This is a genomic window from Mesorhizobium sophorae (assembly GCF_002270415.1).
Taxonomy (GTDB): Bacteria; Pseudomonadota; Alphaproteobacteria; order Rhizobiales; family Rhizobiaceae; genus Mesorhizobium; species Mesorhizobium sophorae.
In genome coordinates, this window is record NZ_NNRI01000001.1 from 57,672 (window position 1) to 173,014 (window position 115,343).

The 115,343-nt window shown below is 61.7% G+C and carries 96 protein-coding genes (1 of these 96 only partly in view); 28 read left to right on the top strand and 68 right to left on the bottom strand.

The features are described 5' to 3' along the window. Positions 1–717, bottom strand: partial view of a hypothetical protein gene (locus CGZ66_RS00260; protein WP_143748628.1) — the 5' portion only. The gene continues 336 nt to the left of window position 1, outside the view; 717 of the gene's 1,053 nt are visible here — the first part of the coding sequence; the start codon lies at positions 715–717; its stop codon lies off the left edge, out of view. Positions 718–904: 187 nt separating this feature from the next. Here CGZ66_RS00260 and CGZ66_RS00265 point away from each other — a divergent pair, with 187 nt between their 5' ends. Next, positions 905–1,696 (top strand): class I SAM-dependent methyltransferase, encoded by a 792-nt coding sequence (locus CGZ66_RS00265; RefSeq protein WP_095080360.1) that lies wholly within the window; start codon positions 905–907, stop codon positions 1,694–1,696. A gap of 60 nt (positions 1,697–1,756) precedes the next feature. Here CGZ66_RS00265 and CGZ66_RS00270 read toward each other — a convergent pair whose 3' ends face one another. Further along, positions 1,757–2,449 (bottom strand): class I SAM-dependent methyltransferase, encoded by a 693-nt coding sequence (locus CGZ66_RS00270; protein ID WP_245330945.1) that lies wholly within the window; start codon positions 2,447–2,449, stop codon positions 1,757–1,759. A gap of 450 nt (positions 2,450–2,899) precedes the next feature. Here CGZ66_RS00270 and CGZ66_RS00275 point away from each other — a divergent pair, with 450 nt between their 5' ends. Together CGZ66_RS00275 and CGZ66_RS00280 are read left to right on the top strand one after the other, a co-directional pair. Then, entirely contained in the window at positions 2,900–4,336 is a 1,437-nt protein-coding gene (locus CGZ66_RS00275; RefSeq protein ID WP_095080365.1) for an MBOAT family O-acyltransferase, read from the top strand. Positions 4,337–4,344: 8 nt separating this feature from the next. After that, the gene (locus CGZ66_RS00280) at positions 4,345–5,829 is read left to right on the top strand and encodes an alginate O-acetyltransferase AlgX-related protein (protein WP_167391929.1); all 1,485 of its coding nucleotides are present in this window, start codon (positions 4,345–4,347) and stop codon (positions 5,827–5,829) included. Between the two features lie 14 nt (positions 5,830–5,843). On the opposite strand, the gene CGZ66_RS00285 is transcribed toward CGZ66_RS00280, so the two are convergent. The 3 genes from CGZ66_RS00285 to CGZ66_RS00295 are packed head-to-tail and all read right to left on the bottom strand — an operon-like array spanning position 5,844 to position 11,150. Continuing rightward, positions 5,844–8,630, bottom strand: coding sequence for a rhamnan synthesis F family protein (locus CGZ66_RS00285; protein WP_167391930.1), 2,787 nt, complete (start codon positions 8,628–8,630; stop codon positions 5,844–5,846). A gap of 17 nt (positions 8,631–8,647) precedes the next feature. After that, entirely contained in the window at positions 8,648–10,114 is a 1,467-nt protein-coding gene (locus CGZ66_RS00290; protein WP_095080371.1) for a class I SAM-dependent methyltransferase, read from the bottom strand. Positions 10,115–10,142: 28 nt separating this feature from the next. Further along, positions 10,143–11,150, bottom strand: a complete 1,008-nt coding sequence (locus tag CGZ66_RS00295) for an NAD-dependent epimerase/dehydratase family protein (RefSeq protein WP_095080373.1) — start codon at positions 11,148–11,150, stop codon at positions 10,143–10,145. A 363-nt stretch (positions 11,151–11,513) separates the two neighbouring features. Here CGZ66_RS00295 and CGZ66_RS00300 point away from each other — a divergent pair, with 363 nt between their 5' ends. The 3 genes from CGZ66_RS00300 (at position 11,514) to CGZ66_RS00310 (ending at position 14,273) form a co-directional block, all read left to right on the top strand. Further along, positions 11,514–12,308 (top strand): class I SAM-dependent methyltransferase, encoded by a 795-nt coding sequence (locus tag CGZ66_RS00300; RefSeq protein WP_095080375.1) that lies wholly within the window; start codon positions 11,514–11,516, stop codon positions 12,306–12,308. 11 nt (positions 12,309–12,319) lie between these two features. Then, a complete protein-coding gene (locus CGZ66_RS00305) occupies positions 12,320–13,480 on the top strand; it encodes an acyltransferase family protein (RefSeq protein WP_167391931.1) in 1,161 nt (386 codons plus the stop codon). A 238-nt stretch (positions 13,481–13,718) separates the two neighbouring features. Then, positions 13,719–14,273: an Lcl domain-containing protein gene (locus tag CGZ66_RS00310; protein WP_095080379.1), complete on the top strand. Its 555-nt coding sequence runs from the start codon at positions 13,719–13,721 to the stop codon at positions 14,271–14,273. Between the two features lie 227 nt (positions 14,274–14,500). Here CGZ66_RS00310 and CGZ66_RS00315 read toward each other — a convergent pair whose 3' ends face one another. The 11 genes from CGZ66_RS00315 to rocF all read right to left on the bottom strand — a co-directional run bounded on the left by CGZ66_RS00315 (position 14,501) and on the right by rocF (position 38,752). Next, entirely contained in the window at positions 14,501–15,151 is a 651-nt protein-coding gene (locus CGZ66_RS00315) for a hypothetical protein (RefSeq protein ID WP_095080381.1), read from the bottom strand. A gap of 32 nt (positions 15,152–15,183) precedes the next feature. Further along, positions 15,184–21,642 carry an RHS repeat-associated core domain-containing protein gene (locus CGZ66_RS00320; protein ID WP_095080383.1) on the bottom strand — a complete coding sequence of 2,153 codons (6,459 nt, stop codon included), beginning with the start codon at positions 21,640–21,642 and terminating at the stop codon, positions 15,184–15,186. 23 nt (positions 21,643–21,665) lie between these two features. Next, positions 21,666–24,506, bottom strand: coding sequence for a leucine-rich repeat domain-containing protein (locus tag CGZ66_RS00325; RefSeq protein ID WP_095080385.1), 2,841 nt, complete (start codon positions 24,504–24,506; stop codon positions 21,666–21,668). A gap of 65 nt (positions 24,507–24,571) precedes the next feature. Next, entirely contained in the window at positions 24,572–26,692 is a 2,121-nt protein-coding gene (locus tag CGZ66_RS00330; RefSeq protein ID WP_095080388.1) for an RICIN domain-containing protein, read from the bottom strand. 20 nt (positions 26,693–26,712) lie between these two features. Continuing rightward, a complete protein-coding gene (locus CGZ66_RS00335) occupies positions 26,713–28,758 on the bottom strand; it encodes a hypothetical protein (protein WP_095080390.1) in 2,046 nt (681 codons plus the stop codon). After that, the gene (locus tag CGZ66_RS00340) at positions 28,755–30,095 is read right to left on the bottom strand and encodes a hypothetical protein (RefSeq protein WP_095080392.1); all 1,341 of its coding nucleotides are present in this window, start codon (positions 30,093–30,095) and stop codon (positions 28,755–28,757) included. The genes CGZ66_RS00335 and CGZ66_RS00340 overlap by 4 nt, the downstream gene beginning before the upstream one ends. Then, on the bottom strand, positions 30,092–33,940 hold the full coding sequence (locus tag CGZ66_RS00345; protein WP_095080397.1) for a coiled-coil domain-containing protein: 3,849 nt from the start codon (positions 33,938–33,940) through the stop codon (positions 30,092–30,094). Before CGZ66_RS00345 ends, CGZ66_RS00340 begins: the two co-directional genes overlap by 4 nt. Further along, positions 33,937–35,265 carry a hypothetical protein gene (locus tag CGZ66_RS00350; RefSeq protein WP_143748629.1) on the bottom strand — a complete coding sequence of 443 codons (1,329 nt, stop codon included), beginning with the start codon at positions 35,263–35,265 and terminating at the stop codon, positions 33,937–33,939. Before CGZ66_RS00350 ends, CGZ66_RS00345 begins: the two co-directional genes overlap by 4 nt. Beyond that, positions 35,262–36,335, bottom strand: a complete 1,074-nt coding sequence (locus CGZ66_RS00355; protein ID WP_245330946.1) for a hypothetical protein — start codon at positions 36,333–36,335, stop codon at positions 35,262–35,264. The genes CGZ66_RS00350 and CGZ66_RS00355 overlap by 4 nt, the downstream gene beginning before the upstream one ends. A gap of 426 nt (positions 36,336–36,761) precedes the next feature. Beyond that, positions 36,762–37,817 carry an ornithine cyclodeaminase gene (locus CGZ66_RS00360; protein WP_095080401.1) on the bottom strand — a complete coding sequence of 352 codons (1,056 nt, stop codon included), beginning with the start codon at positions 37,815–37,817 and terminating at the stop codon, positions 36,762–36,764. A 2-nt stretch (positions 37,818–37,819) separates the two neighbouring features. Further along, positions 37,820–38,752, bottom strand: coding sequence for an arginase (gene rocF / locus CGZ66_RS00365; RefSeq protein WP_095080402.1), 933 nt, complete (start codon positions 38,750–38,752; stop codon positions 37,820–37,822). A 132-nt stretch (positions 38,753–38,884) separates the two neighbouring features. On the opposite strand from rocF, the gene CGZ66_RS00370 reads away from it, so the two are divergent. The 3 genes from CGZ66_RS00370 (at position 38,885) to CGZ66_RS00380 (ending at position 41,047) form a co-directional block, all read left to right on the top strand. Beyond that, complete coding sequence (locus CGZ66_RS00370; RefSeq protein WP_095080404.1) at positions 38,885–39,325, top strand: Lrp/AsnC family transcriptional regulator; 441 nt, start codon at positions 38,885–38,887, stop codon at positions 39,323–39,325. A 262-nt stretch (positions 39,326–39,587) separates the two neighbouring features. Continuing rightward, positions 39,588–40,310 carry a glutathione binding-like protein gene (locus CGZ66_RS00375; protein ID WP_095081027.1) on the top strand — a complete coding sequence of 241 codons (723 nt, stop codon included), beginning with the start codon at positions 39,588–39,590 and terminating at the stop codon, positions 40,308–40,310. 41 nt (positions 40,311–40,351) lie between these two features. Next, entirely contained in the window at positions 40,352–41,047 is a 696-nt protein-coding gene (locus tag CGZ66_RS00380) for an SDR family NAD(P)-dependent oxidoreductase (protein ID WP_095080405.1), read from the top strand. 41 nt (positions 41,048–41,088) lie between these two features. Here CGZ66_RS00380 and CGZ66_RS00385 read toward each other — a convergent pair whose 3' ends face one another. The 20 genes from CGZ66_RS00385 to CGZ66_RS00480 all read right to left on the bottom strand — a co-directional run bounded on the left by CGZ66_RS00385 (position 41,089) and on the right by CGZ66_RS00480 (position 67,745). Beyond that, complete coding sequence (locus CGZ66_RS00385; protein WP_095080406.1) at positions 41,089–41,889, bottom strand: SDR family oxidoreductase; 801 nt, start codon at positions 41,887–41,889, stop codon at positions 41,089–41,091. Between the two features lie 117 nt (positions 41,890–42,006). After that, positions 42,007–42,555: a glutathione peroxidase gene (locus CGZ66_RS00390; protein ID WP_095080408.1), complete on the bottom strand. Its 549-nt coding sequence runs from the start codon at positions 42,553–42,555 to the stop codon at positions 42,007–42,009. 124 nt (positions 42,556–42,679) lie between these two features. Beyond that, on the bottom strand, positions 42,680–43,375 hold the full coding sequence (locus CGZ66_RS00395) for a 4'-phosphopantetheinyl transferase family protein (RefSeq protein ID WP_167391932.1): 696 nt from the start codon (positions 43,373–43,375) through the stop codon (positions 42,680–42,682). After that, positions 43,368–43,790, bottom strand: a complete 423-nt coding sequence (locus CGZ66_RS00400; RefSeq protein WP_095080410.1) for a hypothetical protein — start codon at positions 43,788–43,790, stop codon at positions 43,368–43,370. The genes CGZ66_RS00395 and CGZ66_RS00400 overlap by 8 nt, the downstream gene beginning before the upstream one ends. Continuing rightward, on the bottom strand, positions 43,787–44,134 hold the full coding sequence (locus tag CGZ66_RS00405) for a hypothetical protein (RefSeq protein WP_095080411.1): 348 nt from the start codon (positions 44,132–44,134) through the stop codon (positions 43,787–43,789). The genes CGZ66_RS00400 and CGZ66_RS00405 overlap by 4 nt, the downstream gene beginning before the upstream one ends. After that, positions 44,134–45,036 carry a hypothetical protein gene (locus tag CGZ66_RS00410; protein ID WP_095080418.1) on the bottom strand — a complete coding sequence of 301 codons (903 nt, stop codon included), beginning with the start codon at positions 45,034–45,036 and terminating at the stop codon, positions 44,134–44,136. The genes CGZ66_RS00405 and CGZ66_RS00410 overlap by 1 nt, the downstream gene beginning before the upstream one ends. Next, positions 45,027–48,377, bottom strand: coding sequence for a non-ribosomal peptide synthetase (locus tag CGZ66_RS00415; protein WP_095080421.1), 3,351 nt, complete (start codon positions 48,375–48,377; stop codon positions 45,027–45,029). Before CGZ66_RS00415 ends, CGZ66_RS00410 begins: the two co-directional genes overlap by 10 nt. Then, a complete protein-coding gene (locus CGZ66_RS00420; RefSeq protein WP_095080425.1) occupies positions 48,374–51,610 on the bottom strand; it encodes a non-ribosomal peptide synthetase in 3,237 nt (1,078 codons plus the stop codon). The genes CGZ66_RS00415 and CGZ66_RS00420 overlap by 4 nt, the downstream gene beginning before the upstream one ends. After that, positions 51,607–56,214, bottom strand: a complete 4,608-nt coding sequence (locus CGZ66_RS00425; protein ID WP_095080429.1) for a non-ribosomal peptide synthetase — start codon at positions 56,212–56,214, stop codon at positions 51,607–51,609. Before CGZ66_RS00425 ends, CGZ66_RS00420 begins: the two co-directional genes overlap by 4 nt. Positions 56,215–56,238: 24 nt before the next feature. Continuing rightward, positions 56,239–56,649, bottom strand: a complete 411-nt coding sequence (locus CGZ66_RS00430; RefSeq protein ID WP_095080432.1) for a hypothetical protein — start codon at positions 56,647–56,649, stop codon at positions 56,239–56,241. A 427-nt stretch (positions 56,650–57,076) separates the two neighbouring features. Next, the gene (locus tag CGZ66_RS00435; protein ID WP_167391933.1) at positions 57,077–58,612 is read right to left on the bottom strand and encodes an alpha/beta hydrolase family protein; all 1,536 of its coding nucleotides are present in this window, start codon (positions 58,610–58,612) and stop codon (positions 57,077–57,079) included. A 51-nt stretch (positions 58,613–58,663) separates the two neighbouring features. Continuing rightward, on the bottom strand, positions 58,664–60,601 hold the full coding sequence (locus CGZ66_RS00440) for a RiPP maturation radical SAM C-methyltransferase (RefSeq protein WP_095080438.1): 1,938 nt from the start codon (positions 60,599–60,601) through the stop codon (positions 58,664–58,666). After that, the gene (locus tag CGZ66_RS00445) at positions 60,585–61,157 is read right to left on the bottom strand and encodes a hypothetical protein (protein WP_095080440.1); all 573 of its coding nucleotides are present in this window, start codon (positions 61,155–61,157) and stop codon (positions 60,585–60,587) included. The genes CGZ66_RS00440 and CGZ66_RS00445 overlap by 17 nt, the downstream gene beginning before the upstream one ends. 73 nt (positions 61,158–61,230) lie before the next feature. Beyond that, positions 61,231–61,776, bottom strand: a complete 546-nt coding sequence (locus tag CGZ66_RS00450; RefSeq protein ID WP_095080443.1) for a hypothetical protein — start codon at positions 61,774–61,776, stop codon at positions 61,231–61,233. After that, the gene (locus tag CGZ66_RS00455) at positions 61,769–62,854 is read right to left on the bottom strand and encodes a radical SAM protein (RefSeq protein WP_095080445.1); all 1,086 of its coding nucleotides are present in this window, start codon (positions 62,852–62,854) and stop codon (positions 61,769–61,771) included. Before CGZ66_RS00455 ends, CGZ66_RS00450 begins: the two co-directional genes overlap by 8 nt. Next, a complete protein-coding gene (locus CGZ66_RS00460) occupies positions 62,851–63,771 on the bottom strand; it encodes a carboxypeptidase-like regulatory domain-containing protein (RefSeq protein ID WP_095080447.1) in 921 nt (306 codons plus the stop codon). The genes CGZ66_RS00455 and CGZ66_RS00460 overlap by 4 nt, the downstream gene beginning before the upstream one ends. 299 nt (positions 63,772–64,070) lie before the next feature. After that, positions 64,071–65,282 carry a radical SAM/SPASM domain-containing protein gene (locus CGZ66_RS00465; protein ID WP_095080449.1) on the bottom strand — a complete coding sequence of 404 codons (1,212 nt, stop codon included), beginning with the start codon at positions 65,280–65,282 and terminating at the stop codon, positions 64,071–64,073. Continuing rightward, entirely contained in the window at positions 65,279–66,625 is a 1,347-nt protein-coding gene (locus tag CGZ66_RS00470) for a radical SAM/SPASM domain-containing protein (protein WP_095080450.1), read from the bottom strand. The genes CGZ66_RS00465 and CGZ66_RS00470 overlap by 4 nt, the downstream gene beginning before the upstream one ends. Positions 66,626–66,637: 12 nt before the next feature. Further along, positions 66,638–67,183 carry a hypothetical protein gene (locus tag CGZ66_RS00475; protein ID WP_143748630.1) on the bottom strand — a complete coding sequence of 182 codons (546 nt, stop codon included), beginning with the start codon at positions 67,181–67,183 and terminating at the stop codon, positions 66,638–66,640. 43 nt (positions 67,184–67,226) lie between these two features. After that, positions 67,227–67,745 carry a hypothetical protein gene (locus tag CGZ66_RS00480; RefSeq protein WP_095080452.1) on the bottom strand — a complete coding sequence of 173 codons (519 nt, stop codon included), beginning with the start codon at positions 67,743–67,745 and terminating at the stop codon, positions 67,227–67,229. Positions 67,746–68,108: 363 nt separating this feature from the next. On the opposite strand from CGZ66_RS00480, the gene CGZ66_RS00485 reads away from it, so the two are divergent. From CGZ66_RS00485 to CGZ66_RS00495, 3 genes are all read left to right on the top strand, one after another. Further along, positions 68,109–68,732, top strand: a complete 624-nt coding sequence (locus tag CGZ66_RS00485) for an SdpI family protein (protein ID WP_095080453.1) — start codon at positions 68,109–68,111, stop codon at positions 68,730–68,732. 310 nt (positions 68,733–69,042) lie between these two features. Then, positions 69,043–69,630 (top strand): TetR/AcrR family transcriptional regulator, encoded by a 588-nt coding sequence (locus CGZ66_RS00490; protein WP_095080455.1) that lies wholly within the window; start codon positions 69,043–69,045, stop codon positions 69,628–69,630. A gap of 293 nt (positions 69,631–69,923) precedes the next feature. Beyond that, on the top strand, positions 69,924–70,511 hold the full coding sequence (locus CGZ66_RS00495; protein ID WP_095080456.1) for a DUF308 domain-containing protein: 588 nt from the start codon (positions 69,924–69,926) through the stop codon (positions 70,509–70,511). A 119-nt stretch (positions 70,512–70,630) separates the two neighbouring features. Here CGZ66_RS00495 and CGZ66_RS00500 read toward each other — a convergent pair whose 3' ends face one another. After that, positions 70,631–71,278 (bottom strand): helix-turn-helix domain-containing protein, encoded by a 648-nt coding sequence (locus CGZ66_RS00500; RefSeq protein ID WP_095080457.1) that lies wholly within the window; start codon positions 71,276–71,278, stop codon positions 70,631–70,633. Positions 71,279–71,457: 179 nt separating this feature from the next. On the opposite strand from CGZ66_RS00500, the gene CGZ66_RS00505 reads away from it, so the two are divergent. The 3 genes from CGZ66_RS00505 (at position 71,458) to CGZ66_RS00515 (ending at position 76,401) form a co-directional block, all read left to right on the top strand. Beyond that, positions 71,458–72,404, top strand: a protein-coding gene (locus tag CGZ66_RS00505; protein ID WP_417568608.1) for an IS630 family transposase whose coding sequence is annotated in 2 segments (ribosomal slippage) — positions 71,458–71,799 and positions 71,802–72,404 — 945 coding nt in all. Because the reading frame shifts where the segments join, the coding sequence is not laid out codon by codon here. Between the two features lie 370 nt (positions 72,405–72,774). Next, positions 72,775–75,198: a phosphoketolase family protein gene (locus tag CGZ66_RS00510; protein ID WP_095081028.1), complete on the top strand. Its 2,424-nt coding sequence runs from the start codon at positions 72,775–72,777 to the stop codon at positions 75,196–75,198. A 216-nt stretch (positions 75,199–75,414) separates the two neighbouring features. Further along, positions 75,415–76,401, top strand: a complete 987-nt coding sequence (locus tag CGZ66_RS00515; protein ID WP_245330947.1) for an acetate/propionate family kinase — start codon at positions 75,415–75,417, stop codon at positions 76,399–76,401. A gap of 98 nt (positions 76,402–76,499) precedes the next feature. Here CGZ66_RS00515 and CGZ66_RS00520 read toward each other — a convergent pair whose 3' ends face one another. The 6 genes from CGZ66_RS00520 to CGZ66_RS00545 all read right to left on the bottom strand — a co-directional run bounded on the left by CGZ66_RS00520 (position 76,500) and on the right by CGZ66_RS00545 (position 80,240). Further along, complete coding sequence (locus CGZ66_RS00520) at positions 76,500–76,886, bottom strand: hypothetical protein (protein ID WP_095080458.1); 387 nt, start codon at positions 76,884–76,886, stop codon at positions 76,500–76,502. Positions 76,887–76,969: 83 nt separating this feature from the next. Next, positions 76,970–78,223 carry an MgtC/SapB family protein gene (locus CGZ66_RS00525; RefSeq protein ID WP_095080460.1) on the bottom strand — a complete coding sequence of 418 codons (1,254 nt, stop codon included), beginning with the start codon at positions 78,221–78,223 and terminating at the stop codon, positions 76,970–76,972. A gap of 10 nt (positions 78,224–78,233) precedes the next feature. Beyond that, on the bottom strand, positions 78,234–78,680 hold the full coding sequence (locus CGZ66_RS00530) for a pyridoxamine 5'-phosphate oxidase family protein (RefSeq protein WP_095080461.1): 447 nt from the start codon (positions 78,678–78,680) through the stop codon (positions 78,234–78,236). 12 nt (positions 78,681–78,692) lie between these two features. Continuing rightward, positions 78,693–79,427 carry a phosphoribosyltransferase gene (locus CGZ66_RS00535; RefSeq protein ID WP_095081029.1) on the bottom strand — a complete coding sequence of 245 codons (735 nt, stop codon included), beginning with the start codon at positions 79,425–79,427 and terminating at the stop codon, positions 78,693–78,695. Between the two features lie 2 nt (positions 79,428–79,429). Next, entirely contained in the window at positions 79,430–79,936 is a 507-nt protein-coding gene (locus tag CGZ66_RS00540) for a DUF2267 domain-containing protein (RefSeq protein WP_245330948.1), read from the bottom strand. Between the two features lie 49 nt (positions 79,937–79,985). Beyond that, the gene (locus CGZ66_RS00545; RefSeq protein WP_095080463.1) at positions 79,986–80,240 is read right to left on the bottom strand and encodes a lipoyl domain-containing protein; all 255 of its coding nucleotides are present in this window, start codon (positions 80,238–80,240) and stop codon (positions 79,986–79,988) included. A 170-nt stretch (positions 80,241–80,410) separates the two neighbouring features. On the opposite strand from CGZ66_RS00545, the gene CGZ66_RS00550 reads away from it, so the two are divergent. Continuing rightward, positions 80,411–80,635, top strand: a complete 225-nt coding sequence (locus CGZ66_RS00550; protein WP_095080464.1) for a hypothetical protein — start codon at positions 80,411–80,413, stop codon at positions 80,633–80,635. Here the strand turns inward: CGZ66_RS00550 and fixJ are convergent. Further along, entirely contained in the window at positions 80,632–81,246 is a 615-nt protein-coding gene (fixJ, locus tag CGZ66_RS00555; RefSeq protein WP_095080466.1) for a response regulator FixJ, read from the bottom strand. The two genes, CGZ66_RS00550 and fixJ, sit on opposite strands and share 4 nt — an antisense overlap. Continuing rightward, entirely contained in the window at positions 81,233–82,747 is a 1,515-nt protein-coding gene (locus tag CGZ66_RS00560) for a PAS domain S-box protein (protein WP_095081031.1), read from the bottom strand. The genes fixJ and CGZ66_RS00560 overlap by 14 nt, the downstream gene beginning before the upstream one ends. 235 nt (positions 82,748–82,982) lie before the next feature. Between CGZ66_RS00560 and CGZ66_RS00565 the strand changes: the two genes are divergently transcribed. The 3 genes from CGZ66_RS00565 to CGZ66_RS00575 all read left to right on the top strand — a co-directional run bounded on the left by CGZ66_RS00565 (position 82,983) and on the right by CGZ66_RS00575 (position 84,930). After that, positions 82,983–83,795: a universal stress protein gene (locus tag CGZ66_RS00565; protein WP_167391934.1), complete on the top strand. Its 813-nt coding sequence runs from the start codon at positions 82,983–82,985 to the stop codon at positions 83,793–83,795. A 146-nt stretch (positions 83,796–83,941) separates the two neighbouring features. After that, positions 83,942–84,220, top strand: a complete 279-nt coding sequence (locus tag CGZ66_RS00570; protein WP_245330949.1) for a DUF6455 family protein — start codon at positions 83,942–83,944, stop codon at positions 84,218–84,220. A 161-nt stretch (positions 84,221–84,381) separates the two neighbouring features. Further along, positions 84,382–84,930, top strand: coding sequence for a hypothetical protein (locus CGZ66_RS00575; RefSeq protein WP_095080468.1), 549 nt, complete (start codon positions 84,382–84,384; stop codon positions 84,928–84,930). A gap of 175 nt (positions 84,931–85,105) precedes the next feature. Here the strand turns inward: CGZ66_RS00575 and CGZ66_RS00580 are convergent, their stop codons facing one another. From CGZ66_RS00580 to ccoN, 9 genes are all read right to left on the bottom strand, one after another. Next, a complete protein-coding gene (locus CGZ66_RS00580; RefSeq protein WP_095081033.1) occupies positions 85,106–85,801 on the bottom strand; it encodes a CBS domain-containing protein in 696 nt (231 codons plus the stop codon). Between the two features lie 87 nt (positions 85,802–85,888). Beyond that, the gene (ccoS, locus tag CGZ66_RS00585) at positions 85,889–86,041 is read right to left on the bottom strand and encodes a cbb3-type cytochrome oxidase assembly protein CcoS (protein ID WP_095080469.1); all 153 of its coding nucleotides are present in this window, start codon (positions 86,039–86,041) and stop codon (positions 85,889–85,891) included. Continuing rightward, positions 86,038–88,326, bottom strand: a complete 2,289-nt coding sequence (locus CGZ66_RS00590) for a heavy metal translocating P-type ATPase (protein WP_095080470.1) — start codon at positions 88,324–88,326, stop codon at positions 86,038–86,040. The genes ccoS and CGZ66_RS00590 overlap by 4 nt, the downstream gene beginning before the upstream one ends. Continuing rightward, the gene (locus CGZ66_RS00595) at positions 88,323–88,820 is read right to left on the bottom strand and encodes a FixH family protein (protein WP_095080471.1); all 498 of its coding nucleotides are present in this window, start codon (positions 88,818–88,820) and stop codon (positions 88,323–88,325) included. The genes CGZ66_RS00590 and CGZ66_RS00595 overlap by 4 nt, the downstream gene beginning before the upstream one ends. Beyond that, on the bottom strand, positions 88,817–90,376 hold the full coding sequence (gene ccoG / locus CGZ66_RS00600) for a cytochrome c oxidase accessory protein CcoG (protein ID WP_095081034.1): 1,560 nt from the start codon (positions 90,374–90,376) through the stop codon (positions 88,817–88,819). The genes CGZ66_RS00595 and ccoG overlap by 4 nt, the downstream gene beginning before the upstream one ends. Before the next feature lie 186 nt (positions 90,377–90,562). Beyond that, positions 90,563–91,426 carry a cytochrome-c oxidase, cbb3-type subunit III gene (gene ccoP, locus CGZ66_RS00605; protein WP_095080472.1) on the bottom strand — a complete coding sequence of 288 codons (864 nt, stop codon included), beginning with the start codon at positions 91,424–91,426 and terminating at the stop codon, positions 90,563–90,565. A 2-nt stretch (positions 91,427–91,428) separates the two neighbouring features. After that, positions 91,429–91,578 (bottom strand): CcoQ/FixQ family Cbb3-type cytochrome c oxidase assembly chaperone, encoded by a 150-nt coding sequence (locus tag CGZ66_RS00610; RefSeq protein ID WP_023759205.1) that lies wholly within the window; start codon positions 91,576–91,578, stop codon positions 91,429–91,431. 12 nt (positions 91,579–91,590) lie between these two features. Continuing rightward, a complete protein-coding gene (gene ccoO / locus CGZ66_RS00615; RefSeq protein ID WP_095080473.1) occupies positions 91,591–92,322 on the bottom strand; it encodes a cytochrome-c oxidase, cbb3-type subunit II in 732 nt (243 codons plus the stop codon). A 12-nt stretch (positions 92,323–92,334) separates the two neighbouring features. Then, on the bottom strand, positions 92,335–93,945 hold the full coding sequence (ccoN, locus tag CGZ66_RS00620; RefSeq protein WP_095080475.1) for a cytochrome-c oxidase, cbb3-type subunit I: 1,611 nt from the start codon (positions 93,943–93,945) through the stop codon (positions 92,335–92,337). Between the two features lie 87 nt (positions 93,946–94,032). Here ccoN and CGZ66_RS00625 point away from each other — a divergent pair, with 87 nt between their 5' ends. After that, entirely contained in the window at positions 94,033–94,569 is a 537-nt protein-coding gene (locus CGZ66_RS00625; RefSeq protein WP_425352248.1) for a hemerythrin domain-containing protein, read from the top strand. 157 nt (positions 94,570–94,726) lie between these two features. On the opposite strand, the gene CGZ66_RS00630 is transcribed toward CGZ66_RS00625, so the two are convergent. After that, on the bottom strand, positions 94,727–95,455 hold the full coding sequence (locus CGZ66_RS00630) for a Crp/Fnr family transcriptional regulator (RefSeq protein WP_095081035.1): 729 nt from the start codon (positions 95,453–95,455) through the stop codon (positions 94,727–94,729). Between the two features lie 158 nt (positions 95,456–95,613). Here CGZ66_RS00630 and hemN point away from each other — a divergent pair, with 158 nt between their 5' ends. After that, complete coding sequence (gene hemN / locus CGZ66_RS00635) at positions 95,614–96,963, top strand: oxygen-independent coproporphyrinogen III oxidase (RefSeq protein ID WP_095081037.1); 1,350 nt, start codon at positions 95,614–95,616, stop codon at positions 96,961–96,963. A 12-nt stretch (positions 96,964–96,975) separates the two neighbouring features. Here the strand turns inward: hemN and CGZ66_RS00640 are convergent, their stop codons facing one another. The 5 genes from CGZ66_RS00640 to CGZ66_RS00660 form a co-directional block, all read right to left on the bottom strand. Further along, the gene (locus tag CGZ66_RS00640; protein WP_095080477.1) at positions 96,976–97,407 is read right to left on the bottom strand and encodes a potassium channel family protein; all 432 of its coding nucleotides are present in this window, start codon (positions 97,405–97,407) and stop codon (positions 96,976–96,978) included. 104 nt (positions 97,408–97,511) lie between these two features. Next, a complete protein-coding gene (locus CGZ66_RS41480; protein ID WP_342586828.1) occupies positions 97,512–97,769 on the bottom strand; it encodes a group III truncated hemoglobin in 258 nt (85 codons plus the stop codon). A gap of 188 nt (positions 97,770–97,957) precedes the next feature. Further along, positions 97,958–98,860, bottom strand: coding sequence for an SUMF1/EgtB/PvdO family nonheme iron enzyme (locus CGZ66_RS00650; protein WP_095080480.1), 903 nt, complete (start codon positions 98,858–98,860; stop codon positions 97,958–97,960). A 72-nt stretch (positions 98,861–98,932) separates the two neighbouring features. Continuing rightward, on the bottom strand, positions 98,933–100,036 hold the full coding sequence (nirK, locus tag CGZ66_RS00655) for a copper-containing nitrite reductase (RefSeq protein ID WP_095081044.1): 1,104 nt from the start codon (positions 100,034–100,036) through the stop codon (positions 98,933–98,935). A 320-nt stretch (positions 100,037–100,356) separates the two neighbouring features. After that, positions 100,357–100,803, bottom strand: a complete 447-nt coding sequence (locus CGZ66_RS00660) for a pseudoazurin (protein ID WP_095080482.1) — start codon at positions 100,801–100,803, stop codon at positions 100,357–100,359. 247 nt (positions 100,804–101,050) lie between these two features. On the opposite strand from CGZ66_RS00660, the gene CGZ66_RS00665 reads away from it, so the two are divergent. Then, positions 101,051–101,755 carry a Crp/Fnr family transcriptional regulator gene (locus CGZ66_RS00665; protein ID WP_095080484.1) on the top strand — a complete coding sequence of 235 codons (705 nt, stop codon included), beginning with the start codon at positions 101,051–101,053 and terminating at the stop codon, positions 101,753–101,755. Here the strand turns inward: CGZ66_RS00665 and CGZ66_RS00670 are convergent. The 5 genes from CGZ66_RS00670 to CGZ66_RS00690 form a co-directional block, all read right to left on the bottom strand. Beyond that, positions 101,752–101,967, bottom strand: coding sequence for a DUF1858 domain-containing protein (locus CGZ66_RS00670; RefSeq protein ID WP_095081046.1), 216 nt, complete (start codon positions 101,965–101,967; stop codon positions 101,752–101,754). The genes CGZ66_RS00665 and CGZ66_RS00670 overlap by 4 nt on opposite strands. Before the next feature lie 95 nt (positions 101,968–102,062). Next, positions 102,063–102,401 carry a DUF779 domain-containing protein gene (locus CGZ66_RS00675; RefSeq protein WP_095080486.1) on the bottom strand — a complete coding sequence of 113 codons (339 nt, stop codon included), beginning with the start codon at positions 102,399–102,401 and terminating at the stop codon, positions 102,063–102,065. Positions 102,402–102,467: 66 nt separating this feature from the next. Further along, positions 102,468–103,985, bottom strand: coding sequence for an aldehyde dehydrogenase (gene adh / locus CGZ66_RS00680; protein ID WP_095080488.1), 1,518 nt, complete (start codon positions 103,983–103,985; stop codon positions 102,468–102,470). A gap of 147 nt (positions 103,986–104,132) precedes the next feature. Beyond that, positions 104,133–105,101, bottom strand: coding sequence for a helix-turn-helix domain-containing protein (locus CGZ66_RS00685; RefSeq protein WP_095080491.1), 969 nt, complete (start codon positions 105,099–105,101; stop codon positions 104,133–104,135). Positions 105,102–105,543: 442 nt separating this feature from the next. Continuing rightward, on the bottom strand, positions 105,544–106,512 hold the full coding sequence (locus CGZ66_RS00690) for an alpha/beta fold hydrolase (protein WP_245330950.1): 969 nt from the start codon (positions 106,510–106,512) through the stop codon (positions 105,544–105,546). A gap of 175 nt (positions 106,513–106,687) precedes the next feature. Between CGZ66_RS00690 and CGZ66_RS00695 the strand changes: the two genes are divergently transcribed. Beyond that, on the top strand, positions 106,688–107,746 hold the full coding sequence (locus CGZ66_RS00695; RefSeq protein WP_095081050.1) for a PdxA family dehydrogenase: 1,059 nt from the start codon (positions 106,688–106,690) through the stop codon (positions 107,744–107,746). Positions 107,747–107,777: 31 nt separating this feature from the next. Then, on the top strand, positions 107,778–108,851 hold the full coding sequence (locus tag CGZ66_RS00700; RefSeq protein WP_095080493.1) for a tartrate dehydrogenase: 1,074 nt from the start codon (positions 107,778–107,780) through the stop codon (positions 108,849–108,851). 85 nt (positions 108,852–108,936) lie between these two features. Here the strand turns inward: CGZ66_RS00700 and CGZ66_RS00705 are convergent, their stop codons facing one another. The 3 genes from CGZ66_RS00705 to CGZ66_RS00715 form a co-directional block, all read right to left on the bottom strand. Further along, entirely contained in the window at positions 108,937–110,280 is a 1,344-nt protein-coding gene (locus CGZ66_RS00705; protein ID WP_245330951.1) for an MmgE/PrpD family protein, read from the bottom strand. A gap of 65 nt (positions 110,281–110,345) precedes the next feature. Next, positions 110,346–111,095 carry an SDR family oxidoreductase gene (locus CGZ66_RS00710; RefSeq protein ID WP_095080497.1) on the bottom strand — a complete coding sequence of 250 codons (750 nt, stop codon included), beginning with the start codon at positions 111,093–111,095 and terminating at the stop codon, positions 110,346–110,348. Then, positions 111,092–111,802 carry an FCD domain-containing protein gene (locus tag CGZ66_RS00715; RefSeq protein ID WP_095080499.1) on the bottom strand — a complete coding sequence of 237 codons (711 nt, stop codon included), beginning with the start codon at positions 111,800–111,802 and terminating at the stop codon, positions 111,092–111,094. The genes CGZ66_RS00710 and CGZ66_RS00715 overlap by 4 nt, the downstream gene beginning before the upstream one ends. Positions 111,803–111,908: 106 nt before the next feature. Here CGZ66_RS00715 and CGZ66_RS00720 point away from each other — a divergent pair, with 106 nt between their 5' ends. From CGZ66_RS00720 to CGZ66_RS00735, 4 genes are all read left to right on the top strand, one after another. Continuing rightward, positions 111,909–112,493 (top strand): chromate transporter, encoded by a 585-nt coding sequence (locus CGZ66_RS00720; protein WP_095080501.1) that lies wholly within the window; start codon positions 111,909–111,911, stop codon positions 112,491–112,493. Then, positions 112,480–113,019: a chromate transporter gene (locus tag CGZ66_RS00725; protein ID WP_095080502.1), complete on the top strand. Its 540-nt coding sequence runs from the start codon at positions 112,480–112,482 to the stop codon at positions 113,017–113,019. Before CGZ66_RS00720 ends, CGZ66_RS00725 begins: the two co-directional genes overlap by 14 nt. A gap of 157 nt (positions 113,020–113,176) precedes the next feature. Further along, entirely contained in the window at positions 113,177–114,244 is a 1,068-nt protein-coding gene (locus tag CGZ66_RS00730; protein WP_095080504.1) for an ABC transporter ATP-binding protein, read from the top strand. Positions 114,245–114,255: 11 nt separating this feature from the next. Beyond that, positions 114,256–115,302: an ABC transporter substrate-binding protein gene (locus CGZ66_RS00735; RefSeq protein WP_095080506.1), complete on the top strand. Its 1,047-nt coding sequence runs from the start codon at positions 114,256–114,258 to the stop codon at positions 115,300–115,302. Positions 115,303–115,343: the final 41 nt, after the last annotated feature.

The following is a 115,343-nucleotide window of genomic DNA, read 5'->3' on the forward strand; positions in this document are numbered from 1 at the left end:
GCTCCGGTTCGCATGAATTTCCTGCACCTGATCGGTCGTTTCGATGCAAATACCCAGCCGCACCTTGAACGCGCTCAGCAGCGAACGCGGGCTATAGTTGATCATCCGCATGGCGGCATCGGGAAATGCGCCGGTCCAGCTCTCATAGAGGCAATTCCAGTCAAGATGGGGATGATATTCGGCGCCGTCTACAATATCGCTGCGCCCGAGCGACTTGATGTCCTGCGCGTAGCCGCTAGCCGACAGGATGTCCTGCCGCCTCAGGACACAGACGATCATGACGATGTCCACATTCTCCTGCCTGAAATATTCCGCCACATGCAGCGGCTCGCAGATATGAAAGTATTCTGACGATATGATCGACACCAGATCGGGGTCGGACGCGAACAGCGTCTCCTTCTCGTCAGGAAGGTTGGCGAGACCCCTGATATCGTCCAGGGCGCGCCGCGATACGTTCTGGACCAGGCTTGCGGCGACTTGATGGGAGGCCATGTCAGGAGCGACGTAGAAGCCGGCCGGTCGCAGGACAACACTGTTGTATCGGAGCCAGTTCTGCAGGAACGTGGTTCCAGTCTTGGCGAGGCCGATATGAAGGATTGCCCTGGGCATGAGTGCCAGCTCTATGGAGGACTTGTTCACTCTTCCTACGCCTAGTCGGCCCGGTTGAGCAACGGTCGATGCTGCCTGTCCGTTCTCGCGCTCCGCTTTGACCGACAAGCGATTTCCGCAGGGCTGGGATGACCCGAACTCGCCGCGACGCAAATTCGTGTCGGAGCTCCTCCACGTCAGGCATGCGGCACAAACGCGACCTAAAAGGCAGGCTGCAGATTGTTTAATTGTCTCCAGATTGTAAGTTGGTGGCAGGCGGCTTGTGGGTTGGCGGCGGACGGCTCAGAGAGAATCGATGTCAGATATCGATATTGCCGGCATACTGGCAGAGCATGAACCACTCGCCGGGTCGATCGCCGAAGCGAAAAAGGTCGCCTATGAGATCAGCAAGGATGACATGCTGCTCGATTTCTTCGTCCGGGCCGTGTTTCCGACAGATCACCGAAAAGCGATCGAAGCCTATTTCACAGGGGGAGAAGATTGCGCCAAACGCTTCGCCAACCTTTGCCGCGAGCACCTTTCATCTGGTCCAGCCAGCGTCCTTGAGTTCGCGTCGGGTTATGGCCGCGTCGCGCGTTATGCGATGCACGTTCTGCCGGACGCAGCATGGGTTTCCAGCGACGTTCACCCAAATGCCGTCGAATTTCTATCAAACAAGATCGGCGTCAGGGCACACCTCTCGTCGACAAAACCGGAGGACTGGAGCATCGACGACGAGTTTGATGTTGTCTTCGCCCTATCGTTTTTTTCGCACATGCCAGACGCCACCTTCGCGCCGTGGCTTTCTCGCGTTCTCACGGCGGTGAAGCCAGGGGGTATCTTGATTTTCACAACGCACGGAGCCGTCACTCTCCGAAACATGAGAGCCGGGGGTTTGCCTGCGCAATTTGATGGCACCGGATTCTATTGGAACTCGAAAAGCGATCAGCGCGATCTGGACGCTCGCGACTATGGAACAAGCGCCGTTTCCCTTGGTTATGTTCAAAAAGCAGTGTCCGACGTCGAAGGGGTCGAGTTGATCCGCTTCCAGCAGGCGTTTTGGTGGGGGCACCAAGACCTTTATGTCGTCCGCAAGCTCGATCAATAAACTTGCTGTACGAACGATATGTCGCATGAGGAAAGCGACAATACGAACTTTGAAGTAATACTACGCAGTAAATAGTTTTTTGCGAGCAGTTATTGCTGTGGCGTCTGGATATGAAACCGTATTTATGTTGACCGACGCGAACCCGGCTCGAATTGGAAATGTCCAAGCGTCGGCCCCAAACTCGGTGTGCACCATGAAGTCATACCCCCCTTGGTTCGAATCCCCATGGTAACTTGGCGGAAGCCCTTCTCTGTCGCGCGTCAAACGACCGACAATCGTTGGGACAGTATAACACAAGCATCCATCATCTGAGAGAACGCGCCCGCATTCCCTGAGAGCTTCAATCGGAAATGGCACGTGTTCCAGCGTATCGGAATGAACGACGAGATCAAACTGGTCGTCCTCATAGGGCATGGACTGCATATCGACCGAGGGGTAGTCGGCACGGATATACAGTGGGAGAACCGAAAGTGTCTCAGACAATGACGAGCCGTTGATATCGAGAATGCGGAGACGGCGCGCTTCACTTGTATTGACAAACTCGACCAAAGTGTTGGGGGTGGAGACGGCTTCGCGAATTGCATTGGCTAAAGCAATCCCCCTTAGATTTGAGCCGCAATGCGTGCATTGCGTGCCTTGCTGCCGGTCGATATAGGCAACCTCGGCGGACGATAAATTCCACTCAGCGATCAGCCGAGGCCAAAGAACTTTGCTGTCCCGAAACTCATCATTCCCGCAAACTGTGCACGCCAACAAAGGAATCCTCCATAAGGCACATACTCAGGGCATTCGCGCAGAGGGCCAGACGCATAATAGTAGCAGTTTGCCGCTGGACCAGGCTATCGCCATCATGCACAGCGTGGTTTCGAAACTCTCCAATTGTCTGAGGTGTGGTTCATGCCGCGGGATAGGTGTAGGTGGTGACCGTGCCCGCGGCATCCGTGCTGTCGAATCCAATGGTGGTTCGGCACGAAATCGCCATGCACTGCGCCAGCAAATCAATTATTTTCTTGCTGCGGTGGACCTGATTCCGCTCAGCCTGGGTTATCGCGAGGCAACTCTCAAGCGGCGCCGGCCAACTTGCCGAACTCAATTCACAGATAGCCCGTCGTCACAGGGGAGCGCGGCGCTGGTTCGAGAAGGAATTCAGGCCAAGTCCTGCGTATTGACTTCAATCCATCCATTTGCGATCCGGAAGGACAAATGGGCGAAACCGATCGGCGCGCAATGGTATTTTCCGACCAAGCATTTCTCTTCCTTTACCTGCCGATCACGCTCTTGCTAGGTTCGATCCTTAATCGAACGAGATTATTCTCGCCATTTATCTTTCTATCAAGCCTGATATTCTTCTACTGGTCTTCTGGCCTTTACGTTATGCTGCTGCTCTTCAGCATTGTGCTGAATTTCGCGGGCGCGATCGCGGTGGAGCGCTACCATCACAAACTAGTGGTCACCGCCGTCGTCACACTGAACGTGTTGGTCCTCTGTTATTACAAGTATACGGCCTTCCTTCTTGGCTCTGTCGGATTTTTCGGGTCCGAGAGTCTGCAACACTTCGCGCAAACCATCATTCTCCCGATAGGGATCTCGTTTTTCACGTTCCAGGGCATCTCCTATGTGATCGACGTGTGGCGTGGCGAGGTAAAGGCTGAGCGCAACTTGGTGTTGTTTGGCGCCTACAAGACCTTCTTCCCGCAGCTGATTGCCGGCCCGATCGTACGCTATCGGGACGTCGAGAAGGACTTCCACCATCCTGATCTCAATGCGGATATCTTTGCGGCAGGGGCCGGTCGGTTCATGGTCGGCCTTTGCAAAAAGGTCCTTATCGCGGACAGCGTCGCGGGCGTCGCGGACGCGTCCTTTGCCCTTGCCGGCGGGGAGCAAACCTTTGCCTCCTCCTGGCTCGGGGCAATCGCCTATTCGATCCAGATCTATTTCGACTTTTCGGGCTATTCGGACATGGCGATCGGCCTCGCCATGATGTTCGGAATCCGGTTCAAGGAGAACTTCAACCACCCCTACGCCGCGTCTACGATCACCGAGTTTTGGCGTCGCTGGCACATCTCGCTGTCGAGCTGGTTCCGCGACTACCTCTATATCCCTCTGGGCGGAAACAGGGCGGGCCTAGTGCGAACTTACGCAAACCTGATGATCGTGTTCCTTGCGACCGGGATATGGCATGGGGCGGCATGGACGTTCGTCCTGTGGGGCGCATACCATGGAATTTTTCTTATTGCGGAACGCCTGATCCTTGGAGGAAGGGCGTTTTCATCACAGGTCGTTCGGATGATCTACTTCTTTCCCGTCGTGATTTTCGGATGGGTCCTGTTCCGCGCAAACGACCTGTCGGTCTTCGCCAGCCATGCACGCGCCATGCTGTTGCCGCTGGCAGACGGGGCGTTCGGGCTGCCCGGATCGATGGACCTCGCGCTTTCGCCCCAGGGCAAAGTCGCTATGCTGTTGGCCTGCCTCCTCATAGTCATCCAGGGGCAGGTAAGGCCCTTGGGTGTGGTCGTAGCCGGGGCAGCGGGCAGTGCCGCGTGCTTCGCCCGGCTTGTCTTCGTCAGCGTCGCAGCAGTCATCTGCGCGATATACATCGTACCTCAGGCCTTCTCACCGTTCCTCTATTTCAGGTTCTGAGTATGAAATTGGCGAATCTCGCAACCATCGGAGCCTTCGCAGTCTTTCTCGCTGCGCCCGTCGGCAGCCTCGTAACGATGGGACTCGACCCGGCCGCCGAAAGAGCGATCACCTTGACCGAACTCACGTCGGCAAAACTGCTGACGCCAAATGACGAGAAGTACCGGAACGACGTAGCCAGAAGGCTTGTCAGCAATTCTCCAGTCGGAATGGACGCCATCCGCGCGAAGAATGCCCTGGATGTCAAAGTGTTCGGCTTCGTCAATACATCCCAAGTCATCTCCGGCGCAGATGGATGGCTGTTTTACAAGCCTGGGTTCCAGAACGGCGCATGTATGTCAGAGCACGATATTGGCGTCATGCTGGGGCATGTTGAAGCGCTGCGAATGATTGCGAAGGGGATCGGCATAGACTTTCGTATGTCGGTCTCACCAGACAAGGAGGTTGTGTATCCCGAGAAACTTGGGCCTGCCGCGGCGGCCGCTGCCGGCTGCAAGATCCTTTCATCGCGTTTGTGGCGCCGCATCGCAAAGACCAGCAAATCTAGCATAATAGACCATTTCGATGTGATGGGTCACGACGTAACCGATGACCTGCTCTACTTCAGAACGGATACCCACTGGAACGAGCTTGGGAAACTCAAAGCCGTCAGGCAACTCGTCTTCGAGTTGACCGGCAGAAAAGTGGACGGCCCGATCCTCGCAAGCGGGCAAGTCATGCACGCCACCGACATGCCAAACAGGCTGCTGAGAATCGACCACGAGGAAGCCGAAAAAACTTATGACGACTACGTATCTCGAACATTTCCTGATGATAGCAATCAAAGGATCGCAGATACGTTTATACTTCACGACTCATTTTATGGCGTAAGCTATGATTTGTTAAAGCATGTCTTCCTGAATCCCCTTTTTTTATCCTACGGGAACGAGAATATCGAACTGGAAGTTCGCAATGCATTGGCGAAATCCCCCAAGCATGTCCTGGTGAACACCGTCGAGCGGAACATGCTGTCCAAAATTCTCCACGGCGAGGTGTCCTGGACAGGGGTGCTCGGCAAGGCGTTCCTGGACGCCAACGCAAAGGCCGCCGGCGGGTGCAAAATGGCGGACGCTGCGAAAGATGGGCTGAAATTCGAGAACCTGAGCAAACAGCCGTCGGGCGATTTCACTGCGGTAGTCGATCCCCAGATCCTCGTGCGATTGGCAGAGCATGGCAGGCCTTGCGTGCGGATCTCGTTCGAAACTGCTGTAAGACAGAACACCTATGTCTATTTACCGATCAAAGACCAGGTCAATCAGAACGGGCCATACTTCGAAGGGTTCTCGTTGATGCTCACTGACGCGCCGGGAGCGCGCGACTTCTGGCTTGTACTGCCGGAGGATTTTGCCGGCATGACGCTGAGGGTTGATCCGATCTACTCCACCGGAACGCTATCCCACCTCAGAATACAAACCGGGGCACTCCCCTCATTCTCGCCTGCATCGAACATATGAGCACGCCTCGCCTGTTACCAACTCGTGCCGGGCGCGCGCAAACCAGCGGTTTCGAATCCGGCCTTGCGCGCAACAAACGGCATCAAGCGCTCGATCGCGTGGAGGACGGTGCCGTCATAAGGAACGGGCTCCGATGGGTAATCGTTCCAATCGAGACCCAGTTCGCGTAGCGGAAGCAACACGCTTGGACGGCACCAGAACATGGTTCCCAGCGGAAAATCGAAAAAGTCCGCCAGCGGCATGGCGATGCCCATCCGTCTCGCCAAATCTTCAGCGATCTCCCTGTTGTCGTTCCAGCCGACGAGGTGTGGATCCTCCGCCATCAAAAGACCTATCGCCGGTTTCGATGCGAAGACCTCTGCAGCGAGATCGAGCATCGCGTGTTCGCCACCAACCAGGTTCTCCCAAAGGAAGTGGCGCCATGCCTCACCCATAGCCGCGTCCGTGCCCACGCTCCTCTTGGCGTGCACATGGCCGATCAGGTCGTAGCGGCCATCAAGCAGCCGTGGCAGGAATTCAGTAAGAAGCGGTCCGACATCGCGCCCCCTGTTGGGAACGATTGCCATTTCAACGGACCCGTGGTGGTCGTCAAACACGGCTCGAAGATGTCTGGCTTTGGCGTCGGTGTCCGTGGACAGGAACAGATCGCAGCGCGTGCGGTTACGCTTGAGCCGGAAGGCCAGATCATCAGCCAGATCTTCATAGTAAAAATGGGCATGAAGGGCCACACGCTGCTCCGACGGTCGGTAAGTGCTGTTGACGGGATTGAAAACGTCCCGCGACCAGGGGCCGGGGGCGCGCCCGGCGCGGAGCCAGTGGGCTAGGGGATGGGCTTTTCCCGGTCCGCACTCGTCTGGATTGGCTTGTGCATAGCTTTGCGGATTGAAGCCTGCACAAGGACGGCGGAACTGTGGGTTGGCTGTCGAATCGGCCGAAAGGCCCATGATGCTCCATTGCTGGAGCGTGCGCCGCCCAGCTTCCAACTCGGCAATTGGCGCGGTACCTGGAGGAAGAACCATTTCGAGATCGACAGCAGCGGCCGCCATCAGGGTGGCAAGGTCCTCGTCATGAAGTGCTGCCGCAGATGTTTTGCCCCACTCATCGATTTGTTGAACATAGGCACCCATGTTGTAGGCCGCACATCCTACTCGCGCCACTTCCGCTCCCAAGGCCTTTGCCTTGTCGCGGTCGTCTGCCAGCCCGCACAAGATGGCGGCTGCGGCATGGGTATCGAGGTGAGGTGCAATGAGAGGACGTGTTGCAGCGTCGGCCCCTAAGATTTCCGCCGTTCCACAGGCTCCCTGGAAGCACACGGTCGGTATCCCACGGACAACCGTATCGATGGCCACGTTTGGCTGCGGATCAAGGCGGGAACTGAGAAAGAAGGCGTCTGCAACGGCATATGCGGGCTCCAAATCCGATACCGGATCAAGCATCACCAGGCTATCTGCCAGATCCGACTGGGCTATCTGGTAGGCGAGATACGCGGAGTAGCCACTGTCATTTTCCGGATCGTACCCATCACCGATCCAGACAAATCGAAAGCGAACATCCGGTCGCAGTCGTTTCGCCGTGGCGGCAGCGCTTATGAAAAGATCAACGCCTTTACGAATGTGCACCATGCCGGCGCCAAGCACGAGAAAGGAAGCTTCCTCACCTTCGGGCCGCAAACGAAGCAGGAACTCGTCGCGTTTTTTGTCAGCCGGCTCATCGGCTGAGGACGCTGGCGGCGGATCGCTGCGCCCCTGAGCCATGATATGAATTCCGGGGCGCCTTTCGAGGCCAGGAAAGGCATCGTACGAAGACTGCGCGACGATCTCGGCTGGAAATACGACATGCTGCGCCCAGTCATAAACATTACGCATCTTGGCTACGGGGCGCGTATAGGCGGCAAACTCATGCACTAAAGCGACGCTCGGCACTCCACAAGACGCCAAGGCAGGCACCATGATCTGCGTTTCTATGCTGTTGGCGATGGCATAAAGTGGCCTGAATTCCTCTGTGATCCGCTTGGCCAGCCGGGCCGCGTCCACAGGGTTCCAGTCCTCCCATGTCAACGGACCGACGGACGAGGCGGCAATGGCGATGAAGTCGCTTTCCAGTTCTCCACCGCGCATCATCAGGGAAACCAGCGTTGCCCCTTTCGCGAGTTCCCGGGCAAGGTTCCAGCCCAGCATCGGCGCGCCGGTCCTCGAAACCTCATGCGAAATCAGAAGCACAACCGGCTTTTCGGACTGCGGCAAGGGCGAAAACTCTAGCCTGTCGACGACGGAAACTCCTCGCCGACCTTCGCGCCTGCCATCGTGCTGGTAATGCAGTAAAGGCGAAACCCCGACGCTCGTGACGTCTGGATAACGCTCCCGATAATAAGCCGAATCAAAAAGAGGCGATGCGCGCCAGCCCATCGGCTCGCCGACCACTGCATAGTGTAATGCTGGGTCCATACCGGCGGGCAAACGGTCGGCGTAAAATTCAGCATCGAAACACGGCGACCGTCGGAAGGCTGCGGCAAGTTCTTCGGCTTCATATTTGTTCGCGGGCAGCGGTTCTCCCAGAGCCGAAAGTTCCAGCCAGACATAAGCAGGCGGCTTGAACATCCCTGCCGTCTCGTAGAAGGGACGCAAGAAATCGCCGTTGAATCGCGCATTTGGCTCCAATCCAATCCGCCAGCCGATTTCGGCATAGTGCCCCAGTGGATCCCGCAGTTCCGGCCGGCCAAGGGAGGAGCGATAATAGTCGGCATCTACGAACCCCGTCATTTCCAGCAAAGCGACGAATTCACGGCGAATTTCATCAGCCATTACGCTCTCGCGACTATTCATGGTGTGCGTCCCGGTCCAAGGACACGATTACGGACAAAGGTGCGGAGGGGGCGAGGAAAGAGCCGCGACGCGCCAAGGATCCCAAAGCGTCTTAGAATGGCCTCGAGGCGGTGGCGCAGGCCCAAGTAGCGTTGCTCCCATTCGGCAGCCTTGCGCTCCAACTCCGCAATCCGGCCTTCGCATTCAGCATTTCGCTGTCGCAGTTCCTTGGCCTCGAAATCTTGTCTGAGACGCGATTCAGTGAGGAGGTTTGCGTGGCCCCGGAACGACGTTCTCAACATGTCCCGCTGCACGCCTGCAACGGCAAGTTCGGAGCTTACTTGCGTCAACTCGGATCGCAGTTCGTCAATGACACTACGGTTTCCCGACTGAACCAAAGCCAAAGCGGCTTCCGCATTCTGGGCCCGTTCGACTTGAGCTTTGATGGTTTCACTAGCCGTTTCTATTTCGCGGCGGAAACCGGAAGCCAGTAACTCCGTCTGCTCCATGTGACTGCGAAGCTCAGCCTGAGCGGCATGGCTTCCAGACTGGGCCAATGCCAAAGCGGCTTCCGCTTTTTCGGCCCGTTCGACTTGAGCTTTGATGGTTTCACCAGCGGTTTCAATTTCGCGGCGGAGACCAGAAGCCAGCAATTCCGTCTGCTCCACGTGATTGCGAAGCTCCCCGTGAGCGGCAGCGGCACTCGCTGCTCGCGCCAGGATTTCACCGATCTCGCTTGTTTCGATGAACAACGAATTGGGAATAGTTGGAAGTCCTGATTGGGACGCAATCGCAATATTGTAAGGCGGTCGAGGCAAGCCATGACTGACCTCGTAATGCGTCTCTCCTCGTCGCTCGAACGTTAGCGTTCTCGATATTCCAGCCTCGTCGTCTGCGATAAGCGTTGATCCGAGCAGCGGTCTTTGAAGGAGTATCAAGACATTGCGGAATGCCCCCTTCAGAAGGGCCTCGAACTCCACACGCGAGAGCTCGTGCACATGATAGGGATTGGCAGGGCTTCCGAGTGGGGAATAGACGTCTCGTTCAGGAGACGAAAGGACGAGAAAACCGGTTGGCCGCAAAACGCGCTGAACCTCTGCGACAAACAGATCATGTTCAAAAAAATGTTCAAGCGTTTCGAACGATACGACCACGTCGACACTCGCATCTCCCAAAGGCAACTTGCGAGCGTCTCCTTGCTGATAGCGAAGGTTGGGAGCGACATAGCTCCCCTGGGCGTGCGCTACCGCCTCCTCGGACAACTCGATGCCAACAACCGATCGCGCGACCTGGGCCAGGAGAGCGGAGCCGTAGCCCTCGCCTGAGGCGACATCGACAACATCAAGGTCGCGGCAAAGAGCCCGGGCGAGAAAATAGCGATGAAGGTGCTCGATCTCCACCTGACCCGCCGTAGCGGTTGTCAACTGTTCGCCGGTCCACTCTAATGCTTGCCGCGGCAGGACCCGTTCGAATATCTCTCCCATTTGATTGTCGCCAATTCCTCTCACTGGTCTAATGTGCGGCGCCACTTACCGCTGACCTGTCACGATGCGCTACGCTACCACCAAGATCCGCGAGTGTTTGGCTCAAGCCTTCAGAAAATGAGAGAGTAGGTCGCCACCCCAGTGCCTCCCGAATGAGCGAAATATCGAGCACGCTCACAGGAACATCGAATTTCCGACCGCGCTCATAGCGAACGTCCAGTCTTTGGGAGAGTTTTGACTCAAGTTCGGCAATGACACCGTTAAGGCTGACGCCCTCACCACTACCGATGTTGAAAACCTGATGGCCGTCGAGCGGTGCTGCGCGTGCCAGTGCGACCAAGCCTGCTGCGGCATCGGAAATATGGATGAAATCACGTACGACTTCGCCATTTCCCCAGACGATTATCGGCCGTTGCGACAATGCGTGGTGCAGGAACGTCGTTACCACACCCTGGCCTCTTGCCAAATTCTGCCCTGCTCCAAAAGGATTGGCCAGACGCGCCACACGACAATCGAGCCCGTAAAGAGCTCGATAGGTTCCCAGATACAGTTCAACAGCGGCTTTACCAGCACCGTAGGCAGTGATCGGGTTTAAACGGTGATCTTCATGCACCGGAACGCGCAGCAGTTTGCCATAAACCGTACCGCCGGACGAAGCGAAGATCAGCCTTGGCGCCTGCGCCCCTTTTTTGCGAAGCGCATCCAGCAAACCCAGCGTCGGCGCGACATTGGTCGACAGATCAAGGGTGGGATCGTTGTTGGCGCTGGCGGGGACGGATGACCATGCATAATGGTGAATGACGGTGACCCCGTCGATCAAGCTATCCCATTGCGCATTGGCAAGATCGAAACTGCGCCATGCGACTCGCTCGTCAAGTGCAGGAGTAAATGTCGGCTTCGAAAGTGAGCGCCCGGCTAAAACGACCTCACACCCGCTTTGCACCAGGATTGCAGCAACATGTCGGCCAATGAAGCCGCTTCCACCGAGAATCAGATGTCGTTCGACGATGTCCGATTTTTCTGTTTTTGATGACATCCGGATATGCTCGGCCGCTCCCGAATATGGTTAACTGCGGTTGTGGGAATCAGAATGGCGAACCGCAATTCCCAAGTAGGTCCGTACTCTGACTTCGCGAGTGCGTCAAAGCTTATCGGGTCGACGGAAGGATGTGTTGCTATTGCGCTCAGCATTTGTTCGGCTGGGTCGTAGATGACAAATTTTGCCGCCTACACGCAGAGCGTGCGCCGGGGCGGAAGCACCGGATTAAGTGCATCGCCTGTACCGCCCTCGCGGGAAGGTTGTTCATGGTTTACTTGTTCATAATTTACTAACGTAGATGCTGGGTGTTTCGCGTGCTATGCCATCAGCGGATATGGAGAGCGGCGATTTCGCGCCAAGATGAAAAACCTCGACCGACAGGACCGTGCTGCTTTCAGCGGCTTCGCTGCGACACTGCATGAAATGGTGTCGCTGAACCTCCATGAGAGCGACGGGATGTTTCAAGGGAACGGCCGGCACTACCTAACCTGCGGGGGATCAGCGCTGAACGTTATCGCGGCGGCGGTCGGCCTGGCTGGAATAGAGCCAAAAAAAATCCTCGATTTCGGGGCTGGTGCCGGACGCGTCACCCGTTGGCTGCGGGCTGCGTACGGCAGCGCCGAGATTTCGGCGACAGACACGCGCGCTGAGGATCTCGAATTCTGTGCCCGCGAGTTTGGTGCGCGGACGTGGCTGTCTGGCACCGATGTGGACGGCCTCGACGCTCCCTCGCGGTACGACCTGATCTGGGTCGGTTCGGTTTTGACGCACCTGCCCGCGAACATATCCGAGCGTCTGGTCAGGAAGCTGCTTTCATGGCTGCGATCAGACGGCGTCCTTATCGTCAGCCTGCATGGGCGTTTTGTCCATTTCCGAGGCCCCCAGTTCAACTACTATGGCGTCGCCTCTGGGTGGGAGGAAATCGAGAGGCAGTATCTTACGGAAGGCTATGGCTACGCCGACTATCCTGGTCAGGACGCATATGGGATCTCGCTCTCGAAGCCAAGTTGGGCCACTTCGCTGGCGGAACGGCTGGAGGGCACTCGCCTGGTCCTGATGAGTGAACGAGCGTGGGATAACCATCATGATATTCTCGCACTGCAAAATCGACCGGTGACCGCGCCGCTGTCCGTTCGAACCAGCCAGGCAATTTGATGCGAGCGAGTATGGGCGGACAAACACATCCGAAGGCGTTGATTTTTCCGCTCACTGGACTGCGGTTCTTCGCCGCTTTTGCCATTGTACTCCATCACATCCAGGGGAGTTTCGGTGTATCGCCGACTGCGTTTCAAGGCTGGAACCTCGCCAATGGCGTCACCGTTTTCTTTGTTTTGTCAGGGTTCGTACTGACCTATTCCTATCCTGCTCTCAATGAACCGGGCGAAACACGTCAGTTCTATATCGGCAGAATTGCCAGGATTTTTCCGGCTCATCTGGTGACGTTGCTGGCGGCAGTCGCGTTGGGCGTGCCATTTGCGGCTCCGTATTTCCTCGCAAATGCCTTGTTGCTGCAAAGCTGGTTTCCAACCGGCGAGTATTTTTTCAGCTATAATGCGGTCAGCTGGAGCATCTCCACCGAGATGAGTTTTTATCTCGTTTTCCCGTTTCTGATCCGCAATTTCGAATCGACATGGCCTTGGAAACTCGCCGCATGCTTTGTCGCATCTTCCGCGATGGGTCTCCTTGCCTGGCAACTCGGACTGCCTTTTTACAGTGGCGGAAAAGATGCCGTCATCCAGGGCATCGTGATGGTCAACCCGGTCGCAAGGGTCTTCGAATTCTGCCTCGGCATGACGGCGGCGTTGCTGTGGACGCGCTTCCGCGACCGTCTTGCCCATCTTCGCTTTGGCACATGGGCGGCGGTCGAGTTGATCGGCGTCCTGCTGCTAATTTGGGGATCCGGCTGGATCAACGCGATCCTGCAGCCCTTCATGCGCTCTGGTGCTATGCAGTATTGGACGGCCCAGACACTTTCCCCTGTCGTTCCGGCGGCCTTGCTGCTCATTATTCTCGCATCGAGCACCGGGCCGTTGGCGAAGGTGCTCGCCTGCCGCCCGGTGAGGTTCCTTGGCGAGATTTCGTTCGCCATTTACCTGACGCACCAACTCGTCATCAGGTTTTTTGTCATGCACCCACAGATCTTGGAAGGGGTGTCGCAGCGGACGGCGATTGGGGTCTTTCTGATTACGGTTCTCGCCGCATCAACCGCACTGCATCTGGCCGAGGTTCCAGCCAGAAGGATGATTGTGGGATTGTTCGGTCGCACCCTAAGGACGAACGCCGTGACCGTCGACGACCATTCTTTGATCAACCAGAGCCAAACTTAGAGTAGGCAGAGAAGTCGAGCCGATCAGATTCTTGATTTTTCGTAATTGGGTTGGGGTAGTGGCTGCGCCGTTGTTCGTTGTGATTTAATTTAAATTAGTAGCCAGCGGGCTGGCATCTGCCTGGAAAGTTGACGCATCGGGAAGTGATAGGACTTTCCATTGTTCGTCGCTTCAAGTATACTTATCCGGTTGCCATATCGAACGCCCGTCATGATGCCAAACCAGCGAGGAGGAAGGCATGTTTCGGATCGCGTCTCTTGCGACTTTCAACGCTGCGCTTGCCCTTTTCGCCATGGTGTCAGTGCCGCCATCCCAGGCCGAACCATGTGGCACCGTCCACAAACTGACCCGCCAGCCGCTGAATGACCAGACTTTCTGGCTGCTCGCTGAACATGAGGGCAAGGCCTTCGTCGACCAGCGCACATGCCTTGTCGCCAGGCTGGACAGGGTTGATCAGCCGCTCACGCTGAGCGATGCGATGGGGCACTGTGCTACCCTCGGACAAGGCGGTCCGAACGGTGACATGGGCTGGCAGCTTCCGACGATGGCGGAACTGACGAGCCTCGATTCGGCGGACTGGCCTAGGCAGCACGACGCGTTCGCGGAATACAAGCTGCCGCCGCTCGCGCGCAGCGAAACCGATTATTGGACCCGCACTGAATGGCCGGGGGCGGCAGGCTCCTTCGCAGTCGTCACGTTCAGCGCGCGCACGACTGTGGTGCATCCGCTTGAAGCGACCAAGAAGGCCGGGGTATGGTGCGTCTTCGGGGTGCCGGCCACAGGCGTGGAGTAGACACTCTTACGCCAAGTCTCCCTCGGGCAACCAAGTCTCCTTCAGGCATCAGACAATCGTCGCTGCGGCGCACGCAACGGGCGCCTGGCGCTCGACACCCAAATCATGACGGGGCCCCAGCTTTCGCGATGCGATGCCTGGCTGCTCAGCAGCCAGGCCGTGGGACAGAGCGACCGTCCGGCTTGCGTTCACCGGCGCGGCCATTGTGCCTGCTACGTCCTAGCCGCCTACCGCAGATCCAGCTGCAGCAGGCCGCTATAGTCCTCCGTCGTCAGGAAGAAGCCCTCGTCGATCGCCTTGGCCTTGAAAGCAGAATCGTCGCCCAGGTCCCGGAATTCCGGCTTCAATGTGCCTGACGCGTTGAAGTAGCGATCGCGAAAGGCCGCCCGGTCAAGCTCGGCATAGTCTCCGATCTTGCCTGAGACGGTGCAGGATTTCAATTCGCTTTGGTCGGCCGCCTCCGCAGGAAACGACGTCCTCGCGAAGTCCATCGGCCCGATGTCGGGCGCGATGCCCCTGGGATTTGAGGTGACGCATCGGACGGTCGTATCCCCGCTTGCGACAGACAGGTCGAAATAGGGCGGATTCAATCCCTTCGCCGCGAGGTAGGCGAAGCTGCGGATGCGGTTGACCGCCTTCAACGCTCCCACGTCTGTAGTTTCGAGCATGTCATTGCCGATTTTCACCCCGCCGGCGGCGCCGAGCGCAGCCATCTGTTGCTGCAGCCAAGCCGGATCGCGGTGGATCCATGCCAGGAAATCGAGCGGCACGGCCTGTGGTTCCTTGAGCTGCTTGCTCATGGATTGCGCCGTCGCCGCTGCCGCAAACATGAGCACGGAACCGGCAAGGATCGCCGTAAGCTTCGGGAGTCGTCGCATGTCAAAGTCTCCATACTTGGTCGCGGTCTCGGTTACCAATGGACGCGCGGCTTGATGCCGAGCATGTCGCGCAACTGGTTCTCCGTTATGTCGTCGGGTCGACGTGTGCCGCCGACACCGATGGTACGTGCTTCCTCGTTGCGGAAAGCATATGACTTGCCATCGAGGCCGACGTAGGGCGCATCCTTGAACCCCGAATGCTGGCCGGCCATGCGGTGCGTGGCGTGGATTTGCTCATGACCCAGCACGATGCCAGGATCCGCCGGATTGGAGGCAGTCGTGCCCGAGGACTTGTCGAACTCGACAGACGTGCGCGTGCGCGACGCTGCCGGGTCATAGCCGATGATCACGTCGCCCTTCGTCGTTTCCGGGTTCACCAACGGATCCTTGTTGCGGGCCGCGGTGACGCCCGGCTCGTTCTGGATCGTCGTGGTTTGTGGGTCGGCAATGACCCGGCGCATCAGCTCACGGCCGTTGTCGAAGGAGTTGGATCCGACAAAGAAGTTTTTCACGTCCAGCCAGGCCCCATGCAGCCAGCTTTGCGATACTTCGCCAGTCTTGCTGTCGACCCGTGCGGTCGGATCGATTCGCTGGATGTCCTCTTCGACCTGCCGCCGATAGGCCGCGTCGCCGGCGACGATCTCCTTCAGGCCGGTCGGGTCGACGAAGGCCATCGGATTGTTGTTGGCGTAGGCGAAGAGATTGCAGGAGGTCGAATTGCCGGTGCACTTCTCCGGATCGCCGACGTAAAGCGGATCGGGCGAGATGAACCGCCCCAGCGCCGGATCGTAGTAGCGGGCGCCGTAGTAGTAGAGCCCGGTATCGTCATCGAGATATTTGCCGGTGAAACGATGGTGCGTCTTCTCGCGCGGCAGCTCCGCGGCGACATCCGTCAGGTGTTGGGCCCAGGCAGGGGCCAGCGTCTCCGGCCCATGTTCGGTGCCGTACGCCCTGTAGAGCATCTGCTCGACGGGAACGCCGTCGGAGGCGATGACATAGTCGCTGCTCTCAAGATGATCCTTCAAATAGTAGAACCATTTGCCGGTGCCGTGTTCCAGACGAACGAGCTTGTTGGAGGCGATGTTGACATAGCTCTCCTCGCCTTTCGGACCGATCTCGAACGTGTCGACCGGGTAGAGGTAAAGCTGCTCCGGACCTGATCCGCCGGTCGGGATGACCTTCTTATAGAGGCGGCGACCCGTCTGATCGTAGCCGTAGAGCACTTCATTCGTCGCCGTCTGGGCTCGGATCAACCGTCCGTTGATGTCGAACACCGTTCCGGTCAAGGTCGGCGATTTCGCAAGTTGGGCGAATCCGTCGAAGGAGTAGGGCTTCGATGCGCTGCCGGCCGGGATGAGGCCGGTCACGGCGCCGGCGGACGGCGCTATCGGCGCGCCGGGCTCGAGCTCGTCGTTGCGGGCAAAGGTTCCCGCCGCCGAATAGGCGAATTCTGCCTGCTGGCCATAACGGTCGATCCGCACGAGTTCGTTCTTGAAATTGTAGTGGAACGTTCCCGACCGGTCGACATGTCCATCGGTGCCCGCGCCTTGCGCCAACGCGTCGACGATCTGGGTGATCGAGCCGTTGGCGTTGAAGGTCATGCTCAAATCCTGCAGCGGTTTGCCGCCGGCCTGCGTAACGATGTGGGTGAGGAACAGGGTGGCTGGGTCGTAGGTCATCCGGGTGAATGCGCCGAGACGATAATCGACCCGCTCGATCCGCGATTCGGGATTGTAGGTGATATTCTCGATGATCTTCTGGGGTCCCGAAAAATCGGGATGCGTGACCGTCACCGACCGCAGGTTCTTGTCGGGCCCCAGCGCGAATTTTGACGCCAGGCCGCGCGGACCTTCGGACGAATCGATGCGGCCATCCAGCGTGTGATGGAAATGATCGGCGTATTTCGCGCCGCCGATCTCCACCTCATGGGTGACCATCCGGCCGTTCGCATTGTAGGCGTAGCGCTGGATGGCGTCGAACGCCCCGTTGGGATCGTGAATGATCACCTCGGTCGTCTTGTCGAGGGGCAGCGCTATCGGCGCTTCGAACCCGGCCGCGGAGGCGACCTGAACGGCGCGGTCATAGTGGTATTCGAGGTGAACCACGCCATCGTTCACCTCGGTCAGCTTGCGGTTGAGGAAGTCGTAGGTGAATGTCTGGACCGACGTTTCGCCATTGCTGCCGACCCGCCCGATCACCGATTGGCGACCGCGCGCATCGTAGAAGGCGTAGCGGTCGCCCATTCCCGGGATCGACTGGAATTCGATGTCGCCGACGGAGTTGTAGATCAGCCGCCGCGGTGTCGTCTCGCCCGGCAGCCAGATTTCGCTCAGGTAGCCGAAGGAATCGCGCACGAAGCGGGAAATATGGTTCGTGCCGCTGCCATTGCTGGCAATGGACGCGGTCACGCCGTTCTCGTTTCTCAGCGAATACTCGCTGCTCTTAACGGTGCCGTCGAACTGGTCGTTGTAGGTCGTGACCGTGAGCGTGCCCCAGGGTTGGAAGGTCAAGTCGGACACCTTGCCCGACGGATGGGTTTCGCGGACCATCCGGCCGGCTGGGTCATAGGTGTAGGCATTGCCGATTTCGTGATCGGGGCGCGGAACGTCGCCAAGATCGAACACCTTCTGCAGGTTCAGGTCGTCGACGCCGCCAAAGCTCTTCACCACAAAGGGCGTCCAGCGGAAGATCTGCTTTGCGTTGCGGTTGTAGAGTGAGAAGTCACTGACCCGCACTCCGCCCTCGGCGACGTTCTCCAGGTCGGCGACCTTTTCGCTGCGCGCGTCATAGGCGGCGAGGTCCGCGATGAACTCGCTCTCGCCTTCCGGCGTCTCGGCAGCGCTCGCATAGCGGCGGCGCGCCGTCAGGATGAGCGACGGCAGCCCATGCTCGCCGATCTTGTAAGTGTAGAAGCGTTCGGCGCCGTCCGCGGCGGTTTCCCGGGTTTTGCGGCCCAGCGCGTCGTAACTGTTCGTCACGACCATTCCGAGCGGCGTCGTTGTCGTCGCCACGGCGCCCTGGCGCGGCCCGTCATAGGTCATTTTCGTCGTCTGATCGAGCTCGGCCGCACCGCCCGACGGCTTGGTGTAGCTGAGCGTCACGGTGCCGGTTGGGTCGTAGATCGCCGACTCGGTGATGCCGAGTTCGTCGGCGATCGAAATACTGTTGCCGAAGACATCGTAACCCATAGTCTTCGCGAGCTTGCGGCTGGCGTTGCGGAACTGTTCGAGCGCGGGCGGCAGCGCGCCAAGCCCCGACAGGACTTCCAGCGTTCGCGAGCCCATCCGACCGCCGGAATTTGGCAGGTAGGTGAAACTCTCGCGGCTGAGCAGCCGGGTCCCGGCCAGGATACGCTGCTCGGACGCCGCGTTGACGATGCCGAGCGCGGCCAGATCGGCGCGCGACTGGGTGTAGTCGGTCTGGGTCGTACGGCTGAAGCCAGGAACCGTCAGGTTCTCCGGGCCCGGAATGTCGCGCACCCTGACCGTCTCGGACGCAGGCATGTTGAATTCGTCAAAACCGGCATAGGTCTGGGTCTTGACCGGATCCTTACATTCGGGATCGGCCACGTCCTGCTGTTCGGCCTCGCCGGCGGAGTCGGTCAGCGTCTCCTTGACCTTCCTGAGATAGGACGAGCCGTCGCCACGCGAAAACGCCTCCCACACCGACGATTCGCATTTCAGCATCATGCCGGTCGTCGGCAGCTTCTGGCTGCGCGTAGCGGTCGACAGCGAGTGCAGCGCCGCCGCCGACGGATCGAGCGTCTCGGTTGTCTCCGCGCTCGCGACGAGCGTCGCCTCCGACTTCACTTCATAGGTCTTGCGGATCTTCAGCTTGCCGGCGAGGTTCAGGTCGGCCGCCCTCTCCGCGAAGGTGTAATATTGTTCGCGATCGAGGCTGGAACGCTGCGTGACGCGCTGGCCGGCCGCGTTCTCGTCGCCGTAAGCGACCTTCTCGACCTCCGAGAAGCCGATGAAGCGGCGATTGATCACGTCATAGAAGGGATTGTGGTAGAAATATTCGTCCGTCTGCACCTGGGCGCGAACCTGGCCGGGTATCCCCTGCGACGTGACGAGCTGCTTGGCGACGACAACGGGGAAATGCAGGTTGCGTGTCGGCTGGCCGTTGGCGCGGTCGCGCAACATCTCGTCGATCGAGGTCGCATAGCGAATGTCGTGCCGACGGCCGGAAGCGAAGTCGACGACGGTCAACAGGTTCGCCTTGACGAGTTGCATGGTCGCGGTTCGGTTGAAGTCGATGATGACGACGGGCTTCACCTCGTCGCCGGACGGTTTCTGGAACACGATGATTTCGGTCTGGCCGTCGCCGTCGATGTCGGCGACGCGCGAGGCGAAGGTCTGTGTCGACGTGCCGAGTTGAACCCGCAGATTGAGCGCGATGTTGAGCGGATCCTTCAGGTAGGTCCCGTCGCCGAAGCCGAGCCAGATGCGCATCTGGTCGGTGCGCTCGCCCATCGACGCGAAATCGATGATGCCGTCGCCATTGGCGTCGATGTACCACATCGTGGCGAGGTTCTCGCCGGGCTGCATGCCGCCAATCTTCGAGAAGGTGCCGTGACCGCAGACCGGATCGTTGATCGCGGCGTCGCCAAACAGCAGGGCATTCGGGTCCGTCGAGAAGATGTTGCCCTGGTTTTCGTAGAGGCAGAAGCCCTGGTCGGCTGGACGGATGACGACGAGATCGGGCAGCCGGTCGCCATTGATGTCGACCATCCGCACGTTGTTGCGGCCGAGTATCTGGCCGTCCTGGCTGTTGAATGGGAACGCCTTGGTCAGCGCGCCGAAATTGACGCTGTAACCGCCATCGGGCTGGCGCCGGGTGAGATTGAGAAATATCCGCCATTCGGTGCGGCCATCAGCGTTGAGGCGCGTCGTGACGATGTCGGACAGGCTGTCCATATTGACGTCGGCGAAGCGGCCGTTGCCGCCCGCGAATGTCGTCGGCGAGATGCCGGGCAGCGGGATCGAGCGGCCGAGATAAGGGAAGGTCCCATCGGCCTTGCCGTCATAGACGTGCATCAGCCCGTCTTCGATTTCGACGATATCGACGAAGCTGTCGCCAAGGATGTCGGCAAAAGCGAAGCGATTGTCGGTGAGCCGGGGCGCGATCTGGCGCATCAGTCCGGCCTCCGTCGGACGCGACAGCACGAGTTGGGTGGTGTCGCCGAAGGCGCTGTTCAGGTCGCCGCTGCCGAGATGCACGGTCGCGCCGTCATCCTTGGTCTGCACGATGTCAACCAGTGCATCCATGTTGAGGTCGGCCAATTCGAAATTCTGAGGGGGGATGTCGCCGGCGAACGCCATCTTCGGCGCTTCGAACACGACGGGGCGCGACGCCAGTTCGGCGCTTGTCCACGACGAATAGCCGAAATTGATGTCCGGGAACTTCAGCGTCGATTGCGCCAGCGCCCCGCCGCCGGTGTCGCCAAACCGGTAGAGCACGCGCAGTTGGTCGAGCACATTGACTGACTGCGTGTCGATGAGCGGCGTCAGGTCAGCCTGCGCCTTCGCCAGGCAGTCCGGATGCGCCCTGACGACGAACTTCGAGGTGTCATTGGTGTCCCGGCCGACATATCCCATGCACCATTGGGCGTAGACGGTGTCCTTGAATTTCGCCGTCACCTTGCCGTAAAGCCGGGCGTTCTCCTGTTTGCTGCCATTGGTGTGGCTGACGAGGGTCGATTGCGTCTCGATCAAGTCGAACTGATAGCTGCTCTGACCGCCGGCGAAGCTGGCCTTTGTCAGGTAGCTGCGTCCACCGAAACGCTGGTAGTCGTAGCGGACGGCTTCGCGGTTGGCGTTGAGCTGCAGGACCAGCGGCCATTTCGTCACGTAGGGCTTGGCTATGTCGAAATTGCCCTCCGCCACGGAGGGATCGCCGCTGAAGATCAGCCGCGTTCCGTCGGCGTTGGTCACCTCGAAGCCGGAGGGGATGGTGTTTGTGTGAAGGCCGCCGGACAGGTCGAGCGAAACGACGTCGAACGCGCCGGTGTGATAGAGAATCTTGACGAAATCCTCGGCGTATTCGGGCTTGTATTCCCAGACGCCGTTCTGGTTTCCGAGAAACACGAGCCGCGTGCCCATGTAGGACAGGCGGGAGAAGAAATCGCCGCCCGGCTTGGTGCCGGGCACGGCGGTGCCGAGATCGTCGTTGACGGCGATCTCCTGGGTGTTGAACCGCCAGCCGATGCCGAGCCCGTTGCCGGTATCGCCCGCGAACTGGCTGTAGGTGAGGCTCATCTGCGGCCCGAACTGGCCACGCGTCGGCAGGGTTGGTAGTGGCAGGCTGAAGTTCGCCGATCCCGTATTGTTGTTCAGCGAGAAGCTGCCTTCCTCCTGCGTGACGGTGCCGCCCGCGGCGGGCAACTGCACGATCGAGGTCGCTGATTTGTCTTCGGCGCGAGCCGGGGAGCCGAGTACTGCGGCGCCAGCGGTCAGGGCTGCGAGGGCGGTAAGGGTCTTGGCGAACATGGGACTACCTCCGGGTGCAGGCATTACTGGTGAATGAGTGGGCCCACGATGACGTGGGGCTGGAGCTGCAGGCAGCTGGGACGCGGACAGACGACCAAAGGCTGGACGGCAATCTCATCGAACACGTGAATATTGACGTCCCAGATGCGCGGCGGCTCGCGCTTGCAGGCTTCGGCGACTTGCGGGGTGAGCGGCTGCGGGAACGAGCAGATCGGATTATTGCCGAGATAGGACTTTCCGATCACCGGATGAACGTGAACGAAGTTCTCGATCCGGTTGCCTCGCAGATCGACGATCGACAGCGCCGGAAGCGAGCCGAGCGGCAGCGCATTGAAGACCCGGTTGTTGCGCAGATCGACATTCGACAACGCCGGCATGTTCGACAGATTGCCAACGTCGGTGATCTGATTGTCGTTCAGATAGATGTATTTGAGTCCGCTCGAGCTGAAGCGCGGGATCGCCGACAGCCGGTTGGTGGCGAGGTTCAGTTTCTGGAGTCCCGTCAGCGAAGCGATCGGGGACGCGTCGGTGATCACATTGTCGAACAGGTTAAGTTCTCCCAGCGCCCGAAAATGGACCACGGGGTTGACGGCGATGATCGACTTCTTGTTCAGCGTCAGGCTGGTCAGTGACTGCGCCCAGCTCTGCGCAGCGCTGCAATCGGCGCTATCGACGTGGTCGGCCTGCATGCGGCTGTCGAGTGCCGCCATGAAGCCTCGCGCGTCGCCGAGCGCGATGGAATCGAACCGGTAGACGATGCAGTATTCGGCGAAGCTGGCGTATTGCAGCGGCAGGTTGCGCATACCGGCGTCGTCGAGCAGCGGCAGGTCCGCCAACGGCGTCACGGATTGCACGTGTGTGTTCGAGAAATAGAGCTTGGTCAGCTTGTTGAGCATCCCGATGCCGATCAGGTTCGACACGGGATTGCCGTCGATGCTCAGTTGTTCGAGACGGCGCAGTTGCAGGACGCCCTGGATCGACGGGATCTGGTTGTTGCGGATCCAAAGCTTCGTCAGCCCCGGTATCGCCGACAGCGCCGACACGTCGGACAACTGGTTGTCGGACAGGTCGATGGAGGTGAGATTGGCCATCACCGGGAAGAGCGAGACGCTGGTCAACCCGCGGTTCTTCGCGTCGGCGAACTGGCGTGAATTGAGATCGTCGTAGGCTTTGCCGCAGGCAGCCTTACCCGAGATCGAAAGCAGCGCATTCACTTCCGTGGCTTGCGCGGGAGTCAGAAAGTCGGTCTGGTTCCGCATCAGGCATGCCGACAGGAAGTCGGTCGCTTGCACGGGATTGTCGGAAAGATCGAGATTGATCAGGCCCGACAGCGCTGCCAGCGGCCTGACATTGGCGATCGAATTCTTTGACAGGTTGAGTATGCCGAGGTTGGTCAGGCCGGCAAGCGGCGCGACGTCGGTGATGGCATTGCTCGACAGGTTGAGCGACGTGAGTTGCGGCAAGGTCGCGAGCGGACGCAGGTCGCTGACGATCTTCGACGAAAGGTCGAGCGCCGTGGTCGCCAGCAGATTGTTGCCGACCGCGGCGCACGTGCCGCCGCCCTCTAATTCGACCATGGCGCGGATGGTCTGCCCAAGCGGGGTCGCCGCGTCGCGATGCAGCACGCACAGGTCAACGAAGCTCTGCCCACCGTCCGCGACGATTGGATTGCCGCTGAGGTTGATCGCGAGCGTCGAGGGGAAGCTGCCGAGATTGGCGAAGGTCTCGATTTTGTTGTTGGCGAGGTTGAGGCTGGTCAGGCCGCCGAGGGCGCTGAGCGGATCGAGCATGTCGCCTGTCAGTCCATTGTTGGCGATGGACAGTGTCGAGAGCGCCTGCAGGAATTGCAGCGGCTCGAGGCTGGTGATCTTGTTGTTGTCGAGCGTAAGGTTGGTGAGCAGCGCCAGCGCCGACAGGGCGCGGATGTCGGTGATGGCGTTGTCGGAAACGTCGGCGCGCGTCAGCGCGATGAGCGGCGCCAGCGCGTTGATGTTGCCGACGTGATTGCCGGAAATGTCGAGGAAGGTCAGCGTTTTGAGCTTGGTCAGCGGCCCGAGGTCGGCGATCGAATTGTCGGCGATCGACAGGCTCGTGAGGTTCTTCAGCACCGCAATCGGCTCGATCGACTGCACGCCCTTGCCGTTCAGGTTCAGCGTAGTGATCGATTCCAGAAAGGCCTGTGCCGCGGCGCAGGCGGCCGGGTCGCCGAGCGCCGAGACCCCGCCGGGCGTTGAATCGAGAACCGCCATCACGGTCGCCGTCTCAGCCGGCGTGCGGTCGCCCTTGACGCACCACTTTGCGAAGGTCGTCGGCTTGTCGACCAGCGGCGCGCCGGAGAGGCACGTGATGGTGTGGATCTTGCCCGCGAAGAACGGCGTTGGGTCGGCGTTCAGTGCCTGGTCGAGATTGAGCTTCAGCTCGGTGACCAGCGGCGCGCAGCTCGGAATGTAGAGCCGATCGGAAAAAGTCGTCGCGCCGAAGTCTGAGGGGAATTGCAGGTAGTAGACGAGGCCGCTGCCATTGTCGTGCGCGAAAACCTTGATCGGATATGTGTCGCCCGACGGGCACAGCAGTGGATTGGCGGCGGGATCAGCGGCGACGATCGCGCTGTCGACGGCGGTCAACACCTCCGAAGGAACCGTCGCGAACCCAAGTCCGCGGATCACCGCTTCCTCGTCCGCCTGATCCTTGCAGCGGATGCGGTAGCCGCGCCCGTCCGAGATAAGCAGCGGATAGTGCAGCCGGTTCGCCTCCAGCCCCGGATCCTCGAACAGCACAACCTTCGGCTCGTCCGCGCGGGCCGGGCCGGTGCCGGCGGCCACGAGCACGACCACAACAAGGAGCAATTGGGCGATGCGGTTCATCGGATCTCTCCTTTCGAGGCTCAGGCTGATCGATGCGGCTCGACCAGCCCGGGCGACTGGCAGCACTACCTCTCGTCCGCCGGCTTGATGGTCCAGTAGCCTGACGGATCGCGGTCGCAGGTGAACTGAAGGGCCGGGATGTTGTTCAAGTTGCTAACTCCGCCGGCAATGCTCAGGCACTTGCCCGTCTGGACGTTTTCCGCCTGAATACCGTCGCGCGTCTCGACCAGGTTCCAGCGGCGCGAAGGGTCGCTGTCACAGTTGAACTGCAAGGCTGGGATGTTGTTTTCGGTGCTGATCCCGCCGGCAATCGTCAGGCACTTGCCCGTCTGGACGTTCGCCATCTGGAATCCGTCGCCTGTCTCAACCAGCCTCCAGCGCTGCCATTGACTGCCGTTGCAGTCGAATTGCACCGTCGGTGCGTTGTTGTCGGTACGTCCTTCCGCGACCGACAGGCACCTTTCGGTTTGCCTGTTCACCAGCATGACTTCGGGGTCAGCCGCCCGGATGCTCCAGAATCGCGACGGATGGCGGTCGCAGTTGAACTGGAGGGCAGGGACGTCGTCGTCGGTGCTCTCCCCGCCGGCAATGGTCAGGCATTTCCCTGTCTGCACGTTTTCAGCCTGGAAGCCGTCGCCGGTTGCGGTCAGCTTCCAATGTCGCGATGCGTCCCGGTCGCAGTCGAATTGGAGGGCAGGGACGTTGTTATCGGTGCTGACCCCGCCGGCAATCGTCAGGCATTTTCCGGTCCGTACGTTCTGCAGCTGAAAACCATCCTCCGTCTCGACAAGTTTCCAGCGACGCCACTGGTCGCCGTCGCAATTGAACTGGACGGCAGGGGCGTTGTTGTCGAGGCGCCCCTCGGCCACAGCCAGGCACTTGCCGGTCTGCATGTTTGCCAGCACCACGTCGCCTTCCTTCACTGTCGTGATGCAGGCTTCAAAAATCTTGCCGGAGGCCACGGTCGATTGCTCGGGTCGACTGATGCAGACCGGATTGCCGTCCAGCGACGGATTGAATGGCAGGATGGCGCTGACGGATTGCGCCGTGGCCAAGCGGTTTGCGCGCAGGTTCGGAGCGGCGAGTTTGGTCAGGCTCATCAAGGGACGCGCATCCGTGATCCGGTTCTTCGACAGGTCAAGCGCGGTGAGCTCTTGTAGAAACCGTAGTGGCGACACGTCGACGATCTTGTTGCTGGCCAGAACCAGCCGGGTCAGTGCCCGTGCCGAGGCGAGCGGCCGTAGATCGGCGATCTGGTTGGAGCTGAGGTCGGCCTCGGCCAGATCCTTCATCACCGCCGTCACGCTGATGTTGCTGATCCGATTGCGCGACAGATCGAGGAACGTAAGCTTGGTCAGCTTTTCCAGGTCGCGCATGTCGGTAATTTCATTGCCGGACAAGGTCAGGCTCGTCAGATGGGTAAGTGTCGCCAGCGGCTCGAGGTTTGTCAGCCGTCTCCCGGCGAGGTCGAGTGTCGTGCTCGACGCGAGAAAATCCTGTGCGCTTGCGCACGCCACCGGATTGCCAAGGGCCGCGGCGCCGCCGGGTGTCAGGTCGAGCAGTTCCTCGACCGTCGTCTGCTGGGCCGGATCAAGGTCATCCTTGATGCACCAACTGGCGAAGGTCGTCGTCCTTCCGACAACCGGCGGCCCCGCAACGCATGCGATGGTATGGACCTTTCCGGCGAAGAATGGGGTCGGGTCGGCGTCGATCGCCTGATTGAGGTCGAGCTTCAGTCCCTCGACCAAAGGCGCACAGCCGGGAATGTAGAGTTGGTCGGAAAGGGATGGCGAACCGAAATCGGTCGGGAACTGCAGATAGTAGACGATGCCGCTGCCGCCATCATGCGCAAAGACCTTGATCGGGTAGTTCTCGCCGGATGGACACAACAGCGGATTGGCGGCTGGGTCAGCCGCGATGACTGCGTTGTCGACGACGGTCAGCACTTGCGAGAGGACGGTGGCGAAGCCCAGTCCGCGGATCACCGCTTCCTCGTCTGCCTGGTCGTTGCAGCGTATTCGGTAGCCGCGACCTTCGGCGATGAGCAGCGGATAGTGCAAGCGGGTGGCGTTCAGCGTGGGGTCTTCCAACAGGACGACCTTCGGTTCCTCGGCTCGGGCCGGACCGGCATGGATCACCGCGAACAGCGCCAGCAGGTGGAGCAGCGATCGGGCGATACGGTTCATCTGCCAATCCTCCTTCCGCTCTATTCGACGAGGCTGAAGCGGCCCGGCCCGCAGGCCCGGCTGGTATTGTCGTGTGCGATGTCGTTGCCCGGCAGCAGGAAACTGGCGCTAGAGGCGCTGTCGGCGAAACTGACCGCGCAGCGGAAGCCGGACACCGTCGAGGTCGTGAAATTCGCCGACGAACCGCGCTCGAGCTGGATAGCGGAGCCGACCGCAAGGCCCGCTGCCGTTGGCGCGAGCCCGTCCGAGCGACCCGCCACGACCGCCCCGCGCAGCACCAGCGGGTTGGCTGCGGCGATGTCGGTGAAGTCCATCCGCATCAGGCTGTCGGAAGTGAGCACCGCGCCGAAACGCGCGCGGACAAGGGTGGAGCGGACCGGCGCTTGTGCCGAGATCAGCAGCCGTGCCCGAACGCCCTGGATCGCCAGCATGTCTGCCTCAACTCTGAGCCCTCGCGCATAAAGGTCGGCCAGGCACAGCGACGCGCCGCGCGCCATCGGCGACAGTCCGTCCGCCACGGTGCCGATGGTCACATCGTCGAGCGCGACCGCGCCGTTTTGAGCGATCACGGCGACGACCTCATCGGTCGTTTGATCGGCCGCCCGCGCCAGGTCGATCCGCTCGAGTTCGAGCCGAGGCAACCCGTCCGCGACGATGATCACCCCGGTCGAAGACAGGATGCATGAGGACGTGCCGGCAGGCACCCGGTTGGCGGTGCCGACGAGCCGCGTGCGGGCGACGCCGGGGGCCGGCGCCATGTGCACCGTCTTGAACGGCAATCCCTTCAGGATCAGCGTCTGCGGCGTCTTGACCGATGCGGGCAGTTCGAGCCTGAGATTCGTCCGTCCGGCGCAATCGCCCTCGGATGAGAATTGCGCCAGCGTCAGCGTACCGCCATCATTGACGCGGCGAACGCAGGTATCGCTGGCCGACCCCCGACAGTCGAAGCCGGTACCCGGCGGCGGAGTGGCGGTCAGCGCGCGATCTGTCTCGCCCATCCAGTCGCCAATGCCGGGTGCGGACAGGCCGAGCGCCGATGTCAGAAGCGGGCAGCCCGTGAAGGACAGCGTGCGCCCTTCCGCGAAGGTCCAGTCCAGCCGCGTATTGCCGAGTGGGTCGAGTGAGGTGATGGACAGGCCAGCGGACAGCGGCGACAGGCCGAGGTCGATGCCCGGTTGCGCGAAGGCCGCGTGCTCGCGCTGATAGCCATCGCAATTCGACAGACACAGGTCGACGAAGGGCGCCGAACGAAGCGCCGCCACAGCGTCGGCGCCGAGCAGGGTTACCCCCTCGGCCTCGGCGATGCCGAAGAATGCCCGCAGCTTCGTCTCCGCCGCTTCCGCTGCGGCCACATCGGCGATGACGTCGCGCGTCGCCTTGCCGTCGAGGCGCGCAATCGGCAGGTAGGAGGGCTGCGCGCCTTCGCCTGGCGGCGTGTAGCGCACGACATAGACCGTGTCTCCGATGCTTTCGGCGCTGAGGAAGGTTTCGAACCGGTGCAGGCTCCAGCGGGCCACGCTCGCCGCCGCTATGTCCGATGGACCGCCGAGATCGCCGCGCCCGCAATCGAGTACGAACGGTGTCCCGACATCGGGAGGCGCGGCAAAACCCTGGAGCACGCCGGGCAGTTGCAGCCGCTCGCGGATGGCAAGTGCCGCCTTGATCTCGGCACAGGCGGTGGGCACGGCGAAATAGCCGGGGCCTGAGGGGGAAGGCAGATAGTAGTTGCCGGATGCCTCGACATCGGCCCAGATCGCGGTCGTCGCCGGCCAGTCGATATTGAATGCCGTCCCGGGGCATGGCAGCCGCGGCTGCGTCCCAAAACTGTTTTCAGTTTGAAGCTTGGCGAGCGTCGCCTCCGAGACTAGCGCGGTGTCAGCCAGGTGCAGCAACCTTTTCGCCTGCCCCGGGCTGGAGCAGCCGGCAAGTTCCACCGCCTTGCCGTCGAAAAGCGCGACATAGACGTCGTTGTTCTGGTCGGTGACGAAAGCGGCAAGCTGCGGCTCCGTGCGGGCCACTGACGTGCCCGCGAGAACCAGGGTGAGCAACACGACCGCCTGTCTCATCTCAATTCGCTCAAGCAGCTTGCGGCGCGGGCGGGGTCCATATTGACCTCGGTCATCAAAGGATCGAGGCCGGCTGACTGGCACAGCGCCTTGACCGTGATCGAATGCGGCCCTTGGAAATCGACCGTAAGAGTTCCATTGGTGATCTGCCCGTTCTGGCCGACGCACAGCGGGTTGTTGGCAAGCGCCGGCCGACGGCAGGTCCGGATGACGTCGGCCATCGCGCGGCGGTTGGTCAGTTCGCAGAAATAGATGCGGCAGAAGGCGGCGACCGCGGCGCGGTTCTCGGCGTCGGCATTGATGATGCGCTTGATGTCGCCGACCAGCGCGCTCGCCTTGGCCTCGAAGGCGAGGCCGTCGACGCGCGTCTTCTCGCCCGCGATCTCGCCCGATCGTTCGGTGATCTTCGGCATCAGGTTGATGTTTTCCGAGGTTATGAACAGCCCGCCCTTCCACCGGTCGAACTCGTCGAGGATCGAGGTCGCCCTCAGGATCGCCTCGCGGTAGGCGTTGTAGATCGGCCCCATCTTGGTGTCGCGCGCCGCTTCGTAGACCTGGTTCAATGCGGCGTATTCCTTGTTCACTGTGTCGGCGCCCGCCTTGATGTCATCGATGCCGGCGCGCGAACTCTGCACCAGGCCCTCGGCTCGTTTCAGCTTGCGCGAAAACATCGCGGTGATCGGGCTCTCGACGCTGGCGAAGTAGCTCTCGATGACTTTGCCGGCAGCCCCGTCGGCGAAGGCATCGATCTCGGTGTCGGACAGATTGGAGATCAGGCCGCACTGGGCGTCGAAATCGGCGCTCAGGGGCCCGGCCTGGCAGGCGCTCATCTCGGCCAGCCTCTGGTCGAGCGTTCGGTTCGAAGCGAGCCCGTCGGCATATTCGAACAGCGCATGGTTCCATTCGATCGCGTTCAGGTCGGCCTGGCTGTGCCGCCGGTCGCGGCAGAACAGCGTCTGCTCCATCCGGTTCTGGTTGCCGGAAGCCCGGTAGGCGTCGAGGTGACGCGTCGCCTCGGCGCAGGTCGCCAAGCCCGAAATCAGCCCTGCGAGTTGCTGGTGGACGGGCGGCAGTCCGCGTGTCTGCGCCTCCCGCATCAGGTTGGCCGCACGTTCGCTGTCGCTCGGACTGCGGGCCGGGCGGTGGAAGACGCAGAGGCCTTGCTCGAAGGTCTTCAGCGTGCCGTCCGGAATGGCCGGCCCCTCGCAGTTGGGAGCGTCGAGAACGCGCGATTCGATCGTATAGCCGGCGAGATTGTCGACGAAGAGGTCGCGCGCGGCCGCTCCCGTCGCGCCGAGCGCCAGACCGAGCGCTGCTGTGGCGACGACGGCTCTCATGGCGCGCTCGCGAAGATGAAATAGAGGGTGAACACGGCGCCGTCGAACGGGCAGTCGCTCGGCTGCAGCGACAGCCGGTACGAGCCGATCAGCGGCGCGCCGAGATAAGGCAGGATCAGGCTGGTGTCGTTCGACGGTCCGGGCGCGCGCGGGAATTTGCGCGCCTGGTAGCGATCCTGCACCCAGTAGCGGATGATCCGGCTGATCTCGTCGCCACTGTCGGCTTGGTTGAAGAAGGTCTGCAACGCGACGCGCTCCGGCCCGACCGAAATGTCTGCGCGGACCTCGCTCGACCCCTTGGTCAGCGGCTTGAAGATGAAGCCGCTGCCGCGGTGTTGCAGGGCGAAGCGGTTCCACTGCGCCCCCGTGCACTGGTAGTCGGTGCCAGCGAAGACATCGATAAGGGTGAGGTTCTTGCGCTCGCGGAATTTGTTGGGCGCCCACAGCGCGAAATAGCCGTTTGCCTTCATCAGCGCGTCGGTCGACGCAAAAGGCGAAACCTCGAACTCGACATTTTCGTCGAGCGCCAGCTTGCGGGCGAAACCTGAATTGGCGGGCACGACGATCTGGGCGACATCGATGTTGATCTGCCGCTCGTCGAAGAAGCGCTTGGCAACGATGTCGTCGATCATCGCCTGGAGCTGGGTTGCGTTGCGCACATAGACCGCGGGCACTGTCGCCGCGTCGCCGGTGAAGGCCTGCACCACTTCAAAGCGGCGCCGCATCAGGTGCATCAGCCGGTTGGCGGTCTCGAGCACGCGCCGCTTGGTCACCAGATATTCGGGAATGCCCTTCATCAGGTCGGCGATGGTGTCCTGGGTCGCGATGAACAGATTCTTGCGCGTCGCCGGATCGTCGATCTGGGTGACGAGCTTGGTCATGTCCTCCTGCTGCTTTGTCACCTCGGCCTGAACGTTGCTCTGGAACTTCAGGATGCTGTCCTGCAGCGCGCGGCTCTTCAGACCAAGATCCTTGGCCTGGTTCAGGCCCGCGACGAGTTCCTCGGTGTTGCCGCGCGACTGCGTGATGCGCTGCTCGACGAAGGCGAGTTCGGCATCGTTCAGCGCCAGCATCTTGTCCTTCTGCCGGTCGCGCAGTTCGTTGATCAGGTTGGTCGAGGCATTTGATTCCTCGGCAAGGCCTGTCACTGTCGTCTGCGCGGCGCGGACGCGGTCGATGCGGCCGTTGGTTGCCGCGACCAGTTCGGCGACACGTGCATTGTCCTGGTTGAGCTGGGCTTCCGACAGGGACAGCTTGTCGAGTTCGAGATTGAGGATCGCGATCTCGTTGGTCAGCCGGTCGATCGTGCGCTGCTGGTCGGTGATCTGGAAACTCAGCATGTCGTTCTCGCGCGCCTGAAGATCGAGCCCGGCGAGGATGCGTTCGTGGTCGGACTTGAGCCGCGCCACCTGCTCGTCGATGCTGAGATCCTGGCTCTGGCAGTCAACCGCCGCCATCGAGCCCTGCAGCGTCAGTTCCTTGATCTCCTCGGCCCCTTGCGCCAGCCGGCCGGCAAGTTGGAAGTGCGTGTCGACCAGCGCCCGGGCCTTGAGCGCCTTGTCGAGGTCGAGTTCCTCGTTCGCCTGGCGCAACTGCGTAATCCGCTGCTGCAGGCCGTTGATCTGGTTGATGTTCTCTTGCGTCACCCGGCCGGTCGCTATGATCGTCGACAGGATCGACTGCGCCGCTTCGAGCGACGCCTTGACGACCTTGGAGGTGTCGATCTTGGTTGCCGCGCCGCTGGCAAGCCCGCAGGCGCAGACATTGACCTCGGGTATCGCCGCGGCGATCGCGTAGGCGGCCTGGATGGCGGTGAGCGTGATCTGTGCGGCCTGCGTCGTGCCGTTGAACGCGGCGAACCAGGCGATCACTTCGGTCAGCTGGCCGTCGACCTGGTCGCGCGCTTCCTCAAGGTCCGCCTTCCTCTTCGCATAGAGGTCCCGCTCGGCTTCGTAGAGTTTCTTGGCGAAGTCCGTTTCCGTCTGGGAAAAAGAACCACAATCGACGTTCGCAAGTTCCTGCGGCAGCGGGATGTTCGATGTGATCATCTGCTGGTCGGCGATCAGCGGCTCGACATCGGCGAAGTCGGCGCTGCCGATGACGCACTTCATCAGGAACGCTTTCGCTTGTGTCTGCGAGTTCAAGAGCTGGGCCCTGAGGCCCGACTGTCCGTCCGGGCCGCACATCTGGGCAACGTATTGGTTGCGCGTGAAGGCCGGCGTCACGGTCTGGCATGCCTGTTCGCCCGCGAGCAGCGGCGTGAACGGATGGTCGGCCGTATCTCCGATCAGGGCGAGCTGATTCTCGATGCCGCAAAGCTGCTCGCGGTCGACGGCCCGGCGGCGCTGATAGAGGTCGGTCTGGCGCAGTTGCAGTTCGGTGATTGTGTCATTGGCGCGGGCGATCGCGCCCTGGTTGTTGGCGATCTGGGTTTGAAGGATCTGCCGCTGGCGAACCGCCTGTTCAAGCTGGTTGGCGTTGCGCTCTGTCTGGCGGGCATATTCGGTGATCTGGCTCTCGAGCGAGGAAATCTGCAGATCGAGATTCATCTGCGTCATTTCCCAGTTCAGCAGCCAGCGCAGTTCGTTGCGCCGCTCGACCTCGGCCTCCTTGGAGAGGACGATCAGGTCGAGTTCCTGCCGGTCATTGATCTGGCGGCGCTGGTTTTCGAACTCGGCGATCTTGGTGCCGAGCTCGATCTCAAGCGACCTGATCTGCTGGCGATAGCCGAACGTGTCCTTCTCGGCGTCGACCGCGTTGATCTCTTGCTGGACAGTGGTGGCGAAGGTCTGCGCCTCGTGCTCCAGCTTGCCGATCTTGTGCGCGATAAGGTTGACTTCCTGGCTGCGGATCGTCCGCTCCTCGTCGAGCGCGCGCGTCGCTTCGCCTTCCTTGTTGGCGTACCACCGCTCGACCAGCGCCTCGACATTGCGCTCGACCTCAGTCAACCGCAACTCGCTCTCGGCCAGGGCCTGCTGCAGGTCCTCGAACGGGATCGTCGTGAACTGCATCGGGTCGATGTTGAGGAACAGGAAGCCCTTGCGCGCGCTGTTCATGCGCGCGTCCAGATCGCTCTGCTGCAGCAGCAGGTCTGCGCGCAGGTCGTCGTAGGTAGACTCGCCTGGAATATCCATCTGCGTCTCGACCAGCACCCACATCGCGGCCTCGTAATTGGTGTAGGCTTTGGAGAGGTTGGGTTGGCTGTCGAGGCCAGCGCCTCCGACGGCACCCAGCGTATCGCTGACCAGGAAGTCGAGCGCCTTGACGCGCGCCTCCGAGACGGTCTGGTACCAGACATCGCCGGTGTTCATCAGCAGCTGGATCTTCAGCGAGGACAGCGCCGTCAGCTGCCGCACGAAGGTGCGGTAACTCGCATCTGCTCCCGCCGCGGTGCCCTGGTCACCGCCTTGTTGTCGGGCCAGAATGCGAAGACCCCGGTCGACGATCTCGATGCCCTGCCGGCCGAATTCCTGCGCGGCTTGCGGCGAGACGGGCGTATCGTTGCGGCTGACGCCGCTCGCCGACGACAGGAAGGGCATGTCGGCGGCGAGGAACAGGCGATAGCGTCCAAGTTGCAGGTGGCAGTCGAAATCGCACACGATCGCCAGCCGTCCGGTCGCCTCGTCGCCGCAAGTCGTCAGGAACTGTTCGAGCTCGGTGGCGACCTCACCCATGTATTTCACGTCGGCGCGGAAATTGGCGATCTTGAGCAGTGTCGTCAGCTCGCCGGCATGGCCGGCCGCCGCGTCGACGTCGAGCGCCATGCAGTCCTGCCCGCGCGCCATTCCCGCAGCGCCGAAAACGATGCTGGCGACCAGTCCACAAAGCAGGAAGAACCGTCTCATGGTTGCCCCGTCGACAGAAAGACCTCGGAAATCTGGCGCACGTGCCGGGCAAGTTCGGCCATCTGCGCCTTGGAAAGCGATGGATTCTGGAACCGCCCGACCACCGCCCGGGCATGGTTGATGCAGTCCTCGTAAGGGCCATTGATCGTCGCGGTCAGCGCGCCAGTGTCGAGCGTGAGGTCGAGCCTCGAATACGCTCCGGCCAGTCCTGCGCAGGAAGAAAGCTCGGCGGTGATCGCCGGATCGTCGACGACATGCGCGAGGCCGGACAGAGCCGTCATGACGCCTTCGATCTGCCCGACGATCTGCGCCATCCTTGCCTTGCCGTCTTCGAACTCCTTCAGCGATTCCGGCTGGTTGAGGCTGGAGAGGTCGACAGCCTGCAGCGTGGCGATCGTCTCGGCTGCCTTGAGCTGATCCTCCTTGACGAGCACCATATTGGCCTGTGCGTTGCCGAGCACACGCTCCAGCTCCATCACCTCGGCCGACTTGATCGACACGTCCATCTCGTTGACCAGCGACTGGTATTCGGTCGAAGCGGCCTTCATCAGGTTGAGCGTGTCGTCGACCTTCGTCCTGACTGCCTTGACGATTTGCGCGCGCACCCGCGTCTCGATCAGGCCGGTCGTCTCGGCCCGCCCGCGTACCGGCTTGACCGAACAGACCAGTTTCGCCAGCGCGTCCGAACCAAGCCGTGCACGCACCGCTTCGACGATCGGGAACAGCGGACGCCAGGCCGCAGGCAGCGAAGCCAGGCTGGCGCCCGACAAAGGTCCGGCATTGATCTCGTTCATCCGCGTCAGGTGCCGGCATTTCTCCGGCAAGTCGGCCCCGGAGAAGTAAAGCCGCCCGGTAATCAGGTAGGCCTCGACGGCAGCGGCGTATTGTCGGCCGACGAGCGCGGCGAGCTCTTCGGCGCTATCGGTCGAGATTGGGGCGAAGAAGCGGTAGCGGCTGAGGTAGATCTCTGACCACGCAAGCCTTCGCATCAGCACCGAGGCGTCATCGGCCGAAAGCGGGATGATCGGGAAACCGACGCTGCGGCTGCCGCCGGAGGAGCCCGACGCCTCGCCGACCACCTCGCCGGTGAAGGGCAAGCCGAAATCGGGCTGCGTCGCCTCGTGGCTCGGTTCCACGGCGGCGGGGCCGGGCGCGAGCAGGCTGAACCGGGTGGCGTCCGGCGTTGCGTTCGAGAGCGTGGCGTTCCAGAAACCGTCGAGTTTCTCGGATGTGTAAGCGCGCTCCAGGATCGATGCGGCGCTGGCCGCGCCGGCCAGGACGCAACTGACAATCAGGGACAACGCGATGGCTCGGAGGGTTGTCATCGGCAGTACCACACCCTGTCGGCTGCGCCCGCCTGGGCGCAGATGCCGGTGGCCGCGCCGTGCGCCTTCCAGTCCGCCTTTATCTTGGCGAGATCGTTGAATGCGCCCTGTGCCGCGTTGTCGGCATGAACCTCGGCGTCCAGCCGCCAGAAGGGCTTTGCAGGATCGGTCGGCAGCAGCACCCCGATCATGTTGATGTGGAAGGCGGAGACCTTGAGAAAATCCTCCGCGCTGGCGACCGTGTTGTGATTGAGATTGGCGTATTGCTCCGGCGTGACGTTGCCGAGCGCCCGCTTGAATTCTCCCTCCGATACTTCGACCGAGCGCAGCATCTGCGTCGTCTTCGCGGCCAGGCCGTCGAGGATCGCGGTGTTGGCGACCAGCGTCGCGCCCGCCCCGGTCACCGGTCCGAAGATATCAGCGAAGATGACGCGGATCGCCTTCAGGTGCGTTTCGGCCGACTTGATCTCGACGCGGCGCAGTGCGATCCCCGTTTCGAGATCGGACGCCCGACTGACGAAGCTTCTCAGCGCCAATTGCAGCGTGTCGAACGACGAACGAGCTTCCGGCGGCGGCTGCAGGAACACCGAGCGTGCATAGCGTACGGCCTCGCTACGGGCGATGTCTTCGACGGTGGCGCGTGTCAGCGCCGATTCCGGGCAGCCGGTGATGTCGCCGAGGTCGGTCAGCATCTGCGCGGCATGATAGATTTGATCCATCTGTCGCATCGTGCCGAACGAGCCGCTGGTGGTGAACTCGGCCTCGACGCCGGACAGGTAGTCGGTCAGGTATTCGCGCGCGAACTTCACCATCTCGCACTGCACGCCGGCAGCGCGCTCGCGGATGTGGCGGCCGTAAAACGATGCGCCGACGAAGTATTTCTGGTCGGGCGTCGGTTCGAACCGCTCGACGAAGAGCGACTGGATCACCGTATCATATTCGCCGCACGCATATGTGCGCTCGAGGCATGCGGAGTCGGTCTGCAGGTCGCACTGTGACAGCGCCTGGCCGCACATTTGCTGAGCTGCGGCAAGGTCAGTTCCTTCGCCGTAGACAAGGAGGGCTGCCAAGACAATCGCCGGATTGAAGACGTATCTCTTCAGCAAGACGAGCAAAAGAAAATGCACGAAAGCCCCCCGGCCACCGAAGCGGCAGCCTCATCGCTCTTTACAGGCAATATCTTTGCAAGATCAATTTTGTATTGGACCGTTACAGCGAGGATCGGCCACAAAAAGCGTGGCTAACTCAAAGTCAACTTCGCCGAGTAACGCATTTATAGAATGTAAACTAAAACGGATTGGCGACCAATGCACCTGGTTTTTGGCTTCCGTAACGGAAATTTGCGTCAAAGTATCGACGCGGTTAACGGATCGTAAAGAATTGTCTTTCGCATCTTCGATCCAGTTCCCTGAACGTCTAAACTCATGTTCAAACGTAAAAGGAAATCTGGCTCGGCTGGTAAGGCAGGGACCTGCTGTTCTCGGGGCGAGCCTTGTTTATGCTGCCGGCTGCATGGCTGCTCTTAGCAGCATGCCGAACAAGTCGCGTGGTTCATCCGGATCAGCGAGCAGGTCGAGTTCCTCATAGAGGCCAGTCGCCTGCAACTGGTCACGCACATAGCGTAGCGCGGAAAAATCCTCGATCGCGAAGCCGACGGAATCGAACAGGGTAATCTGCTTGGCGTCTCGGCGGCCTTGGGTCTTGGCGGCGATCACCTGCCAGAGCTCGGTCACCGGATGGTCGGGACCCAACTGCTGGATCTCGCCCTCGATGCGTGTCTGGGGAGGGAACTCGACGAAAATGTCGGAGCGCAGCAGGATGTCCCTGTGCAATTCGGTCTTGCCGGGGCAGTCGCCGCCGACGGCGTTGATGTGGACGCCGGAGCCGACCATGTTGTCGGTGAGAATGGTGGCGCACTGCTTGTCTGCGGTAACGGTCGTGATGATCCCGGCACCTTCGACCGCTTCCTGTCCGGTTTCGCAGATGGTGATGTCAAATCCCATGCCAGCCAGGTTCTTGGCGCATTTGCGCGAGGCGGAGCGGTCGATGTCGTAGAGCCTCAGCCGATCGACGCCGGTCAGCGCCTTGAAGGCGATCGCCTGGAATTCCGATTGGGCGCCATTGCCGATGATGGCCATGGTGCGAGCGCCGCTCGGCGCCAGATACTTGGCCGCGACAGCGGACGTGGCGGCGGTGCGCAGGGCAGTCAGGATGGTCATTTCCGTGAGCAGCATCGGATAGCCGCTGCCGACATCGGCGAGTACGCCGAAGGCCGTGACCGTCTGCAGACCCTGGCGCATGTTCTTCGGATGGCCGTTGACATATTTGAAGCCATAAAGGCGACCATCGCTCGTCGGCATCAGCTCGATGACGCCGTCATGGCTGTGCGAGGCGATGCGCGGCGTCTTGTCGAACAGGTCCCAGCGACGGAAGTCTTCCTCGATGTAGCCAGCGAGTTCGGTCAGGAAGCGCTCGACACCGATAACATTCACCAGCTTCATCATGCGGTCGACGCTGACGAAGGGGACGATGTTCAGCTTTGCCGTGGTCATGATCAAAAGCTCCCGGAATGGCTGCGGGTCGGCCGGTCCATGATGCGGCGGCCCATAAGGCTCGCGGTCAGGTCGACCATCAGCGTCGCGGTTCGGCCACGCTCGTCCAGAAAGGGATTCAACTCGACCAGGTCCAGGCTGGAGACGAGGCCGCTGTCGGACAGCATCTCCATCACCAGATGCGCCTCACGGAACGTCGCGCCTCCGGGAACCGTGGTGCCGACTGCGGGCGCGATCGACGGGTCGAGGAAATCAACGTCGAGACTGACATGCAGCAGCCCGTTTTCATCAGACACTCGCGCCAGGAAGGCGCGCAGCAGCGGCGCGATGCCATGCTCGTCGATGGCGCGCATGTCGTGCACGGTGACGCCCGCCTGGTTGAGCGCGCTGCGCTCGGCCGGGTCGACACTGCGCAGGCCCATTGTGCAGATACGCTTGGGATCGACCACTGCCGGTAGATCCGGAAAATAGCCGTGGAAACCTGGCTGGCCGCTCGCGTAAGCAAGCGGAACACCGTGCAGATTGCCGCTGGCGGTAGTGTCGAGCGTGTGGAAGTCCGGATGCGCGTCGAGCCACAGCACGAACAGCGGCCGCCCGGTCTCAGCGGCGCGGCGGGCGAGGCCCGACACGGTCCCGGCCGAGATCGAATGGTCGCCGCCGAGAAAGATCGGCATGGCGTCCTCGCTCGCCGCGTATGCGGCCGCGGCAATAGCGGATGTCCAGGCCGATATTTCGGGCAGGGCCTTCAGCGCCAGATTGCCATGCGAAATGCGTCTCGCCGGCATCGCCTGTACGGCGCCCATATCCTCGACAGCGTGGCCGAGGCCGGACAGCACTTCAACAAGTCCGGCGGTCCTCAGGGCGCTCGGCCCCATTTCGCAGCCCATTCTGCCGGCGCCGTCCTGCACCGGTGCCCCGACGATTTTGCAACGCATTGTTTTTCCCACGGCCAAGTTCGAATGCCGTGAGAGAACCATGGCGAGCCGGCGATATGAACAGGCAGAATTGGCAATTCGAAATGCATTGTTTATCGTATTGGCAGCAGAACTGGTCAAAATGGTAAGCTGATGGATACGCTGGACGAACGGCTCGTAACCTTGCTGCGGCATGACGCGCGGCGCAGCGTGTCGGATCTTGCCGTCGATCTCGGCGTCTCGCGCGCCACGGTCAGGGCCCGTATGGAGCGGCTGGAACGGTCCGGCGACATCATCGGCTACACGGTGGTGCTGCGCGCCGACGCCGTCGATCAGCGCATCCGCGGTATCATGCTCATCGAGATCGAGGGCCATGCCGCCGACCGCGTGGTCCGGGCGCTGGGCGGCTTCCCGGAAGTCTCGACCATCCACACCACCAATGGCCGATGGGACCTGGTTGTCGAACTCGGGACGGCATCACTGACTGATTTCGATGCTGTGCTACGGCGCATCCGATTGATTGCCGGCATAACGGGCAGCGAAACGAGCCTGCTCCTGGCCACGCCGCGCACCACGCGAGCACGACTAACGTAAGCAAATTGTCCATTATCCGGCATCAGGCTGACGGTGCTTATTCCGGCTTAGGCGGCGCTGGTGCCGTAGCTGCCCGCGGGCCGCGGTCAAACGCGTCCTGACGCTTGCTCAGTCTCCGTCCTCGTACAGACAATTTTTCCTCAAAATCGTGCATCCGTAGATCGTCGCTTCGTGAACCGGAACCCGATTTCGTCTAGCTTGCTTCATGAGCGAATGGCGCGAAGCTGATGCCGCTTCCCCAACAGCGCAGGCAGGACGCAGCATGATCGATCTCTATTACTGGCCGACGCCCAACGGCAAAAAAATCTCGATCTTCCTGGAAGAGACAGGCACGCCTTACAAACTGAAGCCCGTGGACATCTCACATGGCGACCAGTTCACGCCTGAATACCTAAAGCTCAATCCCAACCACCGCATGCCGGCCATCGTCGATACCGAACCGAAAGACGGCGGCGCGCCCATCGGCGTGTTCGAGTCCGGCGCGATCCTGTTCTATCTTGCGGAGAAGACCGGCAAGCTCTGGCCGCAGGACCTGCGCACCAAGTACGATGTCGCGCAGTGGGTGATATGGCAGATGGCCAACCAGGGGCCGAAGCTGGGAGAAGCGGGTCACTTCCGCAGGCTGGGCGACAAGGAAGGCGACCAGTCCTACGCGGTGCGCCGCTTCACCGACGAAGCAAACCGGCTCTACGGCGTCCTCAATATGCGACTTCGCGATCGCCGCTACCTTGCAGGTGAAGACTTCACCATCGCCGATATCATCAGCTATCCCTGGACCGTCAACTGGCAGGCACAGGGCCAGGACATTAATGAGTTCAGGCATTTCAAACGCTGGTTCGAGGAGGTCGGCGCGCGCCCGGGCGTCCGGCGTGGCCTGGCGGTGGGCGCCGACCTGTCAACCGATCAGAGCAAGCTTACGCCGGAGGAACAGGCCCAAATCCGCAAGATCCTTTACAACCAGCGAGCTATTCATCTGCCTGACTGAGGGCTTATCCCGATCACAAAGGCGCAACGTCGGAGAAAACCATGACAAGCAAAGTTGCCGTTATCGCAGGCGTGGGATCCGGCCTTGGCGCCTCGTTGGCGAGGGTATTCAGCCGCCAAGGATTCAAGCTGGTGCTGGCGGCGCGCAATGTTGCGAAGCTCGACGCGCTTGCCGCCGAGACCGGGGCCGAGGTGATCTCAACCGACGTGTCGGACCCGGCATCGGTGGAAAACCTGTTCCATGCGGTGGATGGCATCGGCCCGCTCTCGCTGGCGATCTTCAATGCGGCCGGCCGCGTGCGCGGCGGCATTGCCGATCTCGATCCGGAGGAGGTGAAAAAAGCACTGCTCGTGGGTGCCTATGGCGGCTTTCTGTTCGGCCAGCAAGCCGCACGTAGGTTACAGGCCGCGGGCGCCGGATCGATCCTGTTCACGGGAGCCACGGCCAGCGTCAAGGGCTTTGCCAATTCTGCCGGTTTCGCAATGCCGAAGTTTGGTCTGCGTGGGCTGGCGCAGTCGATGGCGCGCGAGCTTGCGCCAAAGAACATCCACGTGGCGCATTTCGTCATCGATGGCGGCATAGCATCCAGCGACCCGGTGCGGTCGCCGGACTCGACCCCGCCCGACCGTTGGCTGTCGCCGGACGCGATCGCCGACGCCTATCTCGCAATCCATCAGCAGCATCGAAGTGCCTGGACGTGGGAGATCGAATTGCGGCCCTGGGTGGAGAATTTTTGATGCACAAGTAGCCGACCGCAACAGCCGCCGGCCGTTGCCGGCTAATAGTGTATCGGCCCCTTGACCCCGCCGCCGCATGCGATCGCGTCGCCGTTGATGGCAACGCTTCGCGGCGAAGCGAGGAATGCAACGACGTCGGCGATCTCGGCCATATCGACGAGGCGACCGATCGTGACATTGGCGGCAAGACGCTGTTCGATCTCCTCGGGCGAAACGCCTGCCGAAGCCGCGCGGGCGGCGACCAGGGGAGCGGTCTTTTCGGTGCGGGTCAGGCCAGGATGGACCACCGTCACGTTGATCCCCGTGAGGCCCAATTCGTCAGCGAGATTCTTGGTCAGGGCAGAGACGGCAACATTGCGGATCGAGCCGATGATCGAGCCGGTCTGGCGCGCCGCGAGGCCGCTTATGTTGATAATTCGGCCCCAGCCCGCGGCAGCCATGTGAGGAGCAGCCTCGCGCGCCATGCGAAGATAGCCCATCACCTTGACGTTCACGTCATCCCAGAACAGGTCGTCGGTGATCTCGGCCAGTTTCGGCGGCGGTGCCTGTCCGCCCGGCTTGGCCGCGGCGTTGACCAGAATGTCGAGGCCACCGAGCGCCGCGACCGTTGCGGCCACCAGCGCTCTGACCGAGCTGTCGTCCTGTGTGTCGACGGTCAGTCCGACGATCTTGCGTCCGGTCTCAGCAGCCAGTTCGCGCGCGGCAATGTCCACATCGGCAACGTTGCGTGCGGCGATGACGAGATCGACGCCTTCCAGGGCCAATTGCCGGGCGATGGCACGACCAATTCCCTTGCTGCCGCCGGTGACCAGGGCGCGTTTTCCGTCCAGTTGCAGATCCATAGCCTACTCTCCTCGGGTTAGATGGCTGGCTTTACCACTGAAGCTGCAACGCAGCGGTGCCAAGAACCTTGCAGCACGCAGCCATGGAAGGGCCGCACCAGCAGGCTGTATCTTGCGTCACACCGCCAGGAGCTTGCGGAGAGGGGCGACGATCGCCTCGTCCTGCGGCTCGATGTCGGAGCCAAAGCGGGCGACAACGATCCCTTTGCGGTCGACCAGAAACTTCTCGAAGTTCCAACTCACCTCGTCGGGTTCGGGCGCGGCACCTTTGCCCGCCATCCGGGCCGCCAGCGTGCTACCCGATTGGAAGACAGCCTTCGGCAGCGCCTCGATCAACGCTCGATAGAGCGGATGCTTCTGTGGTCCCTTCACCACGATCTTGGCGAACACTGGGAATTCGACACCATAGGTCAGCCGGCAGAATTCCTGGATTTCGGCGTCGGTGCCCGGTTCCTGGCCGGCGAAGTCATTGGCCGGAAAGCCGAGCACCACCAGGCCACGCTCGCGATACGATGCGTAAAGCGCCTCCAGGCCATCATACTGCTTGGTGTAGCCGCATTTGGAGGCGACGTTGACGATCAGCAGGACGCTGTCGGCATATGCACGAAGGCTTGTGGTAGAGCCGTCGGCGCGGCTGAACGGAATATCGTAGATCGAGGCGGTCATAAGCAAAAGTTCCTGCAGACAAGAGGGTCCCCCGTACATTGGTGGCTTAGCCGCTCCCGTCAAGGAAAGCTGTTCTCCAGAACCAAATTGCTGCTTGGCATCTTTCGAGACAGCCGGGTCGGTCTTACGCAGGCTGGACCATGAACGAGGCCGTACAAGGTGCCCCGCCTTCGACTGCGAGCGCCGCAGTCCAGGAACTGCCTACCGGCACATCGAGCACTCGGCAGTTGGGTCGGTGCAAGGCCGTGCCGACGACGATATGTTCCCCGGCCTTCGCACTCATGGGTACGTCAAGCTCTTGAGGCGCCACGGAAAATCCGCAGCCCCACGCCTTGAGTATGGCCTCCTTGCGCACCCAGCCGCGGTAGAGGGCGGCCAGGCGGTCGCCGGGGGTGGAGGCTCTCCAGGCGGCATAGTCGCGTGCCGATGCCCATGTCGTCAGGATTTCGGCGGCATCGACGGTTTCGATGCGTTCCAGATCGACGCCGACTTCGCATTCAGATGCAAATGCGAGAAGCGCCGCCCCACCCGCATGCGAAACATTGAAGCGCAACCGTCCCCATGGCATCCGAGGCTTGCCGTGAGCGCCATACGCAAAGGGGACGGACTGTGGCTGCACCGCCAGGTAACTTGCCAGGATGCGGCGCAATCCCGCTCGCGTGCGCACGAATTGTGCCCGCGCGCGGGGGCAACGCAGCCGCTCCGCGCGCCCGCGTTCTTCATCGTCGAGCAGCTCCAGCGCATCGGCTTCTGCCGCAATGCACGGCCGCACGTCGAGCAGCCACAAGTCGACCTTGCCGACGTCCGGCGGCTCAGGCATTTTCGATGTCGACCGCCACATTGGCGATCCAGCTCATGCTTTGCGCGATTGCCACAAGATCCGCAGCCGCCAAATTGTCAGGCGGGACCCCAGCCCAGGCCTTGATGAGCTCGGCCACGTATTCGTGCAGTGCCTCCCGCACCATCTTTCGCGCTTCCGGCGTCAGTGTCGCCGCACGCAGCGCCTCGTGATAGGCGGCAAATGACTGAGCTATGCGTTCCGCCACCTCGGGGGCCTGGAGCGGCTCCTGCATCGCTTCGGCGCAGCGGGCGAAGGTCTCGGCAACCGCCGCGCCATCCTCTGGCGAGGTCCAGGCGGATTCCAGGACGCCGCGAAAGCGCGCGAAAGCGCGGGCGAAGTCAAGCTGGGGACCGTCATGGGTCCATTGCCAAGGCGATTGTTGCTCCGGGTTCATGACACAGCTCCAGAGTTGGTACGTTTGCGCGCTTCATCCAGCAACGCACCATAGCCATGACGTCGCGCAGACGTCTCAAGCAATACCTCGATACCGGTGCTGTCCTGCCAGGCGCCATTTTGCATCTCGACCACCTTCTCCTTGACCCGCAGTAAGATCGGTTCAGAACCGGGCAGGCCGTCGCCCAGAACGACGAACCCGCGCCAGCCCGCCTGGGGCCCGGCTGGCGCGGCGCTTGGAACCGACAACGCCCGCGCCCGGGCGGCCAGTTCCGCGGCCTCATTGGGTGCCAGCCCGAACGAAGGATTCGGCCTGCCTGAGAACACGTCCAACACCACGCGCACTACAAGACCTCCACGCCCGGTGGTACGAACAGATAACTGCAAAATTGTGTGTAGGGGCCGCGGTCGCACGTCGCCGGCGTCAGTGCGCCGGCGATGACGCGGCCCTGGTTGTCAACGTTGCGGGCACTGTAGATGCCCAGCTTGTGGGCCCAGAAGGCGCCATGCGAGCGGTACCAATGGAAATCGTGTCCCGGCCAAACAGCCAGCGCCGCCAGCCGCGCCGGGCCGTCGCAGTTGGCCCTGAACCCATCGGCGATTGCAGCTCGCGCAACCGCCTCGCAGCTGAACTCGTCATACTGGCGGCCAACCCTGCGTCCGGGCTGCGCCACGAAATTGGAAACATAGTTGCTGGCATAATTGTAGCAATTGTTGCGCAGGCGCACGGAAGCTGTGTTCCAGAACCAGGGGCTATAAGCGGCGAGGATCGGCTCACAGGGCGGGCCGACCTCCGGCTGTTCGGCAGCTGTGGCCGCCTCCGCGTGGCTGGCGCGTAGCGCAGCGCTGCGGCCAGCACGTGGTGCCACCCCGTCGCCCCGCCATTCGACGGAGCGCGCTGCTTCGTCGATCACTGTACGCGCAACGATCGGTCGGGCGCTTTCCAACAGCGCCAAAACGGCCTCGCGCTCGTCATCCGGCAGCCGCGCCCGTCGTGCGGAGACGAGTTCCTCCCGGGTCTCCACTGTTGCAAGCGGTGGCACGCCGACATAAAAGGCTGCCGGCGCGTCGGCGTCTTCCGGACCACTCCCGACGAGCAGGCCGCGATAGCCAAGCGCCGGCATCGGGGCAGCAGAGGCCGGCCCGCCCTGGCGCGACATCAGCTGCCTGAAATGTTGGGCTAAAGCCGGCGGCACCTGCCATGTCGGGTTGGGGCGACCGGAGAATACATCCAGCATCACACGCATGCGCCATCTCCTTGCTCGTGCAATTGTTGGCGTACATCGGCATCGCTCATTTCAAGCACCTGCAGCACGATGGCTGCGGCCGCTTCCAGCCGCTGCCGCGCCGAATCGTCAGGGGCAATCGCGCGTGAAAGCTCGCGTGCGCATCGGGCCTCGAACACTCGACGCAGCGGAATCTCGATCTGCAACAGCTCCCGCAGTTGCGAAACCAGTCGCGTAGCCAATAGCGAGTGGCCTCCGAGATCGGCGAAGAAATCGTCGGTCGCGCCGGCTTCCGGGACCTTCAACACGTCGCAGAAGCACCTGACGAGCAATGTTTCAAGGGCGGTTTGCGGAGTCGCGTGCCGCCGCTGCCTCGGGGCGGCGCCGGCAAGCATCCCGGCGATACGATCGCGGTCTGCCTTGCCATTGGCGGTGAGCGGGATCTCTTCGACGATCTTGAAGGCGCTCGGGATCATGAACGGCGGCAGTTTATCCTGGAGATGGCTGCGAAAAGTCCCGGTCAAGTCGGCCTGATCGAGGTTGCACCCCGGCGAAAGCAGCAATGCCGCATGCAGTCTGTCATCATCCGGTCCGGCGCGGTGGAGCACCACGGCCGCTTCAGCCACCGCCGGGTGTGTGCGCAGTGCAGCCTCCACCTCATCTGGCTCGACACGGTGCCCACGCAACTTGATCTGATTGTCGGCGCGGCCGAGGTATTCGAGCGTGCCATCACGACGGTGCCGCACTCGGTCCCCTGAACGGTAGACCAGGGCTCCGTCCGGTCCGCGTACGAAACGCTCCGCGGTGAGACTGGCCTGGCCGACATAGCCCAGCGCAACGCCGGCGCCGCCAATTCGCAGTTCGCCAACCACCCCGACCGGGACCGGCGCACCGGACCCGTTACACACATTCAACCGCGTGAGGGCGATTGGACGGCCAATCGGCACCGGGCCCGGTCGAATGTCGCCGGCGCGCAGAAAATGCGCGCAGCAGCCAACCGTGGTTTCTGTTGGCCCATACTCATTGACGATCAGCAATCCCGGCATGTGCGTGCGCCAGGGCTCCAGCGTCTCACCGTGCAAGGCTTCGCCTCCAACGATGAAACAGCCGGTTGCGCAGGCGGGCGCCCGCCCTGCCGCAAGCTGGCGCAATCCTTCGAGGTGGCTTGGGGTCAATTTGACAAAGCTGTAGCGCCGGCCCGAGTGAAGCGCTTCTTCGAGCGCTTCGAGGCCGCCCCCGGCAGGCAGCAAAAACACGGTCTTGCCGCACAGGAGCGGCACGAAAAGCGTGGTGACCGACATGTCGGCGGTGATCGAAGTGCACAGCGGTGCCCCTTCGCCATCGTCCACCGGATAGACGCTCATGCACCAGCGGAGGTAGTTGAGCAATGCGCGATGCGGCACCGAGACGCCCTTGGGCCGTCCGGTGGAACCGGAAGTGAACAGTATGTAGGCCGGGCTCTCGGCGTCGCGCCGCACCTTAGGGGACGGTACGCCGGATTGCGGTGGTTCGCGGTCCACCGCGATCGAGGTGAACCCGCTCTGCAGGTCGGATTCCGTGCCTTTGGAAACAAGAAGCACCGTCGCCCCTGCATCGACGAGCATGTCGCGGGCGCGCTGAACTGGCAATTCGGGCCCCAGCGGCACATAGGCAGCGCCGGCCTTGAGCACGGCGAGCAGTGCCATCGGCAGGTACATGCACGGCTCGATCGCGACCCCCACGCAATCGCCGGGCTTCACGCCGTGTGCGATGAGCTGATGAGCGAGACTGTTGGCCCCGCCGTCGAGCTCCGCATAGCTGAGGTGTCCGTCGGGTGCCTGGCAGGCGACTGCGTCCGGGCTCAGACGCGCTTGTGCTTCGAACAGCCCGCACAGGTCGGTTTCGGCCGGCTGCATCACAGGGCCTCGCGACCAGGCTTCCAACTGACGCAGTTCGGCGGCATCCATCAGCGGAAGATCTGCCACCGAAGCTTCGGGATCGGCCAGTGCCGCGCAAAGCAGTCGCAGGAAGCGCTCCACCAGTCGTTCGGCGCTTGCCTGCTGAAAGAGATCGGTAGCGTATTCCAGTTCGCCGACCAGGCACGATGCCGTTTCGGTAAGCTGCAGGGTAAGGTCGAAGGCAGAAGTGCCACGCGCGAAGTTGAACGCCGGCGCGGCATCCGTGATCGTCCTGCGCACCTGGCTGGAAGAGAGCACCTGGAACGAAACTTGAAACAGCGGGTTGCGCGACAGATCCTGTTCGGGCGCCAGGGCCGCGACCACCATGGAGAAGGGCAGGTCCTGATGGTTCTGCGCCTCACGCAGCCGCGCATGCGTACGCTCCACCGCTTCCTCGAAGCTGCAGCCGCCGCTGAAATCCAGCCGCAAAACCACGGTGTTGGCAAAAAAGCCGACGACGTCTTCGAGCTCGGAATAGGGACGCGCCGCCATCGGAGTTCCGATGGTCACCTCATCCTGTCCCGCGAGCCGGTGCAGCAGCGCGGCAAAAGCGGCAAACAGCACGGTGAAGCGCGTTGTGTGCAGGCGGCGTGCCAGTGCTTCGGCGGCCGCGGTTGCGGCTGCATCGATGGTGATCGGTGCGCGCGCGCCGCGATAACTTGGCCGGGCGGGACGAGGATGGTCCGTGGGCAGCTCGAGTTGCTGCATGCCCTCCAGCCGCTGCACCCAGTATTTGCGGTGCTGAGCCATCTTTTCACCAGACATTGCCTCGCGCTGCCAGACGGCAAAGTCGGCATACTGCACCGGCAATGGTGGCAGGGACGGAAGCCTGCCGGTCAACAGCTCGGAATAGACCTGGCCGATTTCGGCCAGCAATTTCTCCAGCGACCATCCGTCGGCGACGATGTGATGGATCACGAGCAGCAGCAGCGATTCACCGGCAGAAAGCTCCAACAGCCGACAATGCAGAAGCGGGCCTTCGGCAAGGTCGAAAGGCTGCTGGCTGGCAGCCGAGGCAATCTGCGCGGCGCGCGCCTCCGGATCCGGCTCGCAGCTGAGGTCGTCGATCTCGCATCGCATGGTCGTTGCAGGCAGAATGCGCTGCACCGGCTGCCCTCGGACGAGCGGGAACACGGTGCGCAGCGCCTCATGGCGGGCGACCACCGCCGACAGTGCCTTTTCCAGGTAACGCTGAAGGGGGACAAACGGCAGCCTCTGCGCAATCGAGATATTGTAGAAGGGATTGCCCGGAACGAGTTGGTCGAGGAACCACAGGCGATCTTGCGAGTGTGAAAGCGGGAAGTCGCGTCCGTCGCGCGGCTGGACAGGGATTTCCTGCGCCGGCCGAACCCGAATGACGTGTTCGCGCAGCGAGCGCTTCTGCTCCGGGGTCATTGCGGTGATACGGTTTTGCAGACTGTTCAAGGCGCCCCTCTCGATTCAGCTGGTTCTCGTGAGGCGAGCAGCGCCTCGCGCTCGGCCGCTGGCAGCGACGTCAACAGCTCCAACAACTCGTCGTCGCTGGCTTCCGGAGTCGCGGCCTGGCGCTCCGCGATCCAACCGGCAAGTTGGCGGACAGACGGGTGGTCAAACACGACTCCCGCCGGCACATCGGTTCCGAGTTGGCGTGACAGTCGTGAACTGACGCGCAAGGCCGCCAGCGAATGCCCGCCGAGATCGAGGAAGAAGTCTGCGTCAAGCGTCACCAGATGCAGCTGCAGCACCTGCGCGAAACACGCCTGGACCTCTTTCTCAAATGGCAGCACCGGATTGGCATCGCCAGCATCGGGCAGTTCTCCCGGCGGCGGCAGCGCCAGCCTGTCGCGCTTTCCGTTGGGCGTCAGCGGCAGCGCGTCGAAACGCACGATGACTGCCGGCAGGAACGCGTGAGGAAGCCGTTCCCGCAACCCGGCCAACAATCGCCGGGCATCGAAGCTTGATGCGGGCGCGGCGACGTAGGCAACCAGGCGATCCTCCCGCAGCACAACCATGGCATCGCTGACTTCGGGGGCCTGTCGAAGCAGCGCCTCGACTTCGGCCGGTTCGATCCGGAAACCACGCAACTTGATCTGCTGGTCGCGCCGGCCGAGGCATACAATCGAGCCGTCGCGCCGCACTCGGGCCAGGTCCCCGGTGCGGTACATTCGTGCCGCCTTGCTGCCTGCAAAAGGGTCGGCCACAAAGCGCTCGCGCGTCAGTTCGGTGGGCCCGAGATATCCAAGCGCGACACCTGCGCCGCCAACATACAGCTCGCCCGCCACCTCAAGCGGAACGGGGCGCAGCTTGCTGTCGAGCACATAGGCGCGCACGCCGGTGATCGGTCGGCCGATCGGGACGACGCCCAGCACAGGAGGCTCTTGATCGGGATCGAACCAAGTGGCGTCCCAGATTTCCGAAGTCCCGTAAAGATTGTAGAGCGTGGCCTCCGCATGGTGTCGTCGGAACTGGTGGTAGAGGTCTGCCGGGAGCGGCTCGCCGGTGCAAACCCAGAACAGCAGGTGCGGCAAGTGCCGCCCGAGGTCCGGTTGCGCCTCGAGCATCATCTTCAGCAGCGACGGCACCAGCCACAGCCGCGTGACGCCGCGCGATGCCAGCAGGCGGATCAACGCGGATGCATCCGTTGCGATCTGCTCGGAAGCGATCGTGGTCGGCACACCTTGCAGCGTGGCGCCCAACAGCTCCCACAGCGAATCGACAAAGTTGATCGCGGTACGCTGACAGGCCATTTCGTTCGCGGCGAAGGGATAGGCCTGCCACATCCATGCGAGCCGGTTCGCCACCTGGCCCCATTGAACCAGCACTCCTTTCGGACGGCCCGTCGAGCCTGATGTGAAGACGATATAGGCGGGGTCGTCGCGCTGCCAACAGACCGGTTCGTCGTTTGCCGCATCGTCGCTGCAGGGTTCGAGGACGTCGCCGATGTCGATCACGGTTGCCGGTCCGTCCGGCGGCGTTGGGCCGGTTGCCAGCAGCACGGCCGGCTTGGCGTCCGCCAGCATCTGTTCCAGGCGGTGCCTGGGATAGGCCGGATCGAGCGGCAGATAGACGCCGTGCGCCTTCAGCACGGCGTAGAAGGCCACAACTTGCTCCAACGAGCGGGGCGCAGACACGGCGACCGGCACGCCGCGATCCACACCCAGGTCGCGCAACCGTCGTGCGAGCCGCGACGACGCGCGCTCCAGCGTGTCGAAGTCGAGCACACGATCGTCGGCGATGAAGGCCGGAGCCGCGCCTTTGTCGCGCGCCAGACCCCGCAACAGTTCGAGCGGATCCAGGTCCACGCATGCATCGGCACCGCCGACGTTTGGTTCTTCGATCAGCCGCCGGCGTTCAGCATCGGAGAGCGGCGAAAAGGTCGCCAGAGTTGCAAAGGGCGCAGCGTATATGCCCCGCAACAGATTGAGCAGATGCTCGATAAGAGCTCCCATGTCATCGCCATGGAAGCGGCTGCGGTCGAACCGCAGTTTGAGCTGCAGCCGATCACCCGGAACCGCGAGCAAACTGAGTGGCACATTGGCACGCGCCAAGTCGACGCCGCCGGTCATGGATTCGAGCTTGGCCGCTGCTTGCGGGAAATTCTCGAACACCACCAGCGTGTCGAACAGAGGTCGATCAGGGGCGATCTCGCAGCAGCGTTGCAGTTCGGCGCTGTCGAGGTGGTGGAAAGCCGAGCCGCGTGCCTGTGCACTCTGTAAATCCTTGAGCCATGGCACCAGTGCTGCCTGCGGATCCACGCGCACCCGCACCGGGACCGCGTTGATGAAGAGACCGATCATCTGCTCGATGCCAGGAACCTCAGGCGGTCGCCCGGAAACGACGGCACCGAAAACCACATCGTCGCGGTCCGTATAGTGGCCGAGCAGCAAAGCCCACGCACCTTGCAGGACGGTGTTCAACGTCAGGCCGTGCTGGCGTGCGAACGTCCTGAGCCGCTCAGATTCCTCTGCATCGAGGTTGCCGCTGACCTCGGTGTCCGCGTCTGCGAGAGCCGCTCGGCCAGGTGGCCGCGGCAGCCCAATCTCCACCGGCTGGTCGTAGCCACGAAGCATATCGGCCCAGTATTCGCGCGCTGCTTCGAGGTCGCGCGTGGCCAGCCAGTCGATGTAGTGGCGTAGCGAGCGTCGAACCGGAGGCTGGTAAGGCGCGTTGCGGACCAGCGCGCGATAATGTTCGATCATCTCCGTTGCCAGCAGTTGGGCACTCCATCCGTCGAGCAGGATGTGATGGAACTCCCAGACAAATCTCACTTGGCCGGCGCGGCCGCGGATCAGCGCCAGCCGCATCAAGGGTGGACGATCGAGCACGAAGCCCGCCCGGCGGCTGTCCCCCAGGTACCGTGCCAGCTGAGCTTCGAAGGCGGTCGCGTCGAGATGTCGCCAGTCGAGCTGTTCGAAAGCCAGCGCGACGTGACGGTGAACAACTTGCACCGGCTGCTCAAGGTCTTGCCAGTGGAAGGACGTGCGCAGTGCAGGCGTGCGCCGAACCAGTTCGTGCCACGCCGCCTGGAACGCGTGCGCATCGACGGGCTCCGGCAGCGACATCACCTCCTGCTGTATGAAGACGCCGCTTTCCGGCGCACGCAGACTGGCGACCAGCATCGCCGCCTGGAGCGGCGCCAGTGGCCAGAAGTCTTCAACGTCAACTCTGTTCGTGTTCAATCTTGGCCTCCCTGCCCACGGTTGAGGCGCGACATCAACGTGACCAGATCCTCCGCCTTGATATGTCGGGCGAACCCCCCAACGTCCTCTTCTTTGCCAACGTTCTCTTCAACGGATTCGGTCGGCTTCGCGGCGCGAGCGAGCAGGGCCAGTGTCTTGTGGACGAAGATGTCGTTCGGCTCGATCGAAAGCCCCGCTTCACGCGCGCGGCTGACGACCTGGATGCCGAGGATGGAGTCGCCGCCGAGCTCAAAGAAATTGTCGTTGATGCCCACCTGCTCGAGCCGCAATATGTCGCCCCAGATGGCGGCGAGCCGCAGTTCAGCGGCTGTCGATGGGGCAACGTACTCAGCTCCGAGTTCTGGCCGCATGCCGTCTATCTTCGGCAGGCGGTGGCGGTCGATCTTGCCGCTCACGGTCATGGGCAGCGCGTCAAGCAGCAGGAAGCGCGCCGGGATCATGTAGGCCGGCAAACGCTGGGCAAGGAAGGCGCGGACCTGCGGTACTATCTTTCGCGCGAAGGCGGATTGCAGCGGGTTGTTGGTCCAGCGCCGGCGGTGCGCGGCGCCGCCTCCAAGAGTGCGCCGCGGGATTGGCCCGCGGCCCGCCCGATTCATTGCGAGCGGACTGAACACGGCGTCGATGTGACCGGTCGCATGGCGTCCCGCAACATGAAGCTCGACCTTGCAGCCGGCCTCGACCGCGCAAGCGAGCAACTGGTCCGCGTCAAGCCCCTGCACGGTCACCTGTCCTGCGTTCGAGCGCAGATCACCGACGCAGCGCGATCCATCGCTGCTCATGACCTCCGCGGCGGCGAGCATCTCCGCCGCGACGGTTCGGCCTGGAATGTCGGCGACCAGCAGGGTTTTCCCGTCAAGTGCCCGCAACGTCCGCAGCAGCGCTTCGGCGCTGCCCACGCTCGCCCAGTCACAGGTGTCCCCCGCCTCCACAACCTCGGGCGACCAGCCGACATGGAGCATGACGTCATAGCGGAATAGCGTCAGCTCATTATCGCCACGGCCCGGTTTGGCCAGGATTTCAACGGCCCGGATGCCGGGGAAATCCGCTGCCAGGGCAAGGAAAAATTCGGAATCGACCGCCAACTCTTGTTCCAGCCCCAGGCGGCGCGCCACACGTTCCTGCAAGGTGGCCAGCGGCAGGTCGGACTCGGCCCGGTACAACTCCACAGAGGCTGCGAAACACTCCAGCAGCGCCAGGCTCCGCACATCACCGATGAATACGGTGCCGCGGGTACCCAGCGTTGACAACGCGGCACCTATCACGTCGATCAGGTAGCGTTCGCTCGGGAAGTACTGCACGACCGAATTGAGGATCACCAGGTCCACCGCATCCATCGATTGAGCCGCGACCTCGTGCGCAGCGCAACGACGGAACTCGATACCCTTGATCCCGGTGCTGGCCGCATGCTTGGCCAAATGGTCAAGCGCGCCCTGCGAGATGTCGGTTGCCACATAGCGACGGGCCTTGGGTGCCAGGCGAAAAGCCAGCAACCCCGTGCCGCACCCAATTTCGAGGGCTTGCTCGGCTGCGAGCGAATTCAATCGTTCAACCGTGCTTGCCAGCCACTCTCGCATCGTCTGCTCGTCGAGCGGCAGGCCCGTGTAGCTGCTGTTCCAGCCATCGATGACGAATGCCGGGTCGGTAGCTTCCGCGATCGTACCGTAGGTTTCATCGTAGATGCGGTGCCAGTGTTCCACCTGCTCGCTGGAAGCTGCGCTCTCGAACTGTGCGTCAGGTGCGCGCGGGTCGTCGCGCTGCACCACGTATGCGACGAGACGCGCACCTCCAGCACCGACTTCGCGCACGGCGACCGCCGCCTCGGCGATCTCGGGGTGCGATTGCAATGCCGCCTCGACTTCGCCGAGTTCGATGCGGTGACCGCGAAGCTTGATCTGGCGGTCGATGCGGCCGATGAAGTCGATGCGCCCGTCGGCAAGCAATCGAACGCGGTCGCCGGTGCGATAGATTCTTTCGACAGGGCCATTGCCCTGCCGCAGGTCGACAAACCGCTCGGCCGTCAGTTGCGGCCTGCCAAGATATTCCCGCGCCAGTCCGATCCCTGCCAGACAGAGCTCACCTGGGACGCCGATCGGAACCGGCTCTCCGTGCGCATCGAGGACGAAGGCGCGCATATTGTCGATCGGCACACCGATGGTCGGCGCGCGCGAAAAATCCTCGCATCGCTCCCATGTCGCCCAGATGGTCGTTTCCGTGGGACCGTACAGGTTGAAGAAGCGCCTGCCGGGCGCCCACTGTGCCACTATCGAGGCCGGACAGACTTCGCCTGCCACCATCAGCGTGGTGAGAGTTCGCAACCCCGATGCATCGAACGCGAACAGCGCGGAAGGCGGCAACACCGCGTGGGTGACGCGCGCCTCGTCGATCAGCCGGGCGAGCCCCGCACCGGGCATGCGTTGCTCCGTTCCCGGGATCACCAGAGTGGCGCCGACGCTGAGGGCGAGGCCGAGTTCGAACACGGCGGCATCGAAGCTGAGCGAGGCGAACTGCAGCACGCGGCTTTCCACCGTCGTGTCGAGCAGTCGTCGTTGGGCCGCCAGAACATTGGCCAGTCCACGCTGCCCGATGACCACGCCCTTCGGCTGGCCCGTCGAGCCTGAAGTGTAGATGATGTAGGCCACATCACCTGATGCGCGGTCAGCTGCACGCGGGGCCGTGGCGCCGTCGCGCGCCATCGCGTTGACGAAAAGTGGCCGGCATTCGAGCAACGACAGCGCGCCCTCGACACGGCCCCACGCCGCAGGCTCGGTGAGGATGTGCCGCGCCCCGGTATCCTCGGCAATATAGCGCAAGCGCTCGATCGGGAGATCGATATCGAGAGGTACGAACGCCGCGCCTGCCTTCAGCGCGGCGAGTATCGCGACCACGGCCGCAGGGGAACGGTCGAGCAGCAGCAGTACCGGTTCGCCCGGCCGAACGCCGGCCTCCTCAAGTCCGGCGGCGAGTTTTTCAGCCTGCTGATCAAGCGCCCCATATGTGAAGGTGCCCGCGGGGCCGGCAAGCGCGATACACTCAGGTGCGTTGGCTGCGAAGCGCTCGAATTGCTGGCAGAGCGGCGTCTCGTCGAAGGCGACCGCTTTGCCCTCGGACGAGTGCCGGAACCGGCGCCGCTCGTCACGGTCGAGCATCGCGATCGTATCGATCGGCTGGTCGGGGTCTGCCGCCGCCGAGTTCAGAAAGAAGCAGAAATGCCCGACCATGCGCGCGGCCGTCTCGGGATCGAACAGCGCAGTGCTGTATTCCATGCCTCCGGAAATCCCGCCGGCATGCTCATGCAGGTGGAATGCGATATCGAAAATGGAGGTTCCGCGTTCGATGGAAACCACCGAATCCTGAGCCGGCAGTGCACTGCCGCTATCGATGTTCCACGCGTTCTGCAGCACCAGCCCGATTTGAAACAACGGATTGCGGTTAGGCTGGCGCTCGGGCTGAAGCGCTTCGACCAATTTCTCGAAGGGCATGTCCTGATGTGTGTAGGCATCGAGCGCGGTCTGCCGCACACGGCGCACCAGTTCGCGGAAGGTTGGTCTGCCGCTGACGTCGATGCGAAACACGAGTGTATTGACGAAAAAACCGATCAGCGCCTCGACCTCGGGCCGCGTGCGATTGGCGATCGGGGCGCCGATCGCGATGTCTTCATCGCCTGTGTAGCGCTGCAGCATCGCGGCAAGGCCTGCCAACAGCACCATGAACAGGGTAGCGCCTTCTTCGCTTGCCACCCGTTTCAGCAAAACGAGCACGGCGGCCCCGATGCTCAACTCCTCGAAATCGCCTTCGAAGCTCGGCTCATCCGGACGCGGTCGGTCCGGCACCAGCGCCAATTGCGGCAGATCGGCGAGCTGCCGGCGCCAATAGGACAGCTCCGTCTCCAGCCGTTCGCCGCTGAAATACTGGCGCTGCCATTCGGCGAAATCGGCATACTGGATCGCCAGAGGTTGCAGCGGGGAGGGCCGGTTTGCGACGAAGGCCCCATAGGCGGCAGCCAGCTCGCGCAGCAGGATCTGCATGGACCAGCCGTCACAGGCGATGTGATGCAGGGTCAGCAGGAGCCAGTGTTCGTGCATCGACAGCCGCAGCAAACGTGCGTGCACCATGGGCCCATGCCGCAGATTAAACGTCAGCCGCGCCTGTTCGCCGGCCTCGCGGCGCGCTGCCTTCTCGCGCTCCTTCGGCTCAAGATGCATTAGGTCGAGCAGCGGCATCGGCACCGGGCCGGGTGGCATCACCTGCTGCATCGGCTCGCCTGCAATGTCAGTGAATACAGTGCGCAGGGCGGCATGGCGTGAAACCACGTGATCAAGGGCGCGCTTGAGCGCCGCCACGTTGAGAGGGCCGCGCAGGGGCAAGTTCAGAGGCACATTGTAGAAAGGGCTTGCCGGCGCGAGGCGCTGCATGAACCACAGGCGCTGCTGGGCCCAGGAAAGCGCTGCCGGGCCAGGGTGACCGCGGGGCGACAGTAGCGGATCACCTGACGCGGGGGGCTGCAGTCCTGCCGAGCCAAGCAACTTGCCGAGCAGCGAACGACGTTCGGCACTTATGTTGCCGGATATGGGGATTGCCGTCATATGCCGACCCCAAACAGAGCAATGTCATTCGTCGGATTTGCCGCTCGCCAGTGTCTGCAGGTCGGCCAGGTAGTCCGAAAAATTCGCGCGTGCCTTTTGCTGGGCTTCGTCATATGCGGACGCCAACTGCTCGCCCAAGTCCTTCATGGTCTGCCCGACGCTGTTCTGATGCTTGCTGATCACTTGCCCGTACTGGCGCGCGTGATCGAGCCATGCAGAGGCGGCGCGCTGTTGCGCGTCGTCGCCGTTGCCAGCCTCGCTCAACGCCCGCTGCCACGAGGCCATGATTTGTTGGAGTTGATCACGGGCCGGGACTTCGGCCTCTTCCAGCTGCTGGCGGCTGCGGCCGTAGAGTTCCTGGGCGCGCGCTGCATATTGCTGCGCCACCTCAAACCCTTTCAGGCAGTAGTTCGAATAGGCATTTTCAGCACTCATGGCGAGCTCCCGCGATCGTGGGCCCTCTGACGGCTCAGGCGCAGAACGTCGCTTGGAAGCGACTTCGTCGGACGCGCGACTTCTACGTCGGACCATGCCGGCCCTCCCGAAAAAAACTAGTCGTAGCGTTGCCGAACGGTCCCGTCTGTCGCTTCCAAGACAAACAGACTCCTGATCGGCCTCCAAATCGGACGGCTTCACTACGCTCTAGCGGCTCGCATCTGCGCCGCACAAGCAACTTAAAGTTTGCAATGCTCATCGTCAACAGATTTATTTTAATCTGTATTATTAAAATAAAATTGTTATAGAAAGAAATACTGCAAAAAATTTGCGACAGGCGCCATGACTGAGGTCAGGTGCCGAGAATTGCTATCTACAATCGAACGCTTCGCCAGAATGTATTTGGCCAAGCGTGACGCACTCGGCGTCAACGTCGCGGTTTGGGTGCACTGGCAGCAAGTCCGGCAATCCATTCAGCAACGGCTGCGAGGTACTCCGGGTTCGGTGGCAGATCCTGGCGGTAACGCTCCGGCGTCGACACTTCGGGCTCGAGCCGGAATAGATGGTCGGCGTTGTGGATTTCGTTGTATGTGGAGCGGACATTGTGGCTGCGGGCGGCGCGGTGCAGCGCTTTGGCATCACGGTCTGCCGATGTCTGAATGTCTTTGTCGCCGTGCAAGATCAGCATCGGACAGCGGACGGCTCCAACCGCTGCGCGTGGATCGGTTTCGAGAACGGCCGGATCGGTGAGCGGTCTCAGGCCCCCGAGCCGCAGTTCCGCGCCATCTGTCCTTGCTTCCCGGTCTAGCCACTGCCGTAGTGCCGCGTCTCGCTTGCCGGCCTCTTCCTCCGACACCTGCAGGCGTGCGCTCTCGCGTGCATTCTGTTCCATCAGGATGTCGCGCAACGGCCTGCCCGGGGGCGCAAGCAGGATCAGGCCGGCCGGCGCCAGGGCCGGGTCGGCCGACAACAGCTGCAGGATCACAAGGGCGCCAAGGCTATGACCGGCTGCGAAAAGATGCAGGGCATCGATGTCGGCGCGCGCGGCGAGCCAGCGCCAGGCGGCGGCGGCATCGGCCAGCCGCGTCGCGCCCAAGGGGCGGTCAGCCTTGCCGAATCCGGTTTTGCCTGCTCCGCGCGCATCTATCGCCAGGCTGGCTACGCCGACTTGCGCGAGCGCATCCATCGTCTCGAGTGTCTTCAGGCGCATGCCGGGCGCACCGCCCCAGCGGGTGATGGAGCCCGACCCATTCAGGAACAGGCAGGCCGGACTAGGCCCGGCCGGTTCACGTCCGTGCACGAACAGGCCGTGCAGCGTGATATCCTCGCTTTCGATCGTAACTTCTTCGCGGTCGATGCCAGGGGGAGGCGGTGGTGGTTCGATGCTTTCCTCGGCGCCGCGAAGGGTCTCAATCGGCGCCGCGTGGAACACCGGCGTGCTCGCCCGCCCGATAAGCGTTCCCTTCTCGTCCATTGCCACGGCGGAAACCAGGGCGCCACTGGCGCTCATGTTGAGCCGTATGCCGATCGACGTCTCCCAGTCCAGCGCTCCGGCAGGCGCGACGTCGAACTCGCGCACTGCCAGCGCTTCGGGCGAAAAGTAGTGAAGTTTGCGTGGACCTTCATCGCGATCGAGCGCGGCAAGACAGCGCGAAAGCTGGAGAAGTAAATTCTGTTGAAGCACGAGGTCGGGTGCGGCAGTCAGCGCCAACTCATGCTCGTTGCCGTCGCGCAAGGTAAGGAGCGCGCGGTTCTGACCGAAAACGGCGCGGTGAAGCACGGCGCCGGATGAAAACAGCGAATAGTTCGCAACCTTGCCGTCATTACCGATTTCAATGACTGCCGCTTCTTGAACAGGCTTGGGTCCGCCAACCTTCTCGGCGTGCGTGGTCCAATGATATTCGTCGACGGTCGACGATACGCGCCGCCGCGCCTGTTCGACGAAGAGTTCGCCGCGAAGCAAAATTTGGAAACCCTCCATGCGAGGCAAATCGATTGGCTTCATTGCACCGGCTCAGGTCACCGCCGCTTCGTCTTGTCGGGCAAAGCGCATCGATGGCGCCGCCATATCGACGTGCTCGGCATCCTGGCTCGTGTCGGCGGCAACTTGGATCGCCAGCGCAAGGTAGAGATCGTCCTCCTGGAGAACGAGGTCGTTTTGGATGAAGCCTTGCACCGTTTTGGCCACGGTTTCCTCGTCCCATGCGCGATCGGGCGCAACGCCGCGCAAATTGGCGGTGAGAGAAGCAATGGATTGAATGCTGTCGAGGCCGAGATAGACGAGCCGATCGTCCCCTACCAATATGTAAGGGCGAACCGGGTGATCCGGCCGCAGGTCGATGATCGTAACCAGATCGGTGCCGACGATAGCGCTCAGCGCGGCGTGCCGGTGCTCCTGCTTCCAGTCCTGCGCCTCGCGCCAGGCGCGATTGATCCCCTCCAGCGTCTGCGCGTCGGTGGTCCCGCGGTAGGTGAAGAAATAGGCGATGCGCGCCCGTGCACCTGGTGAAACGCCCGGGTAGCAAAGGTCATAGGATGGGTATGGCTTGATGTCGGAAAGCCCGAAATCGTCCGGCCGATCGAACATCGGCGAGAATCGGTCCAGCCGAAACGCAGCGAAGGACGACGGTGGGGTCAGGTGACGTATCGACCGCATGAAACGGATGGCTTCCTCATAGTCCTCCGGCCGTTCCCCGGGAAAGCCGCAGAGAACGTTCCAGGTGACCAGCATCTTGTGCTGGCGGACCCATTTCAAGGTCTGCACATTCTGGATGCCGCGAATGCCCTTGTCCATGAGCTTGAGCACATGCGTGTTCAGGTGCTCGATTCCGGGCTGCATCCAGGTCGTTCCCAGGCGCCTGAGAACCCCGATCTGGTCCTTCTTGAGGTTTGCCTTGGTTTCGTAGAACAGCTGCAGCTTGGTGCCGTCCTCCACCAGGGACGGAAACACCGTCGCGAAGTAGCGCATGTCGACAATGTTGTCGGTTGCGAAAAAGGTATGAATCCCCGTGCTGTCGCGCAGATGGCGGAACTCGGCCAGCGCGCGGTCCGCCGACTTTGCACGGTAGCCGATACCGAGACCGTTGAGGCCGCAAAAGGTGCAGTGGTGCTTTTCGCCCCACCAGCATCCGCGCGAGGTTTCGATGGTCAGCTCCGGTTCGATGAATTGCGGCACCGTGGACCGCTCGAACGCGGCGAGGAAATCGCTGTGATCGGGGAAGGGGAGGCTGTCCATGTCGCGGATCGCAGCTTGTGGCACGAGGCTCTCGACCGTTTCGCCTCCCGCGCCACGATAGACAAGGCCGCCAATGGTGGACATGTCCGCACCTTTGCGAACGGCCTCGATCAACTGCGGAAAACTCGTATCGGACTCGCCGCGGCAGACCGCGTCGATGAAGGTGAAGCTGCGATGCAGTTCAAGCCCCATCTCACCCTCGCAATTGGCGCCGCCGAACACGACATGGAGGTTTGGCGCGCGCGCCTTGAGCGCCTTGGCCATGGCAAGGCTTGCGAGGTTCTGCTGAAAGGTGCTCGAGAAACCGACAATGTCGACGTCTTGAAGGTCGATCGCTTCCGCCAGATCGTCGATGTACTGGGGAGCCTGCTCCCGTGCGTAGCGGATCTGGCCCAGGAAGGCATTGGGGTAGTAATCGCCCGGCGTGGTCCTGGCATATCTATCGAAGGCCTCGTCGGGTAGCGCGTCGTGTCTCCAAAGTGCGCGGCTGAACACCCATTCCCCCGGCAGGTCGTGCGTCGGAGCGCTTTGCGCGATCCTCTGATAGAGCGGAAAGCCGATGCGGTCGGCAAAGCGGTGATTGGCGTAGAATACGTCGCATGCAATGCCTTGCTGTCGCAGACGCGCGGCAAACAGGCTTACGCCCAGGGCCGGCCTTTCGATCGGCAGGAACGGCATCACGCACAGCAGCACTTTCGAATTAGCGGCCTTTCGCATTGGCGGCCTCCGAGGCTTGCTGTGTTCGCCGATCCAGTTCGGCGAGGCGGACTTCCAGCCGCGACAGGCTCGCCAACCGGCTCTCCAGAACCGAAATGCGCGCGGCGAGAGGCTCGATCGCCTTGCCAACCGTGCTTCCAGACTTGAAGGAGCCGGTGACGGCGATCGCTGTCACCGCAACCGCCACTGCCACGGCTTCGGCAATGATCGCCACGTCGACGTCGACATAGGCAAACGCCCCGGCGAGATCGGTCGGGTTGGCGATGCCGACTTCAGGATGATGCGCAAGGATGTATTCGCGCAGCCGGTCTAGTTCCCCGCGGCTATGCAGTTCGACCACCTGAGGGTCGAAGAACAGCCGGATTATTGCCTTCTCGCGGTCGCCAAGCGCAATCGTCTGGTCGGCGTCCACGCCATAGGTCCGCAACACCGTTCCGGGATGATCGCAGAAACTGTCGAGCACTCTGCGGTCGGCAGCGATGTCGTCGCGCAGCCGGGCCAGCCCGACCGGTGGAGGTGCCGTCACAAATTCCCGCAACAGTTCCCTTTGCCGCATACCAGCCCTCCGGTGTCCACACGGACGAAGACACGGGGGTGAACGCTATGGGCGTTCACCCGGTGATGCCGCGTCAGCGAATGCGCTGCTCGAGACGGGTGACCTTCGCATCGAGCTTGTCGACAAGATTGACCCGAGCCTCGAGCGCCGCCACCTTGGCGCTGAGAATTCCCGCCTCGGCCTCGATCGTTGCCAGCTTGGAAAACCTGTCGGCTGCACCCGCCACAACGATCGCCGCGACGGCCACCGCAACGGCGACGACCTCGACCTCGATAGCCACGTCGAAGTCCGCGACCGCCACTGCGTGGGTGTCGCCGGGATTGGTGATCACGATTTCCCTGTACTTGTCCGTGATGTGGGCGCGCAGGTCGTCGATCTTGCCGCTGTTGTACAATTCGATGACGCGAGGATCGGAGAACATCCGGATCATCGCCTTTTCACGGTCGCCGAGCTTGATATCGCCGCTCACCGCAAGGCCGTGATCCTTCAGCACCGCTGACGGTTTGTCGACGAATTTCTCGAGCAGGCTCGGGTCGGACGCAAGTCTTTCTGACAGGTTCCTGACTTTTTCCGGAGGGTTATCGCTGACGAGTTTTCTGATGAGATCGCTATCATGCATGGTCTATGGCCTCCTGCCGGGATGAGGCGATTGGCGTATGCCGGGTGGACTGGTCCGGCCATTCTGCCTCGGGTTTTTGATGAGCCAGCCGATAACGGTAAAGGACGTCGTCGCGCCGCTCGCGCCAATGGTGGGCAAGCACGTCGCGCACCAATGCATCGTCATAGAGCGCGCGGCATGCGTCACAGTGATGATTGAAACGGTTCTCCCAGTCGATGCGTGGATCGATCGTGGAAGCCCAGGCGAGTATGTGCTCCGGCCCCTCTACCGCGAGCCATATCTTCAGGAAATCATTGCCGGCGGCTTCCGCGAGTTCCACGAGCGTTGCGTCTTGAAGCGATCCGATCTGCATTTCGGGAATCTGTTCGCGCGTCAAACCGCAGCAGGCGCCGACCTCGCCGCGCGGATTGACCACCATCGTGTCCAGAACGCTTTCACAGGGCGCGCGGCGGTGAATGTTCAGGTGGTTGGTCAGGCTGGCGGGGCCATGCCGCACGGAATCGCGATCCTCCATCGCCATCCAGGGACTGTCGAACACAATGAGGTTGGGATGGTCGCGGATCGCTGCCATCTCCGGATGAGAGAGCAGTCCCTGGGCATGAAAAGTCCGGTCCATTTCGCGTTCCACCACGACAACGGCATTCATGCCGAGCCTGATCGCTGCGGCTGCGCCATAGGCGATGCGCTCGACCGGTACGAACTGCTGATGGTGGTCGCCGGTGCTCAAGTTGATTTCACGCAGGCCAGCCCTGTAGAGCGGCTCGAGGCGTGCGTGCGCGGCTTGCACCGACTTCGCCCAATAGCCGTTGGTGACACACCGGCTGGCGAGCCCTCGCTCGGTGCAGCGCGCAACCGCCACGACAAGCTCATCTTCCAGCATGAAGCATTCCCCGCCGGAGAAAACCACAAGCTTCATCGACGGCATCTCCGCCGCCTGCTCAATGGCATCGAGCATTCGCCACAACGGCAGTTTCTCCGCGATCCCGGGATGCGAAGCGAAGCAGCAGTTCTCGCAGGCCGCCGTGCATTGGTAGGACGTCAGCAAGGTCAGCGTGGTTGGTTTCCTGCCGGCGTTCATGCGTTGCCCTCCCGCATCTGTCTGATGACAGGGTCGAACATTGCGAAATAGGCCGGCTGTGCCTCGGACGCGCCAGCTATCACCAGGGCGATGCGCGCTATCAGCGGACCTGCCTCGAGCACGGTCTGGTCGGACGGCTCGCCGGCCCAACGCCCGCGCGCGCTCGGCCGCGTCGGAATTGCCGGGTTTGCATCGGGCTGCAGCATGTGGGCAAGGCCGGCCGGAATCAGCACGTCGCGAATTCCGGCCTGGGTGCGGCAAACCTCGGACATCACCGCCTTCCATGGCGCGCTGTAGAGCGCCAGCATCATCAACGCGTCGGCGATATCCAGGCGGTCCAGTCCGTCGACTGCCGTCCGCGCTTCATCCGCCACCTGAGCTGGTTCACAATTCAGCATTTCGGTGACCGCCTCATTGGCGAACACCGTGGCGAGCAATGCCTCGAGACGGCAGCGCCGGTCGACAATGCTCCAGAACAGCCGCTGGGCAAGCGGCCGGCGCGGGGTGGGAAATCCTATGCAAAGCAGCCGCCGGACATGGTGCCGCTCGCTTTTTTCGATCGCATCCGACGCATCAAGCGGCGCCTCGACCGCATTGAGGACGGCGCGATCGCTGAGGAGACAGGATACGAGCCGAGAGACCGAATGGCGGGCAGGGATCAGCGTATCCTCGTCGGCCCCGATATCGATGATCAGCGGTTGGCGCCCCGGCTTTCTTTTCAGTTGCAGATTGATCCGCTCGCGCCCACCCGCGGCAAGCATGATCTCCATCTCCACCGTTTCGTGCCGCGGGCTCGCAACATGCAGTCTGAACTTGCCGGGCGGCAAAGCCCTGAACAGTAAACCGTCGAAGGCGCGGGCGTAGCGAAGGATGCGCCATGTGCGTCCGCTGTCGAGATGGGTCAGTACCGGGAACATGTTTCCTTGCGGAAGCCGTCCGTCTTCGTCGCGTATTTCCAGCTCAAGACAGCACGCGACGGTCGACGACGTCGCTTGGTCAACTGGAGAAAGCATACTCATGGGACGCCGCTCCTGCCGCATCGATATAACCACCGATGCTCCGAAAATCCGTCCTGGCCACAGAATTACACCCGCACTAAGAAATACCGACTAAGAGATTCGAGATATATCTGTTGTGTATACAAATATAAATGCCGCGCCGACTAAATATCAGCGCAGGTTTCAGCACTTTTCAAGACTTTTTTATTATATGTTACTCATATTACATTTTCAAGCGATCCAGTTGAAATTTTCATATCTTCCGGCGCGCCAGGCAGTCGCCGGCCGGTGTCGAAAAAGCCGGCCGCGATCACGCCTTCCTCGTCACGCTCCGCCAGCTCCGACCGCTTCGGTTCGCTCGCGGCCGAGATTTCATCCTTCTCGAGAAATCGCTTGAGCAGCCAATGATCGAGGCGCGCATCGACTTCCTTCGCGCACAAGCCTTTCGTGGCCGCGACGCAGACGTCGCAAATCGAGGCGTAGCCGTCAGGGTCGGAGGAGCGATCTGGGCTCATTTCCGCAATCGCCTCATGGAGTGCGCGCGGACCGAACTGATTTATGAACCGGAAATGCGTCCGCGTTTGCATCGCGTCAAACAGATCCGCGAGCGAACGCTCACGCACGTTGCCGACCGTGAAGCTCGCGATCTTGCCGCCGGCGCAGCAGCACGCCTGAAAACTGCCGTCGGGGTAGATGACCGGTCGGTTCACCACTTCTTGGCAAGGCGTATACGTGTAGGTGGCGAGATCCGAGCGGTAATGCTCTTCGGGGTATTCGGCGGCGCGTCCAAGGCCGACAAGCCTGCCAAACGAGAGGTTCACCATCTGGGTCAATTCGGGCGGCACGGTATCGGTAGCCACCTGCCTGATGAACTCGTCCTCGTCGAAGAGGCGGATCTTCTCGGTGGGGATGCCGTAAAGTTGCGAGAACAGGGCGACAGGATCGCCCGGCATATTGAGGACCGTGTTGACGATGACCGGAAAGCCTGCTTCCCAGGCGATCTCGATTGCGCGACGGAAAACCTCGGCCGGAAGGAATTCCAGGTGAAATTTGTCGGCACTGAAATTGAGGGAATCAAGCCCGGCGAGCTGGAGCCGGTAGAGAAGGCGCCGGCCGGTGGCTTGATTGCGGCCCCAAAAACCGTTGGTGATCACCCGTGTCGCAAATCCCAGCTGGTTGGCCACGCCAAGCAGGCGCTCCAGGTGGTGCGGGTACATCATCGGCTCGCCGCCGGTGAAGACGATCGTCGACGGCCTGGGATCGAGTGAGGCCGCCTCGGTGATGCAGCGCTCCGCCAATTCCATGGCCATGCTGTCGAAATTGTCCGGGCCGGAAAGGATGCCGCAATGGCGGCAGGCGATCGGGCAACGGTGCGTGAACATGATTCCCAGTTCGAGCGGACGTTGAACGTCTGTGCCGGGTGCATTCATGGCGCGGCCTCCCGGTGACGGGGCTGCGCCGTCTTTGCCGTCGCCGCCCGCAGCCCGGCGTTCGACCAGACACCGCTGCCGGCCGCGCCCAAGAGCGTCGCGAGCGCGGCAAGCTCCTCGAGCCCGCCTTGATCGCCTTCCTCGCCATCCAGCGGCTCCTCGATGATCTCGAAGCGGCCGTAGTCGAACGGCACGCCGGGGGCACGCTCGACCAGACGGATCCGCTCGCGCAGGCCCTGGCCCGCGAGCGTCAGTGCCCGGTGGTGGCAGAACGGGTTGTTCCCGGGACGCCCGAACAGCGCATGTGCCGTCCATGTGCAGCCGGCCTTGCAGCGATCGGCGTGTTCGCAGGTGGCGCAGAACCCCCACAGATCGGAGCGCGTCCTGGCGCCGAGGCCGCGTATACGCTCACTCGACCGCCACATGTCCTCGATCGAGCTGGTGCGCACCGAGCCCGCACCATAGTCGGCGCTCGGCAAGGAGGGACAGCCCTTCAATGTGCCATCGGCTTCAAGGCCCAGCGCAGCCTGGCCCGCGAGGCAACCGCTCCATGTATGCCCGTCGGCGCCGCCGTAGCGCAGATAGGGCTCGTGCGGACCGAAATAGCCGATGTTGTTGCCAGGGAAGAGCTGGACGCCGCCCGGCTCCAGCACCGTCCGCTTGAGCCTTGCGAGCAGCGGCATCACGTTGAGCATATCGTAGGGCTGCAGCAGAAGGTCCGGGCGGTCTGCCGCGCGGCCGAGCGCGACCGTCAATTGCACTTGCCAGGCGCTCGCGCCGATCTCGACCAACAGGTCGGCAAGCGCCGGCAATTCCGGCAGGCTAAGCCGGTTGATCTGGGTGTTGACGCTGAGGCCGATCCGGCCAGTGGCCATGATCCGTCTTGCTGCGTCGAGTGCTGCTTCGTAGCTGCCGATGCGGCCGCGAAGGTGGTCGTGCGTCGCGCCGATGCCGTCGATCGACACGCCGATCCGCCTGATGCCGGCCGCGAGCGCTTCCTGGATGCGGAAATCATCAAAGCGATAGCCGCCCGTCACCATGGTGCAGGCCATTCCGGCCTTGGTGACTGCACTGGCGATGTCGACCCAGTCATCCCGCAAATAGGCCTCGCCGCCGATGAGAGTGACCTCGCGAACGCCAAGCGCCGCAAGCTGCTTCACGGTGTCGAGGGCCTCCTCGAGCGTCAGCTCACCAGGGCGTTCGGCGCCTGCCCGCGAACCGCAATGCCGGCATCCGAGATCGCACTTCAGCGTGATTTCCCAGACGCAGACGCGTGGTGGCTCGGACGGGCCGGACCACCAGCGCACCGTCTTCGTCGGATCACCATCGTAGACGTCAAGCATTGCTGTGCACCATCACTTCACACGTGCGAGAAAGGCGGCGAGCATGTCGGCGTTCACGCCCTCGATGGCAACGCCATCCGGCCCGACGATGGAGAAGCTGAGCTTCTCCTTGGGAACGCGAGCCAGTTCGCGCAGTGACCTCAACTGCTCGACCGATGTCATGGCCAATGATCCGGCTGCCGCCACCTGGGTAGATGAGGACGTCACCACGGAGACGCCGTAGATGACCACCGCCGAGGCAACCGACACGTCGATCCCGGATTTGCCGCCCCCGGCTGCCGAACCCTTCCAGCCGATCACGCCGAACCGCTCCCACAACTCCCCTGCCGTCAACGTCTCCGGCTTGGCCCGTGCGAACTCGTCTTGCCACTCTCGCCCCGAAAACACGTGTTCGAGTTTCTTCAGCAGATCCCGTTCATTGATGCGGTCGGGAAGCGCCAGCACGTCGGGGTTCAGCCCCTCTTCGGACAACACGTCCTTGGGCGATTGGACAAAGCGGTGGCGAAAGTCCTTGTCCTTGCGCAACCGGTTGATGAAACTCGCCGCTTCGGTTCCCATGCCAAGCTCCTTGTTCATCGCATGCTTGCGGGCGTCGGGCCGCTCAGCGCAGGCGGTCGACCAGCGCCTTGATCGCTTCGATGCCGAGGCCGTGCAGTGATCTCCCGTCCGGTCCGCTCACCGCAAAACTGAGGGCCGCTGCTGGCAGCCGGGTCAATTTGCGCAACCGGCCGAGACGCGCCAACTCCACATCCGTGCGGGCTGCGCTGCCCTGCGCCGAAACAAGGGATATGACGGAGGTGGTTGCCGTCGTACCGTAGATGATGCTCGTCGCTGGGATCGACGGCGACGCAAGATCATAGTTGACGCGGATGAAATTGAACTTGTCCCACAGTTCCTGTGCCGACGCATGTCTCAGTGTGGCCGCATCCGGCGGAGCGGAGGAAATTTGCGCGTCGATACGCCGTTCCAGCGCGTCGAAATCGATCTTGGAAGGCAGGTCAAGGAGGTCTGGATCGAGCCCGCTCGCGCGAAGAACGCCGCGCGGATCATCGGCGAATGCCTGCCGGAACGCTTTGTCCCTGTGGAGCTTCTTTATGAAATCTGCATAAGGCGACACCATAGGTTCCCCCTACGCTGAGCGCGTTGGCCATGCCTCTCGAATGTGACAATCGTCAGTTTTCCAGCGTAATATTGTTTCCAAATTCGCGGCGGAAACTTAAAGATTACTACCCTATCGCCAGTTTTCAGGCAAGAAAAGTACGTTATTTAACCGTTGCTAATGTGAGTTAAGAAAGGGTTTACATTGGGCTCACATCGAATGCGAGGCCGTGTTTGGCCATGCCGTTGATCCTGAAGCCGATTCGGGGCAGCATTCCTTCGCGGTAGCGCGAGCGGACCCGGCGCCGCGGACCGGCCGTCTGAACTGGCAAATGGTCGAACAGGGAGATCTCTCATTCACGGAAGGCTGATAGCGCTCATTGTGATGGTATTGAGCGGCATCGTCGCGGCACTCTTCACGTCGCCGGATGCACGCATTGCGGTTCACTGGTCGGCGTCGGGCGAAGCGGACGTCTTTGCGGGCCGCTGGGTCGCATTGCTTGGTGCGCCGGCGCTGCTCGCCGTGCTGTCGATGGTTCTGCACCTGTGGCCGGGGCGGCAGGTCGAGAACAGGCAGGCACCCGGCGAACCCGCAAGAAGTTTTGCGCCGGACCATGCGTGGCTCATCGGCCTTGTGCTGCTCATCCTGCTGCAGGCCTTCTTGATGGCTTCGGCGCTTGGATTCCAGACGAACCGCCTTCGGCTGATGCCGATCATCCTCGGCGTGATCATGATCGTCGTCGGCGCTCGAATGCCGCTCCTGCAGCCCAACCGATGGTTCGGTATCAGAACACCCTGGACCCTTGCGGATCGGGACGTCTGGACGAGAACTCACCGTTTCGGCGGCCCCGTCTTTCGGGCGGCCGGGCTGCTCACCGTGTCGCTGCCTCTTTTCGACTTGTCGGACGATCGCGTCGGCCCGGCGGTGCTGGCTATCCTGCTGGCCGCAGCACTCGCATGTGTGGCTTATTCGTGGTGGATATCCCGGCGACAGAACGGCTCAGGGTGATACGCAGTCCAGGCTGGCCCCGATTCAGCAGTCGAAGCCACTTGGCTGAGGGCGGCTCGATGAACCGTCGACCGGGCGGTGAGGCACCGGCCGCAGCGATTGCCCCTGCTTTTTCGCGCCGCTGCGCGGCAATCCCTGCATACCGCCCCGGTGCAACTGACCGGGAACGATCGCAAGCAGCGGGACGCCGGGCGCACCTGGGAGCAACCGGCGTCCCGACACGTCTGATCCCGCGGCCGGGGCGCCACGGTCCCTAGGTGAACGAGTAAGATCGATTGACAACGATCCTACTAGAAGGTAGGCATGTTGCATGAGCAATCTTGTCATGACCTCCGATCAGATCCTCTCGTCCGCGCGCAACTTCATTGTTTCGGGCGGCTACAACGGCTTCAGCTATGCTGATATCGCTGAGGTGGTGGGGATTCGCAAGGCGAGTATCCACCATCATTTCCCCAGCAAAGTCGACCTTGTTCGCACTCTTGTGGCGCGTCATCGCGAGCGTACCGAGGTCAGCATGGCAGATCTGGAAAGTAAACTCCCTGACCCGCTTGCACTGCTTCAAACCTATGCTGGCTACTGGGCAAAATGCATTGAAGACGCGAGCATCCCGTTTTGCGTCTGCGCGCTGCTTGCCAGCGAACTCCCGGCACTCCCGCCTGAGGTTGCCGTCGAGGTGCGGGCCTACTTTCGATTTCTGTCGTCCTGGTTGACCAAGGTCATGGAGCGGGGCGCTGAACAGGGCGTTCTCAAATTCGCCGGCTCTGCGGAGCAGGAGGCAGAGACTTTCATGGCGACTGTCCATGGCGCGATGTTGTCGGCGCGTGCCTATGGCAGCCCTGCCATCTTTGGCGCGATCCTGACGTCGACCTTGCAGCGCTTATCGGCGAAGGTTCACTGACAAGTTATTTGCGCGGCATGGCGGCGAGCCGCCGCAACCAAATTCGCATCTCACAGGGACCGTTGAGACCTCCAGTGCATCGGTGCTGAAAGTAGCAACTTAGGGTCGGTCATTTCGTATGGCCAATACGGTTCACGATCTCCGCCGCCGCTTGGTTGATCGGTCGTGCCGAGCTCCGGTCGCCCAGCCCCTGCCGTCCGGGACGGCGTCAGACCGCCAAGAAAGTGGTTGACGTCACAGTACATACCTACTAGTAGGTAGGTATTAATATCAAGTGCGAAGGAGAAATCGAAATGCTTGCTAAGATGACTGAAGCCAACCTGGTCAAATCCTCAACCGCCTGGCTCAAAAGCTACTATTTCACACGCTTTGCCGTTTCGACCGCCTGGGTCCTCCTGGCCTTCACGGTAGCCAAGGCAATGCCTCCCCTGGCAGCCATCATGCTGGTCGCCTATCCGGCTTGGGATGCGCTGGCCAACTTCATCGACGCCCAGCGCACCGGCGGCTTGAACCGCAACAAGACGCAGTTGCTCAACTTCGTCATCAGCATCATCACCACGGTGGCAGTCGCCATTGCTCTCGGAAAAGATATGAACACGGTGCTCGCCGTCTTCGGCGTCTGGGCGGTCCTGTCGGGCCTTTTTCAGCTTGCAACCGCGGTCAGGCGCTGGAAGTCCGGCGCGCAGTGGGCAATGGTGTTGAGCGGCGCTCAGTCGGCACTGGCAGGCATTTTCTTTGTGAAGATGGCGGGCAGTGCGGCGACGATCGACATCACCAACATCGCGCCCTATGCGGCCTTCGGCGCCTTCTACTTCCTCGTTTCCGCTGTCTGGTTGACGGTAGTTGATGCGCGGCGCAAGTCGGCCCAAGCGGCTGGCTGAAGAGCGTCGCTTGTCAAACGCTCCTATCCTCCAAGCCCCTCAATCGAAGCGCTGCCCTGCAAGGTCGGCGCTTGCATGATGCGGCGGCGTGCAATGCCTTGTTTTGATGGAAACCGCGATCACTCGCTCATATTCTGAAGCGCATCATGTTTGATTATTTCGACGCAGCGCAGGCTGACCAAGCGGATGATGCCCTTTTCCTTCAGCCTGGTGAATATTCTTGAGACCGTCTCGATGGTGAGGCCGAGATAGTCGCCAATGTCGACACGCGACATCGGCAGCTCGACCTGCCGAAGCCCGCCTTGGCGCTCTGCCATATCGACCAGGAACGCCGCGACGCGCTCGATGGCGTTCTGGCGACCGAGGACCAGCAGGTGCTCCTGCGCCCTGGTCAGCCCCTTAAGCGCCAACGGCAGCAACTGACGGGACATGTCAGCCCCGGCGGCAATGCGGAAGACCCGGACCCCGGTCGCGTTGATTGCTTCGGCGAAGAAATGATGCGTCGTGTCTGCTTCGAAGCCAAATGTCTCTCCCGCAAGATGGAAGGCGCTTATCTGCCGGCGACCATCGGCGAGCAGGCGGTAGACACGAACGGCGCCAAACTCGATTTGGTAGAAAGCTCCGGCCTTCTCGCCCTGGGCATAGATTTCCGCACCGGCGGGAAAGAAGCTAAGCGGCTGCACTGGGGCCGGGTCGAATGCCGCCGGCAGGCTCGGCTGGGCAAAATGCGACGGCAGCGAAATTTTGGAGGTCGTGTAGGCGTGCATGGCTGTTTCCCCGGTTGATCCGTGTCACAGCAATCGCTCGAATCCGCGCCGCGCGAAATTCGGTTATGTCCCTACGGGATACTACCTAGAGCGGTTTTCCCTTAATCGGAGTCGTTTGTTTGCAGTGAACGGCTTGTTCTGATTCCCTGATCGAAGTGATTTGCGGAAGGAGCAGCGGCATGGCACGAGCTTACAGCCTGGATTTGCGGACGCGTGTTATCGAGGCGATAGAGGCAGGCCTGTCGACCCGAGAAGCGGCACGGCGGTTTGCCATCGGGATATCGACGTCTGGTGCATGGTATCGGGCCTGGCGTTCGAGCGGCAATCTGGAACCTGGGCGGCAGGGCAAGCCGAAGGTATCGAAGCTGGACGCGCACGAGACTTTCATTCTCGCCTTGGTCGAGACCGATGAGCGGGACATCACGCTTGCCGAGATCGTCGATCGCCTTGCGGCAGAGCGCGGGGTCAAAGCCAGCCTGACGACGGTCCATGCGTTCTTCGCAAAGCGTGGCATCACGTACAAAAAAAGACAGCGCACGCGGCCGAACAGCAGCGACCGGATGTTTTGGCAGCGCGGGAAGAGTGGTTCGAAGGCCAACTCGATCTCGATCCGAGCCGCCTGATCTTCATCGACGAAAGTGGCCTCAATACCAAGATGGCCCGGCTACGAGGCCGCTCTGCGCGTGGACAGCGTTGCCGGGCGGCTGTTCCTCATGGGCACTGGAAATCCACGACCTTCACGGCCGGCCTGCGCCTCGACGGGATCGTCGCGCCCTGGCTCCTGGACGGCGCCATGGATGGCGAAGCATTCCTGGTCTACTTGCGCCGCGTCCTCGTGCCGACGCTTCAACCCGACGATGTCGTCGTGATGGACAACCTGCCTGCTCATAAAGTGGTCGGTGTCCGCGAAATCATCGAGGCTGCGGGGGCTTCCCTTCGCTATCTTCCGCCCTACTCCCCGGACTTTAACCCCATTGAGATGGCCTTCGCCAAGCTGAAGGCTTTACTGCGAAAGGCAGCAGCCCGGTCCATCCCGGAATTATGGGACGCCGTGGCCGTCGCCATCGATCGTTTCCACCCCAAAGAATGCGAAAACCTGTTCGCCCACGCCGGCTACGATGCCTAACCGTGATTATCCAGAAACTGCTCTAGACTCCCCTTGTCGTGACGACTTCGACAGCGTTGTCAGCCGGGAATTTTCGGCAGGGTCGGCCATAGCCAGAGAACGCATTGTGATCCAGGCGTTCGGCCTTCGGCACCTGATACAAACGCGTTTGCGGTGGATCAAAGCTCGCACTGTTCGTCGCCACTATGAATGGCGCAAACGACCGCCCGCCATACGCCCGGTTGATGGCCACCTCGCTGCAAACTGGTCCGGCGGTCATGAACCGAATGGCGCGCGAATGCGTTGGTCGTCCGTTCGCGGCGATTTCGATGAATGGCGGCGCATGTCGCGATCCGACGGCATTCGCAAATGGGGACTATGGGAGCCAGACATGACCGAGCACACGACAACAGCAACCCCCGGCAGGCGGCTGTCCGAACGCCAGTTGCACGACATCAATGCATACTGGCGCGCCGCCAACTATCTGACGATCGGGCAGATCTACCTGCTCGACAATCCGCTGCTCCGGGAGCCTTTACGGTTGGAACACGTGAAGCCGCGTCTGCTCGGCCACTGGGGAACATCGCCGGGCCTGAGTTTCATCTATGCCCATCTCAACCGCGCCATCCGGCTGAGGGATGCAAACATGATCTACGTCTGCGGCCCGGGCCATGGCGGTCCGGCGATGGTCGCCAATGCCTATCTCGAAGGCACTTACAGCGAGCTTAGTCCGGACATATCCCTGGACGAACAAGGCATGCGCAAACTGTTCCGGCAGTTCTCCTTTCCCGGCGGAATTCCAAGCCATGCCGCGCCCGATGTGCCGGGCTCGATCCACGAGGGTGGCGAACTGGGCTACGCGCTTTCTCATGCCTTTGGCGCAGCCTTCGACAATCCAGACCTTGTCGTTGCCTGCGTTGTCGGTGACGGTGAAGCGGAGACCGGGCCATTGGCTGCCGCGTGGCATTCAAACAAGTTTCTCAACCCGGCGCGTGACGGGGCAGTGCTGCCGATCCTGCATCTGAACGGCTACAAGATCGCCAATCCCACTATCCTTGCCCGCATTCCCGAAGAGGAACTGCGCGCGCTGTTCACCGGCTATGGCTATGACCCGCTTTTCGTCGAGGGCGATGACCCGACGTTGATGCACGAGCGGATGGCAACAGTGCTCGACGATGCGCTGGACCGCATCGAAGTGATCCAGAAATGTGCGCGCGGCGGATCTGCCGACGCGGGGTTGCGGCCGAAGTGGCCTATGATCGTGCTTCGAAGCCCCAAGGGCTGGACCGGTCCGAAGGAAGTCGACGGGCTGAAGACCGAAGGCTTCTGGCGTGCGCACCAGGTCCCGTTGTCTGGCCTTGCGGAAAATCCGGCGCATCTGACGATGCTCGAGGAGTGGCTGAAAAGCTACCGGCCGGATGAGTTGTTCGATGCCGCTGGTGCCCCTGTCGAGGCGATCCGTGCCACCACGCCGCAAGCCGCGCGGCGCATGAGCGCCAATCCGCATGCCAATGGCGGCCTGCTGCGCCGGACCCTCGATTTGCCCGGGCTGCGGGACCATGCAGTGGCCGTCGCTCGGCCCGGCGCGGTGAAGGCCGAGTCAACACGTGTAATGGGCAGCTTCCTTCGGGCTGTGATGGAACTGAACGAGGCCGCGAAGAACTTCCGCATCGTCGGCCCTGACGAGACGGCCTCGAACCGGCTTCAGGACGTGTTCGAAGCCACCGAGCGCGCCTGGATGGAAAAGATCCTGCCCGAAGACGTTCATCTCGGCCGCGACGGCAGGGTCATGGAAATCCTCTCCGAGCACACCTGCCAGGGCTGGCTCGAAGGCTATCTTTTGACCGGGCGGCATGGCCTGTTTTCCTGCTACGAGGCGTTTATCCACATCGTCGATTCCATGTTCAACCAGCATGCGAAATGGCTTGATGCCTGCCGTGACATCCCGTGGCGGCGGCCGGTCGCCTCGCTGAACTATTTGCTGTCGAGCCATGTCTGGCACCAGGAACACAATGGCTTCAGCCATCAGGATCCCGGCTTCATCGATGTCGCCCTCAACAAGAAGGCCGACATCGTGCGCGTCTATCTGCCGCCGGATGCCAACACCTTGCTTTGCGTGACCGATCACGTGCTGCAGACATGGAACCGCATCAACGTCATCGTCGCCGGCAAGCCGCCGTCGTGGCAATGGCTGCCGATGGACAAGGCCATCGTCCATTGCCGGGCAGGGATCGGCATATGGGACTGGGCATCGACCGAGAACGGCGACGAGCCAGACGTCGTGATGGCGTGTGCCGGCGACGTTCCGACGCTCGAAACGCTGGCGGCGGTGCAGATCCTGCGGCATCACGTTCCTGAGCTCAGGATCAGGGTGGTCAACGTCGTGGACCTGATGACCCTGCAGCCCAAGGAATATCATCCACATGGCCTGTCGGACCGCGATTTCGATGCATTGTTCACCACCGGCAAGCCTGTCATCTTCGCCTATCACGGCTACCCGTGGACCATCCACCGGCTGACCTATCGGCGCACCAATCACGACAACATCCATGTCCGCGGTTACAATGAGGAAGGCACGACCACCACGCCCTTCGACATGACGGTCCTGAACGGCCTCGATCGGTTTCACCTCGTGCAAAGCGTGCTTGACTGGGTTCCGCAGCTCAGGAGCGTGCAGGTTGGCCTGAAGCAGGCAATGGAGAGCAAGCTGCTCGAGCATCGAGCCTATATCCGGGCTCATGGCCAGGACATGCCGGAAATACTCGGCTGGAAGTGGGATCAGGATCCCGGTGCGGCGTCGACGGGTCGCCGTTGAGGACGAACGCATGACAGACGCTATCCTGGTCCTCAATGGCGGCTCCTCCAGCCTGAAGTTCGCCGTCTTCGAGGAACGCAACGCGCTTCCCCTGCTGTTGCGCGGCAACGTCTCGTCGCTGGCGGGGCACCCGCGCTGCGTGTCGAGGCCACTGCGGGTGAGCTGGCGACAGACAAAAGCCTGGGTGACGGACCGATCGACATTGGCAAGGTCTTCGTGGCCGTCGCCTCTGTGCTTGCCGATCGCGACCTCCTGCGTCGCATCGGCAGGGTCGGGCACAGGATCGTCCATGGCGGCCGCAATTTCACCGGAGCGACGCTGCTCGACGGGCCCACGCTCGAGGCACTGCGCCTGCTCGAGCCGCTCGCGCCAATCCATCAAAGGATCAATCTCGAGCTTGTCGCCCTGGCCGCTGAGTTCCTGCCGCGAGCCCTCCAGGTCGGATGCTTCGACACGGCATTCCATTCGGCCCGGCCGGAGGTCGCCAAAATCTACGGCCTGCCGCGCGCGATGACCGAGACGGGCATCGTTTCCTATGGCTTTCACGGCCTGTCCTACAGCCATATCGCATCCGAGCTGCGCGACCGCTACGGCGCGCGGGCTGGAGGCCGAGCGATCGTTGCCCATCTGGGCAGTGGTGCCAGCCTTTGCGCCATGGACTCCGGACGAAGTATCGCCACGACGATGGGGTTTTCGACGCTGGACGGCCTGGTGATGAGCACGCGTTGCGGCGCCCTGGACCCAGGGATAATCCTCCATTTGCTGGAGGACGGTAAGCTGTCGCACGACGAACTGGTCACGCTTCTCTATGAGCAATCCGGCCTGCTCGGAGTGTCGGGGATATCCGGAGACATGCGCACGCTGATCGGTTCCGAGGATCCTGCCGCCGCCGAGGCGATCGATCTCTTCGTCTATCGAATCGGGCGCGAGATCGGGTCGCTGGCGGCTGCCCTCGGAGGTCTGGATACGCTGGTGTTCACGGCCGGCATCGGCGAGAACGCGCCGTTCGTCCGGGAGAAGATCGGTGCCGCGGCCGGTTGGCTCGGCGTCGGCATCGACCATGAGTTGAACCGGAGAGGCGAGGGCGTGATCAGCCTCGCCGATTCCAGCGTCAACGTGCTTGTCATTCCCACGGATGAAGAGAGGGCAGTCGCCGGTGATGTACAGGCTGCATCCCAGGCCGCATCGCTGCGCGCGACCTGACGGCTGGACCTCTCGTGCCGGACAAATGACTTGGCCCGTTCGTCCGGCTCGCGCATTTTGTTCGAGCCACTCGCCCCGTATTTCCAGGCGTCATATCTCTAAGGCCGTTCGACCCTTGCCACCTGATAGGTGTGCATGGTGCCGTTGCGTTCGATGGACACGTATTCGCCGGTGACGAAGCGTTCGTCGCCGAGGTGGAAGCCGATCTCGTCGTCGCGGTCGCCTTCTGCATAGTCAAAGTACCACTGTCCACCGGGCTTGCGCCGCAGAAGACCGACCAAGTCTTCTTCGTCAGCGCGAAAACGGCGAACGCGGCAGGAACCCCGGTGCGATTTCCACTCGTCGGCGTCGATCCGACCGTCGCTCTTCAACGGGGCGAGCACATCATAGCCCTCTTCGCGATCGCCGCCCGGATGGCCCTTCTCGCGGGCAAGCAGCAGCCGGACATGCCGGAACTTCGGGGTAAGATCTTTCAGATCGGTCATGGCGAACTCCCTTGACGGAGTTCATAGCGCGATGACCGGATTTGGCCTTGATCCCGATCAAAGGGGCCGTCGTTTCTGCGCAGTCAGAAGGTCGCTAGCAGCACCATGGCACAGTAACCGGCGGCTGCAGCGATCAGGGTCGCCACGGCCAAGGGCAACCAGAACCTGACCGGGCCGGCAACGACCGCCAGCGAGACGCGACCGGTCGCGTTTGCCGCCAGCGCCGCCAGCACTGCCTGCCCCACGGTTTCGACAGGGACCGAATGCCTGACCAGGCGCAACGCGCTGAGCACCGAGACATCGACATCGAACGTTCCGGCAAGCGCCGAGCTCGCCAGCAAGCCGCGCCCGCCGAATTGACCCGCCAGTGCGGCGCTGGCGGTCGAGACCACCGCAAAGAGCAGGGCAAAGAGCAGCAATGGACCAAGTTCGAATGGATTGCGCGTCAGCCCACCACCTTTTTGATCCCCGCCGACGCGCACCAACAGAAATGCGCCGCAGGCCGCGAAGGCGAATGCCGCCGCAATCGCGGGAATGCCGGCTGGGACGAACACGCTTGGTTGGATGATCAAAACCACCACGCAAACGCGCAGCGATGAGATCATCGCTGCCAGCGAAGCTGCTCCTGCCAGCGGTAGCGGATTGCTCGACGACGTCGCATTGCGGGCAAGCGCCACGGTCACGGCTGTGGAGGATACGATTGCACCGACGAGCGAGCTGACGAGCAGACCCCGCGTGGTTCCAAGAGCGCGAACGGCGACATAGCCAGCGAACGATATCGACGCCATCAGCACCGTAAGGAACCAGACCTCCCAAGGATTGAAACCGCCCCATGGGTCCATGGTCCGGTTCGGCAGCAAGGGCAGGACAATCGCGGTCATTACCGCCAGGATCAACGCCGAACGAAGCTCGATCCAGGTCAGTCGTCGCAACAGGCCGTGCAGGACCTCGCGACTGGCAAGTACCGCCGCGAGCGCGGCCCCTCCAGCGCACGCAACCCGATAGTCGCCGGCTACACAAAGGGCGCCAAGCGCGAACACGCCCAGGCCGGCCATGACCGAGGTGACGCTGAAATCCTGGTCATGAGCAGCTTCTCGCGCCTTGTACCATGCGAAGATCGCGGCAAAGGCGATAAACCCCGCGACCAGCACCGAAACCGCGTCAAGGGCTTCGGCCAGGGCGGCCAGAATGCCACCGAGCAGGCCGGATATGCCGAAGGTTCGAATACCGGCCGTACGGCTGCGATCCGGTGCGTCCCGCTCCCGCCAGCCACGCTCCAGTCCAACGAGCAGGCCGATTGCCAAGGCGAGTCCGAGCCGGGCGATGAGCGGATCCATGGGAGGCAGTTTACTCGCCCGCTTCCCTGCCTGACACCTGCTGAATCAGAATTCGGAAGAACACCGGTGACGCGCTGTCTAAAACGGGAGGTATTGCCGGCTTGAGGGCACCGGGCTCCCACCAGTCCGCGTGCTTGCTGAGCACCGACCATGCATGATCGCGCTCGACCTTGTGGCCGATCTGATCCGGCAGTTCCTCATAGCGGCCGTCGACCACCACGCTTCTCCATCCTCGCCCTTTGCCGCGTTCATCGACCTCAACGCACACCAGCGGGTTGCCTCGCATCCACTCGATCTTCTTGCCTGGCATCGAAAACGCGTAAAGGTGATTGTCTGAATGGGCATAGTGTATCGGCACGACGTAAGGCTGGCCGTCCTTCGCGCATGCCAAACGACCGATCCGGTTGGCGGTCAGCAATTTCGTACATTCCAAGGCAGAAAGGGTACGGATCAGCATCGGTGCGATCTCCTACTTTTTCGAGGTGGCCCCGTCACGCTGCCGCTCAGTCTCGATTGTGGGGCGGCCGGCGGGCTTCTTGAGATTCTTGCGTTGGCGGGTCGCTTGCCGCAGGGCAGCTTCGTCCATTGCAGCGACAACAGAGCTGTCGGAAAGCTGAGGGAACGACAAGTAGTGGTAGCCCAGTGCACCGAACCGCGCTGGTTGACTAAGGCAAATCACCCGGTCGGCTTCGCCAGCCAATTCCGATATCGTATCGCGCGGTGAAACAGGAACTGCTACGACGACCTCCTTGGGGGCTCGTTTTCTCAGGGCACGAATGGCAACCTTGATCGTCGTTCCTGTTGCCGCGCCGTCATCGACGATGATCGCCGTCTTCCCCGCGATCGATAAGGGTGGATGCTTTGCCCGATAGGCGAGCCGGCGACGTTCAAGTTCGGGTCGTTCCTGCGCGATCAAGGCGCGAAGTGCGTCATCATCGAGCGAGTAGGCTTCGACAATCTCCCGGTTCAGCACGATGTCCGGCGGATCGCCGTCCACGATTGCGGCAATGGCCAGTTCAGGATTTCCCGGCGCGCCTACCTTGCGCACGATAATCAGATCAAGCGGTGCCTTCAGAGCTTTGGCCACTTCGGCGGCAACCGGAACCCCGCCACGCGGCAGCGCGAGCACGACGGGCTGGCGCAATTGAAGCTTGCCCAGTTCGATGCCGAGCTTCTCTCCAGCCTCTTTGCGGTCACGGAACATCATCAGTCCGCCGGCCAGAGATGATGAAGTGACTTCCTCATCGAATTTCGCACCTGGGTGATCTCGCCATGCGATATATGGCGATCGAGGAGTTTGAAAACTGCACCGATCGCAGTGTCGAAATCGACTTCGTCATCGTAGCCGAAATCGCTTCTGACATCGATGATGAAGTCTCGCTTCGTTCGCTTGCAGGCAGGTGCTTTCGTTGGTTGCCAACCCTCGAAATAGATGCCGCGAACCAAGACAGGGAGCTGCGCTGCAAGGTCGGCAGTTTCCGCAGGCGACAACCAGTCTCGCAGCGTATGCAGAACAGATTTCAGCAGCCGGTACGCGCTCGGCTCGCTCCAGCAGAGGTCCCGGGCGAGTTCGTTGACCCACTGCTGAGCCTGCTGCGCGGCGTGGGAAAAGCCAGAAAATGATGTGTGAGACATTTGGGTCATATCAATTGCTCGCTCAAGTCTGGCTTGATCTTCCAATCCCGGGAGTGCGTGAGCATCGCGCCGGATCAATTTCCTGCATCCGACCCACAGCCGACGGATCGGTGGTCGGCATGCGCCGTCAGTCGGCCCGGATCGTATCGTCCAATGTTGCCAGAACCGATCCGGGTTCGATCACGGCATTCACGGGGGCCATGATCGTCGCGCGACCGCTTGCCGGCGACACGATCTCATGCAGCGCGTCTTCAATTCGAACCTCGGCTATTCTATCGCCAGCCTTGATCGTGGTGCCGGTGGCAACGAACCATCGTTCCACAATGCCCTCAGGAAGCATGCTGAACGCCCACAGCGCTTCATCGACCTTGATTTCGTGCATCGCGTTTCTCCTTATGAGCAGGGAAAGTAGCCCAACCGCCAAGATGGACATTGATCGCGATCAAAAGGGGCGGTTCGGTAGACGCAGGGCAGCCAGCTCGAGGCTGCATTCGGGTGTCGAAAACTGATTCAAATCAAGGCGAGGCATGCCATTTCGCGCATCCTAGGGGGATGTGGAAGCCGATCCTAAGCGCTCCGTTCGACTGCGATCTCGAACTGGCCGTCCTCGACGAGGATGGCGAGCATGCGCTTGTATTTCCCTGCATGAAGACGCGGAAAGGATGGAGGAACGCCGCGACCGGCGCCTATCTCGACATCCACCCGACCCATTGGCGCGACTGGGTGCCGGACAAGACACCGGCAGATATCGGCAACTCTATCTCTCGGTCGCCCTAGTGCTTGGGATCCACGATGAGTGCCATACGAACCAGATGCGACAGGCTGCTCGCGGCCATCTTGCTCATGACATTGGCGCGATGGATTTCGACAGTGCGCGGGCTGATCCCCAGATCATAGGCGATTGTCTTGTTCGGCAGACCCGACACAAGTCCATCCAGCACCTGCCGCTCCCGATCCGATAGTGTAGACAGACGCCCGCGGATTTCCGCGGATTGCGGGTGCGTTGCATCTACCCTATTGCGATTGGCCAACGCGGAGCGGATCGCGTCGATCAGCATCTCGTCGTCGAACGGCTTTTCGATGAAATCAGCAGCGCCTTCCTTCATCGCCTGAACGGCGAGTGCCACATCGGCATGGCCAGTCATGACAATAACCGGAAGCCTATGTCCGCGAGTCCGAAGCTGTCGCAGGAACTCGATGCCGTCGATACCCGGCATGCGCACATCGGTCACGATACAGCCATCAATATTGTCTGTCGTCGCGGCCAGAAAGGCTGTCGCGGATTCATGCAGGCGCACAGCAAAGTCGGCTGTGGCGAGAAGAAACCCAAGCGACTTGCGGACGTCGACGTCGTCGTCGACGACATGCACAAGATCATTGCCGGCCATTGGCGACCTCTTCCTTCTCAACGATGCGCAATGTGAACCGGAATGCTGTTCCTCCGGCGGGCATTGGCTCGGCCCAGATGTGGCCGCCATGCGACTCGACGATGGTACGGCAAATGGAGAGTCCGACGCCCATCCCTTGCTTCTTGGTTGTGACGAAGGGCTGGAAAAGTTGGGCCGAGACTTCTGGCGCAAGGCCGGTGCCTGTATCCGTCACGCTTACCTCGGCCATCCCATCCTCCCGTGCGACGGTCCTCACGTGTAACTCGCGGCGCGGTACACCTTGCATGGCTTCCACCGCGTTGCGCATGAGGTTGAGCAAAACCTGCTGAATCTGGATGCGGTCGGTCAACACCAGCTCGGCGGCGGGATCAAGTTCATAGCTGACGCGGACATCGATCTCCCTTGCGCCGACCAGGGCGAGCGACGAAGCTTCCTCGATCAGCGCCGGCAGTCGTTCGACCTGACGCTCGCTTTCGCCCCGCGCAACAAAGTCCCTCAGGTGACGAATGACGTTTCCTGCCCGCAGGGCCTGCTCAGCCGCCTTTTCCACGGCATCGCGCAGCATAGGGGCGTTCTCTTCCGTGCTCTTCTCGAGCAGCCGGCGGCTGCCCTTGAGGTAGTTCGTGATGGCCGTCAGTGGCTGATTGATCTCATGTGCGAGCGTCGAGGCCATTTCGCCGAGCGCGGTAAATCGCGCCATGTGGAGCAATTCCTGCTGCTGCTCCTGTATTCTCGCTTCCGCCCGATGGCGTTCTGTAAGGTCGCGGCAAAAGCCGGTGAAGAAGCGTCCCGTTCCCGGGTGCATCTCGCCGACGGAAAGCTCCATGGGGAAGGTCGAACCGTCCTTGCGCATCCCGGTGACGGTGCGACCAAGCCCGATGATCCGGCGCTCCCCCGTCGTCAGATAGCGGTGCAGGTAGGCGTCATGTTCGCCACGATACGGCGCCGGCATCAGCAGGCTGACATTCTGGCCTATGACTTCGCTGGACTTGTAGCCGAACAGCGTTTCCGCGGCCGTGCTGAAGGATTGGATGTGGCCTTGTTCGTCGATGACGACCATTGCGTCTGGCACCGTTGCCAGGATCGAGCGCAGATGATCCTCACGCAAGCGAAGTGCGGCATTCGCAAAGGAGAGTTCGCTGACATCCGTGCCTTCGACGAAGATGGCGGTGATGCGACCATCGTCGGCCTTGATCGGCTGGTAGACGAAATCCAGGATGCGCTCTTCTGCCGGTTCGTCGTTGTTGTTGCGAAGGGCTATCTTCATGCCCTGGCCTCTGTACGGTTCGCCGGTCTTGTACACTTGGTCCAGCTGTTCGAAGAAGCCTTGACCTTCCAACTCGGGAAGGGCCTCGCGCACCGACTTTCCGATCACCTGCCTGTGGCCGATCAGCTGTTGGTAGGCGGCATTGGTCAGTTCGAAGACATGGTCCGGTTCGCGCATCAGAGCCATGAAGCCCGGAGCCTGCTCGAACATTTGCGACAAGACTGATTTCAGCATCGCGCCGCCGGCCGACAAAATAGGCGCTTCGTATTGGCTCACCTGAGATCCCTGGGCTCGATACGCCTGCAAGAAAGGCTAACTATCACTTCTCTCCGTACAGGCAAAACGGATCGAGGCCGACTTTTTTCGCACAGATGCAATTGGTGGATTCTTTGACACGCATCAAGGCGTCGAGCGCCGACGGATGCCATTTCACAACCGTATTTCACCGGTCCAGCGAAAGGCGTGCATCATGTCTTACAAGTCAATCATCGTGAATCTTGCCGTGGATGCACCTCCGGCGGCCATGGTGAAATTGGGGATCGAGCTTGCGGAACGGTTTGGAGCCCGTCTTATCGGTCTGGCGGCAGCAGATGTCCCGCCACTGGTCGCGACAGGCGACGGCATGGTCTACGAAGGCGAGATCATGCAGATCCAGCGAACGGAGATCGAAAAACGGCTTGCCGAACTGCGTGCCGAATTCGAGGAACTGGTTCCCACTTCGATCTTTAGCGAATGGGGCCAAGCCGTTTGCAGCCCAACCCGCTTCCTCAGCGCTTCGGCCAGAGCCGCCGATCTTGTCGTTACCGGCAGTCAGAAAGGTGAAAATGTGTTTCGCGCCGTGGATGTCGGCAGCCTCGCACTCGGTATTGGACGGCCGGTCCTGGCTGCCGCGAGCAATGTCGAGCATGTCATGGCGAAAACCGTGCTTGTTGCCTGGAAGGACACGCGGGAAGCGCGACGGGCGATGGTGGATGCATTGCCCTTTCTGGCCAAGGCCAACGAAGTTGTCGTTGCCACCATCGATACCGACCGCGACGAAAGCATTCGTGACAGTCTCGCTGACGTGGCGGTTTTCCTTGAGCATCACGGCATCATGGCACGGACCGAACTGATCGCAGGCGAGGCCGACGGCGACCGGCTGCTGGCATTCGCGCGCTCGATCCATGCGGACCTGATCGTCTCCGGCGCCTATGGGCATAGCCGTTTGCGGGAATGGGCATTCGGCGGCGTCACCCGCTCGCTGATCGAGGACAACGGCATCAATCGCTTGATGTCCTATTGAACGCGGGTCGCGTCAGCATCTTCAAGTCGCCACACGCAGTCACAAGCTGGAACGATGGCCGAGCGTGCGTCGGGCTGTTGACCGAGATCAATGTAGTGGTCGCCAACATGGCGATGATGGCTGGGAAAGATGGCTGAGAAACAGGAGTGACCGACGTGACCTTTCTCGACTACCTGATTTCAGTGGACGCAAGGACAGCCCTGATGGGCCGTATGATGCAGAAGCTCGGCGTCGACAGACAATTGAAGATCGTCGCGGACCACGCAGCCGTTACAAATCGGGCGGTGGACCGCTGCCGCTCCTGCGGACACCAGGATGAATGCTCGAACTGGCTCGACGAACACCGGCAAGCGGATGATCCGCCGGATTACTGCCGTAACCGCGACCTGATCGCACGGCTGCAGCATGCGGCCGGCCGCCGATAGTGCTTTCAGCGCCAGACACGGGCTGGTGCGTATTTAGTGTCCTATAGCTTGCTTGCAGCAAAGAGGTCTGCGAATGCCGTTCGACGTTTGGGGCTGACGAGAGTCAACGCGTCAAACCGAGTTCTTCTGTGATACATTTGCATCCACGGGACCAGGCAGTTTTGGACACTCTATTTTTCCTGGAAGCATTTCTGCTCTTTATCGCGCCCGGGCCAACCAACGCTCTTCTGATGGCGGGGGCGGTCAAGCGAGAGAAGGCAATTACACTCCTGGTCGCACAGGCCTGTGGCTACGGGATCGCAGCGGCCTGCTGGCTTTTGCTGCGACCCTTGCTGCCGTCCGGCGCCATCCAGGTGCTCAAGCTGGTCGCAGCTGTATGGCTCGTAATTCTTGGCCTGCGTCTGATAGGCACCGACCGGGTCGACGCGTCCGACGGCGGCGATAGCCTTTCGGTTCTGGCAACCACTGCACTCAACCCGAAAGCCTTTATCTATTGTCTGGCAATCGTGCCGGTAGACGCGGGGCCGTACGAACTGGGCCTCTTCTGGATCGTGCTCCTGGTGACCACGGCTGCCACCGGGTCGATGTGGATATTGCTCGGCAGGCGGCTGAACGGAGGCAAAAAAGTGGCAGACAGAGTCGCGGGCGCGGCGCTTGTTCTATTCGCCCTGTTGCTGCTTCGACCGTTGATAGCGGTAGGCTTGATCTAGGGTCAACGCGGACATTTCGCCAATTCGAATGTCGGGTCGAGCAATGCGGAGTCCGCGAATTCTTTGGTGCTGAACTAGAGCTATTACAGGAAAAGTGTGAAACGGTTTCCGTCCGGAATTGCGTCAAAACAAAGAGATAGAGCGGTTCTGCGGTTCCGTGAAACGATGAACCGCTCTAAGAGACGAGCACGACCGACAGCGGCCCCGGGCAGAAAAGCCTATCCTTCACTGCCTTTACGCCGGCGACGTTTTCGGCGGCGACAATGGCCGCCTGGCGCTCGCGTTCGTCGAAGATGGCGCCGCTCAGCTCCACCACCCCTTTGTCCACGGTCACGTCGATCATGTCCTTGCCGGCCCATGTCTGCGTCGCAAGCTCGGCGATGATGTCCTGGCGGATCCGTTCGTCGTCCCTGGCTGCCGAAGGGGCCGACAGGACGGTGAGCAGCGCACGCAGAATGTCGGAACGGGTGATGATGCCAACGACTTTCCCGTCGTCGACAACCGGAATGCGTTTCACGCGATGGCAAGTCATGAGCGCGACGATCTCGGGCAGCGGTACGCCCGGCGATGCCGTGACGACATCCGTCGTCATCACCTCCTCGATACGGCGTCCGTTGGCTTGAACATATTCGTCGGCGGCTCTTCCGGGGCTCACAAGAAACTCCAGCCAGCGTGAGCGTTTGCGGTTGGTGCCCAGTTCTTCCCGGCGCAAGAAATCGCCCTCGCTGACAATGCCCACCAGCGTGCCGTCGCTGCGAATGACGGGAAGGCCACTGAACTTCTTGGAGAGCATCAACCCTGCTGCATCGGAGATCGATGCTGTTGGTTCTATTCCGATGACGGGAGCGGTCATTATGGCTTTGGCTTGCATGTCTGCCTCCTCCAACGTCTATCGGATCATTGTCGGGCCTTGTGCGAGGGCATGCCTTGATCTGCGTCATCTCCGGCGTCGAGGACGTCAATTTGACTTGTCGTCCCGGTCGATGAGTATCCGTTCCGCCGCACCGTCGAGGTCCTCGTATTGACCGCTCCTCAAGGCCCACAGGAAGCCGGCCAGCCCGAGCGCGCCGAGGAACAGCGCCACAGGTATGAGGCAGACGAGCGTCGTCACGAGGATCGTGCCAGTGCACCAAAGCTGGCGCGCCTGTCGGCCGCGGTGCTTCTTGCTGGTGCGTGCGGCCCAAAGCCCTGCAGCCGTAGCGCGTTGCCAATAACCAGCAGCGAGGAGGCGGACATGGCGATCGCCGCAATCAATGGCGTGACATGTCCCAGGATCGCGATCGGCACGGCGACGGCATTGTAGACGATCGCGATCGCGATGTTCTGGCGTATCAGCCGCCCGGCTTTCCGCGAGACGTCCAGTGCGAGAGGCACGGCCAGAAGGCTTTCGCGCAGGAATACGAAGTCCGCCGCATTGCGGCCAATGTCGGCTGCGGTGGCCGGTGCGATCGAGACATGCGCCGCGCTTAGCGCAGGCGTGTCGTTGAGGCCGTCGCCAACCATCAGCACTTTGTGTCCGTCTTTCGCCAGGGTCTCGATGCATTCGACCTTGCCGGACGGCAGCAGGCACGCAACGAAGTCGCCGACACCCAGAATTTTCGAGACTTCGGCGCAGGCGCCTGCGGTATCGCCAGACAGCATTTGCACCGATACCCCGACATCGTTCAAACGCTCGACTGCCGCCCTGGCGTCGGCACGCAGCGCATCCTCGAAATCGAAGGTGGCGACGATGATGCCGTCTTTCGTCAGGACCGTTCCGCCATAGCCATGCTTGCCTTCGCCGCCGGTCCGGGCCTTCCATCCGGCCCATCCGCGTCGGCCCAGCCGCCAGATGGCTCCCGCGTCGGCAGCTTCGATCCCAAACCCTGGATACTCGGCCACGGCATCGAACTTTTGTTGCCCGCCAGGAGAGGCAAATCCGGCGATGGCCTTCGAAAACGGATGACGCGAATGCGCGGCCATGTCTGCGGCGATTGCCAGCGTGGCTGGGTCGATCGACGACGCATTGACGAGCCGGGGCTGTCCAAGCGTGAGCGTTCCGGTCTTGTCGAACACCGCTGTATCGATCGTCGCCAGGCGCTCCAGGGCCGATCCGTTCTTGACCATGATGCCGTTCTCGAACAGGCGCCGCGCGGCGACCACCTGAACGATCGGCACGGCGAGGCCGAGCGCGCACGGGCATGTGATGATGAGAACAGCAATGGCGATGGTGATCGCCCTATGCCAGTCGCCGGTTGCCGCCATCCAGCCAAGGAACGTCACGAAGGCGGTCAGGTGAACCACAGGGGCATAGAGCGTCGAAACGCGATCGGCGATCCGGCGATAATGCGCCCGGCCGCCCTCGGCGGCCTCCATCAGCCGAACCATTTCCGCCAGGAATGAATCCTTCGCGGCGGCTGTCGCCTCGATCGTCAGCGAGCCGGTGAGATTGAGCGTACCGGCCTGAACCCGTTCCCCCGACGCCACCGTTTTCGGCGTGCTCTCGCCGGAAACCAGCGAGCAGTCGAGATCCGACGCCCCCTGAACGATCTTGCCGTCGACGGGTATCCTTTCGCCGGCTGCGATCAGCAGCAGCATGCCTGGTTCGATGTCGCCAACCGGCAGGTAATCGCGTGCTCCATCGCTGCGCAGGACCATTGCGCCACGCGCCGCCAGCTGCGAGAGGCCTTTCACGGCGGTCCGAGCACGTTCCCGCATGACATGATCCAGCGTGCGGCCGATCAACAGGAAGAACAGCAGCGACACCGACGCATCGAAATAGGCGTGATCGCCATGGTTGATCGTCTCATAGAGGCTCATGGCGTAGGCGAGCGACACCCCGACCGCGATGGGCACGTCCATGTTCATGCGGCCGTGGCGCAACGCATTCCAGGCCGAGCGGAAGAAGATGCCGCCGGCGAAGGCGAGGGCAGGGATGGCGATAAGCGCCGAGACCCAGTGGAACAGGTCGCGGGTCGCGCCTTCGGCACCAGACCAGACAGAGACCGAAAGCAGCATGATGTTGCCCGCCGCGAACCCGGCAACCGCGACGGCGCGGATCAACTCCGAAAGCGTCCTGTCCTTGGCGTCGGCCTCGGGAGCGAAGAGATGCGCCTGGTAGCCGAGCCGCCCAATCGCGGCGACGAACGGTGGAACCTCGTCCCCACGCCATCGGACCGAGACCCGTTTCGTCGACAGGTTGACACGAGCGCCCTCGACGCGCTCGAGTTTTCCCAACGCCGTCTCGATCGTCTGGATGCAGGCTGCGCAATGAACCGTCGGCACGGAAAGATCGGTCTGGCGAAGGTCATCGCCAAGCGATCGGCTCGCCAGCCGGATCTCCTCGCTAGATGGCAGGACCGATGTGGTGCTCGAGACATCCAGCGCCATTTCAGCGCCCGGCGCACAACAGCTCATTGCAGCGCTCCATGGGAAATCATGATCCTGCGGACGTCGCGATAGGGTTTCGCCAGACCGGCATCGGCGTCGATCTCGACGATCCAGACGCCGTCCTTCGGCATGTGCTGCGCGGCAAACTCCTGGCCGGAGGCGAGCGCGAGCGTGACGGCCTTGTCCTCTTTCTCGTAGGCGGGATGGCGAAACAGCACCTTGACGCCATGCAAGGGAACAGGCTTGCCGGCGGCGTCGGTGAGCCCGTAGCGAACTTCGCCCCATGCGATGGTCAGCTTGCCGGTCCAGCCGAGCGCTGCCTGCGCGCGACCCTCCTCGGCCTGCTTGTTGAATTGCTGGCTCGCCACATAGGTGTTTTCGACGACAAGGCCGGTCCAGCTCGTGTTGGCGAGCGTCGCCATGGTCAGATTGACCGCGATCACCACCCCGAAAAAGGCAAGGATGATGGCCAACATGTGCCTGCCGGTGAATTCGCGGGATTTCTGCGTATTCGCGCTCATCTGGCGGTCTCCGGCGCGTTGAAAGTGGCGGTGTATTCGTCCGCCTCGAAACTCGCCTTGTCCTCGACACGGAACTTGAAGGTCTGCGCTATGCCGCGGATCTGACCCACCGGCTGGCGCACGAAGACCTTCAGCATCTTCAGGCGGTCGGGCTCGACCGGAATGGCGAAGGAACGGCCTGCGGGGATGTCGTCGCCGACCACGCTCATTTCAGCCCCTGGCAAGCCTTGCATGGTGACGACGATCGTCCTTGGCTCGGGGATCATGTTGAGCAGCTTGACCGTGTAGCCGTTGCGGATCGAACCGTCGGACAGCGTGACGAATTGCGGATTGCGGTCATGCAGCACGTTGACTTCGAGCCTGTCGCGCGTCAGCAGCGAATAGAGCAGGCCCAGGCCGATCAGCGACCACAAGCCCATGTAGACATAGGTGCGTGGGCGAAAGATCTTGCGAATATGGAAATGGGCCACCTTGTCGGAGAACAGGCCATCAGCGGTCCTGACCAGCGACGGATTGACTGAACCGGAGCCGCCCGCGGTCGCCAGCATCATATTGGCGTTGTAGTCGGAGAGCGTTGCGTAGGAGATCAGCCCGCGCTCCTTGCCGAGCTTGTCCATGACGCCGTCGCAGGCGTCGATGCAAAGCGCGCAGGTGATGCATTCGAGCTGCTGGCCGTCGCGAATGTCGATCCCCATCGGGCAGACCGCGACGCAGGCATTGCAGTCGACGCAGTCGCCTACGGGCTGCCCTGCTGCTTGCACCTTCTTGGCGTGGCGCGAGCGCGGTTCGCCGCGCCAGTCATTGTAGGTGACGGTGAGCGAACTTTCGTCCAGCATGGCTGCCTGGATGCGCGGCCATGGGCACATATAGGTGCAGACCTGCTCGCGCATCAGCCCGCCGAACGTATAGGTCGTCGCCGTCAGCACGGCGACGGTGATGTAGGCGACGGGTGCCGCAGTGCCGGTGAAAAGCTCGCCGACCAGCGTCGGCGCATCGGCGAAATAGAAGATCCAGGCGCCGCCGGTCGCCGCACCGATGACCAGCCAGATGGCGTGCTTCGATACCCGCAGCACGAGCTTGCGGGCGGTCCACGGCCCGGCATCGAGCTTCATGCGCGCGTTGCGGTCGCCCTCGATGGCCCGCTCGACGACCAGAAACAGATCGACCCATACGGTCTGCGGGCATGTATATCCGCACCAGGCACGGCCAACCGTGGATGTGACCAGGAAAAGACCGACGCCGGCCATGACCAGCAGGCCGGCCACATAATAGAATTCCTGCGGCCAGATTTCGATGAGGAAGAAGTAGAAGCGGCGGTTGGCGAGATCGAGCAGCACGGCCTGGTCCGGAGCAAACGGACCACGATCCCATCGCAACCACGGTGTCAAATAGTAGATCCCGAGCGTGATCGCCATCACCAGCCATTTGAACTGGCGAAAGCTGCCCGAGGCCCGCTTAGGGAAGATCTTCTTGCGCGCGGCATACATCGGCTGGCGCACTTTGGCGGAGTTGACCGCCTCGGCCTCGAGCCGTTCTACCTGCGTATTGTCCAGCACATGCACCTCCACTCGCGCGGGCGGCAATCTGCCCATGCCTGGGCCGCCAGCGTCGGGAAGTCTTGCCGCAGGGCAGCGCCACGCGCGTTGATGCAAGTCAAACCGGGTTGCCGAAACAAACCGAGGCCCGGACACGCCGGGCCTCGTCGCTCGGGCGGTGAAGGGATGAGAATAGGCCCCCGCTTCCTATTCTCCGCCGCCAAGCGAATGAACGTAGACCGCCAGTTCCTTGACCTTGGCTTCGCCCAGGCGTGCGCCCCAGGCTGGCATTACCCCCTGCTTCGGCGCGCGAACCTGAGCGGCGATGGCTGTTTCGCCGGAGCCATAGAGCCATATTGCGTCGGTCAGATCTGGAGCCCCGAGTTCCTTGTTGCCTTTTGCGTTGTCGCCGTGACAGGAGACGCAGTTTTCGGCAAAGACCTTGGCGCCGGGCGCGATCAGGCTTGCGTCCTGGACCTTGCCGGAAAGGCTGGCCACGTAGGCGCTCACCTGAGCGATCTGGTCAGCGGTTATGATGTCGCCAAAGGCAGGCATTTCCGACAGGCGCGTATCCGGATCGGACGCGAAGCGGATGCCGTGCGTGATCGTCTGCTGGATCTGCTCGGCCTTGCCGCCCCAGAGCCAATCGTCGTCGTTGAGATTGGGAAAGCCCTTGGAGCCCTGGGCGCCGGAGCCATGGCATTGCACGCAATTGACCTTGAAAGCGGCGCCACCGGCAGCGACCGCGAACTCGCGCAAGGTGTCGTCCGCGGCAATCTCCGAAACGCTCTTGGACTCCACCGCCGCAACATACTTGCCCTTGGCGGCTTCCGCAGCGGTCAGTTCGTTCTTGACCTCGTTACGGCTGGAATAGCCAAGCACGCCCTTGGTTGCCGAGTGCAGCAGAGGCCATGCCGGATAGGCGATGGTGTAGCCGATCGCCCAGACGATGGTGACGTAAAACGTGACGACCCACCAGCGCGGAAGCGGGTTGTTCAGCTCCCGGATGCCATCCCATTCGTGGCTGGTGGTCGAGACGCCAGAGATTTCGTCGATGTGCTCGTCGCTCATGATCACTCGTCCTCAAGGGGAATCCGGGCGGCTTCGTCGGCCAGCTTGCGGCTGCCGGGGCGGAGCGCGAAGGCGATTGCGCCGACAAAGAACAGCGCCATGGCGACCAGACCCCAGCTGTCGGCAAACTCTCGCATCAAATTGTAATCCATGGATAAGACTCCTCAGCGGTAGCCGGCGGCTTCGTCGTAGTTCTTGAAATCGACCAGCGTGCCGAGCATCTGCAGATAGGCAACGAGGGCATCCATTTCGGTCACCTGTTGCGGGTTGCCGTCGAAGTCGCCGATCTTGGCTTTGGGATAGCGGGCTTCGAGGCCGGATGTGTCGGCGTTGGGATCGGCCTGCGCCATCAGATCGGCATTGGCGTGCGCGATCATGTCATCGCTGTAGGGGACGCCGACCCGCCTGTTGGCGACCAGATGCGTCGAGAAGTCCTTCACGTCGATCGGCGCGTCTTTGAGGAACGCGTAGCTCGGCATGATCGATTCCGGGACGACCGAACGTGGATCGGCAAGGTGCTCGACGTGCCATAAATTCGAGTAACGGTCGCCAACCCGGGCGAGGTCCGGTCCGGTGCGTTTCGATCCCCATTGGAAAGGATGGTCGTACATCGACTCTGCCGCCAGGCTGTAGTGGCCGTAGCGCTCGACCTCGTCACGGAAAGGCCTGATCATCTGGCTATGGCAGAGGTAGCAGCCCTCGCGCACATAGATGTTGCGTCCCGCAAGTTCGAGCGGCGAGTAAGGCCGCATGCCCTCCACCTTCTCGATCGTGTTGTCGAGATAGAAGAGCGGCGCGATCTCGACGATGCCGCCTACGGTCACCACAAGAAGAGAGCCAACGAGAAGAAGCGTGGCGTTCTTCTCGATGAGTGCATGTCTGTCCATCAGGCTCATTCTCTGGCTTCCTTATTCGGCAGGCTGCAGGGAGGGTGCGGAGCCCGGCATCGGCTCTTCCGCGCGCTGGTATCCGAGGATGGTCATGGTGATGTTCCAGGCCATGATCAGGGCACCGGAGAGGTACATGGCCCCGCCGATCGCGCGCATGACATAATAGGGGTGCATGGCGGCGACGGTTTCGGCGAAGGAGTAGACCAGGAAGCCTTGCTCGTCGTATTCGCGCCACATCAGGCCCTGCATGATGCCGGACACCCACATCACCGCCGCGTAGACGACGATGCCGAGCGTCGCCAGCCAGAAATGCCATGTGACCAGCCGCAGCGAGTAGAGGCGTTCACGGTTCCAGAGCTTCGGCACCATGTAGTAGATCGCGCCGAACGAGATCATGCCGACCCAGCCGAGCGCACCGGAATGGACGTGGCCGATGGTCCAGTCGGTATAGTGCGACAGCGAGTTGACCGTCTTGATCGACATCATCGGCCCCTCGAAGGTCGACATGCCGTAGAAGGCGATGGCCATCACCATCATGCGGATGATCGGATCGGTGCGGAGCTTGTCCCAGGCGCCCGACAGCGTCATCAGCCCGTTGATCATGCCGCCCCATGACGGCATCCACAGCATGATCGAGAACACCATGCCGAGCGTCTGCGCCCAGTCGGGCAGGGCGGTGTAGTGCAGGTGATGCGGACCGGCCCAGATGTAGAGGAAGATGATCGCCCAGAAATGGATGATCGACAGCCGGTAGGAGTAGACCGGCCGGTTCGCCTGCTTGGGTACGAAGTAATACATCATGCCGAGGAACCCGGCGGTCAGGAAGAAGCCGACGGCGTTGTGGCCGTACCACCACTGCGTCAGCGCGTCCTGCACCCCGGAAAAGGCGGAATAGCTCTTGGAGCCCAGGAAGGAGGCCGGCATCGACAGGTTGTTGACCACATGCAGCATCGCGATGGTCACGATGAAGGACAGGTAAAACCAGTTGGCGACGTAGATATGCGATTCCTTGCGCTTCAGGATCGTGCCGAGGAACAGGACGAGATAGGCGACCCAGACGATGGTCAGCCAGATGTCCACATACCATTCGGGTTCGGCGTATTCGCGGCTCTCGGTGATGCCGAGCAGATAGCCGGTCGCCGCCATGACGATGAAGAGTTGGTAACCCCAGAACACGAACCAGGCGAGATCGCCGCCGAACAACCTCGCGCGGCAGGTGCGCTGCACGACATACAGGGACGTGCAAAGCAGCGCGTTGCCGCCGAAAGCGAAGACCACGCCCGACGTATGCAGCGGCCGCAAACGGCCGAAATTGAACCAGGGCTGGATGTTGAGATCGGGGTAGGCGAGCTGCAGCGCGATGACCACGCCGACCAGCATGCCGACGATGCCCCAGAACATGGTGGCGATGGCGCCGTAACGGACTGGCCCATCCATGTAAGCGGATGCGTCGATGGGAGCGGCAGCTTCAAAGCTCGTGTTGCGGATAAGCACGGCGACAAAACCGAGCAGCACAAAAAACAGCACCCACATGTGCTGCCGGAAGGGCTCGTCCACACCGAAGCCAGCGGCCACCAGAGCCGCAAATGTAAAAAGGGCCAAAGCGAAGATTTGTGTGCCGAATTTCATGACATGTCCCCGACCTCGGATTCCGATGCGCGGACGCCAATCCGCCTGGACACCAATTCCTCAGCCGCGTTGTCACCGCCTTGATCCATGTCAAAGCTCAGCGCTTTCGGATTGGGCAGCGTGGTCTTGCAAACCAACCGGGGGCTGCCGTTGAGCCAGACGAAAGGATCGGGAACGTCGCTGTTCGCAGCAGGCGATGAAAATCCCGCACCAGCCGATCGATCCTGCAGAGAAGCGGTCCCGGCCGCGGTGATGAAGCGCGCGCACAGGGAAAAGCTGCAGCTCTGCGATGCCCTGGAGAGAATTGCAGACGCCTTGCCCAGCGTCGATCGTCTGAAATGTCTCGGCACGGCCAACGCGATCGTTCCGTTGCTGCGCAACATTCATCGATACGAAGAGACGGTCATCTTTCCCGCCTACGATGCCGCTTTGACCGGCGGCGGTGCGAACCTTGCCTCAACCCGGCGATTGCGGGCCGAACATGTGGAAGACGAATGCTTTGCCAGTGAGGTGACCGAAATATTATTGGCCATCGGTCATGGTGAGACAGTCGAGAACCCCGAAACCATCGGCTTCATGTTGCGCGGGCCTGTTCGAGAACTTGCGGCGGCACATCGCGTTTGAACGTGAGCACGTCCTGCCGATGATCGGGATCGTCGACCGGGACTAGAGCATGATGCCGAAAAGTGTGAGGCGGTTTTCGGTCGAAATCATGCTCTATCGCTTTTGATTTAGAGGCGGATTCAGCTTTCAGGTCGATTCGACCTGAAATCATCCGGCTCTAGGCGCCAGAGCGGCTCGCCAACCGGGTGAGGCTGTCCACCGTCACATGCCGATTGTTGTCGATCCGGATCACGGCGTCTGTCCGCAGCCGGGTCAATTGGCGGCTCACCGTTTCGATCGTCAGGCCGAGGAAGTCGGCGATGTCTGCGCGCGTGAGCGGCAGGTCGAAGCTCGTCGCGTTGGTGGCTGGATCGAGCGTGGGATCGATGTTTCTGGCAATCATCAGCAGAAAGCTCGCCACTTTTTCCGCAGCGGTCTTGCGTCCCAGCGTCACCATCCAGTCGCGTGCCTCGTCGAGTTCGTTCAGTGTTTGCTTGAGCAGGCGATGCTCGAGCTCCGGCGATTGCTTCATCATCCGTTCGATCGCCGTCTTCGGAAACGAGCAAAGGGAGACAGCAGTCGCCGCTTCCGCGTTGATCTCGCTTTCCATCTTGAAAGGTCGTCCCAGAAAGTCCGGCGCGAACTGGAGGCCGACGATCTGCTGGCGTCCGTCCGAAAGGCTCTTCGTCAGCTTCACCACCCCGGAAAGCACGTTCGAGTAGCTGTCGACGGTTTCGGCGTCGCCGATCAGTTCGCTGCCCGGCTCGACACTGTGCCTTGACGAGGTCTTGGCGAGCCCAACCAATTGGTCGGGGTCGAGGGCACCGCAAACGCCGCGATGCCTTGCCTCGCATGATTGGCAAAGCACAGGAATGCCGGCGCTATGAATATCCTCACGCACTGTCATCACGATCGTCCGAGGATCCAGAGTATCGGCAAAATAGCATCGGCCCATTGAAAACGCCTTGTGGCAGTTTGTCCGGTGCAAGGGCTTTGACCGAAATCAAGGCATTGGCGTCCCGTCGCGGCCATTTTCCTGGCCATGCAAACACAAGGGATGGCGACATGCGACCGGAACTAGCTGCCAGGCTTGGCGAGAACGTGCCGCGCTACACGAGCTATCCGACTGCGCCGCATTTCCATCCGGGGGTCGATGCCACTGTCTGTCGAGGCTGGCTGGAGGCGCTCGGGAATGGCGATGAGATTTCCCTCTATCTGCATATTCCCTACTGCGACAGGCTCTGCTGGTTCTGCGCCTGCCACACAAAGCAGACACGTCACTATGACCCGGTAGCGGCCTATCTCCGCTCTTTGCATGCCGAGATCGCCACTATCGCCCGCATTATCGGTGGCAAGGCCGAGGTGCGCGCGGTCCACTTCGGTGGCGGCTCTCCGACGATGCTGAAGCCCGAGGACATGGTGGAGCTGGGGAAAGCATTGCGGGCCAGCTTCGATTTTCTTCCGGACGCCAAGATCAGCGTCGAAATCGATCCCAATGATATGGATGACGCCCGCCTCGATGCGCTTGCCGAGATCGGCATGACCCGGGCGAGCCTCGGCGTCCAGGATTTCGACCCGAAGGTGCAAAAGGCAATTAACCGCGAGCAGAGCTTTTTGCAGACCAAAACGGTCGTCGACGGCGTTCGCACGCGCGGCGTCGAATCGGTCAATCTGGACCTGCTCTACGGCCTGCCGCACCAGACCAGGGAGAGCGTGTCCTCCACCGTCGCGCAGGCATTGACCCTGGAACCGGACCGGATGGCATTGTTTGGCTACGCGCATGTGCCCTGGTTCAAGAAGCATCAGACGATGATCGACGAGGCATGGTTGCCGGGTCCGGCGGAGCGGTTTGCTCAATCACAGCTGGCCGCTTGTCTTATGCTGAACGCGGGATATGAAGCCGTCGGCTTCGACCATTTCGCCAAGCCCAACGATGCGTTGGCCGTAGCAGCCCGAACCGGCTGCTTGCGCCGCAATTTCCAAGGCTACACGGAGGATCGCTGCGAAACACTGATCGGCCTCGGCCCATCATCCATCAGTCAATTTCGCCAAGGCTATGCGCAGAACATGCCGTCGACCGCGGAGTATGGGCGCATGGTCTCAGACGGTGGGCTGGCGGCTGTCCGCGGTATCGCATTTTCCGACGACGACCGTGTTCGCGGCTGGATCATCGAGAGGCTGATGTGCAACTTCGCCTTCTCGGCGATCGAGCTGGTGGAGCGCTTTGGCCAAGCCGGCCAAAGACTTCTGCTCAAGGCAAGTGCCACTGCTCTTGATGGTCCTGCGCGATTGCTCGAACTCGATGGCGACAGCTTCGTCGTGCCGGCGGAAAGTCGCCCCTTTGTGAGAAGCATTGCGGCGAAGTTCGACAAATATCTTGAAGCCGGCAAGGCCAGGCATTCGGTAGCGGTCTGAGCGTCCACCCGGTCAAAAGTGCTCGCCAGCCCTGAACGGGCCGATGCGTGTTCCGGCCGCGATGAGATAGGCGGTCGACCAGCCGAGCAGAAGAAAGCCGTTTACGCCTTCCAGCGCCGCCAGCACGCGCCAGTTATGGGCCGGCACCACGTCGCCATAGCCGACGGTCGAAAAGGTGATGGTGGAAAAGTAGAGCGCGGTCTCAAAGTCGGGCAGGACGCCGAGCAGGCGGTACACGCCTGCCCACAACCAGACCTCGGCCGTCATGACGGCAAAAAGGCCCATCACCACGCTGATCATTGCAATGACCCGGCTTCGTCGACCATGCATGCGAAATCGCGCCACCAGATGTCCCATCGCACGGGTGACGGCAATGAGGCCGAAGGTGTGAATGACGACCGTCAGGCTTATGACGATCGTGCCGACGAAGAGGTTGAGAGCCATGCGAGGAAACTAGGAGCCGCGAGGGACGCTTTCCTTGCGTAAAATCAAACCTGGCGCTGGCCTTTCGAGCCTTGAAGCAATCGGTCGGGTTTCGCCAAGTTCGCCTATTGGCCTGCGCCTGGCGCGGCGGGACCAAGGCGAAAGAACATCGCCAGTTTCAGGCTTGCCGCGATCCGCTCGGCCCTGTCGACAAACACTGCCGCCGTTTCCGGGGCGAAGAGTTCGGCCGACGTCTGGCCGAAGAGGGCCTGCCAGATATCGAAATCGGCTTCGGTGACATCCTTGAGTTTGAGGTGCGCCGGCACCGGGCGTCCGTGATAGTCGCCGCTCTTGAGGATGACAGAACACCAGAAGTCCGTCATTTTCTCGAGATGAGGCTCCCAATCCCCGGTGATTTCGCGCGCGAAAATCGGACCGAGACGCTCGTTCTGTCTGACCTTTGCATAGAATTCGCGGACCAGTTTCCCGATGGAAGTTCGATCAACGCCGCTATGGTTCAGAGCCTGTTCCGCGACAGGACGTGCCCGGTCAACCGGAGCGGATTTTGAAGTCATTCGTGCACTCTTGATTCTGCTGCAGTCAGGGTCAATCCCAAGCTGCGAATGGTAGTTTGAAAGAAACCTGTCCGGTCGCGTACAAGCCGGAAACCCAGATTGTCGGGCGGCGTTCCTACGGCGCAGCCGCCGCTCTTACCGTCCCGAATGAAGTTCGACATATAGGTGCGGTGGAAGCCCTCCACAGCGTGCACTCCACAATTGTCGATCGAACTCGCGGTGCGCTTTCCGTCGCTGCCTATCGTGGCGTGCGAATAACATGTCGAGGTCCATTCCCAGACATTGCCTGCAATGTCCGACAGGCCCTTTGAATTGGTTCCGAAGGCGCCTTGAGCTCTCGGCTCGGGATCAGGTTTGCGTCCGAGCGCAGCCTCCTGGCGATACTGTGTCAGCCAGCGTCGCGCCGGGTTGTTCGGGTCGCTTTCGCCACCGTCGATGTCACCTTTGAACCGCTCGCCGGCGGCGTAAGCCCACTCCACATCCGTGGGCAACCGCCATGCCTCGCCTGTGCGGGCTGACAGCCAGGTCGCATAGGCTTCGGCATCGATGTGGCTGACGCCGGTGACCGGCACGTTGCCGATCTTGCGCGAGTCGGCGGGCTTGCAGGCACCGTCCGCCACGCAAAGTCCATAGTCCGACACGCTTACCTGGTATTTCATGATTTCCAATGGCGCATCGATGGTTTCCTGCACCACAGGCGCTGCGACGGTATGGTTCTGCTTGAGGAATTCGCCGGGCTGTGGGTGCTCGAACGAACCGGGCCCCAGGACCACAAGTTCGCTCACGGCGACAGGTGGCGGGAATTCCAATGAAGCCCTGTCGAGCGCATGGGTTATGCCCAAGCCGATCAGTGCGGCAGCCGCAGTTGTTCCGAATGTGAAGACAGGATCGAAGGGCATGGCACCAAGTCCGGCCGCACGTGCAACCTGTTGGCTCCGCCGCAAGGTTGCACTGAAGATCGGATCTCCCGTTTACGAGGCGATCGGCTTGGGTGCTTCGACCTGCATCATCAGATCGTCGTCCCAGGTTCCGTCGACGACAAAGTGCGCGGTTGCGCCAAGTTCCACCGCCTCGATCAGATTGTGGTTCACATACGCGTAGATGCCTGGCTGCCGGAACGTGTAGAGCGCCGACCCAGCCGACCCGCCGCGGATGAACCAAGTTTCCAGGTCCTTGGCCGGAGGGTTGGCGAACTTGCCCTGTTCCCAGACAAAGTCGCCATGGCCGCCGATCAGGTGCGGGCGTGTGTCACGATTGGCCTGCGAATGAACGATCAGTATCGTTTCGCCGACCTTCGCCCTCATCGCGTTGTCGCCAGTCAGCGATCCCGCCTTGCCGTTGAACACGACATGGGTGGGGATCAACCCGCGCATGACCTTGACCGTATCATCGTAATTGTCGCCGGCGGTTTCGTATTTCTTGAATTTCCCCTGCTCGTCGCGGGGGACGTAGAAATCGTTCTCGCCGATGTAGAAGATGCGGTCATAGCGAACGGGCTTGCCCTTGTCGTCCTTGAGGCCGTCGCGCGGCAGTATCATCACTGCTCCGCTCATCCCCGACACGACATGCCACGGGATCATCGCGCCACCAGGCGCACAGTGGTAGACGAAGGTCCCCGTACGCGTCGCCTTGAAGCGCAGCGTGACCTGTTCGCCAGGATTGACCAGGGTCAGGCCGCCGCCGCCAAGCGCGCCGGTGGCGGCGTGGAAATCGATATTATGGGCAAGCGTATTGGTCTCGGGATTGATCAGCGTCAGTTCGATATAGTCGTCTTGATGTACGACCATCAGAGGGCCCGGAATCGAGCCGTTGTAGGTCATCGCATTGAGCTGCGTGCCGTCGGCATCGATGATCATCGGCTTCTCCTCGATCGTCATGGTGAATTCGACGACCTTTGGACCGCCCTTGGCCACTTGGTCATGGGCGTGGACGAACGGCGGCGCGACGAGGGTGACCTTTTCGCGCGGTAGACTTGCAACTTCGGCTGCACTTGCCACAACCGGCATTGCAACAACGGCCGCGGCTGCGGCCGCGGTAAGGACAGAACCTAACAAAGCTTCTCGTCTCGTAAGCATTTCCATCTCCTTTGTTCACCGATCTGATGCGCTAAGAATAGTCTGCTCGCGGGCCACGTCTTTGCGCTGGCGCAAATCCGATTTCATTTGTTGCGTTGCTCGATTGATTGGGTGGAGCAGCCGAGCCCGGCCGGCCGAGGTTCACTGACTGCCAGCTCCAGATCAGCAACCTTGGATAAGGCAACCGCTGGGGACGGGAGGATCGTGTCGCGGACTGCCAATCGTGACCCATATGAAATAGGCCGGACCAGACCGCTCCCCCCGGTCTGTCCGGCCTCTGCCTCCGGAAGATCGTCAACCGGAGGGCATCCTGGAAAAACTCAGTTGGAAGCAGTCTTGGTCGCTTCGGCAAACAGTTCGGCAAATACGGTTTTGGCTTTGCCGACCTGCTTGACGGCCTGCGCCGCTTCCAGGTTGGCGGGCTTGCCGACCACGATCAGCGCAACCATGCCCATGCCGTAATGTGGAGCGCACTTGACGCCATAGACGCCCTCCTTGGTGAGGCTCACGATTACTTCTTCGCTGGGCTTCCCTTTGAAAGCTTCAGCCCCGTCCGGGATCATTCCTTTGATGCTCTCGGCATTGTGGGATTTGTCGGTCGGCACAAATTTGATCGTGTCTCCGGGCACGGCCCGAACAAAGGCGGGCTGGAAGACCATCGAACCTTTCTCGCCCTTGTTCAGCATCTGCACGACGTGTTCTTCAGCATTCGCGGCACCGGCGACGGAGAGCAGGGCGATGGCCGCGGCGATCAGTGGCAGTTTCATTTGGAAATCCTTTTCTTGAGTTCGTCACGGCTTCAACCGTTGCCTTCTTCTAGGTCATCAGGCGGCTTGGCGATTTGCGCTGGCGCAAACTCATGAGCAAAAACATCCTTGGAGCTTCTCGTTTGGCGTGACGCGTGGACGAGAGCCAAAGCATGCGCCCCTTGCCCCGCATCAGTCGCCGTGAGAACACTCTTTGGCAGACCGGCTTGGATGCATTGGCCGCGGTCAAATTCGGGAGGGGACAGGGTTGGCTAGCCTCGATCGCTCGCTGATTGCAGGGCTTTCTGTCTTTGAGGGCGTCGCCGCCGCGGATCTCGACCGCATCGTCGGCCAGGCCAGGTCGCTCCGGATCGCCAAGGACCAGCCGGTGTTCGAGCAGGAGCAGGAAGCACATTCCTTTTTCCTGCTGCTCGACGGACATGTGCGCGTCGTGAAATCAACCCCGGACGGTCACGAGGTGACTGTGCGGTACATAAGTCCGGGCGAGTTGATGGGCATCGCCCATGCGCTTGGCCGCACCACCTATCCGGCAAATGCGATCGCTGCCGTCGATTGCGTGGTTCTTGCCTGGGCAAGCCATCTATGGCCGACATTCGCAGCAAACTTCCCGAGCTTCAGCGCCAACACTTACAAGGCCGTGGGCAGCAGGCTGCAGGACGCCCATACGCGCGTCATCGAGATGGCCACAGAGCAGGTGGAACAGCGCGTCGCTCATGCGATGCTGAAGCTGGTCAAGCAGGCTGGCAGGAAGACAGAGGAAGGAATTCTGATCGACTTCCCGATCTCTCGTCAGGACATTGCCGAGATGACGGGAACAACGCTCCATACGGTGAGCCGGTTGCTCTCGGCCTGGGAAGACCAGGGATTGGTCAAAAGTGGACGGCAGAGGGTGACAGTGGTCGAACCTCACCGGCTCCTCCTGATCGCGGAAGGCCGCGCCGAGAAAAGTTAGTCAGGCTTGGTGCTTTCGATCGCGGCCCGCAAATCGCGGCCGAGTTGTTCCTCGTTCAGATCGTGCTCGCGTGCCGCGTCGGAAACGGTATGGAACGAAGCAATCGGGCAGCCGACGCAAAGCATGCCGTGCTGGAGCACCACCCGGATGGCCGCCGGCGACCGGTGCATGATTTCGTCCATCGTCGCATCGTCGCTGAATTTGCGTTTCATGCCGCTTGCCCACGCTTGGAAGCGGACATGCTGCATCTGATTTCCGGGATGCTCGTTGCGCTGGGACAAAGAGGAAGCAGCCGATTGGACCCTCATCACCTATGAACGGCGCAGATCGTCGACCGCGTCAGGAACCGCTTCTCCCGTCCGTTGTCCAGCGAGAACATGCCGCCGCGACCAGGTACTACGTCGATAATGAGATCGGTATGCTTCCAGGCCTCGAATTGCGAAGCCCCGATGTAGAAGGGCGCGTCTTCGATGTGGCCGAGCAGCACATCATGGTCGCCGACGATGAAACCGGCACGCGGATAGCACATAGGCGAAGAACCGTCGCAGCAACCGCCGGATTGGTGGAACAGCACCGGTCCATGCTCGGCAACGATCTCCGCGATCAGTTCAAGGGCTGCCGGCGTCGCCGTGACCTTCGTATGCATGTCTTTTCCGGATTCAGAATGGGGACGCGGCCCCTCGCGGAGCCGCGCTGTGAGCCAAACAGGGGATCAGAAGAAGCCGAGCTTCTTCGGGCTATAGCTGACCAGCATGTTCTTGGTCTGCTGGTAGTGGTCGAGCATCATCTTATGGGTCTCGCGGCCGATGCCGGACTGCTTGTAGCCGCCGAAGGCGGCATGCGCGGGATAGGCGTGGTAGCAGTTGGTCCAGACGCGGCCGGCCTGGATCGCACGGCCGAAGCGGTAGGCGCGGTTGCTGTCACGCGTCCAGACGCCGGCGCCGAGGCCATAGAGCGTATCGTTGGCTATCGCCAGCGCTTCATCGTCGTCCTTGAAGGTCGTGACCGAAACCACCGGTCCGAAAATCTCCTCCTGGAAGATGCGCATCTTGTTGTGGCCCTTGAACACCGTCGGTTTGACGTAATAGCCACCCGCCAGATCGCCGGGCAGGACGTTACGCGACCCGCCGGTCAGCACCTCGGCGCCTTCCTGGCGGCCTATGTCGATATAGGACAGGATCTTTTCCAGCTGCTCGGACGAGGCTTGGGCACCGATCATCGTCGCCGGGTCAAGCGGATCGCCCTGCACGATCGCCTCGACGCGCTTGAGGGCGCGTTCCATGAAGGTGTCGTAGATCGATTCGTGGATGAGCGCACGGCTTGGGCAGGTGCAGACCTCGCCCTGGTTCAGCGCGAACATGACGAAGCCTTCGATCGCCTTGTCGAAGAAGTCATCGTCCTCGGCGACAACATCCTTGAAGAAGATGTTGGGCGACTTGCCGCCCAGTTCCAGCGTGACGGGGATCAGGTTCTGGCTGGCATATTGCATGATCAGCCGGCCCGTCGTGGTCTCGCCGGTAAAGGCTATCTTGGCAATGCGCGGCGAGGATGCGAGCGGCTTGCCGGCCTCGAGGCCGAAACCGTTGACGATGTTGAGCACGCCTGGCGGCAGCAGATCGCCGACAAGATCGGCCCAGAGCAGGATGGCCGCCGGTGTCTGCTCGGCAGGCTTCAGCACGACGCAGTTTCCAGCTGCAAGCGCGGGAGCAAGTTTCCAGCAGGCCATCAGCAGCGGGAAGTTCCACGGGATGATCTGGCCGACCACGCCGAGCGGCTCGTGGAAATGATAGGCGACGGTATCGTCGTCGATCTGGGAGAGGCTGCCTTCCTGGCCGCGCACGGCGCCGGCGAAATAGCGGAAATGGTCGATGGCGAGCGGCAGGTCGGCAGCGGTCGTTTCACGGATCGGCTTGCCGTTGTCCCAGGTTTCGGCGCATGCGAGGAGATCGAGGTTTTCCTCCATGCGATCGGCGATGCGGTTGAGGATAAGCGAGCGCTCGGCGACGCTGGTGCGCCCCCAGGCGTCCTTGGCGGCGTGCGCGGCGTCCAGCGCTGCCTCGATGTCCTGCGCATCCGAACGCGCCACCTCGCACAGCAGCTGACCGTTCACCGGTGAGTGGTTTTCGAAGTAGCGGCCGGAGCGCGGCTCGGCCCATTTGCCGCCGATTAAATTGCCGTAACGCTTGTCGAAGGGCGCCTTGACCGAGCGTGAGAATTCTACCTTGTTCATGTGTCTTCCTCCCAGAGCTGACGCCGCGGAATGCGACGCTTGGGAAGGGAGACTCGCGATTTCCGCCGCTATTGTCACCGTGCCGAGGACAGCGGGCAGGCGGCATGTGTCGCAGAATTGCGACAGTCATGCGAGGATTTCGGAAGGTCAGTGAGGCCTGTGCACATCCAGGCGGTTGAGCTTGCGGTGCAGCGTCGCCCGGCTGATGCCAAGCGCCTGGGCCGCAGCAGAGACATTTCCGTCTGCTCGCGCCAGCGCCCGCTGCAACACGCCGCGTTCAGCCTCGGCGAGGACTTCTGGGCCGCTCTCGCCCCAACCAAGCAGATCTGCGGCGGGCATCGGCCTGTCGAGACACTGTTGCGTAATTCCAAGCGCCAGGCGGGCCGAACGGGTCGCGCCGACCACAAGGTCGTCCGCATCAACCGCGATCAGCGCGCCCGAACCTCTGTCGGTCACCGGCGCCAGCAGAATTCGCGCCTTCGGGAATGCCATTCTGAAGTTCTCCGCCTCGATCCGACGCACCGCGTCGACCACGGCCACCGAGATAAGATTGGCGAAGGCTTCGGTCAGATCGGCCCGGCAGGAAGACACGTCAAGCGCAGCCACAAGATCCCCCTTGTGATCGTAGATGGGAGCGGTGGTACAACTGAGCCCCGTGTTGCGCGTATGAAAATGCTGGTCGCGATGGATTGTCAGTGCGCGCTGTTCAACCAGGCAGGTGCCGATCCCATTGGTGCCCTGGCACTGTTCGTTCCAGACGGAGCCGGTCCACAAGCCCCAGGAATGAAACGTCTCGTCATCCACCGGGGCGCCGCGCCGTTCGACCGGCACGCCGTCACGATCGGCGAGAAGCACACAGCACCCGACGCCACCCACGGCAAGATAGAGCCGGTCCAGACTCGATTGGGCAGCACGGATGAGCGGCTCGCTGCGTTGCCGGGCCTCTCCGAATTCCGCCTCTGTAAGATAGCGTGGGGGACTGCAATCGGTCGGATCGAGCCGATGCAATTTGGAAGACCGTCGCCAGGAGGCAACCAGAGCGGACCTCGCTGCGGCGTCCGAAGCGATCGCGGCCTGAATGCGGTCGGCATGATGACCGGATAGATCCTCGCCCATGCTTATCCTCCCAAACCTCAACTGTCCCTTTCAGGCCCTGGATCAGGTCAACTGCAAGACAGCGCTAAGCTGTCATTACGCCCGCTTTTCCGCTTTCAATCCTCACACTGTCAATTCGTCGGAAGAACTAGAGGGGCAAACCACTCCCCACCATGCTTGGCTGAACCGATGGTCATTCTCGCCCCGAACGTTCGAACAACCTTGTTGAAGCGAACCGCTCAATTGACGTCCTGACAGCGTATTCAAACCGGACTGGGCATTCATTGATCGAGAGCAAAGTCTCGCACGGCACGCCGCCTGGCGACATGGGATGGATTTTCTCGATGCTCCGGATCACAAGCCGGACTGGCGAAGATTGGGACGCCGAACCGCGTGGCGGAGAAACGGCCTTCAGAAGGGCGTCAGAGCAGAAGCTCTGACGCAAGAAGGCCAAGGTGCCGTATCAGGGGCGATATGGGGTCGGCTCAACGCCGTTGAAGAAGGTCCAGAAACTCTCATAGACCAGATCAGGCCGGTGCTCGGCTGGATAGTGACCTGTCGGAATGGCCCAGCCCCTGAGGTCGGGCGCCCAGGGCGTCCAAGCTTCAATCGGCGTCAGGTGACGGCCAACATGGCTGTTGCTGCCCCAGATCACCATGACCGGGCACTGGATCGTCTTCTTGCCGAAATCGGCTGTGTCCATGGCGAGGTCGAGCGTTACGGTCGCGCGGTAGTCCTCGCACACGGCGTGGATCTGCTCAGGCGTGGTGCAGCGGGCATACTCCTTGAAGGCTTCCGGCGTGAATATCTCCAGGCCAACGCCTTTCTTGTTGAGCTTGTAGTTGATGTAGTAGTCGAGGTCGGCACAGATCAGCTTCTCGGGGAAGGGCGCCTTCTGCGCCATGAAGAACCAATGATAGCTCTCCAGCCCCCATCCAAGGGTGACGTTGGTCAGGAGATGGTAGGTCGGGATGATATCCAGCGCGCAGAAACGGGTGATCCTGTCGGGCTGATCGAGCACCATCCGAAACCCGACGCGGGCACCGCGGTCATGGCCAGCAAGCGCGAACTTTTCAAAGCCAAGCGCGCTCATCACATCAAAGGCGTCTTCGCCCATGGCGCGGAAGCTGTAGGCGGCATGGTCCGCACCGCCGTCGGGTTTCGAGCTGTCGCCATAGCCGCGCAGGTCGATGGCGGCCACAGTGAAGGACTTTGCCAGGGAAGGCGCGATGCGATGCCAGCTGACATGCGTCAACGGGTTGCCGTGAACAAGCAGCAATGGTGGGCCTGATCCCGCGACGGCGACATTGATCTCGGCGCCCCTGGTCTTGATCCTTCTGTAGGAGAACCCCTCCATCAGGCTTCCATGCTTGCTTTCCAAGGGTGGCATCGAGGATGCGAGGGCGGCTTCCGAGGCGTGTTGGCTGTCCATGGTGCTCTCCAGATAAGGTCGCCCTTAGCCTCGCTCTCAAATTGAATATTGTCAACAATTTTCAGTTGACTTTTCTTGGATGCGGCGCAACATGGCTTCAAAGCGGTCACGAAGCCAGCCTTGCGCGGCCGATATCGGGTGGCTTCACCACCGTCGAGCCGAAGGGGGCATGTCCATGGAAAATCCAGATAAATCCTCGCGCAAAACCACTTCACCCCTGCCTCGTCTGGCCTTGCTGCTTGGTGATATGACCGGTATCGGTCCGGAGCTCGTTGCTCGCGTGCTGTCGGACGGTAGCCTCTCCGACGTGGCGCGCATTGTCGTTCTTGGCGACCGGCGTGTCCTGGAGATGGGCGCCCGCGACGCCGGCGTAGCGCTTTCGCTCAAGACCGTCCCGGATGTTGCATCCATCGACTGGAATGCAGCCGAAATACCTCTTATCGACCTCGGCAACATCGATCCCGCGGCCTTGCCGCGCGGCGTGGTCTCACCGGAGTCGGGCAAGCTGACGGGGGACACCTTGGCCGAGGCGGTGCGGCTGGCGATGAAAGGCGATGTCGATGGCATCACCTTCGCGCCGCTGAACAAGGCAGCGCTCCATGCCGGCGGATGGAAATTTCCCGACGAGCACAAGATGTTTGCTCATCTGTTGGGACACAAAGGTTATTTCTCCGAGATGAACGTGCTCGACGGCCAATGGATGTCGCGGGTCACCTCGCATGTGTCGCTGCGCACGGCTCTCGATCAGATCACCCATGACAGCATCATCGAGGCGATCGAACTGGTTAACCGCACCATGCAGCGCGCCGGTAAGGACAAACCGCGCATCGCCGTTGCGGCCCTTAACCCTCATGCCGGCGAGAACGGGCTGTTTGGCCGTGAGGAAATCGACCTGATCGGACCGGCGGTCAAGGTCGCCGCGGCAACCGGCATCGACTGCAAGGGGCCTTTCCCGGCCGACACCATCTACATCAAGGCCTTCGCGGGCGAGTATGACAGCGTGGTCGCCATGTACCACGACCAGGGGCAGATCGCGACCAAGCTGCGCGGGTTCAACCGCGGCGTGACCGTCACGGCCGGGCTGGAGACCGTGTTCACCACGCCGGCGCACGGAACCGCCTTCGACATCGTTGGCAAGGGAAGTGCATCGACAGGTGCACTGGAAAACGCAGTCCGCCTCGCGGCTCAGCTTGCGCGCCGCAAGGACACGCAGCGCGAAGAGGCCGCAGCCTGAGCAATTCCCGTCGATCAGCCTGGAAAGCAAAATGACACAATACAACAGTTTCCGCATTGCGGTCATCCCAGGCGACGGGATCGGCAAGGAGGTCGTACCCGAAGGCGTACGCGTTCTGGAAAAAGTCGCGTCGCGCTTCGGCATCGGGCTGTCGTTCGACTGGTTCGATTTCGCCTCTTACGACTACTATGCCCGTCACGGCCGGATGCTGCCGGAAGACTGGAAGGACAAGATCGGATCGCATGACGCGATCTTCTTTGGCGCCGTCGGTTGGCCGGCCGGCGTGCCCGATCACGTGTCGCTGTGGGGGTCGCTTCTCCAGTTCAGGCGCGAGTTCGATCAGTACGTCAATCTGCGGCCGGTGCGCCTGATGCCTGGTGTGCCGAGCCCGCTCGTCGGCCGTGGTCCCGGCGATATCGATTTCTGGGTCGTGCGCGAGAACACCGAAGGCGAGTATTCATCGATCGGTGGCCGTATCTTCCCGGGCACCGAGCGCGAAGTGGTTATGCAGGAAACGGTCATGACGCGCATCGGCGTCGATCGCGTGCTGAAATTCGCATTCGAGCTTGCCGCCAAGGGCAAGCGCAAACACCTCACCTCGGCGACCAAATCGAACGGCATCTCGATCAGCATGCCCTATTGGGACGAGCGCGTTGAGGAAATGGCGAAAGCCTTCCCCGACGTGCGCTGGGACAAGTATCACATCGACATCCTGACGGCTCAGTTCGTGCTTCACCCCGATTGGTTCGATGTGGTCGTCGCATCGAACCTTTTCGGTGACATTCTTTCCGATCTCGGTCCGGCCTGCACGGGAACGATCGGCATCGCGCCGAGCGCCAACATCAATCCGGACCGCAATTTTCCATCTCTGTTCGAACCGGTCCATGGCTCGGCACCGGATATTGCCGGGCAGGGGATCGCAAATCCGGTGGGGCAGATCTGGTCGGCGGCGATGATGCTTGACCACCTCGGACATGCTGAAGCGGCTGCCGGGATCGTATCGGCGATCGAGACCGTTTTGGCCGAGCCTTCGCTGCGCACGCGCGATCTCGGCGGCGCTGCAAACACCGTCGAATGCGGCAAGGCGATCGTCGCCGCGCTCTGACTTCCAGATCAATTTTCTCAAAGCCCGGGACGACAGGTCGCCTGCATTGGCCAGGCTGGCCGCCGACGTCGGCGAAACCCACCTTTTAGGTAGCCGGGGTTGCGGCCTGGGCGATCGCAGCGGTGTCTTCGAGGCTCTCGATATCCCAGCACAGGTCCCGCAGACGCGCCGTTGCCTTCGCACCCAGAACCGGTTCGGCCAGTCCGCCGAACTTTGCGTTGAGGTCGTCGTCGGTCATCGGCCGCGCCAGGCTGCCGATCGCATGCTCGACATGCCTCTTGAGCACGCGACCATCCTTGAGCTTGATCGTGACGTGACATTCGTCTTCAGCGACGCTTTGCGACGCCACTGCGCTGACGCGATCGCGCAGCGCAATGACCTGCTTATCGCGCACGTTTGCATCGCTGTATTCTGCCTCGCCGGCGCGGCCTTCGATAATGGCGACCGCTGCCGAATGGTAGACACTGAATTTGCCTTCGAGGCCGACCTGCGGGGTCTTCTTGCCGGTCAATTCCAACACCAACGGGTCGACTTCCAACTCAATGCTTTCGATCTCGTCGGCCTTCAGGCCGAATTCATTGCGCAATTGCACACAGCCGTCGATGATCGGGTGGATGACGATGCCGCAAGCGAACGGCTTGTAGGTGTTGAGAGCGATCTCGAAACTCTCGCCCAGGCCTTTGGTGATCTCGTCGAAATTCCGTTCGGTGGACATGACATGGGCAAAACCGCGCGGCGCCTCGAGCACGCGGTTTGACGAGGTGAAGTCGCGTTGCGCCAGCACGGCGGAGAGCAGTCCATTTTGCGCGGCGCGGCCGGGATGGAAGCTTTTGCACATGGTTCCGAACATCTCACGAAAACCCGAAGACTGTGTGCCGGCAATGCCGAGCGCCCAGATCATCTGCTGTTCGTTGAGGCCGAGCAGGCGGCCTGCCGCAGCGGCCGCCCCAAAAACGCCGGCGGTTCCGGTGATGTGCCAGCCGATGTCGTAGTGCGCGGGATAGACGGCGTTGCCGATGCGGCATTCGACCTCGACGCCGAGGATGAAGGCGTGCAGGAGATCACGCCCGCTCACCGTCTGCATCTGAGCCAGGCTGAGGATTGCGGAGGCGACCGGCCCGGCCGGATGGATGATGGTCCTCAGATGTGTGTCGTCGAAATCGAAGACATGGCTGGCGATGCCGTTGATGAGCGCGGCGTTCAAGGCGTCCAGCCGTTCGCTACGGCCGAGGATCGCAGCCTGATCCTTGCCGGCGAACGGTGACACCGCCGACAAGGCAATGTCGACGCTCGGATGTTGCGAGCCGCCTACGGCGCAGCCGGTCCAGTTGAGGAAGGAGCGCACTGCCTCGCGCCGGACGTTTGCCGGTACGCTGTCCGCGGATGCCGACACGACATAGCGCGCCAGAATGGCTGTAACGTCCATCATTTGATCTCCCTGGATCGCCGTCGGGCACCGCCCGGTGCATCGGCGTGCTTGCTGATTGGCGTGCATCACGCCATGAAGGCACCGCCATTGACGTGGACGGTCTGGCCGGTGATGTAGCGAGCCGCCGGTCCGCAGAGATAGCGCACGAGCAGTGCAACTTCCTCGGGTGTTCCACGCCGCCCGACAGGCGGCAGTTTCCCGGCATGATGAGAGGGTTCTCCGCCGGCACGTTGAGTGTCGATCATGCCGGGTGAAACGCAATTGACCGTGATGCCTTCACCGGCAAGGTCATGGGCGAGCGCCCGGGTGAATCCGGCCAGGCCCGCCTTGGCCGCGATGACATGGGCGCGACCGCTGGCGCCGGTATGAGCCGACAGACCGCCGATGTTGATCACCGCTGCCTGTCCCGATTTCTTGAGATGCGGGAGCGCTGCATGGGCGGTGAGGAATGCACCATCGAGGATGATCGAAAGCACTTCGCGCCATTCGGTGAAACTCAGATCCCCGAACGCGGTTTCGCGTCGCACGGCGGCGCTGTTGACGAGAATGTCTATGCCGCCGAACTGCCGGACAGCCGCGCCGACCAGCTCGTCGACGGCGTTCGGATCGACGACGTCGGCCAGGACGGCCGTAGCCCTGCCGCCGGCGGCGGTGATCTCGTTGACGACAGCTTCGGCTTCGGCACGAGATGTGCGTGCGTTCACGACCACCGCGGCCCCGGCTCGAGCCAGTTCCAGCGCCATCACGCGCCCGATGTTGCGTCCTGCACCGGTCACGATGGCGACGCGCCCCTCAAGTTCCCGCGCGCCGTTCATGCGATGTCCGTGGTTTTGGCTGTACCGCCGATTGAATGCTCCGTGTCGGCTGCCGCCGGCAGGGTCATGCGGCTCTTGCCGCTCAGCACATGCGCAAACGCTGCATCCATGGCTGCCGTGGCGTCTCCCGCTCCCAACGCTGCCACGATGCGGCGATGCTCGATATTGGATACGGTCAGGCCGCCGCCTTGCAGCAGCGCACGCTCCCGAAACAGGTGCAGTTCCTTGACGAGCTCGGAATAGGCCTTGTGCAGCCGGCTGTTCCCGGCAAAGCGCAGGATGGAATCGTGGAATTCCAGATTGAGCGGATAGTAGTTGTCGAGCGAATTCGCGAGAACCGCTTCTTCCATGCGATCAAGTAAACTCTGGAGTTCCGAAATCTGCTCCGGCGTCACCTTGGTCGCCAGCAACCGCGCCGCCGATGCAAACAGGCCTGCTCGCACGTCGTAGAGTTCGGCGGCCTGTTCCTCGCCAATCCGGCGCATGAACACGCCTCGATTGGGCACGAGTTCGAGCAAGCCTTTTTCGGCGAGCGCGCGGCAGACTTCGCGGATCGGGCCGCGGCTCACCGAGAAGCGGATTGCCAGCGAATTCTCGTTCAATCGCTCACCAGGGGCAAATTCTCCCGACAGGATGAGGGTTTCCAACTCACGTCGAAGGACGCTCGTCAGGGAGTGGTTCTGGAGAAATTCAAGCTCGGCCCTCATGGGGTAGTGATCGACTATTTACTGCAAACTGTCAACAGAATACAGTGCCGCCGACGCAGCGATCGAGCACATCCCTGGTTTGAAAGCAGGAAAAATCGGAGGTTTCATGGATCAAATGGATGTCCCGCTGGCGCCCGACACGTCACCCCCACCAAACCTCCTTGAGCTCTTCCTGGCGTTCACCAAGCTCGGCATCACCAGCATTGGCGGTGGTGTGAACGGCATGATGCACACGGAATTCGTGGTGAATCGGCGCTGGTTCAGCGACAAACAGTTTCTGTCAGGGCTGGCGCTTAGCCAGTCACTTCCTGGTGTCAATGTTGCAAACCTGGCGCTCTGGCTCGGGTTTCAATGTCGCGGTGTCGTCGGCGCCGTGGTGGCGCTGGCGGCGGTTGTGCTGCCCCCTGCGGTCGCGATAGTTTTGATAGGAAATATCGTGCTGAGGCTGAGCGCCGATCCCGCGATCGGCGCTATCCTCGTGGGGCTGGCGGTTGCGGCCGCCGGCTTGTCACTGTCAGTCGGCTACCTTGCCATGCGCTATGCCTGTGTCGACGCGGTTTCAATTGCCCTCTTCACGTGCACGCTGATCGGCGCGACTGTCTTTCATTTCTCGGCTCTCGTCGTTGTGGCGGTGCTTGCACCCATCGGCATCGGCGTCGGCTTTGCAAGAAGCCGCCATGAAAGACGATAATCTGCTTGTCAGCCTGTTTCTGGTGTTCGCGCCTCTGTCCTTGATGGCCATCGGCGGGGGAGCCTCCATTCTGGGCGAACTGCAGCACAGCGTTGTCGACAACCAGCATTGGTTGACCAACAAGACCTTCCTCGACATGTTTGCCATCTCCCGCGTTGCGCCCGGACCGGGAACCCTGATCGTCACGCTGATGGGTTGGCATCTTGCCGGATGGGCGGGCGCGATCGTTGCGACGATTGCGATTTTTGCGCCGTCGTCGCTGCTGGTGATCGTGATCGCGCATTTCTGGCACAGCCGTCCCAATGCAGCATGGCAAGGGGCTTTGATTTATGGCCTGGCCCCGCTCGCCGCCGGGCTGGTGCTGTCAAGCGTGTTCACTCTCTTGAGCAACGCGAAAGGGGGATGGATTGCCTGGTGCGTGGCAATTGTGGTCGCCGTTGCCGCGCGAACAATTCGTTTGGGTCCACTGACGCTGATGGCCGCAGGATCGTTGGTCTTTTGCGGCCTCTTGTGGGCCGCCGGATAGCGCGCCGCAAAGCCATTTCGATTCAACGCAGATGGCAGCGCTTTGCAATTCATGCAGATAGTCGTCAGTTAATTGTTGACAATTGACAAAATTGGACCGACCTTTAGTAGCAGGCACAAGCGCATCGCGTTTGTGAGGAAATGTTTCGGGAGGACGGATGGCCTTTGTGGAACTCGATAAGCTGACCAAGCGCTACGGCAAGCTGACGGTGGTCAACGCGGTCGATCTCGCTATCGAGAAGGGAAAACTGGTGTGCCTGCTCGGACCTTCGGGCTGCGGCAAGACCACGACCTTGCGCCTGGTTGCCGGCTTCGTTCAGCCGTCGGACGGTCAGATCCGCGTCGGCGGCCGTGTTGTGTCGTCGCCCCACGCCAGCGAACCGCCGGAAGCGCGCAACATGTCGATGATCTTCCAGAGTTATGCGCTCTGGCCGCATATGACCGTGTTCGAGAACATCGCCTACGGCTTGCGGCTTCGTCGCATGGGCAAGGCCGATATTCAGGCAAAGACAGGTCGCATCCTCCAGGCGACCAAGCTCGAAAGTCTGGCCGAGCGCTATCCGGGCGAGTTGTCAGGCGGTCAGCAGCAGCGTGTTTCCCTGGCGAGAGCCCTTGTCATCGAGCCGGAGACGCTGCTGCTCGACGAGCCGCTTTCCAACCTCGATGCCAATCTTCGCGAGGAGATGCGTTTTGAAATCCGCCGCCTCCATGACGAGTTCCGCTACACGACCGTCTATGTCACGCACGATCAGACGGAGGCCATGACCGCTGCCGATGTCATCGTGGTGATGAACCAGGGCAATGTCGAGCAGGCCGGTTCTCCCGAAGACATTTACGAGCGGCCGCGTTCGGAGTTCGTTGCACAGTTCATCGGCGGCACCAACATCTTCAAGGGCAAGCGGGTCGGAACGGACACTGTCGATTGCGGCAACGGTCTGCTGCTGCGCTGTGGCAGCGGCGACTATGCCGCCAACGGCCAGACCGCCGTATCCGTGCGGCATCACGATCTGCATCTCACCAACGAGAAACCGAAGGGCGATCCGAGCAACTGGGCCACCGGAAAGGTCGTGCGCCAAGTCTATCTCGGGTCGCATCGCGATTATCTTGTCAATCTATCAGGTGGCGAAACCGTGCGGGCGATCGCGCCTGTCGATGTCGCCGTCCCGGAAAACCAGCAAATTTGGCTTCATTGCCCACCTGATCGTTGCCGGGCGCTCGCACACTAGGGAGAGAGAGAATGTCCAATAAGAAAGTCGCAGCAGGCGCGTTTCTAGCAGCCTTGGCATGGGGGCAATTGGCCTGGGCCGGTCCACCCGAACCCTACAAAGTTACGGACGACCTGGTTGCCGCGGCAACCAAGGAAGCATCGGTGGTCTACTACACCTCCACTGATGTCCAGGTCGCCGAGAAACTGGGCGCCGCATTCGAGGCGCACTATCCAGGCATTAAAGTCCAGGTGGAAAGGGCCGGTTCGGAGCGCGTCTTTCAGCGCATAGGACAAGAATATTCGAGCGGCATCCACAACGCCGACATCATCGAAACCTCCGACGCATCCCATTTCCTGACGTTCAAGGAGCAGAACTGGCTGACGCCGGCCGTTCCGGAGGATGTCGCCAAGATGTGGCCGGAAAAGGATCGTGATCCCGATGGCTTCTACGCGGCGTTCCGCGCCACGTTGACGGTGATTGCCTACAGGACAGATCTGGTCAAGGAAGGAGACGCGCCGAAGACCTGGACTGACCTGCTCGATCCCAAATACAAAGGCAAGCTGGTGAAGTCGCACCCCGGCTACAGCGGCAACGTGATGACCGCCACCTACGCACTCAGCCAGCTTCTCGGATGGGACTATTTCGAGAAACTGGGCAAGCAGGGTGTGATGCAGGTTCAGTCCTCGACGGAGCCGCCGAAGGTCCTCGCCCAGGGCGAACGCCCGATCCAGGCGGACGGCAACGAATACAACGTCTTCATCCTCCAGGACAAAGGCGTGCCGATCAAGGCGGTCTATCCGGCGGAGGGAACCTCGATCGCTTACGGCAACGCCGCGATCCTGGCTTATGCTCCTCATCCGAACGCAGCCAAGCTGTTCTATTCCTTCATGTTCTCGCAGGAAGCGCAGCAGTTGAACGACGATTTCGGCGGTTTGCGTTCGGTTCGCCCGGACGTGAAGGAGAAATCCAACCGCACGCCGCTCTCCCAGATCAAGCTTCTCGACTCCGATCCGTCGAACGTTCGGGATGCCGTTGAAGAGATCAAGCAGAAGTACGAAGAGTATTTCGGCACGTAAGCAACTGCTCGGCACCGGCCACGGATCGGTGCCAGAATGAG

What these genes read in the sequence shown, in the direction of transcription:
- CGZ66_RS00265 (WP_095080360.1), top strand. Translation starts at nt 905, where the DNA reads ATGTCAGATATCGATATTGCCGGCATACTGGCAGAGCATGAACCACTC.
- CGZ66_RS00275 (WP_095080365.1), top strand. Translation starts at nt 2,900, where the DNA reads ATGGGCGAAACCGATCGGCGCGCAATGGTATTTTCCGACCAAGCATTT.
- CGZ66_RS00285 (WP_167391930.1), bottom strand. Translation starts at nt 8,630, where the DNA reads ATGGCTGATGAAATTCGCCGTGAATTCGTCGCTTTGCTGGAAATGACG.
- CGZ66_RS00290 (WP_095080371.1), bottom strand. Translation starts at nt 10,114, where the DNA reads ATGGGAGAGATATTCGAACGGGTCCTGCCGCGGCAAGCATTAGAGTGG.
- CGZ66_RS00295 (WP_095080373.1), bottom strand. Translation starts at nt 11,150, where the DNA reads ATGTCATCAAAAACAGAAAAATCGGACATCGTCGAACGACATCTGATT.
- CGZ66_RS00300 (WP_095080375.1), top strand. Translation starts at nt 11,514, where the DNA reads ATGAAAAACCTCGACCGACAGGACCGTGCTGCTTTCAGCGGCTTCGCT.
- CGZ66_RS00305 (WP_167391931.1), top strand. Translation starts at nt 12,320, where the DNA reads ATGGGCGGACAAACACATCCGAAGGCGTTGATTTTTCCGCTCACTGGA.
- CGZ66_RS00310 (WP_095080379.1), top strand. Translation starts at nt 13,719, where the DNA reads ATGTTTCGGATCGCGTCTCTTGCGACTTTCAACGCTGCGCTTGCCCTT.
- CGZ66_RS00315 (WP_095080381.1), bottom strand. Translation starts at nt 15,151, where the DNA reads ATGCGACGACTCCCGAAGCTTACGGCGATCCTTGCCGGTTCCGTGCTC.
- CGZ66_RS00320 (WP_095080383.1), bottom strand. Translation starts at nt 21,642, where the DNA reads ATGTTCGCCAAGACCCTTACCGCCCTCGCAGCCCTGACCGCTGGCGCC.
- CGZ66_RS00325 (WP_095080385.1), bottom strand. Translation starts at nt 24,506, where the DNA reads ATGAACCGCATCGCCCAATTGCTCCTTGTTGTGGTCGTGCTCGTGGCC.
- CGZ66_RS00330 (WP_095080388.1), bottom strand. Translation starts at nt 26,692, where the DNA reads ATGAACCGTATCGCCCGATCGCTGCTCCACCTGCTGGCGCTGTTCGCG.
- CGZ66_RS00335 (WP_095080390.1), bottom strand. Translation starts at nt 28,758, where the DNA reads ATGAGACAGGCGGTCGTGTTGCTCACCCTGGTTCTCGCGGGCACGTCA.
- CGZ66_RS00340 (WP_095080392.1), bottom strand. Translation starts at nt 30,095, where the DNA reads ATGAGAGCCGTCGTCGCCACAGCAGCGCTCGGTCTGGCGCTCGGCGCG.
- CGZ66_RS00345 (WP_095080397.1), bottom strand. Translation starts at nt 33,940, where the DNA reads ATGAGACGGTTCTTCCTGCTTTGTGGACTGGTCGCCAGCATCGTTTTC.
- CGZ66_RS00350 (WP_143748629.1), bottom strand. Translation starts at nt 35,265, where the DNA reads ATGACAACCCTCCGAGCCATCGCGTTGTCCCTGATTGTCAGTTGCGTC.
- CGZ66_RS00360 (WP_095080401.1), bottom strand. Translation starts at nt 37,817, where the DNA reads ATGACCACGGCAAAGCTGAACATCGTCCCCTTCGTCAGCGTCGACCGC.
- rocF (WP_095080402.1), bottom strand. Translation starts at nt 38,752, where the DNA reads ATGCGTTGCAAAATCGTCGGGGCACCGGTGCAGGACGGCGCCGGCAGA.
- CGZ66_RS00370 (WP_095080404.1), top strand. Translation starts at nt 38,885, where the DNA reads ATGGATACGCTGGACGAACGGCTCGTAACCTTGCTGCGGCATGACGCG.
- CGZ66_RS00375 (WP_095081027.1), top strand. Translation starts at nt 39,588, where the DNA reads ATGATCGATCTCTATTACTGGCCGACGCCCAACGGCAAAAAAATCTCG.
- CGZ66_RS00380 (WP_095080405.1), top strand. Translation starts at nt 40,352, where the DNA reads ATGACAAGCAAAGTTGCCGTTATCGCAGGCGTGGGATCCGGCCTTGGC.
- CGZ66_RS00385 (WP_095080406.1), bottom strand. Translation starts at nt 41,889, where the DNA reads ATGGATCTGCAACTGGACGGAAAACGCGCCCTGGTCACCGGCGGCAGC.
- CGZ66_RS00390 (WP_095080408.1), bottom strand. Translation starts at nt 42,555, where the DNA reads ATGACCGCCTCGATCTACGATATTCCGTTCAGCCGCGCCGACGGCTCT.
- CGZ66_RS00395 (WP_167391932.1), bottom strand. Translation starts at nt 43,375, where the DNA reads ATGCCTGAGCCGCCGGACGTCGGCAAGGTCGACTTGTGGCTGCTCGAC.
- CGZ66_RS00400 (WP_095080410.1), bottom strand. Translation starts at nt 43,790, where the DNA reads ATGAACCCGGAGCAACAATCGCCTTGGCAATGGACCCATGACGGTCCC.
- CGZ66_RS00410 (WP_095080418.1), bottom strand. Translation starts at nt 45,036, where the DNA reads ATGCGTGTGATGCTGGATGTATTCTCCGGTCGCCCCAACCCGACATGG.
- CGZ66_RS00425 (WP_095080429.1), bottom strand. Translation starts at nt 56,214, where the DNA reads ATGACGGCAATCCCCATATCCGGCAACATAAGTGCCGAACGTCGTTCG.
- CGZ66_RS00430 (WP_095080432.1), bottom strand. Translation starts at nt 56,649, where the DNA reads ATGAGTGCTGAAAATGCCTATTCGAACTACTGCCTGAAAGGGTTTGAG.
- CGZ66_RS00440 (WP_095080438.1), bottom strand. Translation starts at nt 60,601, where the DNA reads ATGCGAAAGGCCGCTAATTCGAAAGTGCTGCTGTGCGTGATGCCGTTC.
- CGZ66_RS00445 (WP_095080440.1), bottom strand. Translation starts at nt 61,157, where the DNA reads ATGCGGCAAAGGGAACTGTTGCGGGAATTTGTGACGGCACCTCCACCG.
- CGZ66_RS00450 (WP_095080443.1), bottom strand. Translation starts at nt 61,776, where the DNA reads ATGCATGATAGCGATCTCATCAGAAAACTCGTCAGCGATAACCCTCCG.
- CGZ66_RS00455 (WP_095080445.1), bottom strand. Translation starts at nt 62,854, where the DNA reads ATGAACGCCGGCAGGAAACCAACCACGCTGACCTTGCTGACGTCCTAC.
- CGZ66_RS00460 (WP_095080447.1), bottom strand. Translation starts at nt 63,771, where the DNA reads ATGTTCCCGGTACTGACCCATCTCGACAGCGGACGCACATGGCGCATC.
- CGZ66_RS00465 (WP_095080449.1), bottom strand. Translation starts at nt 65,282, where the DNA reads ATGAATGCACCCGGCACAGACGTTCAACGTCCGCTCGAACTGGGAATC.
- CGZ66_RS00470 (WP_095080450.1), bottom strand. Translation starts at nt 66,625, where the DNA reads ATGCTTGACGTCTACGATGGTGATCCGACGAAGACGGTGCGCTGGTGG.
- CGZ66_RS00475 (WP_143748630.1), bottom strand. Translation starts at nt 67,183, where the DNA reads ATGGGAACCGAAGCGGCGAGTTTCATCAACCGGTTGCGCAAGGACAAG.
- CGZ66_RS00480 (WP_095080452.1), bottom strand. Translation starts at nt 67,745, where the DNA reads ATGGTGTCGCCTTATGCAGATTTCATAAAGAAGCTCCACAGGGACAAA.
- CGZ66_RS00485 (WP_095080453.1), top strand. Translation starts at nt 68,109, where the DNA reads ATGGTATTGAGCGGCATCGTCGCGGCACTCTTCACGTCGCCGGATGCA.
- CGZ66_RS00490 (WP_095080455.1), top strand. Translation starts at nt 69,043, where the DNA reads ATGAGCAATCTTGTCATGACCTCCGATCAGATCCTCTCGTCCGCGCGC.
- CGZ66_RS00495 (WP_095080456.1), top strand. Translation starts at nt 69,924, where the DNA reads ATGCTTGCTAAGATGACTGAAGCCAACCTGGTCAAATCCTCAACCGCC.
- CGZ66_RS00500 (WP_095080457.1), bottom strand. Translation starts at nt 71,278, where the DNA reads ATGCACGCCTACACGACCTCCAAAATTTCGCTGCCGTCGCATTTTGCC.
- CGZ66_RS00510 (WP_095081028.1), top strand. Translation starts at nt 72,775, where the DNA reads ATGACCGAGCACACGACAACAGCAACCCCCGGCAGGCGGCTGTCCGAA.
- CGZ66_RS00520 (WP_095080458.1), bottom strand. Translation starts at nt 76,886, where the DNA reads ATGACCGATCTGAAAGATCTTACCCCGAAGTTCCGGCATGTCCGGCTG.
- CGZ66_RS00525 (WP_095080460.1), bottom strand. Translation starts at nt 78,223, where the DNA reads ATGGATCCGCTCATCGCCCGGCTCGGACTCGCCTTGGCAATCGGCCTG.
- CGZ66_RS00530 (WP_095080461.1), bottom strand. Translation starts at nt 78,680, where the DNA reads ATGCTGATCCGTACCCTTTCTGCCTTGGAATGTACGAAATTGCTGACC.
- CGZ66_RS00535 (WP_095081029.1), bottom strand. Translation starts at nt 79,427, where the DNA reads ATGTTCCGTGACCGCAAAGAGGCTGGAGAGAAGCTCGGCATCGAACTG.
- CGZ66_RS00545 (WP_095080463.1), bottom strand. Translation starts at nt 80,240, where the DNA reads ATGCACGAAATCAAGGTCGATGAAGCGCTGTGGGCGTTCAGCATGCTT.
- CGZ66_RS00550 (WP_095080464.1), top strand. Translation starts at nt 80,411, where the DNA reads ATGTGGAAGCCGATCCTAAGCGCTCCGTTCGACTGCGATCTCGAACTG.
- fixJ (WP_095080466.1), bottom strand. Translation starts at nt 81,246, where the DNA reads ATGGCCGGCAATGATCTTGTGCATGTCGTCGACGACGACGTCGACGTC.
- CGZ66_RS00560 (WP_095081031.1), bottom strand. Translation starts at nt 82,747, where the DNA reads ATGCTGAAATCAGTCTTGTCGCAAATGTTCGAGCAGGCTCCGGGCTTC.
- CGZ66_RS00565 (WP_167391934.1), top strand. Translation starts at nt 82,983, where the DNA reads ATGTCTTACAAGTCAATCATCGTGAATCTTGCCGTGGATGCACCTCCG.
- CGZ66_RS00580 (WP_095081033.1), bottom strand. Translation starts at nt 85,801, where the DNA reads ATGCAAGCCAAAGCCATAATGACCGCTCCCGTCATCGGAATAGAACCA.
- CGZ66_RS00590 (WP_095080470.1), bottom strand. Translation starts at nt 88,326, where the DNA reads ATGAGCTGTTGTGCGCCGGGCGCTGAAATGGCGCTGGATGTCTCGAGC.
- CGZ66_RS00595 (WP_095080471.1), bottom strand. Translation starts at nt 88,820, where the DNA reads ATGAGCGCGAATACGCAGAAATCCCGCGAATTCACCGGCAGGCACATG.
- ccoP (WP_095080472.1), bottom strand. Translation starts at nt 91,426, where the DNA reads ATGAGCGACGAGCACATCGACGAAATCTCTGGCGTCTCGACCACCAGC.
- CGZ66_RS00610 (WP_023759205.1), bottom strand. Translation starts at nt 91,578, where the DNA reads ATGGATTACAATTTGATGCGAGAGTTTGCCGACAGCTGGGGTCTGGTC.
- ccoO (WP_095080473.1), bottom strand. Translation starts at nt 92,322, where the DNA reads ATGAGCCTGATGGACAGACATGCACTCATCGAGAAGAACGCCACGCTT.
- ccoN (WP_095080475.1), bottom strand. Translation starts at nt 93,945, where the DNA reads ATGAAATTCGGCACACAAATCTTCGCTTTGGCCCTTTTTACATTTGCG.
- CGZ66_RS00625 (WP_425352248.1), top strand. Translation starts at nt 94,033, where the DNA reads ATGTCAAAGCTCAGCGCTTTCGGATTGGGCAGCGTGGTCTTGCAAACC.
- CGZ66_RS00630 (WP_095081035.1), bottom strand. Translation starts at nt 95,455, where the DNA reads ATGACAGTGCGTGAGGATATTCATAGCGCCGGCATTCCTGTGCTTTGC.
- hemN (WP_095081037.1), top strand. Translation starts at nt 95,614, where the DNA reads ATGCGACCGGAACTAGCTGCCAGGCTTGGCGAGAACGTGCCGCGCTAC.
- CGZ66_RS00640 (WP_095080477.1), bottom strand. Translation starts at nt 97,407, where the DNA reads ATGGCTCTCAACCTCTTCGTCGGCACGATCGTCATAAGCCTGACGGTC.
- CGZ66_RS41480 (WP_342586828.1), bottom strand. Translation starts at nt 97,769, where the DNA reads ATGACGGACTTCTGGTGTTCTGTCATCCTCAAGAGCGGCGACTATCAC.
- CGZ66_RS00650 (WP_095080480.1), bottom strand. Translation starts at nt 98,860, where the DNA reads ATGCCCTTCGATCCTGTCTTCACATTCGGAACAACTGCGGCTGCCGCA.
- nirK (WP_095081044.1), bottom strand. Translation starts at nt 100,036, where the DNA reads ATGCTTACGAGACGAGAAGCTTTGTTAGGTTCTGTCCTTACCGCGGCC.
- CGZ66_RS00660 (WP_095080482.1), bottom strand. Translation starts at nt 100,803, where the DNA reads ATGAAACTGCCACTGATCGCCGCGGCCATCGCCCTGCTCTCCGTCGCC.
- CGZ66_RS00670 (WP_095081046.1), bottom strand. Translation starts at nt 101,967, where the DNA reads ATGAAACGCAAATTCAGCGACGATGCGACGATGGACGAAATCATGCAC.
- CGZ66_RS00675 (WP_095080486.1), bottom strand. Translation starts at nt 102,401, where the DNA reads ATGCATACGAAGGTCACGGCGACGCCGGCAGCCCTTGAACTGATCGCG.
- adh (WP_095080488.1), bottom strand. Translation starts at nt 103,985, where the DNA reads ATGAACAAGGTAGAATTCTCACGCTCGGTCAAGGCGCCCTTCGACAAG.
- CGZ66_RS00685 (WP_095080491.1), bottom strand. Translation starts at nt 105,101, where the DNA reads ATGGGCGAGGATCTATCCGGTCATCATGCCGACCGCATTCAGGCCGCG.
- CGZ66_RS00690 (WP_245330950.1), bottom strand. Translation starts at nt 106,512, where the DNA reads ATGGACAGCCAACACGCCTCGGAAGCCGCCCTCGCATCCTCGATGCCA.
- CGZ66_RS00695 (WP_095081050.1), top strand. Translation starts at nt 106,688, where the DNA reads ATGGAAAATCCAGATAAATCCTCGCGCAAAACCACTTCACCCCTGCCT.
- CGZ66_RS00700 (WP_095080493.1), top strand. Translation starts at nt 107,778, where the DNA reads ATGACACAATACAACAGTTTCCGCATTGCGGTCATCCCAGGCGACGGG.
- CGZ66_RS00705 (WP_245330951.1), bottom strand. Translation starts at nt 110,280, where the DNA reads ATGATGGACGTTACAGCCATTCTGGCGCGCTATGTCGTGTCGGCATCC.
- CGZ66_RS00710 (WP_095080497.1), bottom strand. Translation starts at nt 111,095, where the DNA reads ATGAACGGCGCGCGGGAACTTGAGGGGCGCGTCGCCATCGTGACCGGT.
- CGZ66_RS00715 (WP_095080499.1), bottom strand. Translation starts at nt 111,802, where the DNA reads ATGAGGGCCGAGCTTGAATTTCTCCAGAACCACTCCCTGACGAGCGTC.
- CGZ66_RS00720 (WP_095080501.1), top strand. Translation starts at nt 111,909, where the DNA reads ATGGATCAAATGGATGTCCCGCTGGCGCCCGACACGTCACCCCCACCA.
- CGZ66_RS00725 (WP_095080502.1), top strand. Translation starts at nt 112,480, where the DNA reads ATGAAAGACGATAATCTGCTTGTCAGCCTGTTTCTGGTGTTCGCGCCT.
- CGZ66_RS00730 (WP_095080504.1), top strand. Translation starts at nt 113,177, where the DNA reads ATGGCCTTTGTGGAACTCGATAAGCTGACCAAGCGCTACGGCAAGCTG.
- CGZ66_RS00735 (WP_095080506.1), top strand. Translation starts at nt 114,256, where the DNA reads ATGTCCAATAAGAAAGTCGCAGCAGGCGCGTTTCTAGCAGCCTTGGCA.